87 protein-coding genes, 11 pseudogenes and 2 CRISPR repeat arrays are annotated in these 92,148 nt (G+C 67.9%); of the genes and pseudogenes, 61 read left to right on the plus strand and 37 right to left on the minus strand.

All coding sequences use genetic code 11. From position 1 onward, the window contains the following. The coding region (locus tag IE136_RS32870; RefSeq protein ID WP_506417213.1) for a transposase family protein at positions 1–496 on the minus strand (496 nt) is incomplete at its 3' end. Between the two features lie 917 nt (positions 497–1,413). Between IE136_RS32870 and IE136_RS32875 the strand changes: the two genes are divergently transcribed. Next, positions 1,414–1,590, plus strand: coding sequence for a hypothetical protein (locus tag IE136_RS32875; RefSeq protein ID WP_189602278.1), 177 nt, complete (start codon positions 1,414–1,416; stop codon positions 1,588–1,590). Positions 1,591–1,864: 274 nt separating this feature from the next. Here IE136_RS32875 and IE136_RS32880 read toward each other — a convergent pair whose 3' ends face one another. Continuing rightward, positions 1,865–2,482, minus strand: a complete 618-nt coding sequence (locus IE136_RS32880; protein WP_229819422.1) for a restriction endonuclease — start codon at positions 2,480–2,482, stop codon at positions 1,865–1,867. A gap of 1,350 nt (positions 2,483–3,832) precedes the next feature. After that, complete coding sequence (locus tag IE136_RS32885; RefSeq protein ID WP_229819409.1) at positions 3,833–4,966, minus strand: Mu transposase domain-containing protein; 1,134 nt, start codon at positions 4,964–4,966, stop codon at positions 3,833–3,835. Positions 4,967–5,222: 256 nt separating this feature from the next. Here IE136_RS32885 and IE136_RS32890 point away from each other — a divergent pair, with 256 nt between their 5' ends. After that, a complete protein-coding gene (locus tag IE136_RS32890) occupies positions 5,223–5,720 on the plus strand; it encodes an SMI1/KNR4 family protein (RefSeq protein ID WP_189602280.1) in 498 nt (165 codons plus the stop codon). Positions 5,721–5,830: 110 nt separating this feature from the next. Here the strand turns inward: IE136_RS32890 and IE136_RS32895 are convergent, their stop codons facing one another. The 3 genes from IE136_RS32895 to IE136_RS32905 form a co-directional block, all read right to left on the minus strand. Further along, complete coding sequence (locus IE136_RS32895; protein WP_189602281.1) at positions 5,831–6,067, minus strand: hypothetical protein; 237 nt, start codon at positions 6,065–6,067, stop codon at positions 5,831–5,833. A 103-nt stretch (positions 6,068–6,170) separates the two neighbouring features. After that, the gene (locus IE136_RS32900; protein WP_189602282.1) at positions 6,171–6,380 is read right to left on the minus strand and encodes a hypothetical protein; all 210 of its coding nucleotides are present in this window, start codon (positions 6,378–6,380) and stop codon (positions 6,171–6,173) included. Between the two features lie 152 nt (positions 6,381–6,532). Next, on the minus strand, positions 6,533–8,902 hold the full coding sequence (locus IE136_RS32905; protein WP_229819424.1) for a HEAT repeat domain-containing protein: 2,370 nt from the start codon (positions 8,900–8,902) through the stop codon (positions 6,533–6,535). Positions 8,903–8,926: 24 nt separating this feature from the next. Here IE136_RS32905 and IE136_RS36205 point away from each other — a divergent pair. From IE136_RS36205 to IE136_RS32915, 3 genes and pseudogenes are all read left to right on the plus strand, one after another. Continuing rightward, positions 8,927–9,091, plus strand: a pseudogene (locus IE136_RS36205) (HNH endonuclease); the annotation flags it as partial. A 495-nt stretch (positions 9,092–9,586) separates the two neighbouring features. Next, positions 9,587–9,976 carry a hypothetical protein gene (locus IE136_RS32910; RefSeq protein ID WP_189602283.1) on the plus strand — a complete coding sequence of 130 codons (390 nt, stop codon included), beginning with the start codon at positions 9,587–9,589 and terminating at the stop codon, positions 9,974–9,976. Between the two features lie 69 nt (positions 9,977–10,045). After that, on the plus strand, positions 10,046–11,305 hold the full coding sequence (locus IE136_RS32915) for a VanZ family protein (protein WP_189602284.1): 1,260 nt from the start codon (positions 10,046–10,048) through the stop codon (positions 11,303–11,305). A gap of 5 nt (positions 11,306–11,310) precedes the next feature. On the opposite strand, the gene IE136_RS32920 is transcribed toward IE136_RS32915, so the two are convergent. Further along, the gene (locus IE136_RS32920; protein WP_189602285.1) at positions 11,311–11,505 is read right to left on the minus strand and encodes a hypothetical protein; all 195 of its coding nucleotides are present in this window, start codon (positions 11,503–11,505) and stop codon (positions 11,311–11,313) included. Positions 11,506–11,813: 308 nt separating this feature from the next. Between IE136_RS32920 and IE136_RS32925 the strand changes: the two genes are divergently transcribed. The 5 genes and pseudogenes from IE136_RS32925 to IE136_RS32940 all read left to right on the plus strand — a co-directional run bounded on the left by IE136_RS32925 (position 11,814) and on the right by IE136_RS32940 (position 15,443). Continuing rightward, a complete protein-coding gene (locus IE136_RS32925) occupies positions 11,814–12,857 on the plus strand; it encodes a cupin domain-containing protein (RefSeq protein ID WP_189602286.1) in 1,044 nt (347 codons plus the stop codon). Continuing rightward, complete coding sequence (locus tag IE136_RS32930) at positions 12,854–13,564, plus strand: glycine-rich domain-containing protein (protein WP_189602287.1); 711 nt, start codon at positions 12,854–12,856, stop codon at positions 13,562–13,564. Before IE136_RS32925 ends, IE136_RS32930 begins: the two co-directional genes overlap by 4 nt. A gap of 490 nt (positions 13,565–14,054) precedes the next feature. Next, positions 14,055–14,147, plus strand: a pseudogene (locus IE136_RS36915) (LexA family protein); the annotation flags it as partial. Positions 14,148–14,412: 265 nt separating this feature from the next. Beyond that, complete coding sequence (locus IE136_RS32935) at positions 14,413–15,039, plus strand: DUF6000 family protein (RefSeq protein ID WP_189602288.1); 627 nt, start codon at positions 14,413–14,415, stop codon at positions 15,037–15,039. 2 nt (positions 15,040–15,041) lie between these two features. Beyond that, the gene (locus IE136_RS32940) at positions 15,042–15,443 is read left to right on the plus strand and encodes a DUF5958 family protein (RefSeq protein ID WP_189602289.1); all 402 of its coding nucleotides are present in this window, start codon (positions 15,042–15,044) and stop codon (positions 15,441–15,443) included. Between the two features lie 70 nt (positions 15,444–15,513). On the opposite strand, the gene IE136_RS32945 is transcribed toward IE136_RS32940, so the two are convergent. After that, on the minus strand, positions 15,514–15,975 hold the full coding sequence (locus tag IE136_RS32945; RefSeq protein WP_189602290.1) for a hypothetical protein: 462 nt from the start codon (positions 15,973–15,975) through the stop codon (positions 15,514–15,516). A 7-nt stretch (positions 15,976–15,982) separates the two neighbouring features. On the opposite strand from IE136_RS32945, the gene IE136_RS32950 reads away from it, so the two are divergent. The 18 genes from IE136_RS32950 to IE136_RS33035 all read left to right on the plus strand — a co-directional run bounded on the left by IE136_RS32950 (position 15,983) and on the right by IE136_RS33035 (position 34,134). Continuing rightward, on the plus strand, positions 15,983–16,333 hold the full coding sequence (locus IE136_RS32950; RefSeq protein WP_189602291.1) for a hypothetical protein: 351 nt from the start codon (positions 15,983–15,985) through the stop codon (positions 16,331–16,333). Between the two features lie 92 nt (positions 16,334–16,425). Next, complete coding sequence (locus tag IE136_RS32955) at positions 16,426–17,106, plus strand: hypothetical protein (protein ID WP_189602292.1); 681 nt, start codon at positions 16,426–16,428, stop codon at positions 17,104–17,106. Next, positions 17,103–17,255, plus strand: coding sequence for a hypothetical protein (locus IE136_RS32960; RefSeq protein ID WP_189602293.1), 153 nt, complete (start codon positions 17,103–17,105; stop codon positions 17,253–17,255). Before IE136_RS32955 ends, IE136_RS32960 begins: the two co-directional genes overlap by 4 nt. A 17-nt stretch (positions 17,256–17,272) precedes the next feature. Next, positions 17,273–17,461, plus strand: a complete 189-nt coding sequence (locus IE136_RS32965) for a hypothetical protein (protein WP_189602294.1) — start codon at positions 17,273–17,275, stop codon at positions 17,459–17,461. A 17-nt stretch (positions 17,462–17,478) separates the two neighbouring features. Beyond that, the gene (locus IE136_RS32970; RefSeq protein WP_189602295.1) at positions 17,479–17,778 is read left to right on the plus strand and encodes a hypothetical protein; all 300 of its coding nucleotides are present in this window, start codon (positions 17,479–17,481) and stop codon (positions 17,776–17,778) included. Positions 17,779–18,016: 238 nt separating this feature from the next. Beyond that, positions 18,017–19,342 carry a DUF2637 domain-containing protein gene (locus IE136_RS32975; protein WP_373309197.1) on the plus strand — a complete coding sequence of 442 codons (1,326 nt, stop codon included), beginning with the start codon at positions 18,017–18,019 and terminating at the stop codon, positions 19,340–19,342. A gap of 16 nt (positions 19,343–19,358) precedes the next feature. Beyond that, on the plus strand, positions 19,359–19,622 hold the full coding sequence (locus tag IE136_RS32980) for a hypothetical protein (RefSeq protein ID WP_189602296.1): 264 nt from the start codon (positions 19,359–19,361) through the stop codon (positions 19,620–19,622). Positions 19,623–19,816: 194 nt separating this feature from the next. Beyond that, positions 19,817–20,851, plus strand: coding sequence for a hypothetical protein (locus IE136_RS32985; protein WP_189602297.1), 1,035 nt, complete (start codon positions 19,817–19,819; stop codon positions 20,849–20,851). 10 nt (positions 20,852–20,861) lie between these two features. Further along, positions 20,862–21,032: a hypothetical protein gene (locus IE136_RS32990; protein ID WP_189602298.1), complete on the plus strand. Its 171-nt coding sequence runs from the start codon at positions 20,862–20,864 to the stop codon at positions 21,030–21,032. A gap of 420 nt (positions 21,033–21,452) precedes the next feature. Next, positions 21,453–23,563: direct repeats of the CRISPR family, unit length 29 nt; unit sequence GGGACCATCCCCGCGGGTGCGGGGAGCAG. Between the two features lie 333 nt (positions 23,564–23,896). Continuing rightward, entirely contained in the window at positions 23,897–26,731 is a 2,835-nt protein-coding gene (cas3, locus tag IE136_RS32995) for a CRISPR-associated helicase Cas3' (RefSeq protein WP_506417214.1), read from the plus strand. Then, entirely contained in the window at positions 26,724–28,418 is a 1,695-nt protein-coding gene (gene casA / locus IE136_RS33000) for a type I-E CRISPR-associated protein Cse1/CasA (RefSeq protein ID WP_189602300.1), read from the plus strand. The genes cas3 and casA overlap by 8 nt, the downstream gene beginning before the upstream one ends. Further along, positions 28,415–29,125 carry a type I-E CRISPR-associated protein Cse2/CasB gene (gene casB, locus IE136_RS33005; protein ID WP_189602301.1) on the plus strand — a complete coding sequence of 237 codons (711 nt, stop codon included), beginning with the start codon at positions 28,415–28,417 and terminating at the stop codon, positions 29,123–29,125. The genes casA and casB overlap by 4 nt, the downstream gene beginning before the upstream one ends. Further along, positions 29,122–30,309, plus strand: a complete 1,188-nt coding sequence (gene cas7e / locus IE136_RS33010) for a type I-E CRISPR-associated protein Cas7/Cse4/CasC (RefSeq protein ID WP_189602302.1) — start codon at positions 29,122–29,124, stop codon at positions 30,307–30,309. The genes casB and cas7e overlap by 4 nt, the downstream gene beginning before the upstream one ends. Further along, positions 30,306–31,046, plus strand: a complete 741-nt coding sequence (gene cas5e, locus IE136_RS33015) for a type I-E CRISPR-associated protein Cas5/CasD (protein ID WP_189602303.1) — start codon at positions 30,306–30,308, stop codon at positions 31,044–31,046. Before cas7e ends, cas5e begins: the two co-directional genes overlap by 4 nt. Next, on the plus strand, positions 31,046–31,825 hold the full coding sequence (gene cas6e / locus IE136_RS33020; RefSeq protein ID WP_189602304.1) for a type I-E CRISPR-associated protein Cas6/Cse3/CasE: 780 nt from the start codon (positions 31,046–31,048) through the stop codon (positions 31,823–31,825). The genes cas5e and cas6e overlap by 1 nt, the downstream gene beginning before the upstream one ends. Further along, complete coding sequence (cas1e, locus tag IE136_RS33025; protein ID WP_189602305.1) at positions 31,822–32,784, plus strand: type I-E CRISPR-associated endonuclease Cas1e; 963 nt, start codon at positions 31,822–31,824, stop codon at positions 32,782–32,784. Before cas6e ends, cas1e begins: the two co-directional genes overlap by 4 nt. After that, the gene (cas2e, locus tag IE136_RS33030) at positions 32,781–33,137 is read left to right on the plus strand and encodes a type I-E CRISPR-associated endoribonuclease Cas2e (protein ID WP_189602306.1); all 357 of its coding nucleotides are present in this window, start codon (positions 32,781–32,783) and stop codon (positions 33,135–33,137) included. Before cas1e ends, cas2e begins: the two co-directional genes overlap by 4 nt. 553 nt (positions 33,138–33,690) lie before the next feature. Then, positions 33,691–34,134, plus strand: coding sequence for a hypothetical protein (locus tag IE136_RS33035; RefSeq protein WP_189602307.1), 444 nt, complete (start codon positions 33,691–33,693; stop codon positions 34,132–34,134). 1,038 nt (positions 34,135–35,172) lie between these two features. On the opposite strand, the gene IE136_RS33040 is transcribed toward IE136_RS33035, so the two are convergent. Further along, positions 35,173–35,541 (minus strand): hypothetical protein, encoded by a 369-nt coding sequence (locus IE136_RS33040; RefSeq protein WP_189602308.1) that lies wholly within the window; start codon positions 35,539–35,541, stop codon positions 35,173–35,175. Positions 35,542–35,788: 247 nt separating this feature from the next. On the opposite strand from IE136_RS33040, the gene IE136_RS33045 reads away from it, so the two are divergent. The 6 genes and pseudogenes from IE136_RS33045 to IE136_RS33070 all read left to right on the plus strand — a co-directional run bounded on the left by IE136_RS33045 (position 35,789) and on the right by IE136_RS33070 (position 41,561). Continuing rightward, complete coding sequence (locus IE136_RS33045) at positions 35,789–36,223, plus strand: plasmid mobilization protein (protein WP_189602309.1); 435 nt, start codon at positions 35,789–35,791, stop codon at positions 36,221–36,223. Beyond that, positions 36,220–37,989, plus strand: coding sequence for a relaxase/mobilization nuclease domain-containing protein (locus IE136_RS33050; protein WP_189602310.1), 1,770 nt, complete (start codon positions 36,220–36,222; stop codon positions 37,987–37,989). The genes IE136_RS33045 and IE136_RS33050 overlap by 4 nt, the downstream gene beginning before the upstream one ends. Positions 37,990–38,007: 18 nt before the next feature. Next, the gene (locus IE136_RS33055) at positions 38,008–39,150 is read left to right on the plus strand and encodes a hypothetical protein (RefSeq protein WP_189602311.1); all 1,143 of its coding nucleotides are present in this window, start codon (positions 38,008–38,010) and stop codon (positions 39,148–39,150) included. Positions 39,151–39,329: 179 nt separating this feature from the next. Next, a complete protein-coding gene (locus tag IE136_RS33060) occupies positions 39,330–40,355 on the plus strand; it encodes a hypothetical protein (RefSeq protein ID WP_189602312.1) in 1,026 nt (341 codons plus the stop codon). 226 nt (positions 40,356–40,581) lie between these two features. Continuing rightward, positions 40,582–40,922 (plus strand): annotated as a pseudogene (locus IE136_RS33065) (transposase); the annotation flags it as partial. An 87-nt stretch (positions 40,923–41,009) separates the two neighbouring features. Further along, complete coding sequence (locus IE136_RS33070; RefSeq protein ID WP_229819412.1) at positions 41,010–41,561, plus strand: hypothetical protein; 552 nt, start codon at positions 41,010–41,012, stop codon at positions 41,559–41,561. A 209-nt stretch (positions 41,562–41,770) separates the two neighbouring features. Here the strand turns inward: IE136_RS33070 and IE136_RS36640 are convergent, their stop codons facing one another. After that, the gene (locus IE136_RS36640) at positions 41,771–42,850 is read right to left on the minus strand and encodes a C40 family peptidase (protein ID WP_308432511.1); all 1,080 of its coding nucleotides are present in this window, start codon (positions 42,848–42,850) and stop codon (positions 41,771–41,773) included. Between the two features lie 445 nt (positions 42,851–43,295). On the opposite strand from IE136_RS36640, the gene IE136_RS33080 reads away from it, so the two are divergent. The 9 genes from IE136_RS33080 (at position 43,296) to IE136_RS33120 (ending at position 53,857) form a co-directional block, all read left to right on the plus strand. Further along, entirely contained in the window at positions 43,296–43,661 is a 366-nt protein-coding gene (locus IE136_RS33080; RefSeq protein WP_189602313.1) for a hypothetical protein, read from the plus strand. Positions 43,662–43,663: 2 nt separating this feature from the next. Further along, a complete protein-coding gene (locus tag IE136_RS33085) occupies positions 43,664–43,954 on the plus strand; it encodes a hypothetical protein (RefSeq protein WP_189602314.1) in 291 nt (96 codons plus the stop codon). 10 nt (positions 43,955–43,964) lie between these two features. Continuing rightward, positions 43,965–44,762, plus strand: coding sequence for a hypothetical protein (locus tag IE136_RS33090; RefSeq protein ID WP_189602315.1), 798 nt, complete (start codon positions 43,965–43,967; stop codon positions 44,760–44,762). Then, on the plus strand, positions 44,759–46,213 hold the full coding sequence (locus IE136_RS33095) for a hypothetical protein (RefSeq protein ID WP_189602316.1): 1,455 nt from the start codon (positions 44,759–44,761) through the stop codon (positions 46,211–46,213). The genes IE136_RS33090 and IE136_RS33095 overlap by 4 nt, the downstream gene beginning before the upstream one ends. Next, positions 46,210–47,661: an SCO6880 family protein gene (locus IE136_RS33100; protein WP_229819414.1), complete on the plus strand. Its 1,452-nt coding sequence runs from the start codon at positions 46,210–46,212 to the stop codon at positions 47,659–47,661. Before IE136_RS33095 ends, IE136_RS33100 begins: the two co-directional genes overlap by 4 nt. 2 nt (positions 47,662–47,663) lie before the next feature. Further along, positions 47,664–49,262 carry a putative type IV secretion/conjugal transfer ATPase gene (locus IE136_RS33105; protein ID WP_189602317.1) on the plus strand — a complete coding sequence of 533 codons (1,599 nt, stop codon included), beginning with the start codon at positions 47,664–47,666 and terminating at the stop codon, positions 49,260–49,262. After that, positions 49,259–50,998 carry a type IV secretory system conjugative DNA transfer family protein gene (locus tag IE136_RS33110; RefSeq protein WP_189602318.1) on the plus strand — a complete coding sequence of 580 codons (1,740 nt, stop codon included), beginning with the start codon at positions 49,259–49,261 and terminating at the stop codon, positions 50,996–50,998. Before IE136_RS33105 ends, IE136_RS33110 begins: the two co-directional genes overlap by 4 nt. After that, on the plus strand, positions 50,988–51,581 hold the full coding sequence (locus tag IE136_RS33115; RefSeq protein WP_229819417.1) for a DUF4913 domain-containing protein: 594 nt from the start codon (positions 50,988–50,990) through the stop codon (positions 51,579–51,581). The genes IE136_RS33110 and IE136_RS33115 overlap by 11 nt, the downstream gene beginning before the upstream one ends. A gap of 77 nt (positions 51,582–51,658) precedes the next feature. Next, positions 51,659–53,857 carry a pentapeptide repeat-containing protein gene (locus tag IE136_RS33120; RefSeq protein WP_189602319.1) on the plus strand — a complete coding sequence of 733 codons (2,199 nt, stop codon included), beginning with the start codon at positions 51,659–51,661 and terminating at the stop codon, positions 53,855–53,857. 42 nt (positions 53,858–53,899) lie between these two features. Here the strand turns inward: IE136_RS33120 and IE136_RS36220 are convergent. Continuing rightward, positions 53,900–53,998: pseudogene (locus IE136_RS36220) on the minus strand (GNAT family N-acetyltransferase); the annotation flags it as partial. A 23-nt stretch (positions 53,999–54,021) separates the two neighbouring features. Then, on the minus strand, positions 54,022–54,318 hold the full coding sequence (locus IE136_RS33125; protein ID WP_189602320.1) for a hypothetical protein: 297 nt from the start codon (positions 54,316–54,318) through the stop codon (positions 54,022–54,024). A gap of 227 nt (positions 54,319–54,545) precedes the next feature. On the opposite strand from IE136_RS33125, the pseudogene IE136_RS33130 reads away from it, so the two are divergent. From IE136_RS33130 to IE136_RS33140, 3 genes and pseudogenes are all read left to right on the plus strand, one after another. Beyond that, positions 54,546–54,689, plus strand: a pseudogene (locus IE136_RS33130) (IS5/IS1182 family transposase); the annotation flags it as partial. Between the two features lie 90 nt (positions 54,690–54,779). Further along, positions 54,780–55,550: a hypothetical protein gene (locus IE136_RS33135; RefSeq protein ID WP_189602321.1), complete on the plus strand. Its 771-nt coding sequence runs from the start codon at positions 54,780–54,782 to the stop codon at positions 55,548–55,550. Between the two features lie 82 nt (positions 55,551–55,632). Then, positions 55,633–55,968, plus strand: a pseudogene (locus IE136_RS33140) (transposase family protein); the annotation flags it as partial. Positions 55,969–56,136: 168 nt separating this feature from the next. On the opposite strand, the pseudogene IE136_RS33145 reads toward IE136_RS33140, so the two are convergent. Continuing rightward, positions 56,137–57,106: pseudogene (locus IE136_RS33145) on the minus strand (transposase); the annotation flags it as partial. A 382-nt stretch (positions 57,107–57,488) separates the two neighbouring features. On the opposite strand from IE136_RS33145, the pseudogene IE136_RS33150 reads away from it, so the two are divergent. Beyond that, positions 57,489–57,722 (plus strand): annotated as a pseudogene (locus IE136_RS33150) (transposase); the annotation flags it as partial. A gap of 165 nt (positions 57,723–57,887) precedes the next feature. Here IE136_RS33150 and IE136_RS33155 read toward each other — a convergent pair. The 3 genes from IE136_RS33155 to IE136_RS33165 all read right to left on the minus strand — a co-directional run bounded on the left by IE136_RS33155 (position 57,888) and on the right by IE136_RS33165 (position 61,837). Next, a complete protein-coding gene (locus tag IE136_RS33155; RefSeq protein ID WP_189602322.1) occupies positions 57,888–59,342 on the minus strand; it encodes an RNB domain-containing ribonuclease in 1,455 nt (484 codons plus the stop codon). 1,140 nt (positions 59,343–60,482) lie between these two features. Then, positions 60,483–60,920: a NucA/NucB deoxyribonuclease domain-containing protein gene (locus IE136_RS36920; protein WP_373309198.1), complete on the minus strand. Its 438-nt coding sequence runs from the start codon at positions 60,918–60,920 to the stop codon at positions 60,483–60,485. Continuing rightward, positions 60,917–61,837 (minus strand): hypothetical protein, encoded by a 921-nt coding sequence (locus IE136_RS33165; protein WP_189602324.1) that lies wholly within the window; start codon positions 61,835–61,837, stop codon positions 60,917–60,919. The genes IE136_RS36920 and IE136_RS33165 overlap by 4 nt, the downstream gene beginning before the upstream one ends. A 411-nt stretch (positions 61,838–62,248) precedes the next feature. On the opposite strand from IE136_RS33165, the gene IE136_RS33170 reads away from it, so the two are divergent. Then, positions 62,249–63,076, plus strand: coding sequence for a hypothetical protein (locus IE136_RS33170; RefSeq protein ID WP_189602325.1), 828 nt, complete (start codon positions 62,249–62,251; stop codon positions 63,074–63,076). A 75-nt stretch (positions 63,077–63,151) separates the two neighbouring features. On the opposite strand, the gene IE136_RS33175 is transcribed toward IE136_RS33170, so the two are convergent. The 3 genes from IE136_RS33175 to IE136_RS33185 all read right to left on the minus strand — a co-directional run bounded on the left by IE136_RS33175 (position 63,152) and on the right by IE136_RS33185 (position 65,528). Continuing rightward, positions 63,152–63,922: a transposase gene (locus IE136_RS33175; protein ID WP_189602326.1), complete on the minus strand. Its 771-nt coding sequence runs from the start codon at positions 63,920–63,922 to the stop codon at positions 63,152–63,154. Between the two features lie 78 nt (positions 63,923–64,000). Continuing rightward, positions 64,001–64,558, minus strand: coding sequence for an SUKH-4 family immunity protein (locus IE136_RS33180; RefSeq protein ID WP_189602327.1), 558 nt, complete (start codon positions 64,556–64,558; stop codon positions 64,001–64,003). Between the two features lie 85 nt (positions 64,559–64,643). Next, positions 64,644–65,528: a glycosyltransferase family 2 protein gene (locus IE136_RS33185; protein WP_189602328.1), complete on the minus strand. Its 885-nt coding sequence runs from the start codon at positions 65,526–65,528 to the stop codon at positions 64,644–64,646. Between the two features lie 92 nt (positions 65,529–65,620). On the opposite strand from IE136_RS33185, the gene IE136_RS33190 reads away from it, so the two are divergent. Next, the gene (locus IE136_RS33190; RefSeq protein ID WP_189602329.1) at positions 65,621–66,307 is read left to right on the plus strand and encodes an LbetaH domain-containing protein; all 687 of its coding nucleotides are present in this window, start codon (positions 65,621–65,623) and stop codon (positions 66,305–66,307) included. Between the two features lie 332 nt (positions 66,308–66,639). On the opposite strand, the gene IE136_RS33195 is transcribed toward IE136_RS33190, so the two are convergent. Both IE136_RS33195 and IE136_RS33200 read right to left on the minus strand, forming a co-directional pair. Beyond that, a complete protein-coding gene (locus IE136_RS33195) occupies positions 66,640–66,861 on the minus strand; it encodes a hypothetical protein (protein ID WP_189602330.1) in 222 nt (73 codons plus the stop codon). 369 nt (positions 66,862–67,230) lie between these two features. After that, the gene (locus IE136_RS33200) at positions 67,231–67,986 is read right to left on the minus strand and encodes a hypothetical protein (protein ID WP_189602331.1); all 756 of its coding nucleotides are present in this window, start codon (positions 67,984–67,986) and stop codon (positions 67,231–67,233) included. A gap of 162 nt (positions 67,987–68,148) precedes the next feature. Next, a CRISPR array of direct repeats spans positions 68,149–68,482; the repeat unit is 29 nt; unit sequence GGGACCATCCCCGCGGGTGCGGGGAGCAG. 332 nt (positions 68,483–68,814) lie between these two features. Between IE136_RS33200 and IE136_RS33205 the strand changes: the two genes are divergently transcribed. Both IE136_RS33205 and IE136_RS33210 read left to right on the plus strand, forming a co-directional pair. Then, positions 68,815–69,570, plus strand: a complete 756-nt coding sequence (locus tag IE136_RS33205; protein ID WP_189602332.1) for a hypothetical protein — start codon at positions 68,815–68,817, stop codon at positions 69,568–69,570. After that, entirely contained in the window at positions 69,567–70,346 is a 780-nt protein-coding gene (locus IE136_RS33210) for a hypothetical protein (protein ID WP_189602333.1), read from the plus strand. Before IE136_RS33205 ends, IE136_RS33210 begins: the two co-directional genes overlap by 4 nt. Before the next feature lie 314 nt (positions 70,347–70,660). Here IE136_RS33210 and IE136_RS33215 read toward each other — a convergent pair whose 3' ends face one another. Together IE136_RS33215 and IE136_RS33220 are read right to left on the minus strand one after the other, a co-directional pair. After that, positions 70,661–70,846: a hypothetical protein gene (locus IE136_RS33215; protein ID WP_189602334.1), complete on the minus strand. Its 186-nt coding sequence runs from the start codon at positions 70,844–70,846 to the stop codon at positions 70,661–70,663. Between the two features lie 813 nt (positions 70,847–71,659). After that, the gene (locus tag IE136_RS33220) at positions 71,660–71,821 is read right to left on the minus strand and encodes a DUF8636 domain-containing protein (protein ID WP_189602335.1); all 162 of its coding nucleotides are present in this window, start codon (positions 71,819–71,821) and stop codon (positions 71,660–71,662) included. Between the two features lie 489 nt (positions 71,822–72,310). Here IE136_RS33220 and IE136_RS33225 point away from each other — a divergent pair, with 489 nt between their 5' ends. Together IE136_RS33225 and IE136_RS33230 are read left to right on the plus strand one after the other, a co-directional pair. Next, the gene (locus IE136_RS33225) at positions 72,311–73,372 is read left to right on the plus strand and encodes a pentapeptide repeat-containing protein (protein WP_189602336.1); all 1,062 of its coding nucleotides are present in this window, start codon (positions 72,311–72,313) and stop codon (positions 73,370–73,372) included. Between the two features lie 224 nt (positions 73,373–73,596). Beyond that, positions 73,597–73,956 (plus strand): DUF6233 domain-containing protein, encoded by a 360-nt coding sequence (locus IE136_RS33230; RefSeq protein ID WP_189602337.1) that lies wholly within the window; start codon positions 73,597–73,599, stop codon positions 73,954–73,956. A gap of 171 nt (positions 73,957–74,127) precedes the next feature. On the opposite strand, the gene IE136_RS33235 is transcribed toward IE136_RS33230, so the two are convergent. The 3 genes from IE136_RS33235 to IE136_RS33245 all read right to left on the minus strand — a co-directional run bounded on the left by IE136_RS33235 (position 74,128) and on the right by IE136_RS33245 (position 76,751). After that, entirely contained in the window at positions 74,128–75,183 is a 1,056-nt protein-coding gene (locus IE136_RS33235) for a zeta toxin family protein (RefSeq protein ID WP_189602338.1), read from the minus strand. Further along, positions 75,180–75,491 (minus strand): hypothetical protein, encoded by a 312-nt coding sequence (locus IE136_RS33240; protein ID WP_189602339.1) that lies wholly within the window; start codon positions 75,489–75,491, stop codon positions 75,180–75,182. Before IE136_RS33240 ends, IE136_RS33235 begins: the two co-directional genes overlap by 4 nt. Positions 75,492–75,905: 414 nt before the next feature. Next, positions 75,906–76,751, minus strand: coding sequence for a hypothetical protein (locus IE136_RS33245; RefSeq protein ID WP_189602340.1), 846 nt, complete (start codon positions 76,749–76,751; stop codon positions 75,906–75,908). Positions 76,752–76,961: 210 nt separating this feature from the next. Here IE136_RS33245 and IE136_RS33250 point away from each other — a divergent pair, with 210 nt between their 5' ends. From IE136_RS33250 to IE136_RS33260, 3 genes are all read left to right on the plus strand, one after another. Further along, complete coding sequence (locus IE136_RS33250) at positions 76,962–78,101, plus strand: tyrosine-type recombinase/integrase (RefSeq protein WP_189602341.1); 1,140 nt, start codon at positions 76,962–76,964, stop codon at positions 78,099–78,101. 400 nt (positions 78,102–78,501) lie between these two features. Next, positions 78,502–79,194, plus strand: coding sequence for a hypothetical protein (locus tag IE136_RS33255; RefSeq protein WP_189602342.1), 693 nt, complete (start codon positions 78,502–78,504; stop codon positions 79,192–79,194). Next, complete coding sequence (locus IE136_RS33260; RefSeq protein ID WP_189602343.1) at positions 79,080–79,814, plus strand: tyrosine-type recombinase/integrase; 735 nt, start codon at positions 79,080–79,082, stop codon at positions 79,812–79,814. Before IE136_RS33255 ends, IE136_RS33260 begins: the two co-directional genes overlap by 115 nt. Before the next feature lie 219 nt (positions 79,815–80,033). On the opposite strand, the gene IE136_RS33265 is transcribed toward IE136_RS33260, so the two are convergent. Further along, complete coding sequence (locus tag IE136_RS33265; RefSeq protein ID WP_189602344.1) at positions 80,034–81,341, minus strand: lipase family protein; 1,308 nt, start codon at positions 81,339–81,341, stop codon at positions 80,034–80,036. Positions 81,342–81,514: 173 nt separating this feature from the next. Between IE136_RS33265 and IE136_RS37035 the strand changes: the two genes are divergently transcribed. Continuing rightward, complete coding sequence (locus IE136_RS37035) at positions 81,515–82,045, plus strand: DUF6233 domain-containing protein (RefSeq protein WP_506417215.1); 531 nt, start codon at positions 81,515–81,517, stop codon at positions 82,043–82,045. Here the strand turns inward: IE136_RS37035 and IE136_RS33270 are convergent. Both IE136_RS33270 and IE136_RS33275 read right to left on the minus strand, forming a co-directional pair. Then, positions 82,020–83,678: a hypothetical protein gene (locus IE136_RS33270; RefSeq protein ID WP_189602345.1), complete on the minus strand. Its 1,659-nt coding sequence runs from the start codon at positions 83,676–83,678 to the stop codon at positions 82,020–82,022. The two genes, IE136_RS37035 and IE136_RS33270, sit on opposite strands and share 26 nt — an antisense overlap. A gap of 193 nt (positions 83,679–83,871) precedes the next feature. Beyond that, a complete protein-coding gene (locus tag IE136_RS33275) occupies positions 83,872–85,011 on the minus strand; it encodes an HlyD family secretion protein (protein WP_189602346.1) in 1,140 nt (379 codons plus the stop codon). 833 nt (positions 85,012–85,844) lie between these two features. Here IE136_RS33275 and IE136_RS33280 point away from each other — a divergent pair. Beyond that, positions 85,845–86,024 (plus strand): hypothetical protein, encoded by a 180-nt coding sequence (locus tag IE136_RS33280; protein ID WP_158993584.1) that lies wholly within the window; start codon positions 85,845–85,847, stop codon positions 86,022–86,024. A gap of 338 nt (positions 86,025–86,362) precedes the next feature. Here the strand turns inward: IE136_RS33280 and IE136_RS33285 are convergent, their stop codons facing one another. The 4 genes from IE136_RS33285 to IE136_RS33300 form a co-directional block, all read right to left on the minus strand. Then, complete coding sequence (locus IE136_RS33285; protein ID WP_189602347.1) at positions 86,363–86,557, minus strand: hypothetical protein; 195 nt, start codon at positions 86,555–86,557, stop codon at positions 86,363–86,365. Continuing rightward, positions 86,554–86,769, minus strand: coding sequence for a hypothetical protein (locus IE136_RS33290; RefSeq protein WP_229819419.1), 216 nt, complete (start codon positions 86,767–86,769; stop codon positions 86,554–86,556). The genes IE136_RS33285 and IE136_RS33290 overlap by 4 nt, the downstream gene beginning before the upstream one ends. Before the next feature lie 243 nt (positions 86,770–87,012). Further along, positions 87,013–87,159 (minus strand): hypothetical protein, encoded by a 147-nt coding sequence (locus IE136_RS33295; RefSeq protein WP_189602349.1) that lies wholly within the window; start codon positions 87,157–87,159, stop codon positions 87,013–87,015. Positions 87,160–87,540: 381 nt separating this feature from the next. Next, positions 87,541–87,924, minus strand: a complete 384-nt coding sequence (locus tag IE136_RS33300; protein WP_158993586.1) for a hypothetical protein — start codon at positions 87,922–87,924, stop codon at positions 87,541–87,543. A 72-nt stretch (positions 87,925–87,996) separates the two neighbouring features. Here IE136_RS33300 and IE136_RS33305 point away from each other — a divergent pair. From IE136_RS33305 to IE136_RS33315, 3 genes and pseudogenes are all read left to right on the plus strand, one after another. Further along, positions 87,997–88,614 (plus strand): annotated as a pseudogene (locus IE136_RS33305) (transposase family protein); the annotation flags it as partial. A gap of 877 nt (positions 88,615–89,491) precedes the next feature. Then, positions 89,492–89,887 carry a DUF6207 family protein gene (locus IE136_RS33310; protein WP_189602350.1) on the plus strand — a complete coding sequence of 132 codons (396 nt, stop codon included), beginning with the start codon at positions 89,492–89,494 and terminating at the stop codon, positions 89,885–89,887. 19 nt (positions 89,888–89,906) lie between these two features. Continuing rightward, positions 89,907–90,122 (plus strand): hypothetical protein, encoded by a 216-nt coding sequence (locus tag IE136_RS33315; RefSeq protein ID WP_189602351.1) that lies wholly within the window; start codon positions 89,907–89,909, stop codon positions 90,120–90,122. Positions 90,123–90,225: 103 nt separating this feature from the next. On the opposite strand, the gene IE136_RS33320 is transcribed toward IE136_RS33315, so the two are convergent. The 4 genes and pseudogenes from IE136_RS33320 to IE136_RS33330 all read right to left on the minus strand — a co-directional run. Beyond that, positions 90,226–90,681, minus strand: coding sequence for a hypothetical protein (locus IE136_RS33320; protein ID WP_189602352.1), 456 nt, complete (start codon positions 90,679–90,681; stop codon positions 90,226–90,228). 156 nt (positions 90,682–90,837) lie between these two features. Then, positions 90,838–91,251, minus strand: a complete 414-nt coding sequence (locus IE136_RS36225) for a resolvase (RefSeq protein WP_229819421.1) — start codon at positions 91,249–91,251, stop codon at positions 90,838–90,840. Positions 91,252–91,357: 106 nt separating this feature from the next. Further along, positions 91,358–91,744, minus strand: a pseudogene (locus tag IE136_RS36230) (recombinase family protein); the annotation flags it as partial. A gap of 311 nt (positions 91,745–92,055) precedes the next feature. Continuing rightward, positions 92,056–92,148, minus strand: a pseudogene (locus tag IE136_RS33330) (IS5/IS1182 family transposase); the annotation flags it as partial.

Below are 92,148 nucleotides of genomic sequence, written 5' to 3' on the forward strand. Positions count from 1 at the left end.
GGTTGGCCAGGCACCAGGTGACCGGCATGCCCTCCGCTGTGGTGACCAGGTAGAGGCGGAATCCCCAGAAGAACCGGGAGTGGGAGCGGCAGAAGCCGTAGCCGCAGTGCCCCGCCAGGTCGGATCGTTTGACGGTCTCCCTCGATGCCGCGCAGGGCAGCGGGGTGGAGTCGATCAGCCGCAGGTCGTCGTCCCAGGTCGGCACCTGCCGGGCCAGGGCCTCGATCACGTGGGAGATCAGCGGCCCGGCGGCGTTCAGACGCTTGTTGTAGGCGGACTGCTGGGGCAGGTAGCGGAGCAGATGCCCCAGCCGGGCATGCGCGAAGCGGATCCAGTGCCGGGCCGAGGGGAACCCGAGCAGCACTTGGGCGACCGCGAGGCACAGCAATTCGGCGTCCGTCAGTCTCGGAGGTCGCCCGATCCGGCGACGCGGGGCCACATGGTCGTCGATGAACACGTACAGTGCCGCCAGAAGGGCGTCCAGGTTTGTCTTCACACACGAGCCAACGGGCGCCCTTCGCCATGGTCGCGGCCAGCACAAAAATCGGACTCACTCATCTAGGGTCGGCTCCAGCCCGCGCCGATATGGCGTGCGCGGGCCAGGCCCGGCGCCCAGAGGCGCTCCGGGAGCAGTACCGCCGGGGGCCGCCCCCCTCTTCTCGCCGTGCGTCGGCACCAGGCCGAGCGGGTGCTCGCCCAATTGGGCGAGAACGATCTTCATCGCCGTGCGCGAGCACCAAGCCATCACCGCCGCGGATGCGTGAACCGGCGGCGCCCCCGGGCAAGGCCGACGGTTCCCTCAGGTCGGCTCCGTTCCTCTTCCGCACAGGTCGATGGATCCTGAGATCGACTTCTGTAGGCCCTGGAGGGGTCCAGTACGGAAGTAGTCGGCGCCGCCGCGCCTCCGTCCGGACCCCTTGACCCACAGGTCACAGTGCTGCGCCGCCTCCCGGATCGAGACCGTGGAGGCAAGTTGCAGGGCAAGTGTGAGGCAACTTGTAGGGCAGGTCCGTCGGCGCCACGGCGGGTGCCGTGCGTCACGTCGCGTCACAACGGGCGCTCGCCGCCCCATAACTGAGAGACAAGACCGTGTGGTCTTGCTCGTAGCAGTGCCTCAGGCCGCATTCAATACTCCGACCGCCCGGGAAAACCCCAGGTCAGGCATTGAATGCGGCCTTCGCCGTGTCCATCGTGATCCGGGCTTGCGGGGCTAGGGGTGCCGCGTCGCAAGGTGCTCTCATCGGCCCGGCAGCCCGTGCTCACGGCGTCCGTCAAGCGTCCGCGAATCCCCACCGCTCCCTTGCCTGTAGAAGCGCCGAGCGGATTTTCGCGAGAACTGGATCCGCTGCCCGCCGGGCCGGACTGTGGCCCCCGCGCTCACCCGGAGCGCCCCTGACTGAAGGAGAACCGATCGTGTCCACGCTTGCCCTGCTCGTCGTCTTGCTCCTAGTCCTCACCAGCGTCCTGTTCCTCGGCTTTATCGGCTACCTGATCGACCGCCACCCGCGGCTGGCCAAGCCGCTGGGCGCCTGCGGCACCTGGGCCGCCGTCCTGGTCGCCACCATCGCCCTGGTCGTGGCCCTGCGATGATCTGCCGATCCTGTCGCGCCGTCTGTCACGCGTCCTACCTGCCGCGTGGGTTGACCCGCACCGATAGCCCAGAACCCCACCTCCGGCCCCGGCGTGACAGCACCCCGTATAACAGCCCCGCGCGTCAGCCGTCCGCCCGTTTGGATCGAAGGCGGGCACCCCCTTGACCGCCCTGCCTCGCACGGTTGCGGCCCCTTGACCACCTGCTGGTCAAGGGGCCGCATCGTGCCCCGGACAGGAGCACCGGGAGTTGTGGGGCGGGTGGAGCTCGCCGTCAGGACAAGGGGCCGGGCCGGCGGGGGGCAGGGATGGCCTGCAGGAGTTCCCACAGGGGTGTGGAGCCGCTGGCCCATTGGGCGAGGACGGTGCGGTCGACCAGATGCAGGCGCTGGGAGCGGGCGAACTCGACTGCCGGTTTGGAGAATCTGCCGTTGGTGACGAGGACGACGACGTCGCCCTTGTGTACCGGCCGGCCGGTGCCGTTGAGCACCTGCAGATCCGGCGTACCCACCGCGGAGCCGGCCAGGCCGGCCTTACGGTGCTTGCACTGAATCACCCAACGCCGCCCATACGGGTCGGTCGCTTTCACGTCAGCGCCGTTGTCCCCGGCACCGCCAACCTGCACGGCATCCGCGCACCCATCACGCCGCATCAGGTCCCGTACCGCGTGCTCGAACTGCCGGTGATGCAAAGTGTCCAGCTGCGCCAGCGCATAACGCAGCCCCTGAGACCTCACCTGCTCCCATCGCGCCGCACGCCGTCGCTGAACCATCCAGGCCACCACGGCCCCGCCCACCAGCGGCACCAGGACGACCGGAATCCACGGGTGAGCGGCCACGAAACGCACCACACCCATGACCAGCATCCACGCCAGAACCAGCCCACCGATCATCAGGACCAACTGGTCGCCGCCGGACGTCTTGCGTGAGCGCCGCCGGACCGAACGGCGCCGCGCGGGCCGACGCCGACTCACCTTCCGCTCCCGTCGCGCTCCCACTTGATCGGGTAGGAGACCGTTGGCTGGGGACGGGGAGCGGGCTTGTCCCACCCGGGCCACCGGATCGGATAGGAGACCGTCGGTGCCGGAGAAGGCGCCGGCCTGTCCCAGCCGGGGAACTTGATCGGATAGGCCACCCCCGAGGTTGGCCGTGGCGCGGGTAACCGCTCCGTTCCCGCTTCACCGCCGGCAGAAGTTCCCGACGAGCCCCCGAACACGAACACGGCCGCCACGATCCCGATGGCCAGCGCTGTCTGCTTACTCGTCCCCACCGGCGCCCGCCAATGTGACCGCACCGACGTCCCGTCCCGCCTGAGATACCCCTTGATGAACGGCAAAACCGACACCCCTCCCCGATCGACAACGCGCTCTCCCACGCGACCAACCAATGTAGAACGCCCCACTGACAGGGCGTTACTTGATTCAAACCGAAAGTGATCTTGCCGCCTGCGGCGTTGGCTCGGTTGGCCGTACAAGGGGGCGGTGGGCTGGGTGCGCGGAGAAGTTGATGCCGACCACTTCTGTGCGGGTCTGAGGGTGCCTTCATGCACATCCTTTCCCGGCGAGGCTGCACTTCTTATGGGCTTCAGTGGCTTGGTAGGCCGGTCTGAAGATTGGCCTGTTCGCGCTATCCGTGATCACTTGATCGCACTAAGCTACGTCCGTGGTGGTTGGTGAAGATGCCCAGCTGAAGGGCTTCTCGGGTGCCCGCAGAGCAAGCAGTGGTTCGAGGGCACGATGCGCATCTCCGGGGCGTACGCGAACACGGACTCGCCGTCCTGTGGCCGCCGGCTGACGATCCCGTGGCCGTATGGCGGGCGGACGTTCTCCTTCGACCTGGGGGGAACGATGCGCGGCGAGCCGTATCAGAGCGACATGTTCTGCGCAGAGGTCAAGAACTACTCGCAGCCGGGCGGCCAGGGGACACACTTCGATGAGTTCCTCGCCAAGTGCTATGTCGCCGCCCAGATCCAACATCACCTGAGCGATCACTTCATGTGGATCACCTGGTCACCGTTCCGGGCGAACTCCTGGTCGACGCTCAGCTCCGCCGACCAGGTGGAGGCAGCCGTCCTGCAGCATCGCAGCCGAGTGTTCGGGACCGATGACCTCGATGAGGCCAGGAAACTTCTGGACCCCGAACTCGCCCGGTCGGTCGCCGCTCGCCTGTGGCTGATCGTGCTCTCGGAAAAGCAGGAGACACTTCTGCCTCTCAAGGACTGGAAGCCATCGTGGCCGCTGAACTCACCCGCAGAGAGGGCTCGTGGTGAACATCATCGAACAGTCGATCGCCCAGGCCATGGACGAGCCCGACGACCGGATGATGTTCACCCGCGTCAAGGACATCGTCGCCCGGCACCTGACCCGTATGGACCCCCGCGCCAGGACCCTGACCTGGGCGCCGGCGAGTCCCGGCGGGACGGAATACAGATTCCCGTCGAAGGAAACGAGGCACTGCGGGCTCACGGTCCGCTCGACCTCCAGCTCGGCCGGGAACGGCCGGACCGGGACGTCGAGCAGCATTTCAGCGGCAGCGAGTTCACCGACGGTGACCTTGATCCCGTCCACCGACCGGCGGCGTTCATCCATGCGGACGGCGAGCTTGTCGATGCCGGACTGGGCTTGGACGACGGTCAGCGCGTCGGGAACCGTGCGCCACCAGCGTTGGGCTGCCGAGTGGTTGGCCTTCTCGACGACGCCCTTGCGGTTGCCGCGACGAGGCGGGCAGATGTCGACTCCGACGCCGTAGTACTTCGCGACAGCAGCGAACGATGCGGTGACCTGCCCGCTGGAGGGGTAACAGACCGTGGCCATCCGGTCGAAGCGCCACCGCCTCGCGGTCCCGCCCAGCTTGCGGACCACCTGGTCGAGGGCCTGGACCAGATGCGGGAGGTCCTCGGACTCCGCCAGCACCGCCCGCCACCGGCCCGAATGCGCGAGTGCCCCGACCAGCAGGTGAGCGTGCTCGCCCACTCCCCACAACTCGGGCGCGTCCGGAAGCTCCAGCCAGTCGAACTGGATCTCCTCGCCCGGCGGGTGCGCGATCACCGCGACGTTCCGGCCCGTCGCGGCGTGACATGGTTCGCAGTGCGGGCGGACCTGGTAGCGGCGAAGCGCACGGGTGAAGGTCGAGTAGCCGCCTTCATAGCCCAAGCCCCTGACCTCGTCGAACAGGGTCGAGGCCCACAAGTGCGGGTCATCGGCGAGCCGCTGCCGGCAGTACTGCAGGAAGGGCACGAAGGCGTCCGGGCTCTGCCGTCGTTGGCCAGGGACCTGGTCGCCGTTCAGATAGGCACGGATCGTCTTGCGGTCACGTCCCAGATGACGTGCGATCGCCGAGATCGTCCAACCCTGACGACGCAGTGCATGAGCATCCACGTCTTCCTCCCGCGTGAGCATCCAGGCCCCCGACCAGGCCGAACTTGCGCACGCAGGCTCTCCACGACACACCGATCCCAGTTCGACACGCCGGGCAAGATCACACGATGAGTGGGGAGATCGCCTGAGCAGGTTTGGCCGACCCAGGAGCCGCGGATCGGAAGAGCGCGGTTCCCATCGAACTCCATGCTGAGCCCTCCGATATGTTCTTCCGGGCTCGCGCCGACGGGTCCCATTCGTATGCGAGGGGGGAAACGTGCCTGGTGAACGGCTTGACGCGGAGTGGGTCCGGTCCTGGCGGGAACAGGCCGACGCGGCGCTGACGAAGCTGATGCAGTCCTTCCTCCCGACGCACGGCTTCCCGCCCGGTCACAACGCCGTGACGCTCGCAACCGACGACAGCCACCAGGCGACGGACGCACTCGTGGACCTGACACCGATCCCATCCGACCTGACCACGCTCTACTGGGTGATCAGCGAGGCTTCCCTGTCCGACGTCGACAACGGGTACTTCATCCACTCACCAGCAGCGGTGGCGGAACACCTCCGCGAGTACGGCCCCGCTCCGATCGACGGCGAATCAATCGCACTGGTCTTCGCCAGCGACGGCGGGGGCCATCTGTTCGCGATCGGAGACAGCGGACAAGTCTGGAAGTCCACCACCGCCTCCTGGTTTGACGACTTCGAGGTCGCCGCGTCCAGCTTGCAGGAGTTCCTCGAACAGCTCGGCCGGCGGATCGCGAACCAGCCCTGATCATCGCCCGAGGAACAAACCCGGCCCCCTGCCCCACGGAGGTCATCTCACTCCAGACTGGGAAATTGCGAGCAGGTGTGGGGTCACCCCTGAGCAGGGGGTGGCCGATTTCAAAGAGCGTCATCAAGCGCTCGGACCTTTTCCTGTGCCCGCCACGCGCGGTCCTGGCCGACCGCCAGACAGTGTGCCCGCAGCAGCGCCCAGCCGGCCCCGCCCAGCACGGCCACGGCGAGTACGGCCACCAGGACGGGCCACACCGTCGACCAGTTCCGGGCGCCCCACACCACTGCGGCAGCCGCCGCCACCGCACCCCAGCCCTGCAGTTTCTTGCGGGTCTGCTTCTTCAAGCGTCGGCGCCGTCGACGTGCCGCCATCACTCCCCCGCTCCCCGGGCCCGTGATCCGCAGTGTGTGCCGACGGACGCCGCCTGCCCCGTGCGTGTGCGGGGGCTCATCGGCTGGCCTGGGTGACGCCGCTCGCGAGCTGCCCCAGGATGTTCAAGATCTCCTGGCCGGCCGGGGTGAGGGCGAGCAGGACTCCCAGTGCCAGGACGATGACGACGGTCAGTTTCTCGTCGAAGCGGCTGCGGGCCTCCGTACGCCGCCGAAGCCGCCAGATGACGGCGACTACGAGCAGCACCGCCACGTTGATGGTCACCAACCGCCCCGACCTCCCGCCGACCGGCTTCACCCCACCGACGGCTGGGTGTCGCCGCCAACCCTCGAAAACGTCATCGCCGGTGTCATCGTGGCCGCGATCGTCTGGGCAACCGCACGAGCCTGGAAGCGCTGGCATCGCAAGGAGCCCACGGATTAGAGCAGCTCGCTAGCCATTTCACTGACGTTCCGCGCTTGGACGCCGCGGCGTCCGTCCGGCGCAGGTTCCGGGAGATCTCGCAGGTGCGCCACGAGGGAACGGCAGATGCGCTCGATCTCCAGGTCGGAAGCGACTGCGTCACTCCAACGGTCGTTGCCGCGGTGGGGCTGTGCGAGCGCCGTCTGGATCCGGGGCAGGGCAGGACGTGCGGCCTGGCCCATGCGGTTCAGGCAGGCGAGGACATCGCGCGCGGTGGAGTCGTTGTCCTTCCAGGCGTTCAGCAGGGCCGACACAACGGTGTCGGCCTCGCTGTCTCCGGCTATGTCCCACAGTGCTGATGCGGTGTGGACGAGAGTCCACGCGTTCCCCACGTTCAGTACGGCCGCATCCTGTTGCTCGTTCCGTGCGTTCATCGCTGTCTGCTCGTTCAGTATTTGTCGCAGGCGCGGCAGGACGGGAGTGGCGGGAGGTCCGATCCGGCCAGCGAGGCCGATGGCGTCGAAGTTCCGCTGGTGGTCAAGGAGGTGTTCCAGCAGCGGCACGACATCTTCGGGGCAGCGCTCGATTTCCCAGACGGCGGCTGCCGCGGCCGTACGGACCGCCACGTTGTCCGCCTCAGTAAGGGGCCGGACGGTGTCCAGGGCGGAGGCGGCGCGGGTACCGAACGAGGCGAGAGCCTTCAGGACTGGCTCCGCGGTGCGCCACTGCATGTGCCGGACGGCGGCCTGGACGGCGTCGGTGAGGGCAGGTACGGCCGCCGGATCCCCCAGCTTGGCGAGGGCGGAGGCGAGAGCCGGGGAGCTGACATCGGGCCACTCCCGTGAGTGGTCGACATCGGCAAGGAGACGAACGAGTCGGGGCGTGAGTTCAGCGGCGGCTTGGGGCAGATGTCCTGCCGCATTCACGGCGCGCCAGGCATCATCACCGGTGTCAAGCGCGGTCAGCAGCCCAGGCAAGGCCCGCTCGTCTCCGAGCTGGGCCAGCGCCAGAACGGCCTGCTGATGGGCGCGGCGCAGCTCGGGGTGCGGGCTCGCCCACGCATCGGGCCTGTGTGTGGTGCGGTGGGTGGTGACGTAGGCGGCGAGGGTTTCCCGGGCCGGCTCGGCCAGCTGGCCCAGGGACCCGAGGGCCTCGGCCGCTGCCGCCGACGTGTAGGAGTCGCGCGGCAGCAGACACTGGGCCAGGAGCCGCACCAGGTGAGTGTGATCTCCCCGCCAGGAAGTGATCAGACCGCGTGCCATGTCGATCGCGTCGTACCGGGTAGCCGCATCCGGGCTGCGCAGCTGCTCGCGGAGCAGGGCGGTCCGGTCCTCGACACGCGAGTCGAGCACCTCGTGGAAGGTCACCAGCAGAGACGTCGTCGGTGTGTGGGCGCGGCCGCGGCGTTCGAGGTCGGCGAAGGCGGCGGCGACGTGCCCAGGAACACCAGGGTCGGAGTCGGCCTCGACAGGACACGTGCACGGTTCCGACGGGCCCCGGCTCTCGTCCTCTGTCTCGCTCTCCTGGGGCCGGGGTATCGGCGTGATCCGGCGAAGGAGTCCGATCGCGGTGGGCACAGTAGTGTCGTCGATGGACTCGGAAACGCAGCGGGCCCGCTGGACGAGCGCCGCAAGACGGACATCGGCATCCACCGCCACCCCGTCGGCGAGGATGTCGAACCACTCCCACGCCGGGACCCGTGCCGCCGGGAGCCGAAGCGCCAGGTCGCCCATCGTCCGGACCACCAGCAGCCGCTCCGTGATGCCGTCCTCGGCGGCGAGCCGCTCCCGAAGGGCCCCTACCGCCCGCTCGGGGTCATCCAGGAACAGTCCCAAGCCGGCGATGGCGGCTCCACGCACCTGCGCGTCGGCATCACGTGCATAGCCGATGAAAGCCTCGCCGCGCCCGCGCATCAGCGCTGCGGCGTCCTGGTAGGCAGTGGACTCCTCACCATCGGGGCCAATCCAGACGCTGCGGGGTTCGTCCCGATCGACGGCTTCACGGCCGATGTTCACGATCAGTGCGACCACCGACGCCCGATCAGGCGTGGAGGGGGCGTCAGCCATGGCGAACAGGAACGGCAGACTGGCCACCGTGCATGGATACACGTCCCCCTGGTGGTGGGCTGCGCTGCAGAAGCTGCTGAACGCCTGCTTCCGGACCTCGGCGTCAGGCGAGGCCATGTCGCGCAGCCATCGCGGAACATCACTGGCAGGTCCGTAGGCGTGCCCCATGGACGCCCAGTCGATGTTCTCCAAGTCGTTGATCATTCCCGGCACTATGCCGGACAGCACTGACACCTCCGGCAGAACCAACCACGACGCCCGTCCCACGACAGGTACGGGAGCCGCAGCAGTGGGCGTCGACGCTCGGGGAATACCGTTCATCTCGAATGACGCTTCCTGCCAGTTGGCGCCTCCGCCTGGGATGCGAAGCGACGTGAGGCGTACGCCAACGACCAGGACGCGGCCACCAGCCTCGTCGCGGTGACCGCGCGGACGAACCGTCAGAAGGCCGACCGAGACCCGGCGACTGGATGCCGCCAGGCATCGGGCGCCACCTGCCGCTACCTCGCCGCTGCGCTTGAAGATGCCCGGCCACGACACCGGAGATCTCGTCGTACATCCGGATGGACTCCGCGCTGTCCAGAAGTTCTTCGAGCCAGCTCACTGGCTAGATCGCTGCCTGCGGCAAGCGAACCCCCGACGAGCTCCTCGATGACCCGGATCAGGCCGCTGTGGACGGCATCCGGTATCGCGGCTGCGCTCGGCGCCGGTGGGGGGTGCTCGCAGCACTCCTGGGCACGTAGATGGTGCGAAACCCCGCCGATCCCTCTGCCTTTTGGCAGAGGGAGCGCTTTTCGTCACGTCGGCTTGATCTCCTTCGTTAGACTGCGAAATTTCAGCCACCGAACTGTTGACAATACAGACAAAATGGGGATCTGAGTAAGGCAACGTCAGCCAATGTTGATCAATCAACTCGATTTCCCGATACGCCTGCATGTAGCGTTCGCCGTGCTGTAGACCGCCCGCCAAATGGTGGATTGCAGTCGAAACGGAGGGGAATCCATAATGCTGAAGAAGTCTCTGGCCGTCGCCGCAGCTACGGGAATGCTTGCGCTCGGCAGTACGACCGCCTTAGCCGCGTCGAAGAGTACCCAGCTGTCCAATGGCGTGCTGACCATCAGCGCGGACGACGGCTGCACGGTGAGCGGCAACTGCGGCCTGTACTACTCCGCCACGACTTACAAGAAGACGGGCGGCAGCACGGTTACGGTTCAGCTTGCGATGACCACCGGAAATGCGCTGTACACGGACTCGCTGAAGTCCATCTCTGCCGGGCAGACGCTCTCGAAGAGCTGGGGCGGCCTGAGGAAGTCCGACACGGCCGACTGTACGATCGCGGGCTACATGAAGGCCAGCACCGGCAACTACTACACACCCAACCTCAACGTCTGCTAGTTCAGTCCCGCTGGGGTCCGGGGCGTGCCCGCAGTGACGCCCCGGTCCCCACCCTGTGAAGGTCTCCTTGTGATTGAAGCGTCCGTCTCGGCTCTCCCTGGCCTCATTATTGCATTCTTGATTATTTCTGTTCTTTTTGCCGGGCCAACAATTCTCACCGCAAAGATCCGGGAAAAACCTGTAGCCGTGAGGGCCTCTCTAGCCATTTACCTGGCTGGCATTGTTGCAGTGACACTTATGCCAGGCAATGCCGGTCTGTCGCCTGGGCAATGCGACATCGGGACGCCCCTTCATCTGCTTACCTCAGCTAGCTCGCTACTCAACATTGCCCTCTTTTTGCCTGGTTCGGCTCTGGCTGTCCTGGTGTTTAGGCAGCCCTTTACAGTCGCAGCGGCTTTCGTCTTTCTGTCCGGCGCCGTGGAGCTTGTCCAGTCCGCAGCAGCACATCTTGGACGTTCCTGCAGCGTGACAGACCTGGCTGCCAATATGGCGGGGGCCGCCGCCGGGGCGGTGATGGGGAGCCTCTATCTGCGGTGGCGGCAGCGACCTATCCTGCGACCCGGGCGGGACTTGTTTCGAGGGGCGACGGTTGCCCTGATGGGGGGCGCCATCATTGCTGGCATCTTTCAGTCCCGTGTTGAGCCAGTGGACGTTGTTGCGAAAGACGACCGGACGCGCGCCCTGGCTGAATCGTCCGCAGAAGCCGATGAGTGGATCACTGAGGCGGCTAACGCGGTCTTTGGCGACGGCACGCAGATGCAACAGATCGCCGCACAAAGCCACGGAAAGCGCCTGAAGATCACTGCGGAGACGAACCGGGGCAGCATCACAGGCTGGTGGCCCCAGAAAGAGCTAGAGCATGCGTGGTCCTCGAACACGCTGGGAGATGAGGGTGATCTCAACAAGGCCCAAGTTGCGGCAGCTGCTGATACCTTCGCCCGCGAGTGGTTCCTCAAGAGGATCTCAGGCAGCCAGCAGAGGGTCCGCCCGATCGGCGATGGCGAAACGCTGGCGTACGTTGTGGCGTACCGCCGCTACGTCGGCGGCGTGATGATGCCGATGCGCCTGGACATCACCATCACTACTACGGGGCGAATTATCGGTTTCGTGGCCAAGAACACGGCGGATCCGGTGCTGCCTCCGGTCAGAGTCGACGAAGCGGATGCTAGGAAGCTTTCGGAGGAGGCCACCGGTCTCAAATCTGAATCGACCCTGCTTCTTGCACAGCAGATTGGCGGCCGCTGGCGGCCGGTATGGCTCGTCGGTAGCGGCAAGAATGATGTCACGATCGATGCTGTCACCGGTCAACACATCCCAACTGCCCCTTAGGTAAATCATGCCTCCTTCGCCAAATGGCGGAGGAGGCGCGTTCGTCGTGTCCGGGGTCGGCCGTTCTCCCGGCGGCTCAGCTTCCCGGCGTGCTCCCGGCCGTGGGCGAGGCCCGGGGGATCGTCCAGGCCGGCGGCGGCGTCGACGACGGCCCGGGGGATCTCGGTGGGCGGTTTGCCCTTCTCGATCCGGTCGATCACCGGGCGATCGCGTCGTACATGCGCCGTGCGGTGATCTTCAAGCGCACGCGGACTGTCCATACCCTGCCCGGTTGGTGCGTCATATGTTTGGCGGCCCGGGCGGGCGTAAGGAATCGTCGGCGGGAGCGGGAGCGCCGCTCGTCACCCAGCCCCAGCTCGTCGAGTCGCGCCATGGTCGGTTGCGCATCATGGCCCGCGACAGCACGATGGCCGCCGATTGCCGCTCGCTCTGCTTCGTAGACCCGCCCTGCCACTCGACTTGCCGCGTGTGCCAGTCGCGTGGCTGCATGTGAGAGCGGCGGCCCTCGGTGAAGCTCGACGACCTGTGCGGGTTCCTCGAGGCTCGGTCCTTCCCCGCGGCGCAGGCGCGGGAGCACCCGGAGCGGCATGACGTGGCCGCGACGCGGACGGCCGTCTCGGCCGCCGTGGGCGACGACGAGTTCCTCGTTGACTGTATGGTCCATGAACTGGACCTGGTCGAGAGCGGAGTGCCCCGGCGAGGGCTAACCCCGTTCTTCACCATGCCCGATCTCGGCATCCGGTTCGCCTTCGGCTACTGGCGACCCGGCAGTGAGCCTGGCCCGCACGAGCACACCGCGTGGACCATCACTGCCGTGTGCCGCAACGAACTTGAGGTGCTGACCTACGACCGTGAGAAGTCCTACCGTAGTCAGACGCTGGTCCCGAAGAACCGGTTCGAAGCGCCGGCGGGACGCGCCGGCTTCATCTACGAGCCGTGCATCCACAAACCCAGCAACAGCACAGACCGGTGGTCGCTGTCGTTCCACGTCATCAGCCCTCGGGACGGGGAACGGCTGGTCGATGAAGAACGGTCGCTGCCCATCCTCGACGAGTTCGTGGCCCGGGTGCTGGCCGATCGTGGCCATCCCTACGACGGGGTGCTGGCTGCTCGGCAACGACAGATCGTCGTCCGTCAGGTGGCGCAGTTGCTGGCCTCGGTCGACTCGCCCCAGGCCGGCATCCTGCTGAACCGCTGCCATCGGGCCGGCACTGCGGCGACCCGGCGATTCATCGAGCGGCTTCGCGGCGGCGACGCGGTCGCAGGATGCGGCGACCATTCTTGGATGCTCGTCCGCACCCACCCGGATCTAGCGATGAGCTATCGGGACGACGAGGAAAGCGGCCTCGTCCGGTTGGGCGTGGAGACGCCCGAGGGTTGGGTGGAGGAGCTGGCCATGAGCAGGGTGGCCCGCGACGCGCTCGCCTTCGCCGCGCGGACCGAGATCTTTGACCTACGTCAGTTGCCGGGAAATCTGTACAAGGACGAACGGCGGATGATCGCCGAGGCGCTCGAGGAGTCCGGCCTGTTTACGAGGAACACACAACCATGACGAACCTGGCCCCGCACCAACCGTTGGACCCCACACCGACCAAGCGACCCGAGCCGACCGGGCCAGCCCTGGATGCCGTCGACTTCGAGGCGCCCTACGTCATCGAGAAGCTCGTGAAGGACCACATCGTCCAGACGGTCAGCGAAGCCGAGCGGCTGTTTACCGAGGCGAAGCGATTCATCGTCCTGTCCCAGTCGGACCCCGACGTGATCTGCGAGATGTACTCGGTACGGGTCGACGAAGCTTGGCACCAATTCATCCTCTACACCGCCGAGTACATGGAATTCTGCCAGCGCTTTTTCGGCCGCTACGTTCCACACAGCCCCAACAACGCACCGCAACGGCCCTCGACTGGGCATTGCGTACAAATGACCTTCGACGAGTTCATGGCGCGCTACGAAGCCATGTTCGGCGAGCCCCTGCCTGATGTCTGGTACGACACACGCAACGTCACAGCATCCCGGCGGGTCTTCCGCGACGCGACCACGAAGGTGTCCATCTCCCGGCACGACGGCCAATGCGATCTGCGTGACGACACGGGCGACCTCGTCCTGTCGGTCAACGACCTCGCTCACCCCGCACTGGAGTTCATCACGCGGACCGGAGTGTTCTATGTTCGGGAACTGCCCGGCGAGCTGACCGACGAGGAGAAGGCGGCTCTCGTCGAGGCATTGCTGGCGGCGCGAGTGCTCCGTCCCGCCGCCTGACGGAACACACTTCTCAGGAGTGCAGTTAGTGATCGCGCGGGTTATGTCAGACCGACCGACTCAAGAACGCGGTCCGACCGAGGGTTCCGGGCGCCGGGACCGTACGGGTCAACGTTGCTGCGGCTTGCGGGACTGCGGCTGTTCAGGGCCGCCGCGCCGCAGGTGCCCGGCTTGCTCGATGCTGCCGGTAGCAGGCTTCTTCGGTCGCTTCGCGGTCGTCGACCGGCCTCTTGCGACCGAGGCCGACACCTTTGGTCGCCCCGGCATCGACTTGGCCAGAGCCTCGCCCATCCTCCCCATGGCGGGGATGTCCACCCCGTTCGCCGCCTGGTCCCAGGAGGTAGCGGGGCGCCGCCCCTGCCGCGAGATGCACTGTAGACGGACGCGGCGTCTCCCAACCGCAGCAACGCCTCCGCACTCGGCAGGTCCCCACCGCGCTCGTCCCGGGTGCCGCAGCCCTCATCCGCGCCATCACCGACCACATCCGCCGTGGCTGATGCCCCACAATCCCGCCTACGACCCGATCCCCGGCGACGACGCGACCATCCTGGGGAAGGTCGTTGCCGTCCTGCGCTCCCAGTGACGAACGGCCCCGGCGGGACCTGCCCTGTGCGGGTGCGGTCGGGGCCCGCCGACCGGCCGCGGAACGCATGCGATCACATACTCCGTGTGCATAGCCTGAGGTCAGAACCCCAGGAGGGCTCCTGGAGGTACTGATGCCCGGTCGACCCATCTGGAGCGGAGCCATCAGCTTCGGGCTGGTCACTTCTCTGAACCAGTAATCATGGTCCGTTGGACAGTCGGCAAACCTGTGGCACATGCGTACCGTCTCGGGCCAGGATGCGGCCATGCGTGATATCAGGAGTGATCCCGAGTTGCAGGATCTGGTTCGGCGGTTCGTCACGCCTGATCGGCGATACCTTCGCTTGGGCGGGAGCGTTTTCCGGTTGAGCCCGGTCGAGCGCTCCGCGTTTGTACGGGATGTGGCTCAGGCTGCGTACGAAATCACTCCGGCGGAGCTCGGCCTCCTCTTCGAGGGTGGATGGCGCGAGCGCAAGACTGCCGCCTGGATGGTCGCTGTGGCCCACAGGTCCGAGTTCCGCGAGTTCATAGGCCGGCTCCTACTGGCCAGCGAGGGGCCGTACGCGGGCGCGGCATACTGCGTCGCCCTTGCGAAGTTCGGTACTGCAGCTGATGCCGAACTCCTCAGTGCGTACCTCGATCACTACTTGTCGCGTCCCGACCTCGACTACGACCAGGCAGTCGTCCTTGGGACGCTCCTGTACCTCGATGAGATGCTCGGCTCCGAGTACGCAACACGGTTCCTCGCCCCGGGCGGCCCCTGGGACCGATGGCTCGAAGTCCGGGCCGTGGCGGCCCTCGACCCGCAAAACTGCCAGCAGGCCGTGCAGCAACTTTGCGCTTTCGTCGACGAGACCGCTGAGGTCTTTGCCTCGCTGGATTCCGGTAGCTGATCATGACCGAGCGAGACATCATCCTCAACGAACTCGCCCAAGGCCTGCGCCCAATGTCACAGGGCATCGAGTGGTTCGACACTCACGGCCCGAAAGAGCAGACCGAGATACTCCTGTTCCTGCGCCATCACTGCGTCCAGGCCCGCGCCGTCACCGAAGACGGACCTGAGAGCATCCGCCGTGCCGGGCTGCGCCCGACGCACACGCCTGCGGTTCTGATCACCTGCGGCCCGATCGACCAGCAACTGGGGAAAATTGCCGGCCTCACCCCTGTCGATGAGCGCCGCAAGGCGTTCCGGCTGCTGGTCGCGGTACTCGCGGTCGCGGACAAACGGCGTCGCGAACGCTTCTGCTCCGGCGGATGCGGTCACTGGTGGCACAACCTGCCCATCGCCGGCGGGTGATGAAAAGTCCCCGCGCCGCTGTTCTCCGCCCCTTCACTCCATCTGCAGCAAGACGGGCTAACGGCAGTGCTCATGCGCGCGTGCCGTCGGCGTCGGAGCCGATCACCGCACTCAGGGCCCGCAAGGCGTCATCGTATTGGTGACGGTCGAAATGAAACGGACCGAATGCCGCGTAGTCGCGGGTCTTGCGGTGCGGTTGCTCAAAGGCGTCCCAGCTTACGAGGTCCGCGGTCGCGGTAATGCGGGCCATGAGCGGCCAGCACCCCCACTCGCCGCATTCACAGCCGAGAACGGGTGTCTTCGCCTCCATCGCGTCAGTGGACAGTCCGAGGAAGTGGTCCTGCATCGAGCCGAACCGGAGAAACTCCGGGATCAGACCGCCGTAGGCATCTCCTGCAGGCTGCATCCCAGCCGCGATTTCGAACTCGTCGATCAGCTCGGTGAGTGGTGCCCCGTCGATGTGAGGGACGACCACGAGCGGACCGCCGTCGCCACGGTGCTGGCAGTCGAACCGGATCTCATTGCTGATCATCCCGTGATTGTCTCAACGACGCCTCCGCGACCAGCGCCGCCGCCTCAGCAACGGCTCTTTCGACGCCCACCGCACGGACAAGCGCTCCGTCGGCCGGTTCCAGACCGTCGCCGGCGCGATCGTCGAGGTCCACCTGCACCTCGTGTTCTCCGACCTCATCTGGTTCACCGCGTTCGTCCAGTGCACCAGCCACGGCTTCGCCAACCCCGACCACGCTGTGCCCGCCACCAGCGACTTCCTGCTGCACGACGGCGCCGACGAGACCGCCCCCGCCGCCATGCCCGTCATCGCCATTGCCCGGAAGTGGGCGCAGCAGCACGCCGAGACCTGCCGCGCGCTGCCCTACACCCACCGCTGACCACTCTCTCCGCGGGTCCGGTCTGGGAGCCGACAACGGGCCCGGACCCCCACCCCTCTCTGCGTCACCCACCAGCGACGGAGGAACACCCCGTGATCACGCTCGCCAGCATCGAGACCCTCATCCAGCAGACCGCGAAGTACGCCCACCCCAACTTTCAGACCGCCACCCGCAACAAGTACAACCACGTCGTCTTCACCTTCGCCCCGTTCACCGGAAGCGAGCCCCACCCCCACCAGCCGGTCGACTCCTACCACGACGAGTCCCTCACCCCCGCCGCCCGCGAGTTCCTCCGCGAGCAGTACGAGGACGCCACCAGCCTGTGGAAGGACGTCCGGTACGTGAACGACCTGAAGACCGCCACCACCGGCGCGCCCGCCGCCTGGACCGTCTACACCGACGCCATCCGAGACATGGAACAGCAGTTCGTCGACCTGCAGACCACGCCGAACAGCTCCTGGAACGCGGCCATCTCCAAGCTCATCACCGCCCAGGACCATGCCCTCGCCGCAGCCGTCCAGTGGGACGAATACGGCCGGCGTATCGCCAACGCCCACGAGGCGAACCTCTACAGCGACCTCTCCCGCCACGACGCCCTCAAGCAGGCCGGCATGGACCCCACAGGCTGGATCGTCGGCCACACCAGCGACTACGGCTACAGCGCCTACAACAAGACGCCCGCCGTCCGCCACACCACCCAGGCCATCGAGAAGCAGAACAGCCACCTGAAGAAGGTTGCCGGCCTCACCACCGGCAACGGAGGCACCCGATGACCCTCCCAACCCTCGACCAGTTCCGCGACAGGCACGGCGACATCCTCGGCTGGTGCGGCCCCGAGATCGACGAGTACCTCGACACCTGCCTCGCCCAGCTCCTCAACCCCACCAACACTCCGGCCCCTGCCCTGCCGGCCGCCGCCTGACCCGCAAGGAGCCCCACATGTCCAGCAAGCAGACCGCCGCAGCCGCCGCAGTCGCCGCAGGCCAGAACCTCGTCAACACCGTCGCCCAGCACGGCCTCACCAGCCCCGAAACCCAGCACGCCACCAACGCGGCCGCCGCCGCCCTCGACACCGCCGAAGCCGCCGGCTGCACCCGCGACGACTACGCGAATGCCCGCAACCGGTGACCACAGGAAGGACCGCCATGTCTCTGCTCACCTTCTTCACCCGACGCAACAAGGAACCCGACACGCCGGAACCCGACATGCCCCTGGTCCCCACCGCCCCCGCTCACGAGGCGACCAACAGCCCCAAGGTCCTCATGCGCTTCCTCACGCACGGCGGCGCCGCCGTCGAGGTCTACGAGCCAGCCGAGAGTCCCAAGTACACGCTGCGCTGCCTCGGCTGCGACTACGACTTCAGCAGCACCACGTCGACCTATGTACGCGAGGACGCCAACGCGCACGCCAGCAACTGCCGCGCCATGCCCAAGCCGACCGCCTGACTCTGCGCCGACCTGCCCCCGACCAATCGGAAGGACATCGCTCCTCATGAATCCGACCCCGGCCGGCCCCCCGCCGCCCCAGCCCCCCACCCTGGGGGAGTGGCAGCCCCTGCCCACCGCCGGGGCCGCCCGCCACACTCCCGAGGTCCTCACTCGTACCCAGAAGACCCTCATCGGCGTCGTCGCCTTCGCCGTACTCGTCATTGCCACCCTCGGCTTCATCGGCTCCTACACCGCGGTGACCAAGCTGGCCCGCGCCAAGGGCTTCGGCGACTTCTCCGACGCGTTCCCGATCGCCGTCGACGCCGGCATCATCGCGTTCCTCGCCCTCGACCTCCTCCTCACCTGGCGCCGCATCCCCTACCCCGTCCTGCGGCACACCGCCTGGGGCCTCACTGCCGCCACCATCGCCTTCAACGCCGCTGCCGCGTGGCCCGACAAGCTCAGCACTGGGATGCACGGCGTCATCCCCGTCCTGTTCGTCATCGCAGTCGAAGCCGCCCGGCACGCCGTCGGCCGCATCGCCGACATCACCGCCGACAAGCACATCGAGTCTCCGCCGCTGTCCCGCTGGTTCCTCGACCCGGCCGGCACCTTTGTCATCTGGCGTCGGATGCGGCTGTGGAACATCCGCTCCTACGAGACCGTCATCGACCTCGAACGCGAGACCCGGGTCTACCGCGCCCAGCTCCGCAAGCAGTACGGCCGCCGATGGCGCCGCAAGGCGTCCGCCGACCAGCTCCTCGTCCTCGACCTCGTCGCCGACGGCATGAGCGTTGAGGAAGCCATCGACCTCCCACATCGTGAGGCGCAGCGAAGGGCCGAAGCCGAAGCGAAGCGTGCAGCCGAAGCGAAGGAGAAGGCCGAAGCCGAAGCCGAACTGAAGCACCAGGCCGAACTCCGCAGGGCCGAAGTCGAAGCGAAGCGCCGGGCCGAAGTGGCCGAAGCCGAAGCGGCTGAAGCCGAAGCGCGAGCCCGAAGCGAAGCGGCAGCCGAAGCGCTCCGGCTCGAAGTCGAAGCGAAGCAGCGAGCCGAAGCCGAAGCGGCCCGGATCCTCGTAGCCGAAACCGAAGCGAAGCTCGCCACCATCGCCCGTGAACAGCAGCAGGCTGAAGCCGAAGCCGAACTGAAGCGGGTTCAGCAGGCGGCCGAGCGGCGCCGGGCCGAAGCCGAAGCGCGCAGGCTGGAGGCCCAGGCGCAGGCTGAAGCCGACCGTCGCGCCCGGGAGGAAGCGGCCCAGCGCAAGGCTCAGCGCATCGCCGCCGAAGCAGCCACCCGTAGCGCAGTGACTTCGGGTTCGGCTTCCACTTCGGGTCCGGGATCCGAAACCGCTTCGGCCTCCACTTCAGGTTCAGGTGCGGCACCCCTGCCGATCGGCGGCCAGAGGTCGAAGCGACAGGCCGAAGTCGAAGCGGTCCTCGCCCGCCTCGTCGCAGCCAACGACCCGAAGTCCGTCTCCCTCGAGGACGTCATGCGCGACTTCAACCTGAAGCAGACCACCGCCTACGACCGCCTCTCCACCGCCCAGGACCTCTTCGCGAAGTCCCAGACCCGAAGCGCCTGACCCGAAGGAGACACCAATGGACGCCGTGATCGCTGTACGACCCGAAGTCCCTTCCGAAGTCGAAGCCACCCCCGCTCGCCGCCCGCTTCCCGTCCTGGACATGGACGAGGTCTGCCGCGAACTGGCCGAGTGCCTCGCCTACATCGAGGACCTGCCCCGCCGCCACGCGCCCGACGGGCAGCCCCTCGAACCCCCCGACCCTGCCGACGCCGCCGACGCCGCCTCCGGGAGGCCGCCGACCGCACCGCACCGCCCGATCCCGGTCCCCACATCCTCGTAACAGCCCGTAACGATCCGATCGGCAAGGGCAACGGCAACACCAACGGCAATCCCGAAGAACCGACCCCCAAAACTCAAGAGCGCCACGGCCGACTCATCGACCGCCCCATCCTCGACTGGGTCGCCACCACCGCCGAGGAAGCCGTCCGCCTCCTCAACGCCTCCATCGCCGTCGCCGACGGCCGCGCCCGCCGCATGAAGGGCGGCAAGATCCGCCCCACCCCCCAGACCCCGGCACTCATCGTCATCACCGACGAAAACCCCGAGCTGATGTCCCGCGTCCCCGACGCCATCACCGCCAAGACCCGCGGCATCAAGAAGGGCCGCAAGGCCGCCGTCGACTACATCGACGCCGCCCAGCGCGGCACCGGCCCCAACACCGGCGGCGGCGAAGTCATGTCCCAGTACGACACCGTCATCGGCGGCCGCTTCCCCAAGAAGCAGGAAGGCCAGTTCGTCTTCCCCGACTACTACCAGCGCGTCGACCTGTCCAAGCTCCCCGGCAACGGCGCCTTCCTCTTCCTCGACGAGGAACGTTCCAAGACAGGTCTCGGACCCGAGAAGACCAAGGGCTTCTTCGCCTACGACGACGACGAGTACCCCGACGGCACCCCCGCCGCCGTCATCGAAGACCTCGCCGTCGACCGCTGGGACCTCCGCCCCGACCTCGACACCGACTCCCAGCAGGATGCCGCCCCCTTCGGCTACGCCGACCGCTGGTCCGACACCACCCGCATCACCTGGCTCCTCGACGCCCTCGGCCTCCCCACCCCCTCCACCGGCAGCAGCACGGCCGCGCCCACAGCACCCCGGCCCCCGGCCGGGCCGATGACCTTGCCCTCCCTCGACCACTACCTCAAGCGCGGCCAGCAGTACGCCACCGGCCGCCGCGACCAGACCGCCGAGCCCGACGTCGAGCCCGCTGCCATCGCCGAATTCCTCGACCAGGTCGAAGGCCTTACCCGCCAAGCCGCCGTCAGCCTGTCCAAGCCCGCAAAGAAAGACCGCCGCCACCCCCGGCGCGACGAAGCCTGCCAGTGGGTCCAAGAGGCCGGCGAAGACGGCATCAGCGTCGCCGAAGTCCGCAACCGCCTCACCCAGCTCTACCCCGGCGAGACACCCCCCTCCGACACCGCCATCCAGAACTGGTACGCCGCCCACCCGAACATCACCAAGCCCGGCCGCGCCGTCTACTTCTGGACCGACACCCCCGACACCACCACCGAGTAGAGCAGCCGCCATGCCGCGCACCACCCTGCCGGAGCCGGACCCCGAGACCCTCACGGTCCGGCTCTCCGACGGAACCATCGTCCTCGTCGCCCACCTCGACCCCGACCTCCCCGACGACCACAGCCCGCTCCGCCGAGCCCTCCGCGCCGCCAGCCTCCTCACCGGGAGGAACGTGAACTGATGGAGCCTTCCCACCGATGCCGACCACCACCGCCATACCCGACGACCTGGACCTCGAGGCCGCCGCCCTCTACGACACCGCCGCCTGGCAGCCGATCGTCAGCCATTGGCCACCACCGCCCCCAAGCTCCGCGCATAGGAACCGAAGCGACCGAACTTTCCAAGAACGGTTACGGGCCGGTAGCGGTGTGGCGGCACCTCCTGACCGTTCCGGACGAGTAGCTGATATCCGCCGCGCTCGCCCAGATCCCTCCGCTGCTCCCGACGATCGCCCACTCCGCAGAGAAGGTGATCCTGTTCGAGGAACTTCCCCGCGGGTGCGGGGAACAGCCAAAGATGACCGTCGAGGACGGCCAGAGCACGGGACCACCCCCGCGCGTGTGGGAGCAGAGTGCTCGCCCTCGCGCCACGTCGACCTCCCAGGACCATCCCCGCGGGTACGGGTAGCAGAGGTGCTGACGCAGGTTCGTGAAGTCGTACACGGGACCATCCCCGCGGGTGCGGGGAGCAGTCCTCGAAACGGAGAGGACCGCGCCGTGCGGGGGGACCATCCCCGCGGGTGCGGGGAGCAGACGCGGGGACACGTCACGCGTACGTCCAGCGGGGGACCATCCCCGCGGGTGCGGGGAGCAGGCAATCGAGCTGATGCGCAGCGAGGGTGCTGAGGGACCATCCCCGCGGGTGCGGGGAGCAGGCCTCGCACCCGGCCAGGGGCTTGCCCTCCTCGGGACCATTCCCGCGGGTGCGGGGAGCAGAGGGACTTCTCCCCGTACAGCGCCTGGCGCTCGGGACCATCCCCGCGGGTGCGGGGAGCAGCTTGGCCGACCACGCGGTGATGACGCGGGTGGGGGCCCATCCCCGCGGGTGCGGGGAGCAGAAGATGTCGCGCGCGGTGCTCTGGATCTCCCCGGGACCATCCCCGCGGGTGCGGGGAGCAGGTGCAGCGCCTGAAGAACGCCTCCCCGGAGGAGGGGCCATCCCCGCGGGTGCGGGGAGCAGTGGCTGGTCATGTCGTCTCCCGTTCCGGGCCGGGGACCATCCCCGCGGGTGCGGGGAGCAGCCGGCCAGCGCCTATGGATCCAGCCCCACGACGGGACCATCCCCGCGGGTGCGGGGAGCAGAGCCCCGGGACGGGGAGCCGATCAGCCGCGAGGGGACCATCCCCGCGAGTGCGGGGAGCAGGAGTGCGCGCGGGCCGCGCCCATGTAGACCCAGGGACCATCCCCGCGGGTGCGGGGAGCAGCAGCCGAGCCTGCAGGCCGGGCGGGCGAACACGGGACCATCCCCGCGGGTGCGGGGAGCAGCCCGACCGGATCCTCGCCACCCTGCAAGGCGAGGGACCATCCCCGCGGGTGCGGGGAGCAGCAGGTTCGAACCCTGAGTACGGCTGGAGGGAAGGGACCATCCCCGCGGGTGCGGGGAGCAGTGCCACAGGCCCCGGTCGGTCGACGGGGGCGTGGGACCATCCCCGCGGGTGCGGGGAGCAGTAGTGAGTAGAGGTGGTCATGATGCCCGCCAAGGGACCATCCCCGCGGGTGCGGGGAGCAGACGGACTCGCTCGGATCGGTGCCTTCGATGTCGGGACCATCCCCGCGGGTGCGGGGAGCAGATCACGCTCGTGACGCCGATCCTCGCGGAGCGGTGGGACCATCCCCGCGGGTGCGGGGAGCAGCCCGAGACGGCGAGCGATGTGACGATCCAGGTGGGACCATCCCCGCGGGTGCGGGGAGCAGACACTGGCACGGAAGGTACCCGGCAAGGTGTCGGAGAGGGACCATCCCCGCGGGTGCGGGGAGCAGAGCGTCGTGGTGGGCGTGGTGCTCTTCCGGGTGGGACCATCCCCGCGGGTGCGGGGAGCAGTCGTCCGCCGGCCGCCCGGTCATGGCGCCGCCGGGACCATCCCCGCGGGTGCGGGGAGCAGAACCGGAACCCGTCCAGCCCCTACTACGGGCGGGGACCATCCCCGCGGGTGCGGGGAGCAGTCCGAAGATGTCGGTCGATTCGGCAGGCTCGGGGGACCATCCCCGCGGGTGCGGGGAGCAGACGTACGACGGGATCTACTCGTCGGCTTCCGCGGGACCATCCCCGCGGGTGCGGGGAGCAGCCCATGAGGCTGGAGAAGATGGCCATGCCCTTGGGACCATCCCCGCGGGTGCGGGGAGCAGACCAGGATGTCCGTGAGGATCGGGAAGACCCTGGGACCATCCCCGCGGGTGCGGGGAGCAGGACCCTCATCAGGAGGGTGGCCCCCCGGGGCCTGGGACCATCCCCGCGGGTGCGGGGAGCAGCCGGATCTCCTTCACCAGACCGCCATGAGGCAGGGACCATCCCCGCGGGTGCGGGGAGCAGTGCGAGTACACGCGGATGGTGCCGCCGACGACGGGACCATCCCCGCGGGTGCGGGGAGCAGCCGCGTATCCGTACCGTCCGGCCGCCCTGGTCGGGACCATCCCCGCGGGTGCGGGGAGCAGCATGCCTCGTGATTCGCGCAGCAGCCTGATGCGGGACCATCCCCGCGGGTGCGGGGAGCAGACTGTGTGACCAGCATGTTCAGGGAGGCCGGGACCAGTTTTTGACCAGTTTTATGGAATCCGACAAATCACTCATGCGGGGCAATGTTCTGTGCGCTGTTGGCTGCCAGGGTAAAGGGATCATCTTAGGGCCTGGCTGCCCCTTCCTTGCCTGTATGGCCAGATCTGGAAAGGGATCTTGTCTGATCTCGTCATATAGACATCCTGCGTCAGGATTTGCCTGTATTCATCGGGCATGACGGGTGAGGGGGAGGGCCGTTCCGGCCTTCGGAGCATGCTTGGTGGGCCGGTTCTGACGCTTTGGGCCAAGCACGATAGGGACTCCGAGGGCTGGTTGCCGCTGTGGCAGCACCTGGAGGACAGCGCTGCCGCGGCTGGCCTGTTGTGGGACAGATGGCTGCCGGTGAGCGTTCGCAGACTGATCGGGGCGGCGCTTCCGGGGGGTGAGGCTGACGGCCGGCGGCTGGCGGTGTGGCTGGCGGGTGTGCATGACATCGGGAAGGTGACGCCGGCGTTCGCGTGCCAGGTCGAGCAGCTTGCTGACCGGATGAGGGCGCAGGGCCTGGAGATGCGGTCGCAGGGGGCCATGGGTTCCGACCGTCGGCTGGCGCCGCATGGGCTTGCCGGCCAGGTGCTACTGGGGGAGTGGCTGGAGGAGCGTCATGGCTGGGTGCCCAAGCGGGTTGGGCAGTTCACGGTTGTTGTGGGCGGGCACCATGGGGTGCCGCCCGAGCACGGTCAGATCACTGCTCTGGCCAGCCGCCAGCACCTGTTGCGTACGCCGGGTGCGAGCCGGGCGTTGTGGCGGCAGGTGCAGGGGGAGCTGCTCGATGCCTGTGCGGAGGCGTTTGGCGTCCGAGACCGGCTTGGTCACTGGCGGGCGGTGGAACTGCCGCAACCTGTGCAGGTGCTGTTGACGGCTCTTGTCATCGTCTCCGATTGGATCGCGAGCAACCCTGACCTGTTTCCGTACTATCCGCAGGATGTTCCGCGCAGCAGTACGGAGCGTGCGGAAGTGGCTTGGCGCGGTCTCGATCTGCCTGCGGCCTGGAGCGTTGCGGAGTCGCTCGAGGATGCTCAGGGGCTGTTCTCCTCCAGGTTCGGGCTGCCGCCGGGGGCGAAGGTACGGCCCGTGCAGGAGGCGGCTGTCGAGCTAGCCCGATCCATGGACGAGCCGGGGCTGATGGTCGTCGAGGCGCCGATGGGCGAGGGCAAGACTGAGGCTGCGCTCGCTGTGGCCGAGATCTTCGCTGCCCGGTCGGGCGCGGGCGGTGTGTTCTTCGCGTTGCCGACGATGGCGACCGGCAATGCGATGTTCCCCCGCCTGCTGGAGTGGCTGAAGCGCCTGCCCGCCCAGGAGGGAACGCGGCATTCGGTTTTGCTCGCCCACTCCAAGGCGGCCCTTAACGAGGACTTCGCTGACCTCATGCGGGGTACGCATCGCCTCTCCGCCGTCGACGTGGATGCCTCGCCGACGCGGCCGTGGCGGCCGTCGGACAGCAGCCGTGCCGCTCCCGCAGATCTGGTCGCGCATGCATGGCTGCGCGGCCGCAAGAAGGCGATGCTGGCCTCGTTCGTCACCGGCACCGTCGACCAGTTGCTGTTCGCCGGCCTGAAGAGCAAGCACCTGGCGCTGCGTCACCTCGCTGTCGCCGGGAAAGTCGTCGTCATCGACGAGGCGCACGCGTACGACGCCTACATGAGTGTCTACCTCGACCGTGTCCTGTCCTGGCTCGGCGCGTACCGGGTGCCCGTGGTGGTGTTGTCGGCGACGCTGCCGGCGGGCCGCAGGCGCGAGCTGGTCGAGGCCTACGCCGGAGCTGGTGGCCAGGGCGCGGCCACCGAAGCGGAATTCGACGTCGTCGCCCAGGCCGGCGAGTACCCCTTGCTGACCGCCGTGGCACCCAGGGGCCTGCCCGTCATGCGACGTCCGGCGGCCTCCGGCCGGGGCGCGCCGGTCCGGCTTGAGCGTCTCGATGACGGCGGTGAGGTTCTCGCTGACCGGCTGGCGAAGGAGCTCGACGGCGGGGGCTGCGCCTTGGTCGTGCGCAACACGGTCAAGCGCGTCCTGGAGACGGCGCGTGTGCTGCGGGCGCGGTTCGGCGACGAGAGCGTCACCGTGGCCCATTCGTGCTTCATCGACGTGGACCGTGCGGCAAAGGATGCGGCACTGCTGCGTCGTTTCGGACCGCCGGGCAAGGCGACCGATCGTCCCACCGGACCGCACATTGTGGTCGCCAGTCAGGTCGCCGAGCAGTCCCTCGACGTCGACTTCGACGTGCTCGTAACCGACCTGTGCCCGGTGGACCTGCTGCTCCAGCGCATGGGCCGCCTGCACCGGCATCAGCGGGGGGAGGGGCAAAGCGACCGGCCGCCGCGGCTGCGTGAGGCGCGTTGCCTCGTCACCGGCGTTGACTGGGATGCGGATGTGCCCGCGCCGGTGCGCGGGTCGGTGGCTGTGTACGGCGCGCACGCGCTGCTTCGCTCTGCTGCGGCTCTGCTGTCCCACCTCGACGCCGGGGAGAATCGTCCGGTCCGGCTGCCGGAGGACATCAGTCCGCTGGTGCAGAGCGCGTACGCCGAGGGTCCGGCCGGACCGGATGGATGGGCGGAAGCTTTGAGCAAGGCGGCCGCCCAGCATGAGAAACAGCGCGCGGATCAGGCTGATCGTGCGGTGACGTTCCGGCTCGGCGAGGTGGGCCGGGCGGGCAGGCCCCTGTTCGGATGGGTGGCCGCCGGCGCAGGGGACGCGGACGACACCCGGGCCGGCCGGGCCCAGGTCCGCGACAGCCGCGAAAGCCTGGAGGTGGTCGTCGTGCAGCGGCGCGCCGACGGTGTGCTGACCACTGTGCCGTGGCTCGCTGCGGACCGTCGGGGCAGGCAGCTCGGCGGGCTGGAACTGCCTCAGGACCAAGTCCCGGGACTGCTCGCCGCCCGTGCAGCGGCAAGCAGCGGGCTGCGTCTTCCGATCCAGTTCTCATACGCCGAGGTGATGGACCAGGCCATCACGCAGCTTGAGGAACTGTATGTGCCTGCTTGGCAGGTGAAAGACAGTCACTGGCTTGCCGGCCAGCTGATTCTCGCCCTCGACGAGGACTGTCAGACCCGCCTGGCAGGCTTCTCCCTCCGGTACAGCAAGGCCGACGGACTTGAGGTGACCCGTGCCTGAAAAGACCGATGCGAACGATGCCGCGCTATCGTTCGATCTGACGGAGCAGCCGTGGATCGAGGTGCTCAGACGGGACGGCACGCAGGACGAACTGTCGCTGCGTGAGGTGTTCGCGCAGGCGGACGGGGTGCGGCGGATCGCGGGTGACCTGCCCACTCAGGAGTTCGCCCTCCTGCGGCTGCTGCTCGTGATCGCCCATGACGCCGTAGAGGGTCCGAGGGACATTGAGCACTGGTCGGAGCTGTGGAGCGATCCGCAGTGCTTCGGGCGTGTGGATGAGTACCTCGACACTCATCGGGACTGCTTTGACCTATTCGGCGCCGAGACTCCGTTCTTTCAGGCGGCAGGACTGCGCACGGCGAAAGATGAGGTGTTCTCCCTCAATCGGATCGTGGCCGATGTGCCCAACGGTGAGCCGTACTTCTCGGCGCGGATGCCGACCGTCGACCGGCTCGGCTTCGCGGAGGCCGCTCGGTGGGTCGTGCACGCGCACGCGTACGACACCTCCGGCATCAAGAGCGGTGTCGATGGTGACGCCCGCGCCAAGGGCGGCAAGGTCTACCCGCTCGGGGTGGGCTGGGCCGGCAACCTCGGCGGCGTTTTCGTCGAAGGGGACACCCTGCGCGAGACGCTGCTTCTCAATCTCGTGGCTGCCGACACGGGCGGCCTGCGGTTCGAACCCGCCGACCGCCCCGCCTGGCGGCGCGAGCCGAGCGGCCCCGGCGGCGCGGAACGCACACCGACGGGCGTCCGGGACCTGTACACCTGGCAGAGCCGGCGCATGCGGCTCCACGCCGACTCGGACGGTGTGCATGGTGTCGTCCTCGGCAACGGAGATCCGCTGAACGCACGCAACAAACACGTCGTCGAGCCGATGACCGCCTGGCGCCGCAGCGAGGCGCAGGAGAAGAAGCACGGCGAGGCCTTGGTCTACCTGCCGCGCGAGCACGACCCGGAGCGAGCCGCCTGGCGTGGGCTCGCTTCCCTGATCGCCGACCGGGCGCAGACGGTGAAGGCAGGTTCCGACGTGCCGGCCTTCCTGCGGCCCGGCGTCCTGGAATGGATCGCCCGCCTGGTCACCGAGGGCGAGCTGCCCCGCGGTTTCCTGGTCCGCGCGCGGATCATCGGCGCTCGGTACGGTACCCAGCAGTCCGTGATCGACGAGGTGGTCGACGACCATCTGACGATGGGTGTGATCCTGCTGCACCAGCAGGATCGTGAGTACGCACAGCAGGCGATCGACGCGGTCACCGACGCCGACGAGGCGGTCAAGGTACTCGGTGACCTCGCCACCGACCTGGAGCGCGCGGCCGGCAAGGAGAACGAGAGCCCGCGCGCCGTGGCACGCGATCGTGCCTTCGGCGCTCTCGAGGGCCCTTACCGTGCGTGGCTGGCAGGGCTAGCCACGGCCGAGGACCCGTACGAGGAGCGCACGCGCTGGCAGTGTCAGGTCCACCGGATCGTTTCCCGGCTCGGAGATCAGCTGATCGCCGACGCCGGTGAGGCGGCATGGGTCGGCCGCACCCTGCCGACGAAGCAGGGCAGCGTGTGGCTCAACTCCGCCCTCGCCCACCGATGGTTCCGGGCCCGGCTGGGCAAGTGCCTGGGCCACCCCAACGACGACGACCAGCCGTCCGGTGCACAAGCCCCTGCGACGGCGGATTCCTCTTTGAAGGTGCACGCATGACGACCATCACCACAGCCCCTTCCTCGGTGCGCGAGCAGGTCGCCCGGCTCACTCACCAGCGCATCAGCGAATGGCAGGGCAGATACCTTGCCGACGACGCGAAAGCGGTCGCGGCACTCGCCCGGCTCCGCCGGGGAGCCGGCCGGAACGCCGGCCAGCTGCCCGACCTGTGGGAACTGGTCGACAGCTCACCCCTGCACGAACGGCCGCGCGACGCACGAGCGCTGAGCGAAGGCGAGCTGTCCCGGGCCGAGGAAGCCGTCCACACCGCCCTCACCCTGTGGGCCCTGCACCAGCAGGCGCGCAACACCGGCATGCACCAGCTGCACCGCCGCGAGCTGCCCCGAGGCCTCGGAGCCGCCGTACACCGGCTCATGTCGGCGGGCGAGATCGACGAGCCGCTCCGCAAGCGGCTGGTCCGCGCCGGCACCGCACCCGATCTGACGACCCTGGCCCAGCGCCTGAGGGACATCGTCGTTCTCCTGCGCCGCGAGGAGGTCCGCCTCGACTACGCACTGCTCGCCGGGCAGCTCTACCAGTGGCAGTGGCCCGGTGGAGCGGACACCGTCCGCACCGAGTGGGGACGCTCCTTCCACGCGTGGCGGGGGGACGACGAGCTGTGGCAGCAGCCGACCGCCGCACCGGCAGACGCCGGCGACGACTCCATCGACACCGAGACCGACACGACCACCAAGGACGCCTCGTGAACCGCATCTTCCTCGACGTGCACGCCCTGCAGACCGTCCCGCCCAGCAACCTCAACCGGGACGACACCGGTGCGCCCAAGACTGGCTTGTACGGAGGCGTGCCGCGTGCCCGTGTCTCCAGCCAGGCGTGGAAGCGCGCCACACGGGAGTACTTCGAGGATGAGCACCTGCTGGATCCGAGCGAGCTGGGCGTGCGGACCAAGAAGGTCGTGGAAGTACTCGCCGACAGGATCGCCGGCATCGAGCCCGCTCTGGCCGGAGAAACGGCACAGCGGCTGGCCGCGGAGGTCGTCCAGGCCACCGGTCTGAAGATCGAGGTCCCCAAGCGCAAGGCGGCCGCAGCCAAGGACGGGGAGCCGGACCCGCTGCCCGAGGCCAAGTACCTGATGTTCTTCAGCGCCCGCCAGTTCGACGCACTCGCCCGGCTCGCCGTCGAGGGCGCCGCGGACATCAAGGCGTTCCTGAAGAACAACAAGGTCCGCGCCAAGCAGCTCGCCGACACCCGCCACTCCGTCGACATCTCGCTGTTCGGCCGCATGGTCGCCGACATCGCCGACATCAGTGTCGACGCAGCCGTCCAGGTCGCCCACGCCATCAGCGTCCACCGGGTCGAGAACGAGTCGGACTACTACACGGCCGTCGACGACAAGAACACCGACGCCGAGCCCGGTGCCGGGATGATCGGCACCGTCGACTTCAACTCCGCCACCCTCTACCGGTACGCGGCGCTCGGCGTGCACCAGCTGGCCGAAAACCTCGGCCAGGGCCTGCGCGACGACGAGCCGCTGACCACACCGGTGCGCCGCGCCGTGGAGGCGTTCGTCAACGCCTTCGTCGCCTCCCTGCCCAAGGGAAAGATCAACACCTTCGGACACCACACCTTCCCCGACGCGGTCGTCGTCAAGCTCCGCACCACCCGCCCCATCAGCTTCGTCTCCGCCTTCGAAGACCCGGTGCGCGGCGACCAGGGCGGCCACGTCCGCGAGGCGTGTGAGCGGCTGGCGGAGTACATCCCGGACATCGAGCGTGCCTACGGCGACGAAGATTCCACTCTCACCTGGGTGCTCAGGGTCGGCCCGGCCACGCAGAAACTCGGCGGCATCGGTACCGAGATGGACAAGCTCGGCGAGCTCGTCTCCGCCGTGGGCCAGGCCGTCGCAGAACGCCTGGAGAAGCCCGCATGAGCGTGCTCACCCTCAGGCTCGCCGGCCCCCTGCAGGCGTGGGGGGCCTCAGCTAGATTCGTCCGCCGCACCACCGAGTCCGCTCCGACCAAGAGTGGCGTGATCGGCATGCTCGCCGCGGCGAAAGGCATCGACCGGGGCGACGACGAAGCCCTGAAGCCTCTGGCCGCCCTGCGGTTCGGCGTTCGGATCGACCAGCCGGGCACCCGGCTTCGGGACTTCCAGACCGCTCACCACGGCATCACCGGGAAGTCCATGCCGCTGTCCGAGCGGTTCTACCTCGCCGACGCCGTGTTCGTCGCCGCGGTGGAAGGCGAGGCCGACCTCCTCGCCGGCCTTCACGCGGCCCTGCGCGCTCCGGTGTACCCGCCGTTCCTCGGCCGCCGCTCCTGCCCGCCTGCCCAACCTGTCGACCTCGGCCTCCATGACGGCCTCGACCTCCTGCGGGCACTGCACCAGGAGCCGTGGCAGGCCTCAGCCTGGTACCGCAGGCAACACCGCGAGGAGCCCGTGGTGAAGCTGCCCGTTCTGCACGAGGCTGGCAAGGACGACACCGACACCGAGGTTCTGCGGGATCAGCCGTTGAGCTTCGCCGCCGAGCACCGCCGCCACTCGCTGCGCACCGTCGTGCGCAGGGAGGTGGCCATCCTCAACCCGTCCGCCGCACCGCGCCGGCACACCACACCGGCAGCGCCCCGGCACGACCCGTTCGCCGCGCTGGAAGAGGAGAGCGCCTGATGTTCCTGACCCGCTTCCGCATGAACACCGCCCGTTCCGGCGCCCGGCGTCTGCTCTCCTCACCCCAGGCGCTGCATGCGGCCGTCATGTCGTCATTCCCCGACCTGCTGCCCACCGACGCCCCGGAAGCGGACGGCCCCCGAGTGCTGTGGCGCCTCGACCACCACGCGCGGGCCGAGGCCATGGTCTTCCTCGTCAGCCCGACCCGGCCCGACCTGACACACATTGTGGAACAAGCCGGGTGGCCGGCCGCAGCAACCCCGGACAACCCTGGCTGGCAGACCCGCCCCTACGCCCCGCTCCTCGACCGGCTGGCAAAGGGCGACCACTGGAGCTTTCGCCTGACGGCCAACCCCGTCCACCACATCCGCCGCACCGCCGACGAGCCACGTAAACGCACCGCCCACCTGACCCCCGTACATCAAATGGGGTGGCTGCTGGACCCGAGCCGCCAGGAGCGAGCCGGCTTCCGCATCCTCGAGAAGCCGGACAGCAAACGGCTCCTGCCCGCTGGAACGACGCACCACAAGCACGACCACCACGGAGACCGATACGAACTGACCGTCCGAGACCAGCGCTCCCTGGCGTTCAACAAAGCCCAGGCCGACGGGCGACCCGGCAAGAAGCCAGTCAGCCTGGTCACCGTCACCTTCGATGGCCGTCTCGAAATCACCGACCCCGAGCGCATCCGCCGCACCCTCACTTCCGGTCTCGGGAAAGCCAAGGCGTACGGCTGCGGCTTGATGACACTGGCGCCCCTGCCGGGCGTGACCCGTTGACGACCCCCTCCCAACGCACGGCGCTCACCCCGCGCGACCTCACCCGCACCGGGGAGCGGCTGTCCTTCGTCTATCTGGAGCGCTGCACAGTCCACCGGGACGCCAACGCCCTCACCGCCACCGATGCCGACGGCACGACCCACATCCCGTCAGCAACCATCGGCACCCTGCTCCTCGGCCCCGGCACGCGCATCACCCATCAGGCAATGAGCGTCCTGGGAGAGACCGGCGCCGCAGTCGCGTGGGTGGGCGAGCAGGGCGTGCGCTTCTATGCCGGGGGCAGGGCCTTAACCCGGTCCTCGGCTCTGGCCGAGGCACAGGCGGTCCAATGGGCCAACGCCCGTTCACGTCTCGCCGTCGCACGTGCCATGTACCGGCTCAGGTTCCCCGACGAAGACCCGGCAGGGCTGACCCGCCGTGAACTCCTCGGCCGGGAAGGCAGCCGGGTCAAGGACTGCTACCGGGCCCAGGCGGCTCGCACCGGAGTCCCCTGGCGCGGCCGCAGGTACATTCCCGGCGACTTCGGCTCAGGCGACCCGGTCAACCAAGCCATCACCGCCGCAGCACAGTGCATGTACGGCATCGCACACGCCGTCGTCACGTCCCTGGGCTGCAGTCCCGCGCTCGGCTTCGTCCACTCTGGTCACGAACTCTCGTTCGTTTTGGACATCGCCGACCTGTACAAGACCGAGATCGGCATACCACTCGCCTTCGACATCGCGGCGCAGACCGAAGAGGACGTCGCCTCACACACCCGACGGGCCCTGCGCGACCGCATCCACAAAACATCCCTGCTCGACCGCTGCGTCGATGACATCAAGCGCCTGCTGCTTCTGCCCAACGGCTTGGGCATGCCGGCCGCCGACCAGGACATCGTCACACTGCAAAGCGACGGAGACCTGCAAGTCGCCGCCGGCCGCAACTACGGCGGAGATGAGGATGAGGCGATGACCTGGTGACCGTGATCGTACTGACCAGCTGCCCGCCGGGTCTCAGAGGCTTCTTGACCCGTTGGCTCCTCGAGATCTCCGCAGGCGTCTTCATCGGCAACCCTTCGGCGAGAATCCGCGACGTGCTGTGGGACGAGGTACAGCAGTACGCCGGCCAAGGCAGAGCCCTGCTCGCTCACACGACGAACAACGAGCAGGGATACACCTTCCGCACCTTCGACCACGCCTGGCATCCGGTCGACCACGAGGGGCTGACGCTGATCCACCGCCCAAATCCAGGAGCAGCCAGATCTGCTGACGACACGGGGCGCAAGACAGGCTGGAGCAAGGCGTCGAAGCGGCGTCGCTTCGGAAAACCATGAGGCCAGAAATGTCCCACACACACCTTTTGCCGATATTTATCAAAGTGGCGTTGAATACACGCGCGCCCACCTAAAGCCGCAGGTCGCGAAGACTGCTCCCCGCACCCGCGGGGATGGTCCCGCACCCATCCCCGGCGCCACCCTCACGCTCACCTGCTCCCCGCACCCGCGGGGATGGTCCCCCGCGCAACGGGCGCCCCTACCGCCGCCTCGTCTGCTCCCCGCACCTGCGGGGATGGTCCCATGCCGAGCAGGAGCAGTCCGACGAAGAAGACTTGCTCCCCGCACCCGCGGGGATGGTCCCTGGCTCATGTCCGGGACGAGTGTGACCTGCCCTGCGAGACCTCTCCATGCCTCATCCCGTCACGCGGTTGGCCGATATCGGGTGCCTCTTGGGCGGAGGATGGCAAGAAAGCGACCTGTGAGAAGGGCACCCCGTGAAAGATTGTGTTCCTGCACCGCGGCCGGCGCGGTTACCCGGCCAACCTTCCGCCGCCACTCCCAGGGGGACAAATTGCGTGCGCTTAGGCTTCTGAGGACGACAGTAGCGGCTTTGATGATCACAGGCGGACTGGTGGTTGCCGGACCGGCATCCTCTGCTCATGCGTCGGCGGCAGACTGCTCGGGAAACGCGAACGGCTTTACAGACATCCCGGACAACCGGACGGGGACCGCCGTCAACGGTGGCGCCGTAAGCAACTCCTGGGGCAATGCGGCGCACTTCGCCCAGCACTGGGGGTACGTCAACGGCGTGAAGATGGGCTGGGGCTACCTGTCAGCGACCAGTCTGCATGGGGGCATCCGGACCCAAGTGTGGATGGATGTCAGCAACGATGGCGGCATGAACTGGATTCAGTGCGGCCCCTTCGAGATGTGGGGTAACGGCACTCGTACGACCGCTGCCTATCCGATGAGCTTCCTGGCCAGCCGGAAGTTCCGTGTCTGTGCTTCGATCTTGGGCGATCCCAACGAGATTGCCTGCCACAACTGGTGGTAAGGCGTGAGCGTCGCCCCGCCACGGGGGCAGGGCTGGACCATGGGGAGTATCTCGCCGTCATATGTCGAAGCACTCAGCGTCCGGGCCGGTGTCTGGCCGACCACGCCGTACGTCTGGACAACGCCTGGGCCAGACCGCCATACCGAAGCCGGTGGCAAGGACGTATGGCGGTCTACCCGGGGCGGCGCGGGCAAGGGGAAGGCTTCCGGCCTGCTTGAGCTCGACCCCGCCGGTCAATGGCAGCCTCCGCCCGCTGAGCCCGGTCGACGAAATCGACGGTCATGCTGCGCTCGTACGGCTGCCGCTGACCGGCGGGGCCGACCGGCAGGTGCCAGCTCCCGTGAGGTGCCCAGGGTCCGTAAGTCTCCGTGGCCGACCGCGCGGGCGACTGCGGCTGCTTCGGGCTTGGGTAAAAGCGGCTGGCGGCGGGGAGGGGCGCCCGGGGCGATGGTCGGATTGCCGGAATTCCGGGTCGAGTGGGGCGCGGACCGTACCCCCGCCGTCGCTCCTGATCGAGCGTGAGGGGACCGCGCCGTCCGGCCGTGGCTGATGGGGGCGGGCTGCTGCCGCGCTGTGGCCGGTCCCGGCGTCGCTCTCCAGCGCTGCGGGCATCGTCGTGGCCGCCCGCCCGGCCGCGGGCTGCGAAGTGGCGTCCGAAATCGCCTAGAAATGTGCTCCGACCAAGTTCATGGGCGCGGCCGTCTCCGCCGCTGTCCAAGGCAAGGATCGGTACGAGTCGGTGACCACGTACCAGGCATCGCCCCGGGCGAACCGGAGCCGGGCGGCGGCGCCGGGTGAAGACGTACCGGCTCGGTGCGCTCGACCGGAAGCCCTCCGCAGCGTTCCCCGTGGCGCGACCCCGGCAGGCTGAGCAGATGTCGCTGTTCACCGAGTCCGACGACAAGCAGCTTCTGCGGAAGCTGTTCGCCCCCGCACTCCGACGGCGCCCGCCAACGCCGACCGCGTCGCCTGACCGGCAGCTGCAAGGTAACCGACAAAGGGCCCACTCGGCGGGGCCCATCTGGATGCTCTGCTCCGTCAGCTGGACTGGGTGCCAGCACCGACCGGAGCCGCACTCGCGGTGCTGCCCTGTGCTGGTACGGCCGCCGCCGGCGAAGGCGCTTCCGGCGACGACGCAGCGGCGGGCTTCTTCACGACCTGACGCCGCGACCGCGGCCGCCCTTTCGGCCGCTTGGCCGGTTCCTCGATGCCGATCTCCGCCAGCTCCTCCGCGTTCCAGCCACGCGCCTCGGCATCGGCGTACGCCTTGCCGTACGGCTCGTCGAGAGCGGCCAGCTTCGCGAGGAGGTCGGCACGCTGGCCCTGGATCTCGGCCAGAGGCTTGATCGCCTCGGCGCGGGCCGCCAGAGCCGCTTCCATCCGTTGCAAGATCTCGTGTGCAGACATGGGCGCATCGTACTGTCATCGTGCCAGTCCGGGCGCGCGTGGACAGAAGAAACGGCTGTCCCGGTGCGCGCTTTTGAGTGCAGGTCAGGGCGCCTACAGGTGGCTAGAGGCGCTCCCTTAGCCTGCGGTAGCAAGATAGTGCTTACTGGGCCCAGTAAGCGGATCGTCTGGCCGCCCCTCCCGGAGGGTGGACGGCCGGTGATCAAGGGGTCCGAGCACGGACCGGGGAATACCGGGAGGGGCTGTTGTGGCAGAGCCACCAGCGGATGGAACACGCCAGCGCCCCGCTACGCGGCGGCGCGAGCGAGAGGCCGGCGGAGCTCGCGAGACACGCATCAAGGTCTCGTACAACGACGACGAACACGCGATCGTCAAAGCGGCCGCCGAACGCGACCGCCAGGCGACAGCGTCCTGGATCGGACGTGTCGCCCTGGATGTCGCAGAGGAGATCGTCGTGCCGACGCCCGTCAACGCCAAGGCGGTCGTCGGCGAGCTGATCGAGGCAAGGAAGCAGCTGAAGAGAATCGGGGTCAACTACAACCAGATCGCCAAGGTTTTGAACTCGGAAGGCGAAGTGCCTGGCCCGCAGATGATTGCGGTGCACCAGGCACTGGTGAGCGCGATCTGCCGCCTGGACGAGGCCACGCTCCAGGTGATGAGGGAGAGAAAGGAGCGGGGGTGATCCCGCAGAAGCTGGACGAAGGGAACGACACCTACGGGCTCCTGCACTATCTGTACGGGCCGGGCCGGCGGGACGAGCACACGAACCCGCACATGGTCGCCGCGTGGGACCCGTACATCGACGACCCGGCTCGCTCGCCCGACATGACGATCTCGGACCTCGCACTACTCCTGGACGCTCCGGTCTTCGCAATGCGGGGGAAAAAGCCGAAGCTGCACGTCTACCACGTAGCCGTACGTAATGACGCCGACGACCGCATCCTCAGCGATGAGGAGTGGGCCGAGATCGCGCGCGAGATGATGCACGCCTCCGGGATCGCTGAGCACGGTGACGACGAGGCATGCCGGTGGGTGGCAGTCCGGCACGCCGACGACCACATCCACCTCGTGGCGACGAAAGCCCGCGAGGACGGACGGCAGCCGAACCTGCGCCAGGACATCATCAAAATGCAGACCGCCGCTCGGGTCTTTGAAGAGAAGCTCGGGCTGCGGCGCCTCAAGAGCGGGGACAAGACCGCGTCCCGCTGGCGGAAGGCCGGCGAGGTGGAGAAGGCCGAGCGCCGCGGCCTGAGCGAAGCACCACGCGTGACCCTCCAGCGGACGGTGCGCGAGGCGGCGGCCGCGGCAACGAATGACGCCGACTTCTTCACCCGGCTCTCGGCCTCAGGGGTGCGCGTGAAACAGCGCATCGCGCCGGACGGCAACCTCACGGGCTACTCGGTGGCGATGCCAGGTGACCGGAACCCGGAGCAGACACCCATCTGGTTTTCCGGAGCCCGACTCGCCCCGGACCTGTCCTTGCCCCGCGTACGCGAAAGATGGAGCACGCCCGTCCCGGCGCAGCGCGCTGCGCCGGCGGAGATGTGGCGGATCGCCGAGGACAAGGTCCGGGAGGCGGCCGGTCAGCTCGGGGCCGAAGGGCTGCACCAGGGGGCGGGCGACGTGGCCGCACTTGGCGACCTGATCGTAGTCGCCGCCATCGTTTCGCCGCGCCTGGTACGCGAGCAGATCAGGCATGCGGCGGAGGAGTTCGAGCGTGCCGCGCGAGCTCCCGGCGACCGCGCACTGGAGGGTCATGCCCGGAGGTTGTACCGCGAGTCGGCGCAAGTTCTCTCGCAGTCGGTGGCCGCGGTCGGCCGTAACGACGCGGCTGCCGCTCTTGGCTTCCTGTTGGCCTTGGTGCAGGCCGTGGAGGCGGCCCGGCGGTGGCATGAGGCGCAGGAGCACCGGGTCCAGGCTCAGTCGTCCGGGCGTGCTGGTCGGTTGCTGCGGGAGGCGGTCGAGGTCACCGCCGGCGCGAGTGCGGCACGCGAGTGCCGGCCCCGTCACAAGCGCACAGCTACGCGGCCGGGACCGGGGCAGCGCACGGTGGCCGCGCCCGGCGAGCGGTCCATGGCGGGCGTGGTCCAGCAGGCCGTTCCCGACCACGCGCGCGCGATCCTGGCGGACCCGGCTTGGCCCACTCTGAGAAGGAGCCTCATTGAGGTCGAGTGGGCGGGCGAAGATCCGGCCGAAGTGCTGGCCACGGTCGCGGCCCGCAGGCAGTTGTCTTCAGCGGAGTCGATCGCCGAAGTGCTTACATGGCGGCTGGACGGATGGCGCAAGCAGCGTGGGTTGACTGCGGACGCCTCCGCCACGAGCCCGTCGTCGACAACCGGGGGCGGCACGGGGAGAAGCGCTGCATCGACCAAGAAGGTGGCGGCGCCTGCGCCGAATCGCAGGCCGCCGGGCGACGAGCAGCGCAAGGGTCCGAGGCGGGCCCGCTAACGAGGGGAGAACCATCAGATGACGACGCCAGAGTCACAGGGGGAGCCGTTCGCTGAGGCGGCGGGCGAGGCGGTACAGACCGCTGTCATGTCGGTGCGTCTGGTTATGGCCATCGCGGATGCCGTACGGCGGCACCAGCAGAAGCAGAGGAAGGGAGCCGAGGAGGAGCTGCCGCCCGCCGACAAGGCGACCGTCGACGCGAAGGAGGAGTTGAAGGACCTCCTGCCCGCAGACATTTCCGCCGCCTTGCTTACGGGTGCGGACTGGCCGCAGCTGGCACAGCAGCTGATGGCGCTCAAGAACGCGGGTGTCGACTTGGAGCACTTGCTGCCGCGCGTCGGCGAGATCGGGGTGACCGTACGGGACGCGGTCGCCGCGAACGAAGCGCGGGTGGCTCGCGAGGGCACCGGGCAGTGGGCGAAGATGCTCCGCGAGACGCTGCCAGCGGGGTCTGCGCGGGAGGCGATCCTGTCCTCGCCGACATGGCCCGATATCGCGGCGACGATGGCGCAGCTGCAGGAGCGCGCCGTCGACGTGCAGCAGATCCTTGCTTCGGCGCACGACGAAGGCCTCGGTGTGGACCAGGCGATTGCGAAGGTCCTCGGGGCGGGGGAGGCGCCGTCCACGAGTCGGGACGCCTTGCTGTCGTACGGACCGATGACGAAAGACCTGGACATCCCGACCAACATCGACCTGGCCGACCGGGAACTGGCATTTTTGCAGCTTTCGATTGGCGCGCAGGAGAACGAGCGTTTCGTTCGGATGGTGAAGGCTGCGATGCCGGGCCGGGAGCGCGAGGCCGACCTGATGGTCGCTCATAAGCAGTGGCCTTTGCTGGTCGCGCGGATGGCCGAGATGGAGCGGCAGGAGAAGCTGGTGGAAAAGCATCTCGCCGGGTTGATGAAGGACACCTCATGGGAGCAGGGCAAGGGGACGGTCGGCTCGCGGCTGGTTCAGGCAACGAGCAACGTCCTGCGGCATGCGCCGGGCGAGGCCCCTCCGCTGGATCGGCCGAAGGTCAGCGCGGCGGCGGCTCGCTCGCAGTCGTCGACGCTGGGCCCTACTAAGGCACAGGCGTCCAAGGGCGCGGCGCCCGCTCAGGCCGGGGTGGCTGCGCACCGGGAGACCGGGCCCGTAGCGAAGCAGGACAAGGCTCGGTAGCCGGCCCAGGGCTCGCCAGTCCGAAGGCGTTTCACTGGCCCGGGCCGTGCTCCGTTGCTCCAGCGGCCCTGCCTCGTGCATACTCCGCTGGCCCCCACGCATGGCTCCTCCCCGACATGCCGACCCGGTACCGGTGGAACGCGCCGCTCAAAGATCCATTCCACTGAACAGGACCAGGCGTGACCTCCGCCGACATAGGTACAGCCCTCCTCATCGCAGGCACGCTCCTCTGCCTCGGCATGTTCCCTCTGCGCCCGCAAAGCAGGTTGCTCCCCGGGCCCGACCCGGCCCTGTGGCGAGCGATCGTGCTGGCGGGCCTAGGCCTCTGGCGCCCCGCCGCGCGACTGATGGCGCAGACCGGGCAGGACTGGGACCGCCGGGCCTTGTACGCCGAGAAGCTGGCGCGCGCCGGCGGCTGGTTGTGGCCGCTGTGGGTACGAGCCTGGGAGCGGGCGCATCCCGGTGACCCGGACGCGGCGCTCATCCGGGCCCAGGCGCAGGTGAGCCTCGCGTGGCGGCTTCGTCGCGGCAACTACGCGAATCAGACAGCGTCGTGGCGGTTCCGGCTGTTCCACCGTGCCTTGTCCAAGGCGCGCCAGAATCTCTCCGACGCAGCTCGGCTCAACCCGGACGACCCGTGTACATACTCCGCGGAGATCTGGCCGGCGCTCGGGCTCGGTTACAGCGAAGACATGATGCGCGAGCTCTGGGAAGAGATTGCCAAGCGGGCACCGCACCACTTCCAGGCCCACTACAACGCGCTGCAGTACTGGAGCGAAAAGTGGCGGGGCTCGCACGAGAAGGCACGGGTATTCGCGGGGCAGGCCGCCGACGGAGCCCCCGCGGGCACGCTGATGGCCACGCTGCCCCTGTTCGCCTGGTACGAAATGTACGAGGCCCGTGGCAACAGGCACGACTTCCGCTCACCGGAAGTCCGAGCCATGGTCGACACCGCGCTGGCGGACATGGAAGCAGCAGCCGGGCACCCCGCTCTGCCCTACGTTCAGCACTTGGTCGCCTATTGCCTGACCAAGCAGGGACGCCACCGCGAGGCACTGCGGCACTTCCGCGCGGTGGACGGCTGGGTCGGGTCAGTACCCTGGCGCTACAAGGGCTACCAGCGTCTCGCCTACCGCGGCGTCCGTACCGCTGCTGTCCGCGGCGCCGTCATCGACGCCGTTCGGCGCCGGCTGCGGCGCGGCTGACATCGCACCGTCCCGGGCAGAGCAGCTGGCGCAGAACGATGCCGACCAGGCGGCCGCCGCGCTGCGCCGCTGGGCCGGTCAGACGGGGCAGCTGCCCGCTAGTGTCATGCGCGGCTGGCCCCCAGAGCGTGCCGACGGCGAACAACGTTCCCTCCTTACTGATCGTTTCAGAATGAGTTGAGCTGCGGGTCTTGTGCTTGACGATCTTGGTCGGCAGGGTGTCCGGGTGCGTGCTGATCTTGTTCCGGACGCCCTGTGGGAGCGGGTGGCCCCGCTACTGCCCCCCGCTCCCGAGCGGCGAAGCCGCTACCCCGGGCGGATGCGTGTCTCCGACCGAGTGGCCCTCGCCGGCGTCATGTACGTCCTGCGGATGGGTGTCGCGTGGCGCGACGTCCCGCGGAGGCCGTGGGCTGCTCAGGGGTGACGGCCTGGCGCCGGCTGCGGGACTGGACCGAGGCCAGCGTGTGGCCACGCCTACACGCCGCTCTGCTGACCGAGCTTCGCCGCACTGGCCTGTTGGGCCTCGACGACTGCTCCGTGGACGGATCGCACGTTCGGGCACTCAAAGACACCTCAGGGTCCTAACGCGTCAAGCTGCGGCCCTCAACCCGCTGTGTAGCCTGTCGATCTGTTCGAACGGGAAAAGGGTGGGACGTGGAGACGCTGGTGGAGGGGGCCGTCGCGGAGGCGCTGCGTGAGGGGCCCGGCGAAGCGGTGCGTTTGTATGTCGCCGCCTGTGCCGAACGGATGGCACCGCTGTTCATGGGCCTGCGGTCGGGCGCCGCGGGGCGGGAAGCCGACCTGGACCTCTACGCGGAGTCGGTTCGCGATCTTTGGTATGCCGACCGGCCACTCGCCGACCCTGCCGAGCGACTGCGCCGGCTGGAGCGGTTTCCGGAGCTCCAGCCGGACGAAGAGGGGATCACCGGTGTCGCCGACACCTACGCGTTCTTCGCTGCCCTCTGCCTGCGGTATGCCCTGCTGGCCCACGGCTCGGGAAACGCTGACGACGCGGTGTCCTGCGGCCATGTGGTGCTCACCGCGATGGGGATGCTGGACCAGAATCTGTCGGGTGCCAGCCTTCTTGCCGACGAGCAACGGCTCCAGTCCCTCTCGCTGAGCGGTGACGCCGCAGGTCTGTGGGACGCGAGCGTCACGGCAGGGCGGGAGAGGTTCCGTGCCGTGGTGGGTCGTCTGCCCCGCTAGTGCCGCACCAGGCAGCGTTCGCCCTCGCGACCGGGCCATGAGGGCTTGGCCACGGCCACCCTTCGGCCGGAGTTGTCAGTGGCCGATGCGATGCTGGCGCCGACAACGCCGCTCACAGTGATCAACCGGGGGGTCCGATGAGTGAGCAGTCAGGGTCCGCCCTGCTTTCGCCCGGCTTCGGCGCCGCTTGGTGCGCCACCGACCTCGGTTCAGGGGCGGGTGGCGCCGTAGTAGTCGGACTCGGGCATGGCGGAGGTGAGGGGGGCGATTTCTACATTGCGGCCAGTGCGGGGTGCGTGCAGGACGTTGCCGTCGCCGGCGTAGAGGGCGACGTGGTAGATGGCGCCTGAGCCGCCGTGCGACCAGAACAGCAGGTCTCCTGGCTTGAGGGCGTCGCGGGAGACGGGCCTGTTGGAAGTGGCGCCGTATTGTGCGGCGGCGACGCGTGGCAGTTTCGTGTTGGGCCAGTACGCGTACTGCACGAGGCTGCTGCAGTCGAAGCCGACGGTCGAGGAGGCGGAGCATTTACCGCCGAGGTAACCATTGGTGTCATCGCAGAACCCGGTCGAGGGTCCGCCGGGTCCGCCGCCGCCCCAGGTATAGGGGGTGCCGAGGCGGTTGGCCGCTTTGCGTAGGGCGTCGGGTCCGGCTCCGGAGCCGGAGACCTCCAGGAGGCCCGGGCCCTGGAAGCGGGGGATGAGGGCGAGGATGACCCTGACGTAGTGGTACGTCTGGCCTTCCGCTTGGCCCTTCTCGCGGGCGAACCAGATCGGGGGGACGCCCTTGAATTGTTCGACTCGTCCCCATCCTGCGTTATACCCAGCCAGGGCGAGAGCCCGGACGTCGCCGCTGTAGCCGGAGTTCTTGGCCTTCGCTAGCAGGGAGCACATCAGGCGGCCCTGCGCGATGACGGCGTCGCCGATGTCCCAGGGCGAGGCCTGGCCGTTGCCGTCGGAGTCGCGTCCCCATGTGGCCCAGGTGCCCGGCATGAACTGGGCCGGTCCCTGGGCGCCGGCGGAGGAGGTGGCCGTGTCGCGACTGGTCTCGAACTTCGACTCCTGCCAGATCTGAGCGGCCAGCATGGCCGGACTCATCGCTGGCTGATCGCATTCTGCGGCTGCCTTGAGGATCCAGGGCCGGAACTCGCCCGGAACACCCTGGAGCCCGCCGCCTCCGTCGGTCGCCTCGGTCGCCTCTGCGTCGCCCTCGATGAGCAGCATCGCGATCAGGCTCACGGCCGTGAGTACGGCGATGGTGATGATCGCGACGGCAGCTCCCAGTGCCTTCACGTGTTGCCCCCCGTGTGTGCGTCCTTCTTTGCTGTCGCGTCTGTGCTGCCGCAACCCGACGAACTAATGCCGTACTGCTTGTGCTCTCGCCTCCAATGAGCCGTTGTCAGGGCGCCTCCGCCCGTCAGGCGGCCGCCCGTGTGCTGGCATGCGTCCGCCCCTGAAATCCAGAGTTTCCCGGGCCTGCCGATATCGGCGGGACGGCGGCGGTCGCGGTCTGACCTTCGGTACTGCGGAAACATGGGCCAGCTCTGACAGTGATGCACGCTAGCCTCAGTAGTCCCACGAGCCCAAGATCGTGGCCGAAACAGAGTTGCATAGGGGGAGTTGCGACGTGATCACCCATTCGGTGACTACAACCTCACCGGGGAGCAACGGGGTTGGGCTCCGGTACGCGCTGATTCCTGTCCATGGCTTCGGAATTGCAGTGGCGACCGTTGCCCGCATGCTCGATGGCGACGCCGGCGGCACGCGGGCCCGGGTGCTGGCCACGGGGGAGCCCATCCCCTACGGGGCACAGCCCGTACTCCTGGCGGAGACGACCGTGTACGGCGCGACGTGCGTGGAGGAGCTGCTGTTGCGCTGGGGCCCGCTACCGAGGCCATGGCTGGTGCTGATCGCCGACGCCCCGGCCCGGCCGGTGGCGGACGCGCGATACGTCGTGCGGGCCTTGGAGGGGCGGCTGGCCGGGGTGGCGAGGGTGCCGTACCTGCCGGTCCTGCGCGCGGTTAAAGATCCAGAGCAGGCCCTGGAGCACAAGGACGTCCATGCCGTGGCCGAGAAGCTGCGGCGCACGATGGAAGGAAAATGACCATGAACAAGTCCACCACCCTGGTCACGCTGGCGGAGGACCTGATCCCAGGTGCCAAGCCGACCAAGATTCCAGGCCTGGCCCCCGCTGTCTCCGAAATCTTCGGCTACGGCCTGTGGCTGCTGATCCTGGCGGGAGTCGGGGGAGCGGGCTTCGGCGTCTACAAGCTGGCGGTCGCTGACAAGAGCCGCAACGGCGGGGGCAGTGAGCCGTTCAAATGGATGGGCGGCGGCATCGCGGCCATTCTCCTGGCCGGGTCCCTGATCACCATCCTCAACGGCATCGCGGGCTAGGGCGGCTGACATGTCACGCACGAGGGGGACCTGGAACACCAAGGGCGCGTGGGCCGCGGGCGTAACGGCTGCGGCCGTAGCGATGCTGACGGGCTACGCCCTGTTCAGCGGGGACGACGGCGGTGCAGAGACGCCGGCGAAGGGCGGGCCGAGCGCGAGCGCGCCCAGTTCGGCCAGTCCAGCGCCGTCGTACTCGGTGCCGGACGACTGGACGGAGCCGGAGCGGTGGGCGGCGCTTCCGCGGGGGAAGCGCACCGATGACCGTGGCAGCGAGGTCGGTTTCCCGCACACCGCCGAGGGCGCTGCGGCGATGCTGGCGGCCGCCAACTCCACCACCATGGAAAACGGTAGGACCACAGTCGACGAGCAGCTGCGTATCTACTACTCGTACATCGGCAAGGTCGACCATTCCACGGAGAACGCGGAGAAGGTCGAGCTGGCCGCGATGCAGGCGGACAAAAGCTTGGCCAAGGCTATGGGTGTGACACCGGGCCATCCGCTGCCCGCCGGTGCGTATCAGCGCAATCACGTGGTCGGCTACAAGATCCTGCGAAAGACGCCCGATGAGGTCACCATGTGGGTGCTGTCGCGCGTGACCCAGAAGGCCGGGGAGCTGGAGAAGGAGAAGGGCTCCTACACCCGCACGGTGATGGGCGTGCAGTGGCGGGAGGGCGACTGGAAGATCACCAGTGCCGCTACCCAGCGCGCTTTGCAGGACGCCCAGAGCCAGACGAAGCCGGAGATGGTGGCACCGGGAGACGCGGAGTTCAACCGGTCTGGGTGGACGGCCATCAGGGAGGCATCGTGAGGCGCCGCCTGGCCGCCTTCCTCCTTTCCCTGGTCTCCTTGCTCGGCTTGGCAGTGGCCGCGCCGCAGCCTGCGGCCGCCGACGGGCCCATCAACGACATGTGCCAGGCCAACGCAGGTGCGGCCATCGGGGCGATCATGGGACCCGCTGCGGGACTGATCGCCGGTCTCGGCTCCGATGAACTGTGCGACACGGTGGGCGAGGCCGTCAGGAACGAGGTCAAGGAGGAGTGGGACGCGGTCTGGGACAGCGTTCTGGGCGATGCCATCGTGTCGTCCGAGGACGTCGTGAAGTGGATGGTCAAGAAGGTGTTGACCGTCGCACTGGTAGGGCCGTCAGTGGACCTGGAAGCCACCGGGCTGTGGGGCGGGCAGAAGGCCACTCTCGCAGGCATGCTGACGTGGCTGGGCCTGTTGATCGCCGCCGCCGGGATGATGTGGCAGTTCGGCAAGATGGCGGTCACCGGGCAGGTCAAGCACGCCGGGCGGGCGATGGCGGGCTGGGTGGAGAACATCGTTCTGTCCACCATCGGCGTCGGGATGTTCGCACTCCTGCTGACGGTCGGGGACGTCCTCAGCGCAGGGCTAGTAGAGAAGGTCTTTAACACCGAGGACCGTGCCTACGACCGCGTCATCAAGGTGATGATGCCCGAGGGCATCGCGAATCCGATCCTCGTCGGCGGCGTCTGCGGTGTGCTGCTCCTCATCGGGTTCGTCCAGCTGATCACGGTATTCCTGCGGCAGAGCGCGATCCCGATCATCTGTCTGCTGCTGCCCGTGGCCGGCGCCGGGCGGGCGGGTGGAGATGCCACCCGCCAGTGGGCGCCCAAACTCATCACGAGCGGGCTGGTCATCGTGGCCTACAAGCCCCTCCTGGCGATCATCATCTGTACCGGCTTTGCCGAGTTCGGGGAAGCCGTGACGCTGGCGGAATGGCTGCGCGGCTGCGCCACCCTGCTGCTCGGCATTCTCGCGCCCGGCCCCCTGATGAAGATCTTCGCGCCGTTCGGTGCGGCGGTCGGCGGCGGAATGGCCGCAGGCGGCATGAGCCCCGCACTGGCCGCTGCCGCGGACTACTTCGGCGGCAAGAGCAGCGGCAGTGGCGGCGGTGGTGGGGAGCCGGCCAGTGCCGTGGACCACGCCCAGTACGTCCAGAAGAGCATGGGCAGCCAGGGCGGCGGGGGCGAAGACGGCGAGGCGGGCAGCGACGCCCAGGCCCAGGCCGCCCGCAACGAAAGCGCCAGGATCCCCGCCCAGGCCGGTGCGGAAGCCGAAGCCGTGGGCGCCGGTGTCGGCGAGACCGCGACCGGCACGTCGAACGCCACCGGGGTCGCAACGACCACCGCTGGCCCGGCCGGTGCGATGGCCGCGGCGGGCATCCAGGTCTTGGACGGTGTGAACGACACCATCCAGGGCGCTAGCGGAGCGGTGGGCGGGGGGAACGAGCAGTGAGTACGCATGAGGTGCCCAAGACGCTGATGGTCGACGGGTTCCGGGCCCGTCGGTCGTTCGGCTTCGGCGGACTGTCCAAGGGCGCGACGATGATCGCGGCCATGGTCCTGGTCGCGGACGGGCTGATCGCCACGCAGGCCCCGATCACGCTGCTGGTCACGCTGCCGGTGACCGGCGTGGTGTTCGGCCTCGCAGCCGCCCGCCGCCACGGCATGTCCGCTCTCGCCTACTACTGGGCGAAGTTCTCCTGGCGGAGGGCGGCGAAGATCGACGCGACGTCCTACCGGCGGCTGCTGCTGCCGCACCCGTACGCCCTGGATCTGCCGGGCGTGGGCGCCTCCTCCACGCTGATCAGGGCCCACGACCCGACCACGGGCAAGTCCGTCGGCGTCGTCCACGACCGGGCGACGGGACGCATGACCATCAGCACGCTGCTGGCCCCCGGCGGCAGCCTGATGGCCCCCACCGGCGCCGTGCAGAGCACCCTACGCACCTGGTCGTCGGTGCTGGACGCGATGAGCACGGACGAGCAGATCAAGGGCGCGTCGGTGACCATCCAGATCACCCCAGGCGCGGGGGAGGCCCTCGGCGACGACGTGAAGGCCCGTCAGGACCCGAACGCGCCGAAGCTGGCCAAGCAGATCATCGACGAGCTGGTGCGCACCACCCCGCACGCCACCGCGAGCGTGGCGCCGTGGATGTCCGTCACGGTCGACCCCAACGCGTCCGCGAACCCGCCGGTCGACCTCGCCGAGCAGGTCGCCGAAGCGCTGAAGGTCGTCGACTCGCTCGACCTGTCGGGCACCGGCACCGATATCGAGCGCCGCGCCACCGACATCGACCTGCGCCGCCTGGTGCGCAGCGCGTACGACCCGGACGTTTTCAATGCCCGCGACGCCGAGTTCGCGGACCTGTCGTGGGTGGAGTGCGGGCCGCAGGCCGCCGACGACGGCTGGGAGGAGTACGCGCACGACGGCGGGGTGTCCATCTCCTGGGTGCTGCGGGAGATGCCGCGGCGTCCCATCCCCTACAGCGTGCTGCTGCCGCTGCTGGCCCCGGGCCGGTTCCAACGGCGCATCACCCTCGCCTACCGGGTGCTCGACCCGTACGAGGGGGAGGCGGTGCTGGAGCGGGAGATCAGCCACGCCCAGAATCAGGCGCAGATGACCGCCGAGATCAAGGGCCGCGCGAAGTGGTCGCAGAAGGCGGATGCCCAGCGGGCGGAGAAGGCCGCAGCGCAGGTGGCCGGTGGTTCCCAGGTTGTCGACTGGACTTTGATGGTGACGGTCACGGCCCGCAGCACCGCCGAACTGCCCGCCGCCCGCCAGGAACTGAAGCGGGCCGAGAAGGCGATGCGGAGTATCCGCCTGCGCCCCGCGTACGGAGCTCAGGCCGCTGTGTTCGCAGCCGGCCTGCCGCTGGGCTACCACCCGCTGGTGAAGGACTGAGGATGGCACGCAAGTCGAAGGCGCCCGTGGTGACCACGCCCAAGCGCGTGGTGCGGGCCGCCGAGCAGGCCCCGACCCGCGAGGAGCGGCGGGCGGAGAAGAAACTGAAGGCACGGTTCGCCCCCCGGCGGGGGTGGGGCGGCCGGTTCGGCGGCCGCGCCCCGGTCGAGGACGCGGGCACCGTCTACACCGGCCCGACCACTCAGGTCGGCGGCATCTACCCCTTCCTCCTCGGCTCCGGGCTGCCGCCGCGCGGTGTGCCGGTCGGGCGGGACGTGCTGACCGGGGAGCTGGTGTGCATCGACCCGTCCGGCTGGACCGGCAAGCTGACGACCAACCCTGGTATGTGGGTCATGTCGCAGCCGGGCGCGGGTAAGTCGGCGCTGGTCAAGCGGGTGTGCCTGGTGTACTCCGCGTACGGGCACATGGTGTGTGTCCCCGGCGACGTCAAGGGCGAGTACAGCACGCTGATCAGCGAGCTCGGCGGATCCGTGGTCCGGATCGGTGACGGCATCGGCCGCCTCAACCCCTTGGACTCCGGCCCGCTCAAGGGCCGCGTGCAGTCGCTGCCCGTCGACCGGCGCCAGGCGCTCCTCGACGTCCTCAACGGCCGCAGGCTCGAGACCCTGGTCGCGCTGCTGTCCACCAAGCACGGCTTGGGCCGGACGCCGGACGAGATCGAGCGCTCCGCCCTGGACACGGCAGTCCACGTCGCCTCCGCCGCCCAGGCCTCGGGCAGCGACCCGATCGTCTCCGACGTCGTTCAGGTGCTACGCGCCGCTCCGGAGGAGCTGCGGAACAAGCTCACCGCCGACGGCGACCGCTACCAGGACCTGACCCGCTCGGTCATCGCCGGGCTCGACAACCTGATCGGCGGCCCGTTGCGCGGACTGTTCGACGGACCGACCACCACTCCGCTCGACATCAACGCGCCCGCCGTCTCCGTCGACATCTCCGCCCTGCGGGCCCGCGGAAACGACGTCGTCTCCGCCGGGATGATCGCGACGTGGGCGTACACCTACAGCTCGATCGACTCAGCCCGCTCCATCGGACTGATGGACCGCAAGCTGGTCCTGCCCATGGACGAGATGTGGCGCGCCCTGCGCTCCGGGCCGGGACTGGTCGACGCCATGGACGCGATCAGCCGCCTCAACAGGACCACGGACGACGTCACCATCTACGTCACGCACTCACTGCTCGACGTCGAGGCCCTGCCCACCGAGCAGGACCGCGCGAAAGCGCGCGGCCTGATGGACCGCTGCGACACGTGGGTAATCGGCGCGTCCTCCGAGGAGGAGCTGCGGCGCGTGACCGGCAAGAGGTCCCTCACCGAGCAGGAGCGCATGATGATCGGCTCCTGGTCGTCGGCCACGTCCACCGGCCTGGACATCGACCCCACCGTCCTGGCCGAGGGTGGCGAAGGCCAGCCGCTGGCCGAGGAAGAAGGCGCCCGGCACCCGGGCCGCGGCAAGTACCTGATCAAAATCGGTACCCGCCCGGGCATCGCGTCGGCCCTGGAGCTGACCGCGACCGAGAAGCGGCTCTACCGCACGGACACCAACCAGCGCCGGGCGACGACGACGGGGGGCGGCAGCCGATGATGACGGAGAACGACCGGGCGTGGCTGGCCGGAGGCATCCTGTTCGGGGGCGCGGTGACGCTGTCCGCCTCCACCTGGGCCGGGGCCGCTGCCGGCGCCGTCCTGACCGGTGAACAAGCGGCGCCCGCCTCCCCACTGACGGTCTACCGCATGACCACCGACTGGGCTGCCACCTGGCCGCACTCCCAGACCGCCTCGGCCGTCGGAGCCGGGCTCCTCGACGTCGCCGTCGTCGCCCTCGTGGTCTGGGGCCTGCGCGTCGCCTTCCGCTGGTTCCGCAACCCCTCCGACCTCGCCACGCTCTACCAGGTGCGTGAGCTCACCCCCAAGCCGGCGGCCCGCACCGCCACCCGGCTACGCGCCTCCCTGAAGGACCGCAAGCCCAAGAAGATCCCGGCCCGCGACCGTGGCGTCCTGCTCGGCGACCACCTGCCCTCCGGGGTGGAGCTGCGCGGCTCGGATGAGGACACCTACGTCGCCATCATGGCGCCCCGTGCGGGCAAGTCGACGTCCCTGGCCATCCCGGTGGCCGAGGAAGCCCCGGCGAGCCTGCTGATGACGTCCAACAAGGCAGACGTCTACGCCGCCACGCTCGCCTCCCGCTCGAGGGTCGGGCACGCGTGGATCCTCGACACCCAGGGGGTCGCGCAGGTTAAGCGCGACATGTGGTGGGACATGATCGCCCAGGCCGAGACGCTGGAGGGCGCCGAACGGCTCGCCTCCCACTTCGTCACCCAGATCACCTCGGAGCAGGCCGACCCGTTCTGGTCCCAGGCCGCCGGAGACCTCCTGGTCGGCCTGTTCCGGGCCGCCTGGTGGGAGGGCGGCAGCGTCCGCGACGTCATGCGATGGCTGGCCGACCCCAAGGAGAAGGCCCCGCTGCGCGTCCTCTACGAGCACGAGCCCGTGCTCGCCGAACAGGTCGACTCCTCGATCAACATCGCCGAGGAGACCCAGTCAGGCATCTACCAGAACGCCCGCACTGCCGTCAGCGCGCTGCGCGACGAGAAGACCCTCGCCTGGGTCACACCGGACAAGCACCGGCCGCGGTTCGACCCCGAGCATTTCGCCACCAGCCGGGACACCCTGTACCTGCTGAGCAAGAAGGGCGGCCCCGCCAGCGCGGTGGTGGCCGCGCTCGCCGACGCCGTCTTCACCGCCGGCGCCGAGGCGGGCGAGCAACACGGCGGCCGCCTGCCTGAGCCGATGCGCGCGGTGCTGGACGAGGCAGCCAACATCTGCCGCATCGCCGACCTGCCCGACCTCTACAGCCACCTCGGCTCCCGCGGCATCACGCCCTTCGTCATCCTCCAGAGCTACCGGCAGGGCGTGAAGGCGTGGGGCGAGGTCGGCATGGACTCGATGTGGTCCGCCGCGACGAAAAAGGTGATCGGTGTCGGCCTGGACGACGCGAAGTTCGCCGGCGACATCGCCACCCTGGTCGGCATGCACAGCGTGGAGCGCGGCTCCTTCTCCAAGAGCAAGGACGGTCACAGCCGCAGCTACTCCGAGCAGCGCGAACAGATCCTCGACGCCGCCCAGATCCGCGCCATGCGCAAGGGCACCGCGTTGCTCATGGCCACCGGCATGCCCGTCGCCCAGATCGCCCTGCGCCCCTGGTACGCCGAGGAGGTCATGGCCCACATCGGCCCGCAGATGAAGGCCGAGGAGAAGGCCATCACCGAGCGAGCCGTCGCCGCGTACGAGGAGCGGAAGGCAGCCCGGCGTGGCCGATGAACCCGACGAGGTGCCAAAGCTCGACGTGCCGGTCGGCATGTTCGAGGACATCGAGGACCTCAAAGCACAGATCGCAGCCCTGACGACCCAGGTCAACAGGCTCACCGAGCACGCCGCCGGCGCGGAAGGCGAGGCCTCAGCCGACGACGAGCAGGAGGGTGAGGAAGCAGAAGATGCCCTTGAGGCGGAGGATGAATGGCAGTACCCGCCGTTCATCCTCCTGCTCGACTCACCGCAGTACGACGAAGAACTGCGTGCCCTGATCGAGTGGGTGGAAGGCGTCCTCGTCCCCGGCTACCTCGCCGAACCCTCCGCCGACGCCCGCTGGTGCCACCTGTGGTTCGAGCACCCCGTCGCCATCGCCCGCCTCCACGCCCTCTGGCTCGCCTGGCAGGAGCTCACCGACCCCGCCACCTGCGGCTACACCGGCCCCTCGGTGTGGCACCGCGACCACCTCGACCCCTGCATGCGGGAGCTACGCCCTTCGGCAGGGCCCTTCGCGGGCTGCACCAAGGGAGAACACCAGATCGCCCACCGCCTGCCCGGCACGGTGCCCAGCGCCTGGCGACAGGCCGACGGCTGACCGTTCGGGCTCTGCAGTCCTTCGACAAGCGAGTTCGCCCGCCTGCGCCCATCCCGCATTTGTGGAGTCACAGCAGCATGACCACGTCCCCAACGCCCATACCGGCTCCCCCGTCCTGGCCGCACTGCGGGCACGGCGCAGACGCCGCTGATCCCATTGGCTGCCGCGGTATTCACGTCTCCAGCCATGGAGCGTGCCTTGCGCATCTCTCCGACACGGATCGCGACGCCTATCTGAACAGCCTCGCTGCGGGAAGCAGCGTCGATCACAGCGGTACCCCGTTCACCCCGGCGCTCCTGTCCGCTCTGCTCGAAGCGGTACGGGACTCGACCGGTATACCCGTCCTCGGCCCAGCCACGTTCGCCGACGCGCAGTTCTCCGGCGTCGCGGCGTTCGAGCGGACCCGGTTCTCCGGCCACGCCCAGTTCAAAGGCACTCAGTTTCTGGGAGAGGCAGGGTTTGAGGGGGCGGAGTTCTCTGCGGACGCCCGGTTCGACCGAGCACAGTTCTCAGACGCTGCATCGTTCGGTGGCGCGCTGTTCGGCTTCGCCGATTTCGAGGGGGCAGAGTTCTTCGGAGACGTCCGGTTCGGCGAGACACAGTTCTCCGGAACGGCCAGGTTCGCCGGGGTGAAGTTCTCGGCGGTCGTTCTGTTCTCCGGGGCACAGTTCGACGACCACGCGGTGTTTGATCGGGCCAGATTTGCCGGATTTACCCGATTTGATGGGGCGCAGTTCCTCGGTCCCGGCAGGTTCGCGTACACACGGTTTTCTGAGGATGCCCACTTCCACGGGGTTCAGTTCGCCCAGGACGCTTTGTTCATGAGCTCCCAGTTCTCCGGGCGGGCAGACTTCCTCAACGCCCGGTTCGCCGGGACCACCTGGTTCGACAGGGGACGGTTCTCCGGAGAGTTCATCGTCAGCGCAGCAAGCTTCTCCGGCGGCGCCTGGTTTGATCAGGCTTGGTTCGCCAAGACCGCGCGGTTCGTCGAGACACAGTTCGAAGGCCGCGCCCGGTTCCCGTGGGCATGGTTCGAAGGGCGAGCGGAGTTCCGCCAAACCAGATTCTCCGGCTCCGTCGTATTTGGCGGGGCGAAGTTTTCGATGGATGCCCAGTTCGCCATGGCGGAGTTCGGGGCGTCTGGGCGATGGGGTCCGGTCGTGTGCGACCGGACGCTGAACCTGTCCGGTGCTGTGTTCGAAATGCCTGTGACGATGGAGATTGCAGCGAGTCAGCTGCTCTGCCAGCGGACCCGGTGGGACTCGACGGCCACCCTGCGTCTGCGCTACGCCACGGTGGACCTCACCGATGCCGTGCTGTCCGCACCCGTGGCTGTCACCGCCCATCCCGTCGAATTCGTAGCCAACGGTGGACGCCCCGACGAGACAAAGCTGTCCAGCCGACCCGCCGAGGTGCAGGTCATGTCGGTACAAGGCGTAGACGCCGCACACCTGGTCTTGACAGACACCGATCTCACCGACTGCCAGTTCTCCGGAGCGTTCCACCTCGACCAGCTTCGGCTGGAAGGCCGCACGACCTTCGCATTCACGCCGACTGGCTGGCACCGCAACGGCATACGACCAGTGCACTGGACCCGCCGCCGTGCATTGGCCGAAGAACACCACTGGCGTGCCCAGAGCGCCGGCCAGCCCCAGACGCCTCCCGGGCAGACACCTTCAAAGCGAAAGTGGCGTCCTGGACCGCACCACCCAGACCCCGGGCTCACCCCGGACCCAGAGGATGTCGCCGCGGCCTACCGGCAGCTGCGCAAGGCGTTCGAGGACGGAAAGAACGAGCCGGGAGCGGCCGACTTCTATTACGGCGAGTGCGAGATGCGCCGCCACGACCGCACCAGCACCACTCGAAGTGAGCGCGGCCTGTTGTGGGCCTATTGGCTGCTGTCCGGCTACGGTCTGCGCGCCTCCCGAGCGCTCGGCTGGCTGGCTGCCTCGATGCTCGTCACGCTCGTGCTCCTGATGGGCTTCGGTCTCCCGCAGGGCTCGCCGAAACAGCAGGCGACGGGCACCGTCCCGGCCGGCGGAGGCAAGGTCACCCTGACGATCGACAAGGAGGACCCGAAAAACCCAAGCGGGGAGAGGTTCACCGGCAAACGCTTCGATAAGGCCCTGAGCGTCACGCTCAACTCGGTGGTATTCCGTTCCAGCGGACAGGACCTGACCACTGCCGGAACCTACATCGAGATGACCTCCCGTCTCCTGGAGCCCGCGCTTCTTGCGCTCGCCGTCCTCGCTGTCCGCGGCCGCATCAAGCGCTGACTGGCGGCCTCCCTTTATACAAAGGAACCGGACAGGGGCCGTTCATGCCTCGGCGAAGGGCTGGCGTTCGCCGATCTTCCGGTAGCCCCAGCTCTCGTAGAGGGCTTGGACGCGGGGGTGGGTGGTGTCGACGAGGAGGACCCGGCTAGGGCCTGTCTTCCGGATCAGGCCGTGGGACGGCGGCGGGCGCGGAGCAGGTGAACGCCCTTCACGGCATAGACGGCGGTCACGAGCGCGAAGCCGGCGGGGGTGAGCCAGAACCAGGATTCCGCCACCACGAGGCCCAGTAGCAGGCCGCTGAGGAGCAGCATGCTGCCGACGGTATCCAGCAGGTCGAGACGCGCCTTTGAGCGCACCGCGGGGTCGGGTCCGCGCAGCCGGCGGATGACGGGGACGAGGGCGAGGGTCTGCAAGACGGCCAGACCGAGAGCGATCCAGACGAACCAGTCGGGTATGTCCACGCCGCGCACTGTATAGCCCCCGGCCCTCGGGACGAAGATCCGAAAGAAGCACCCTAGTGGTTCGGGGCGGTGGCCGACGAGCTCGGTGCGCAGCTAGCACTCGGCTGTGCCCATTCCTGTGGGAGTAAAGGAACTGAGCTCTTGCCGGTTCGGCAGGGCAAGGGCTCTATTCACGGCCGCTCGTATCCCCTTGGGCGCTCCGTCGGCGCGGTCGGCGGGCCCTGCTCGTCGGCATCCGAGTTCCGCGAAGCGGGCCGGGACGACCGAGGGCCCGGCCGGACGCCGTGCTGGCGGACCGGGCGTACTCGTCCCGCGCGATCCGGAGCCATCTCCGCCGACGCGGGATCCGTGCAGTCATCCCTCAACGGCGCCGCAGGCCCCAGCGTGGGCGGTGGCGTAGGTGATCCCGCTCACGACTCACTGCCCCCGGAGATCGCTCCGCAGCGTGCTTGAATCACCGGATGATCGACTGGTCCACACTCCACGACGCCTACGGCCCGGCACACGCGATACCCAGGCTGCTGGACCGATCCATCGGTCGTGACCAGGAGGCCATCGACTGGCTTTGGGGGCGCTTGTGCCACCAGGGGACGATCACCCCGGCGAGCATCGCCGCACTGCCGCAGCTGGCGGACATCGCCAAGACCGAGGACGCCGGGGACTGGGCGCTCGATCTGGCCGGAGCCATAGCGAGTGGCCTCCTTCAACCTCACGGCGCCGACGAAGAAGTCGCCCGCTGTGAGGCGACTTTGGCCGAACTTCGCGCCATGGCCGCCGCCCGACTGCGGTCTGGCCTGGACGGAAAGATCTACCTGAGCCGGCTGCGGGCCATGCTCGCGTTCGACGGCCAGATCTTGTGGTTCGAGGCCCTGGATGACTTCGCTGATTCCTTCGTCACTGTCGCCTGTCCGCACTGCGACGCACCGGTGACGATCGCGGTCGGCGACTACGGTTGCTACTCCTCGATCCGGGACTGGAATCTGGGGGATGTCCACCAGGTCCCGCTCCGGCCGGCCGTCCCGCACGAGCTGACCGGCACCGGGAGGATGTTGCACGAGTCGGCCGTACGGGATGGCCAGCAACGGCTCGCCTGGGGCCTGATGCACCTGTTTGGCCAAGCGGAATGCCCAGGATGCGGGAGCGTCTTCGGCATCGCAGACGAGTACGCGGCCGCCAATGCACCCGCCCCATGGGACTTCGCCCGAGGCCACACTAAGGACGCTCTCTGGTGACCACCGGCAGGACCCTCGAAATCGAACAGTGAGCTCGTGCCCGCTGTCCCGACTTGACGGCTTGGCGCCGTGAGGTGTCTGGATGACCCCGTTCGCGGGGCTGAGCCCGCGCTGCTTCGGCAAGCTGCTGACCACGCTGCGGCGTGATGGAGCAGATTTGGTCCACCGAGGCCGGCCGTGGAGCCTGCCGCTGGAGGACCGGGTGTTGCTGGTCACGGCCTATTGGCGTACCAATCTGACGTTGAGGCAGCTCGCTCCGCTGTTTGGCGTCTCGAAGTCCACGGCTGGCCGAGTCGTCAATCACCTCGGCCCCCTGCTCGCGCTCCGGCCCCGCAAGCGGTTCGCCAAGGACACCGTTCTCATCGTGGACGGCACCCTGGTCCCCACCCGCGACCACACCATCGTCGAGCGATCCAAGACATCTCATGTCGCTGGAGGTCAACTCGGTGAGGTGGCGGCGTCACGTCCAGCCCCAGCGGTCGGGGTGATGTGCCTGGCTTGTCGGAGCCACCCGATAGCATCGCGGCGCGTTATAGGGCGGGCACCAGAGGGGGTAGGACATGCAGGTCGCTGGTGTTGAGTTGCAAGCTCGCGTCACAGGTGCCGCTCCGGCGTATGCCTTCATGGCTTTGGCGTCTGTGAAGCGTTCGCGGTCATCGCCGATCTCGGCGAGGACGCGTGCCCCGGACAATACAGACAGCCCTGGGAAGCTCGTGATGATGCCTGCATCAGGGTGTGCGAGGAATGCCTCTTCCGTCGCCGCCGCAAGCTGAGTGACGCTGAGGCAGGCGGCGTCGACCTGTCGGACGAGCGCCACTGTCTGGTGTCCCAGAGCCTGTTCGACCTGCGGCAGTTGTCGCAGGTAGTCGGCGCGGAAGACTGTCCGAAGCCGCTCGACCTCGGCTTCGATTCCGCAGCGTGGACGCTCGCCGCGCTTGAGCAGCGCGCGCAGCTGGCTGCGGGTCAGCCTGGCGGTGTCGGCCGGCGTGGGTGCGGCAGTCAGGATCACGCGGGCGCGTGGTGAGTCGAGTCCGGGTTTGCCGGCGCCGTGGAAAGCGGCAAGGGCGGCTGGGTAGTACTCGCGCAGATGTGACCGGAGCCGGTTGATCATCTGCTGCCGGTCCCAGATTGCATCCTGATGAGCGCGGGCCAGAACGGCGACGGCCTGCCCCACCTCGCTGTCGTCGGGCAAGGGACGATGGGCGTGTCGGTCGGTGCGCAGGATGTTGGCCAGAACCCGGGCGTGCCGCGTCGGACTTGGCTCGGGAGACGCTGCCACGATCGCGATAGCGGGCTGCGGCCAGTGGGTTGATCGCGTAAATCTCACGGCCGGTGGCCCGCAGGCCGGCGACGAGGAGCCCGCGCGGTGTCTCGATGGCGACAGGAATCGGATCCTCTGCGCTGTCACCGTGCCGGGTCAGGAGCTCCATCAGCGCGTGAAAGCCTGCGCTGTCGTCGCTGATCCGTAGCTTGGCCACTTGGGTTCCGTCCTGGTCGACCAGGGCTATGTCGTGGTGTCCCTCCGCCCAGTCGATGCCGCAAAAGATCTTGTTCAAGCCGGTGCCTCCGTACGAATCTGCAGGTCAAACCCACGCGGAGCACGCGGCGCTCTAATAGAAGTGCTCCAGGCACGCCATCTCATGAGCCGTTCGTGTCTCCAGCAGACCGACAGGGACCTCGGTCTGCTGGAGAGCTCATGGGCTCGCGAACTGCTGAGAGGTGGCCCCTGTCGGCGGGCTGAGGACATGAAAACCGCTGATCCGAGCTCCTGCCGAGCGGGACCGGTCTTAGACGAGAGATCAAGGTCCCGGAACTACCGAAGGTCTCCGCCCGGCAGGGCAAGGTGCGAGGTGGATCCAGTCCTGAAACGCAAGCAGTTTCCCGCCTCGCATGGCACCCCTTGCGCTTACGCGCTCGGGGCCGCCGATGACCTATTAGAACTACCGGTATTCCACCAACCATCAGGTCGTCATCGACGCAGACACCCGCCTGGTCGTCGTGGTCGGCCAACCGCTCGCCGGGAACCGCAACGACTGCAAGGCATGGGAGGAGTCCGGTGCCAAGGCTGCCGTCGGCAAGACCCTCACGATCGCCGACGGCGGCTACCCGGGAACCGGACTCGTCATCCCGCACCGTCGCAACCGCGGCCAGCAGCTTCTTCGCCCGCATGAAGACCTGGAAGATCCTCCGCGACTGCCGCCTCTAAGGCGACGGCGTCCACCACGCCATGCTCGGCATCGCCCGGATGCACAACCTCGCCCTCGCCGGATAGGTCGCAGGTGGCACGATGGCCCGCTATGCCCGAGGCGGCTCCGAGATCTTTACGGGAGACACCCCTTAGGGCACGGTGAAGAGGACCTTGTCCTCGTCCGCGGCGGGGTCCGCCTGCTTGAGCCTGGCCCTGATGCTGGATCCGAGCTGGAGATCCAGGCCGTTGGTCGAGACGACCTTGGCCAGCACAGCGGGGTCGGCCAGGAACACTTTGCCCTCGCGCGGCCTGCCCCGCTCCGCATCGGTGTCGATGACCGCGGCGTCGAACACCTCGCCCACGCGGTCCTTGAGCACCGCGGCCTCGGCCAGGTCCACGGTCTGCCGGTCCGCCAGGCCGCCCTTCCCCCGTGCCGTGTCGCACGGGATGCAGGACAGGGCGTCGAGCACCCAGTTCGGCGGGGCCTTGTCCGCGCACGCCATCACGCACAGCTCACCGGTGTACCGGTCGACCAGGCGCCGCAGCGGAGCCGTGCAATGGGTGTACGGGGCCGCGATCGCTGCGTGCATCGTGTACGCCGGCTTCTGGTTGTCGCGGAAGACGGTGTACTCCGCCTTGAGCATCGTGCTCGTGGCCTCGGTGAGGAAGGCCATGTGCTGCTGGTTCTGGGGATCTAGCTTGCGGACCAGCGTGGCGTACGAGATGCCGGGCCGCCAGACGATGCCCAGGGCCTTCGCGATGTCGTGCAGGCGCTTAATCACGTTCTGATCGGCCTGCTCCTTCTGGGTCCGCAGGATGCCGGTACCCGTGTCGAGCATGATCTGGGCCGCGGACATCCCGGTCATGAGGGAGATCTGCTCGTTCCAGCCCTCGACCGGCAGCGCCGCCACGTAGCGCAGCCGGAACGATCCGTCCTCGAGGGTGACCTCCTGGTCCGGCAGATTCACCGAGATGCCGCCGCGCGCGATTTCGACGGCCTCCCGCAGCTCACCGATCTCGCGCAGCAGGGCGAGGGACTCCTCCGCCGTGCCGTTCTCGATGGCCTGCTGGGCGCCGGCGTAGTCGAGCTGGGCCCGACTTCGGATCATGGCCCGGCTCACGGACGAGTTGGTCAGATTGCCGTGGGCGTCGAGGTCGTGCTGCCACAACAGGGCGGGGCGGTCCTTGTTCGGCAGCAGGCTGGCCGCACCCTCGGAGAGGACGGGCGGGTGCAGGGGCACCTTGAGGTCGGGGAAGTACAGCGTTTCGATCCTGTCGTGCGCCTCGATGTCCAGAGGGCTGCCCGCCCTGACGAAGGTCGCCACGTCCGCGATGGCGTAGTACACGCGGTAGCCGCCACCGGGCCGCCGTTCCAGGTGCATGGCCTGGTCGAGGTCCTTCGAGGTCGGCGGATCGATTGTAAAGAACGGCAGGTGGGTGGCGTCCTTGTCGGGCAAGCGCGCCTCACGCGCGGCCTTGTCGGCCGCTTTGAGTACGCGCTTGGGGAAGCTCAGGGGGACCTTCAGCTCCGCGCGGAGTTCCTCCAGCGCGGTGCGCAGAGCGTCCTGGGCCTCGGCAGACATGTGCATCGGGCGGCGTTGCATGCCCCGAGCGTAGGGCGGCGGTCACGAACCGGCGCGGCGAGCGGGGCCGGGCGGCGGAGGGGACCGGGGCGACGGCGGCCGCGCGGGGAGGGGACATCGCCGGAGGGCGCGCGACGACAGCTACGGCACCTCGCCGCGTTGTCGGATCGCCCGAATACGCCCAGTAGGAGGACGACCCTCCGCTTGCAATGCACCGCATCTGACGCCGCGCGCTGATCCACCTCCGACACGCAGGAGGCTGCGGCGGGTCTCGCCCTTCGCGGACTGGACGAGCTTGTCGATCAGTTGGTATGCCGGTCCAACGGCGCCGAGCCTCGAGGTGGTTCCCCGATTACCAACACCGATCTTGGCGACCCGCCGTGAGGCGACGGGCGTGCACAGCGCCACCATGACCAACGCGTCGCTCCAATCCCAGTCACGCTTATATGCGGCACAGAGGCCGAGGTTCGCCGAGTGGCTGACCTGGACGAGATCGCATCGGCGCCGAGTTGGCGCAGCGCTTACGGCGCTCAGCGGTTCAGCTGGAACCGCTGCCTTCGTAGACCTCGGGCGGGCGGCATGAGGTGGTCGGTAGTCCCAACTGCTTTCGAAGGCTATAGGGATTGGGGGGCGCGTCTCGATACGATCGTGACCATGGATCCTGAGTCGATGATTAACTCCGATTTGTACCCCGACAGGCAACCCTGGGACGTGGTATTTGACGAGTTGTGGGTGTCGCACAGCGAGTTTTGGCTCGTGGCCGGTAGCGGGCCTGGTGCTGACATCGTGAGTGCTATTCCTGAAGGAGACGCAGTTACGGGTAATGGGGAGGCTATCGGCATTCCTACATCAGGTTCTGCGGGGGATGTTTCCATCGCGCTTTCCGTCTGGGAGGCGCCGGTGCCCGAGGGGCGAGGTACCTGGCTTGGAACGTGCCGCATTTGGGCGCCTGGGAGAGAGCTTTCTTTCGTCAACGTGGAGGGAAGGGAGCCGGGCCCTGTCTTGGTACTTCCAGAGGGAGCCGAGTATCAGGTGAGCGTTTGGCGGTGTGCCAAGGCCGACGCTGCAGGATCTGAACGGTATGACATCCGCGTGTGGCAGTGCCCCACCTCAGGGTGAGGCGGGGCACTGGCGAGGGTTCAGCCTCAGATACGAGGTTGGCTACGCACCTGGCCAGCCGGGAGGAGGCCACGCTCCCGGCCATCCGGGGGGCGGCCCATCCGCCGGGTTCCACAAGATCATCACGTTGAAGGCGTCCCGGTGAAGGATTCGCTCCTTCGAGTAGAAGCTCGCCAGACTCCCGCCTGCAGAGCGGTTCTGCGATAGATCGAGGTACTTGACCGAGAAGTGCATGCCGTAGGCCGGGCCTTCGTAGGTCGACCCAAACGGAAACTCATCGCAATCCAGACCTGTCGAGTTGGCGGGCTTTATGCGAGCGCAGGCCCTGTCCTTCGCCACGATGTTCTTCTGCCGTTGTAGCTTAGCTGCCCCGTCCCAGCCTTCATATAGCCGAGTCAGGGCCCCCCTATCCCCCCATCCCGGGATAGATTTTCCGGCCACCTTGGGGTGCGTTAATTCGGGGTAGGCATACGCTGTCATGATTGGGTCGCAACGGCACCGTGTGCGGCCGACCTAGGGTCGTAGAGTATCTTTGGGGCGGCGGCATCGAAAACTCCGCCACTGGCGCCTTCGAGGTAGCTGGCAGAGTCGAACCTGATGGACGTGTCAGCGTCAGTGAATTCTCCGCAATATTTGCCGACGCACGTGCTCGTTGCCACGCCGCAGCGCGATAAGAAGTCCCGCCCATACCCCAGAGATTTATTCTGATCGAAGACGATCGTAGCAACAACGTTTCCGTTTGCCAGACACTGGCCGAGCATCTGCGGATTGGTCGCGCTGTTAGTTACCTCGCAGGCCACATTGGAGCCGTCCGCCCCGCGATAGCCCGAAGAAATACCCGATACCTCAAGTGGGCCTGTTTTGGGCACCGTTCCTTGGATATCGAAGAACCCAAGGTTGACCATATAGTAGATTTCTCGACGATCCTGCGGGGCCTGACCAGCTATAGTTTGCAAATAGGTAGCCGTCCCGAGGACCCTGCCGGTCGCGACCTCAACGTGATTGTAGGTCCATCTCGAGACAGAGCAGTAACGGAACCGATCCACAACCTTTTTGCCGACTTTGCTGTCCAGGAACGCCCGGCAATCGTTGACTGGATCGTAAGCGACGTCCATACGTCCAGAGGGAACGCCATCCTTGTAGTGGTCGAGGTTACGTTCGTACGTGGCACCCGTTCGTTTTGCCGTCACTTGCCCGTGCTCGGTCAAAGTGGGGAGGGTCGGCGTTTTGGCGGGCCTTGCTTTCAGTCGTTGCAGGCTCTCGATCGGAACCTTGGCGCCGACCCTTGAAACGGGGTGGTCAGCGTCAACGATGCGCGGCGGCGTCGTGACCGTGGTCGGAGCGGAATCCGCCGCTCCCGCGCTGGGTTGACCGGAAATCGCTGCTGCGATCGTCATGGCAACAGCGATGATCGCTGTGTGAGTTCTGCGCACTCGCCCACTTCCCCTTAGTGAAGGATGCCCATTACATGCAGGCCATGAATGATTAGCAAAGGGAGTCGCCCGGTACGTCGCCTGGCTGCGGAAGAACCCCGCCGCCCTGCCGAAGTGGATGGAGGAGAGCGCGGCGGCCTAAGGGCTGTCCCGTAAACGATCTACGGTGTGTCGCTCGGATATCGGCGCTGTTCCTCATCCGGCGAAGGCGCGTGGTTGTGGAGGCGGGCGATGCCGAGCCGAGCATGGCGTGGAGAACGCCCTCGTCCTTGAGGGGGCAGTCGCGGAGCATCTTCGGCCGCCGTCCCGCTTGACCCGTGAGTGTTGTCGGTACCTCATGTCAGGATGCGAGCGAACGCACGCAAGGAGATCAGCATGGGTACCTGGGACACCGGCCTTTTCGGCAACGGCACGGCAGCGGACTGCGCTGAAGCGATCCAGAAGGCCTTCGCCTCGTCGCTCCGGCATACGCCTTGTCCTGTCACGTCCGCCGCCGGGTCACTGTTGCCCGTCGACTGGATCGACCACGTCGACACGGACCCCGTACGCGCGCTGGAGATGCTGGTTCTGGGGTGGTACCCGGCCGAAGACGCGCCGCCGAACCCCGATGCGCCCACGGACGACGTCCTCGCGCTTCTGCCGCGGGCTCTCGCCGCCTTTCACCGCCTTGCCCGCGTGCGTCCGGCCCTCTACCGCTTCAGCAACCCGATGCTCCTGCGCCCGCAGCACATCACGAGGCCGCACGGCAGTCAGCTGGTCTTCGCGGTCGATAACCAGTGGGTCAGGGACTGGTCGATCCCTTGGCCGTCCCAAGTCGGCCGGGAGGACGCCGACCCCCCTGTCTGGCTCACCGAGGACCCGCACTTCGACGACGACCCGGAGACGATCCTCGAAGCGGAACACCTCAGCCGCTTTCTCCTCCAGTTCACCCTCAACGAAGCCTGCGGCATCGCGCCGTTCAGAGCCTGGACCTTCGTCATACCTATCGAGCGCCTCGAACCGCTGTGGAGCTTCCTGCGCCCGGTCCCCCTCAGCCCCTTCCTTCCCTCCTACGAAGGGAACGTGTTCTACGCAGCACTCGGACTGCTGGCGAGCGTGAGTTCCGATGAGACCGAGGCGGTCATCGCGTTTGGAGCCCGCCACCGCGAAACCCTCGCCCCCCTGCGGGCATACGACTTCCCCTGGCGACACTTCGACGAATAGCCCCCGCGTTCACGCTGCTGAGGGTTCCGCAAGTGATCTCAGACGTGCTCCTCATCAGCCAGCGGCATAGATCCGCTATCCGGCCAGGGCGAGATTGTGGAGGCGGGCGATGCCGAGCATGGCGTGGTGGACGCCGTCGCCTTTCAGTCGGCAGTCGCGGAGGATCTTCCAGGTCTTCATGCGGGCGAAGGTGTGCTCGACTCGGGCGCGGACTTTGCGGTGGGAGGTGTTGTGGGCTTCCTTCCAAGCCGGCAGCTCGCTCTGGCCGGGTTCTCGGCGGTGCGGGATGATCAGGCTGGTGCCGCGGTAGCCGCCGTCGGCGATCACGGTGGTGTTGCCGACCGAGTATTTGGCTCCGGATAGTTCCCATGCCTTGCAGTCGTTGCGGTTGCCGGGCACGGGCCGGCCGACGGAGACGACAAGGCGTGAGTCGGCGTCGATGACGACCTGGTGGTTGGTCGAGTAGCGGTAGTTCTTGGACTGCTCCGCCACGCTGTGGTCCCGTGTCGGCACCAGGGTGCCGTCCACGATCAGCACCGTGTCTCTGCGGAAGCGGCTCCGCGGTCGCAGCGCGAGCAGGGGTCCGAGTTGGCTCACGATCCGTCCTGCGGCCGACTTCGAGATCCCGAACAGGGGAGCCAGCTGCCGCAAGGTCAGGTTCGTCCGCCAGTACGCGGCGACCAGCAGAACCCGGTCTTCCAGCGGAAGACTCCACGGACGGCCCCTGCAAACCACGGGCGGGCCTCCGCGCCGCAGCATGGTGATCAGTTTCCCGAACTGCTTCGGACTCAGCCCGGAGTACGGCGTTATCCATGACGGCTCCGACGCCGTGATCACAGCCCCCACAAGAAGAGCATCTCAGCGACGGGCCTGACATCCCTGCCCGCCCGGAGGCATACGGCCCGTGACCTTACCGAGCCGAGGTCAGTAGAGCCAGCGGTCCAGGAGCCCTGGCCAGAGAAACCCCTCGTAGCCGTTGAAGGCCGCCGGGTCGATCTCCTTCAGCTCCTCGGCCAGCCGGTTCAGCTCCGCGAAGGCCCGCTCTTCCTCCTCAGAGAAGTACTCCTCGGGACCGTCCGGCTCGCTGAGAAGCTCAGAGGCTGTGACTCGACTGCCGTAACAGTGAAGGACGTCGAGCCACACGCCGACACCCGAGTTGGCGAACCATGCCTGCCCATCCGGCATGACGAAGTAGACCGCCCCGGTCTCCGGCTCGACGCCGAACCATGACCGCTCGGCCTGATCATCGGGGTCCGCCTGCTCGGTGAGACGGTAGAGCGGGCCCCGGGACGTGAGCAGGGACGGCTCAGCCTCGCTCTGCATCACGACTCGTTCAATGAGGCGCGGAGCTACCGGGATGCCCACCTCGACGAGCTGTGCCTTCATGAAGCCCGGGATCCGCCAGCCAGCCACCACGTCCCGTCCGGCTCGCGTGACATGCCCCAGACCGGCCCACTCGGTCAGCTGGTCGTACGTCGCCATCGAACGATCCTCTTCCGTCGGCTGTGGCCCTGACCCTATCGAGCCGGTCTCAGGTCACGGCACGGCCGCACTTGCGGGACAGCCCTTAGATGACCGGCGGGCGTCCGAGGCGGGTCATGCGCCACACCGTGGCCCAGCGCATGGGCCGCCTCACCCCGCACGGCCTGCGCACACGCACACCCTCTAGGAACCCGCCGAACCATGCTTTGAGGCCTGGCAGCGAACGTGTGCGGGCCACGGTGAGGAGGGTCCACACCCCGAGGTACACAGGCACGAGAGGGGCCGGCAGGTTCCGCTTGGCCATCCACACCCGGTTGCGGGCTGTCATCCGGTAGTAGACGGCATGCCGGGCCGGGCTCGTCTTCGGGTGCTGCAGCAGCAGCTCCGGCTCATACAGCACCCTCCAGCCGGCATCGAGCGCCCGCCAGGCGAGATCGGTCTCCTCGTGAGTGAAGAAGAATGCTTCCGGCCAGCCGCCGATCTCCTCCAGCATCCGCATCGACAGGCCATGCCCGCCGCCGAGGAACGTGGTCACCTCACCCCGGCGCATCGGGTCCTTCGACCGCAGTCGAGGAACGTGGCGGCGCTGAGTCTCGCCGCTCTCGTCGGCGATCCGGAACGACACGATGCCCAGAGTCGGATCCGCCTCGTACAGGTCGGCGAGCCGCTGGAAGACGTCCGTATCGATCAGCAGCCCATCGTCGTCCAGATCCACCAGAACATCGACGTCACCGAAAGCGCGCAGCGTCTCGATTGCCACATTCCGCCCGCCAGACACGCCCCGGTTCTCCGGCAGCTCTACCCCTGTCACGCCCTCCGGCAGCTCGGGCAGCGACCCGGTGCCGTTGCCGACCACCACGACCCGGACCGCCTGTTCCTCCTGCTCGGCCACCGCATCGAGCAGCGCCCGCAGCTCAGCCGGCCTCGAGCCCATCGTCAGCACCGCCACACCCACACGCGGTCGCGCCACAACCCACTCCGTCCACCACCCAGCAACACCCCGAAACCCGCGATGCTAGCCGCAACGCGACCCCTGCCGTTCACGCGAAAGGAACGCGCGCCATGGTCTCCATCCACCTTGGCGACTACATCCGCAGCGCCACCCGCGGCCAGGTGGCCCACACCCCATACGGTGACCTCGCCGGATACGAGCTCGTCGACTTCCTCACCCTCTGGCCCGACCTGCATGCCGCCGCCCTCGTCCGGCTCGGTGACCAGCGCATCCACCCGACCGCCAAGATCCACCCCACCGCGATCGTCGGCGACGACGTCATCATCGGCGCTCACGTGAAGGTCCACGAGTTCACGACCGTACGAAACCGTGCCGTCCTCGCCGCCGGCGTCTCGGTCGGCTTCAACTGCGAGGTCACTCACGCCTACGTCGGCGAAGGCACCGTCCTCGGCCACCGTATCGGTCTCAACCGCACACTCGTTGGGGTCGACGCCCACCTCTCCTCATCCGTGACCGTCGCCGCCATCAACCTCTGCGACGACATGACCAGACCAGACCGCGAAGTCATCATGCGCGCGCCCGACGGCCTGTACCGCTCGGGAACCATCCGCTTCGGCGGCCTCATAGGCGACGGCACCCAGACCGGCCACAACATCGCCCTCGGCCCCGGCATCACCATCGGCCGCCGAACCCGGATCGACAGCGGAGTCACCCTCGCTGCACGCATCACCCCACCCGACAGCGTGCTCAGCGCCTCGCACATCGGGGATACCCACCTTCGCCGACGCAGGACCTGAGCGAACGACGGATGCCGGCATCAGCCAGAGGCTCGACGGTCGACCGGCTCGCGCACCTGGCCTGCGAGCTCTTCGAGCACATGGCCGCCCGTGATCAGGACTGCCCGAGGCTTTTACGGACGAGCGAGAGGAGCGAGCCCTGGTCTCCTCCGTCGTTACCAATGCGGTTGGCGTCGCTGATGAGGCCGGTGACGGCGAGTGCCTGCACAGCTGGTGTCCAGCGTTGCGAGGAGCTCCATGACGTCGGGCAGATCGTGGGCCAGGACGTAGTCGGCGGAGTCGAGCGTGTCGAGCTCGCCAGCGAACCGGGGGTGTTCCTGCCGCTTCCAGACTCACAGGGCGAGGGGCAGCATGTCGGCACTGGCGGTCAGGCCTTCAGTGGCGGTCCACGGATCGAAGCCGAGCTTCTTGAGGTGTGTGTCGTCATCCACCTCCGCAGAGGGTGCGGGGAACTGGAAGGGGGTGGTGGTCCAGTTCCCGGCGCGGAAGAGGAGGAACGGGGTGAGGGGGCTGCCCGCGGGAGTGGGAGTCAGGGAGGTCTGAGTGAGCGCCACGGGACCCTTTGTAATGTGTTTTTGAGCTGCTCGGAGAGTTCGAGGAGTGGACCATTCCCGCAGGTGCGGGGAGCAGTCGTACACCGACATCGTCACGGCGCTGGGCCAGGGACCATCTCCGCGGGTGCGGGGAGCAGGCCAGTGACGCTCCGGTCATCGTCGACATGCTGGGACCATCCCCGCGGGTGCGGGGAGCAGGTTCGTCCAGCAGCTTGGATGAGGTGGTGGTGAGGACTGGCTTTTGTCGTCGAGAGCCAAGAGCGATTGTCGATCACAGCCGAGAGCGGTACACAGCCGGCGGAAACCGTGTTGCCGAGTTCCGAGAGCGCCCAGGTACTTGCGCATGGCCCTGTGCTGTGCGTGTGCGGTTCATGCGGTGGGCCAGGTGCCGAGTGCATGGGCCAGCCGGTCACTGTGCTCACGGGTGATGCCCTGGGCAAGGCGCCTTCCGGACCGTGGGCTCATGGGTCCGTCGCAGTACAGGATTCCGGGGAAGTGCTCCTGGCTACCGGAGAGCGGGGAGGGCCCGGGAAGCGTCCATTCGGCCGGCTCCCACAGAGGGTGGTCGACGAGTAGTGCTTGCGCCAGCTTCGGTGCTTCACCGGCCGGAACGCCCGCCCGCGTGAGGGCGTCGCCAAGTATGTCGACGGCCTCGTCGGGCAGGTTCTCGTCGCCGACCGCGGGCAGCAGGAGCAGCAGGCGGGCGTGTTCGGCGTGGACGCCGGGGGCGTCCAGGTCAGGGGTGCGCGCGATGTGCGTGAGCTCGCGCCAGGAAAGTCCCGGGCCAGCCTGGTGCCCGTCGATGGTGGCCAGGTAACCGTGCCGTCCCCACTCGGGGTGGGCGATGAAGTACTCCGTTCCCGGGTCATCGGGAAAGTTGCAGCCAAGGACCACTGCGGTGTGACCGCCTGAGAACGGGATCCGGAAGACCGGCCACTGTTCCTCGTCGTGCAGGGCATCGGAGGCCGCATCGGTGTCGGCTTCGTCGACGCCGAACCATGCCAAATCTGGATCGTCTCCCTCGGTTTGGCACATCCACAACAGGTAGGCGGCCCAGAACCCCGGCAGCGCCAGCAATTCCTCCCCTGGCACGAGCGGGTCGTTCTCAAATCCATCGATCAGCATCAGTCGAGCATGTCAGCCGCATCTGACAGGCCGCGCGGCGCCCCGAGGACTCGACCCCGCCCAAGCGTTGCTGTTTCTCGTCGACACCGCGCACGCCATCGGTCAGGAAGTGTTCTCAAGAACCAGCAACAAACGCTCTTGTGTCTGGCCTCCGCAGCCATGAGGACCATCCCCGCGGGTGCGGGGAGCAGCTCGGAGGCGATCTCGCACTCGGTGGCGCACCGGGACCATCCCCGCGGGTGCGGGGAGCAGATGGCCTCGTCGAGGCTGACGAGGTAGCTCTGGGGACCATCCCCGCGGGTGCGGGGAGCAGGGCGACGGCGACCGGTCGCAGGCCGCAGCCCGGGGACCATCCCCGCGGGTGCGGGGAGCAGTTCGTGTGCGACTTCCATTCCAGCGGTAGCAAGGGACCATCCCCGCGGGTGCGGGGAGCAGAGGCTGTCGATCAGGGTCTGCACGGCGAGTTGGGGACCATCCCCGCGGGTGCGGGGAGCAGACTTCATGACCTGCAAGTTTATGAAGACCGCGGTCAAGTCTTGACCACTTTCATAGAGTCCGGCAATTGCCTCATGCAGGCTCAAACTTTCGGTAGTCATGGACAGTGTGCAAACGATCATCGCAGATCGTCGGCTACTGCCTCAGGGCCCCATCCTCGAAATCTGCACGCCGGTATCAGCGGAGCTGCGGCGCTCCGCTGGGGTTGGCTCGTGCCCTGGCAGCGTGGGCACATCCTCCGTGCGCGGCTGTACGGCTGGGCGAACCTGACATTTGCTGTCGGGCTTGTCGTCTACTGGTTCGGGGGTGTGCTCCCTCGGAACACCACCGTTCGTGACGTCGCCACGGATGATGGCCGCCGACCTCACCGGCGTCGAGCAGGCCGTGAACGCCTGGGGCGTCACACTGCCCCAGTCCCCGAACAGCGAGATCCGAGCGGCCCTGGCCTTCCCCCTCGCGCACATGCTGTTCGACGTCCGGAGGCTCCAGGCCCGCCTTCAGGCGACTGTGGAGGCGGCACAAGAGGAGCGAGCACGGCAGCAGGAAGCCGCCGTCATCGCCGAGCCCGCCCCGCCGGCGCCCTCCGTGGTGACGGACGACGCCCCGGCGGCGGAAGCGCCTACGCCCACAGAGCCTCCGGCGGCGGCCGCGCCCACTGAGCCGCCCACCGCCGCGGGCGGCGAGCCGTCCACGGACAAGGAGGAGGAAGCCTCCGAAGCGCCCCCGGCGCCCTCCGGCGAGGAGACACAGCCGGACACCGCTCCCGCCGATGAGCCTGCCGCAGCGGACTGGAGGCCCTGGGACGAGGAGGACGACCTCGCAGACGAGGTCCTGACGGGCTTCGAGGGCGAGCTGACGCCTCCGGCCCCCGATGTCCCCGAGATCGCGACGCCACGCGAGGATCCTCCGCCCGTGGCGCCTGCCGCCGAGGGCCCGGAACCGGCAGCGTCCACGCCCCTGTGGGGGACGGACGAACTGCCCGTAGCCGCGTACGCAGGCGGGGAGGACGATCGCGAAGAACGCCCCGAAGCCGCCGCGGGCGCCGTCGATTTCGTCTCCAACTTCCAGGAGCCTGGGACGACGCCGTGACGACGGGGGGCACGTCCGCCGAGCTCTTCGACGACGTACGCCCCCACCTGGTCACTCTCCAGAGCCTCATCACGGAGGCGGTCAACGGCTCTCCCGCCCCGGCACCGGACGCCCCGCCGGCCGAGCCGGAACCGGCGCCGGAGCGCGACGGGCACCAGGAAGCCGCAGCGGTCAACGTGACCCTGCGGCAGGCGGACACCCACGTGGACTCGCTCCAGGATCTGCCGGAGTGGCAGAAGATCCAGAGCGTCCGCGGGGCGATGGGGCACCTGCTCACCACCATCAGGAAGCGGGCCGGGGACCAGTTCGACCGACTGCTCGCCGACAAGCGCGCGAGCGGCTTCCTGCGGGAACTGTCGGCCCGCGCCTGCGACAAAATCGCAGGACTCGCCCAGGCAGCCGCCCGCAAGCTCCGCGGGGACGACGCCCGGGCCGACGAGCGGGGCGGCGCGCTCCCGAGCGCCGAGGCGCTGCTCCGCCTCGGAGACGCCGCGACCACCTACAGCGCTCCTCGCGGAGGCCGAGGGGGGACCCCGCCGCGACCTGCGGACCGTGCGACGGATGGACCGGATATCCCGGCCATGCGGAAGATGGGCGAAGCCCTGGCCAAGCCGATGCCAGGGGCCCGGCCGAAGGTGTCGGCGGCCGCCGCCCGGGGACGGTCGACTACGACCAAGCGCCCTCTGAAGAAGCCCGTTCCTGGCAGCACCGAACAGCAGGACCACCTGCGCCGCGGTGCCGACCAGTCCCAACCGCGCAAGCCGCAGCAGCGCTGAACCTGACAGGTCCCGGCGTCCGGACCTCCGGACGCCGGGACCTGTCAGGTTCAAGCGGTCAGTCTGGCCAGATAACCCGCGCGCCCTGATTGGTCCCCTCAAGCACGGGCGGAGGCCGCCGTTCGGCGCTCCGCCGGAGTGGGCAGGGGGGCGGCTACCTAAAAACTCACCTCTTAAGAGGAACGAGAACGGGAGGGGCGGCGGGGGATCTACGCGATGTGTCGCGGGCCGCTGCCCTCGGATGCTGTGCCGCGGCGCCGCCGACCTCGCTGGGCGGGGATGCAGAGACAGCCCGCCCAGCGCCATGCCGTGGATCAGTGCCGGGTCTGCACCCACAGCACGATGAGGCTGACCGCGCCGCTGCCGACGCCGTAGGCCATGCCGCGGACGACGTGCTGGCGGATCTGCCACTCTCGGATCCGCCGACGAAGCCGCGCCGTGCGGCTCTCCGGCTTGTCGGGCGTGTTGCCGGTGTCCTTCGTCTTGCTACCGTCGCTCATGACGGATCTCCTTCATCGTGGGATTCGGTCCGTGTCCAGGGCTCCCGGCCCGATGCCCGGTCAGGCTCAGCCGGGCCGAGGAGCCCTGTAGCGCGGTGGGCCAGCGGCCCGATGTGATGACGATGAAGGATTGGCAGTTAGCGCCGCAAGTCGTTGTTTGCGCAGGTGAGTTGAGGGTGGCCTAGGCCGTCCGTAGCCATGTTTGCTCTGCTGGTCGGGCAACACTGGAGTCAGTGGCCAAGGTTGATTCTCAACTTTGATGGTCTGGCGGTGGCTTCGTCGGCGCGCTCAGTCAATGAGCGTAGGAGTTTTTACGTCCGTGGAACGTCACGCCAAGGCGGGGGTGTCCCGGGGCCCTGTGTGGGCGATCGCGCCGGCGGCCGACGCAGCCTGAATGCCCTGCCAGCCTTTCGACGGCACCTCGGCCATTCCGGCACAGCGAAAGGCACGCCGCAAGTACGAGAATCGCGTCCGCCCGGGCCGGGCCCGTTCACTCGTCACGGTGGACCCGGCCTGAGCCCTCGTACGGTGGTGGTCAGGGCGTGCGCCGATAGCCTCCCGTGGGGAGCCGGGAGCCGGGAGCCGGGAGCCGGGAGCCGGGAGGCGGGCGCGGCCCCGCCCACGCGGGCGGGGCCAGAGCGGTCCCTCTCCGGGGGGAGTCGCGAATGCGGAGGACCACGTACCGCTCACCCTGCCACCGCGGCGCCGCAGGCGACAGGGGCGTGCACGAAAGAACCTCAGGCATATGCGAAGTGCCCCGCCCCGTGTGCTGCCCGGGGCAGGGCACTGGCGTAGGAGCTCTGGGCCCGGGGTCTACATGCCCGGCTTCACCTTGACGATCGCGACGTCGGAGACGCCTTCTTGGGCTTCCTTCAGCGTCTTGTAGTCCTCGGCGGCCGACGCGCTGTAGGAGACAGCCGACTCCTGCCGGCCGTCCCTGCCGGCCTTCGTCCACTGCAACCTGTAGCTCTCCACGATCGTCCTCCGCTCGAAAATAGATGTGCCCGACGGCGCATCGGCTTCGCGCTGATGGGCACCGCCGGGCATCCCTAAAGACTCGCACGGGCCACTGACAGTGGGGCGAAGCCAGATGTCCGAGGCTGATGCCAGCTGTGCCGTTCAGGGTGTGATGCCACGGGGGAAGCACCGCACGCTGTGGTCAGCGCAGTGGCGCCGTCCCAGAGTTGCCTGCTCCATCCGGCGTGGAGAAACGAGTGCGCGCCCCCACCCCCCGAGACTCACCTCTTAAGAGGTGAGTCTCGGGGGGTGGGGGCGGGTGTGACCGAGATGCGCGTCAAAGAGGCAACCAAATGATCTTGAATTCCTAGGTCGTCTCGTCGTAGTCACGCAGCATCCTGGCGCTTGCCGCAGTCCAGCCAAGGTGAGCCCGAAAGAGGCCGCCGGATGAGATCCTGGGCGTGTCGCAGCCGTGCTTCACCCTGGTGGACCTGATCACATAACTGCATGTCAGACCCCGCCCAGGCGACCTCGCCTCGCACCTGGTGGCTCGCAGGCGCTACCTTCCTCCTGATTGTCGGCTTCCTCTGGCTGCTCTGGAAGGGCCCCTGGTTTCTCGACAAAGCGCACCTCAACCAGCAGGCCACACCCGGGGTAGCGTCGGTCGTGACCGGCTTCCGCACGGCAGTCGTGGCGGTCGGGGCGGGCATTGTGGCTGGCATCGGCCTAGTCCTCAGCCATCGCACGTTCCAGCACACGCGCGAGAACGACCGGGTCCAGTCCGAACTCACACGCGGCACTCTTGAAATCACCCGCGCCACTCTGGAGCATGCACAGGTCCGGGACCGCGACCAGGCCGAACTCACGCGCGAGGGCCAGGTTACCGACCGCTTCACCAGGGCAATCAGTCAGCTGGCCTCGGAACGCGATGTAGAGACGCTGGGCGGCGTTTACGCGTTGGAGCGGATCATGGGGGACTCCGAGAAGGATCACCCCACTGTCGTGGAGGTCCTTGCCTCGTTCGTCCGCTACCACGCCCCGGCTGGAAGGGACCCCGGCACGTCGACCGATCGTCCGCGGCCGGTGGAAGCGGTCCAGGCAGCACTGACAGTCCTGGCGCGCCGCCCGAAGCGCCACGAGCGGTTCAACATCGACCTCCGCGGCACGGACCTGCGCCACGCAGACCTGAATACAGGGGACCTGGCGAACGCGCAGCTCTCGGAAAGCGACCTCCGTAACGCCAACCTGATATACGCCAACCTGAAGAACGCAAATCTCTCTCGGGCCGACCTGCGGGGCGCCGTCCTCAGGCACTCGGACATGGAGGGGGCAATTACCTCCCAAGCATCCCTCAGCGGCACCTACCTGGCCGAAGTGACAGGCCTCACTGCGGAGCAGGTCGTTGCCGCGTTCCCGTCCGACACCACAGAACTGCCTGACTACCTGGAGGCCAACCAGGAAGTCCAGGAACTGATCGCCGACCTCGAAATGGAGATGCGTACCAGACGCGCCCGCGAGGCTGGCGCCGAACAGCCCCCCTCGGACGGGCCGTACACGGACCCACCTTAGTCATGGCCGCCGGCGGCCGCGCGTATCGTCACGAGCGGCTGGCGTTGGCTTCCGGCTGGGTAAACCGGGCAGCCAGGCGCACCGCGAGGCCGTGTCTGGGCTGGGACTCCAGGGGTGGTGGCTACGCGGTCCGTTCGATCGAGGTCACCATCAACGACAATGGGGGGTGGCGACCGGGCGCCCACTAGGGCTTCAAGATCAACTCATTGGCCCTTTGATGCGAGGTGGAGGCGGCGGAGTACTGGGTGTGGCTGGAGCCGCCGACGCAGGTGCGGGCCATGGAAGGCGCGTCGTACGACGACGTCCCGCTCAAGCTCCTTCCCCCGCCACCGACCTACCCGGAGCCCGGGCCCGGCGAGCCGTGGGGCTGGGTGCTGGAGCGGCTTCCGCAGCGCGGTAGCGGCCCGGCGGAGTCCGTGCTCCACGTGTCCGACTGCCCTGAGGCACCGGCCGGTGCCCCCGTGCTCAGGCTCGACCAGGCCCTCACCGCCGCCCAGCACCCCCGGACTCGGACATGCACCCTGTGCCGCGCGGCGACCGAACTGGACCCGCTGCTGCGGGACTTCGACCACGACACTGACTGACGTCACCGGCTGGGACGACGGCGGGAGGGTGCACGAGGAACGCCCCCTTGTTACGCGGCCGAGGATGCACACTCGGCAAGGGGTGTTCCTCGAGCACCTGGTCCGAAGGCAGGTGTGAAGTCGAACTGCGCGGCGTCGATGACAAAGGTGAAGAGCACCGACGTCGCGTGGTTACCGGCTTCGTCCGCGGCCGGTGTCCGGCCCCTCGGGCCGGTGCTGAGGAGCCTGACGCTCGGGGCTGGAGCCGGAGGCCGGTCCGCGTCCCGGCTGGTCCTGCCTTCGGGTGGCGGTGGTGCTGCGGGACCGGGCGGCCGCAGAGGACGGTCGCGCCGGCGTGAGCCGCTGGACGTCTGCTGGCTTCAGGATGGGAACCGCGTTCCGCTCGATCCTGGCCAGCCGCTCCGGCCACTCCGGGCCGCGGTCGCGGCTGGCCTCACGCAGCCGCAGCTGGGTGTCGACGAACTCCTTGCTCTCGGCGCCCGTCAGGGGGTGGGCGTGCTCGATCTCTAGGCCCCTGCGCAGTTCTGGAGGAGCAACCCACTGCCCGAGGTCGTCGAGGCTGTTGCTGTACCGGGGCTTGCTCTCGCCTCGCCGGTAGATGCTCGCCAGGTCGAGCAGCGCGTCACGATCGACGAGGTCGGCCAGATCCAGGATGCCCTCGAAGGACTCGTCGGCGTTGGCCTGGACGGTGAGCCGTCCCTGTCCTCGGTCGGCGAGCTGCTCGAAGTACCGGTTCGCGATGCCCTGGTCGCTCACCGCCTTCGCCACGCCCATGAACAGTCCTTCCAAGCGGGCACTGGCCTGCCGGTAGGCCCGCAGCTTGTCCGTTACGGCCTGCGGGTTCTGGGAAGTCTCCTGGACGATGGCGTTGAGCTTGTGGGCGCGGACGTACTCCTCGGCCAGGGCCATCCAGGCACGGCCGTCGGCCCGCGTGCAGGCGGCCATCAAAGTGTCGTCCTGCGCCATCAGATCGTCGTAGGCGGGGTGGTAGGGCTTGTAGAGGTCGCTGTCGACGTCCACGAAACCACCCTGCTGGTTGAGCCTCTCCGCGACGATCGCCGCCAGACGACTCTTCCCGGCGCCGGGCGGCGCGATGATGGCGACGACCGTGGGCGTCTCCTGCGGAACCAGGCCCTCCAGGAGATCGGGCACGATCTCCTGGAAGAAGATCCGCTCGTTCTCTTCCTGCGGTAACCGGTACCGCTCGACCTCAGCGGGATCAATCACGCGTTGCCCTCCCGCACCTTCCGCGCGATTTCCGCGTACCGCCGACGGGCCGCAGCAATCTGCTCCTGGTCTGTGGGCCGCAGCGCCTCGCGCTCGCGGGCGAGCTGTCGTCGGGCCGCGACGGCGGCGTCGATGGCGTCCTGGTCAGGCTCGGGCTTGGCCCGCTCGGCGGCGATGCGGGCGGTGTAGGCGCCCACGGCGCCGTTCACTGCCTCGATCGCGGCCTCGTACGCGGCGGTCTCCTCATTCGACCACTCGTACGGCTCCAACTCGTGCGTAATGGAGACTCCGTTGTTGGATGCGGACATGTGTCCTCCTTCTCGAAGGTGCTGATCATTCTCGTGGACAGGTTGCGAGCAAGGACAGTTCTTTTGGGAGCCAAGTGGCCTGGTCCGGTCTTCGCTGTGGCAGGTCACTCCACCGAGACCGTTGGCTCTCCTCCCCCGCCTCGGGTGAGGGATGCCGTCAGGCGTCTGTGGCGGCGCGCTTGCCGGCGCGGGTGATGGTGTCGCCGATGCCCTTGCGGGACCGGTCCGGCGCACGGCGGGAGGACGGCGTGAGGGTGCATGAGGAACGCCCCCTTCGTCACGGGGCGAAGGACGACCACGCGGGTAGGGCGTTCCTTGAGCGGGTATCGGCGTCCCTGAGGACCAGACGCGCGTCGTCAACGAACTCGGGGGCCTTCTTCTGCGACATCGGCCACTTCGGCCCGGCAGCTTCGGTCAACGGACACTCTCCTCGATTCCCTCGCCGGATCCGGCGGGCTGGGCGTCGCGGATGTTGGCGCGGTTGGCGGCCTCGCGCAGGGCTGCGGCGCGGGCCCGGGAGCGGGCGGCTTCCTGGGGGTAGTCGATCTTGGGGTGGAGGGGGAGGCCTCCGCGCTCACTTTCGCGGATCATGCGTTCCTGGAGTTCGGCGTGGAATTCCCAGAGGTCGGCCTCCGCATGGGGGTCGGGCAGCAGCTGGTCGATCCGCATGCGGAAGGCGGCGTCCCCTACGAGCAGCGACATCTCCCGAGTCGAGTACCGGGGCAGGCTGCCGCTGACCGGGTGTTCCTGGTCGGCCCAGCCGTCGTGCCGGCGCAGCCAGCGGTCCAGCTCGGCGGCGGTCTTCTCCGCGCTGCCAGCCGCGGGGACGGCAGCGCCCGGTGCGTAGCGGGCGCCGTAGGGGATGCGCCGGTCGTCGGCGGTGCCGTCCGCGTGCCGACGCTCGGGCTTCTCGAATGGCTCGGTCCATTCGTTGACGTACTCGGCGAAGCGGGCGTGGGCGGACTGCTTGGTGATGCCCAGAGCTTCGCCGATGTCCTCCCAGCTGGTGCCGCGCTCGCGCTCGTAGACGACGGCGCGGCGCTGGGCGTGCTCGGCGAGCCGGAGCAGTTCGGCGGCCTCGCGCACGAAGTCGCCCGGCGCGACCGTGCCGGAAGAGTCGTCGTGGGTTCCGACGCGGCTGAGCGCGGTCTCAGCCGTGTCGCGGTGCGCGTCGGAGAGCATGAGGCGCGCGAGGGCGCCCCTGGTGTACGGGTGGTCCGGTTCGGCGCTCGTGTCGGTCTGCGGGCTCATCTCGGTCATGCTCGTCAGCATAGAGCTGACACCCCTGCAATGTCAGGCGATGCCTGACTTGTGGTGAGCGTCAGGCCGAAGTGACCAGCATCATTTGATGATTGATGCTGACCACACACGTTTGTCAGAGGAAGCCTGACAAGGGATTCAAGTCAGATGGTGGCTGACATGCAGTGCGCCGCCGTGAAGTGACAGGATAATTACGGTTATCCTGTCAGGATGCTGACACCGGATCAGGATGTACTGGAATCAGGTGAATCGCCCGACACGCCGGGTTCGGAGGTGGCCCGTTCGCCCCGGTCGACGCTCGCGACCGTCCGGCGCGATCCGCGCGACCTGTGGCCCGAGCACGCGAGGAAGCTGTACGACCATCTGCTCGCGCTGTACGGCGAGGGCGATCCGCTGCCGACGCTCGCCGCGTCCTGGATCGCGCACCAGCGGTCGGTGAACACGCAGAAGTCGTACGCCCGCGGCTTCAAGGTGTTCGAGGAGTTCGCCCGGGAGCACGGCACCCACCCCATGGCCGTGAAGTTCACGCTCGCCGACGGGTTCCGGCTCTGGCTGGAGGCGACCCCGACGTGGGTGCGGGTCAAGGGCGGCCGACGGGGCGAGATGGCCCGTACCGGCAAGCCGTACTCGGACGCCTCTCGGGCCAACTCCCTCTCCGCGGCCTCCTCGTTCTTCGCCTTCCTGGACAAGGTCAGCGATGACGGCGTGAAGAACCCGTTCGACGCCGTCCAGCGCCCGTACCTCGATCCGGACTTCTCCTCGACGCCGGGCTACACCGAGCAGGAGTGGGCAAAGTTGCTGGTCACGGCCCGCGACGAGCATCGCATCGCGGCGTACCGCAAGCGGACCTACGCTATGCTCCTGGTGCTCTACACCTGCTGCCTGCGCATCGACGCGCTGCTCAACGCCCGCGTGGAGGACCTCGGCGACGACACGGGTCACCGGGTGCTGTTGCTAGAGAAGGTCAAGGGCGGCGGCCGGGCGAAGAAGGCCATCCCGCCGGCGGCGTGGGACGCGCTCCAGGACTACCTCGACGGCCGGAAAACAGGCTGGCTGTTCTGCACCTCCAGCGGCGGCCAGCTCGACGAACCGGCCGTGTGGCGCACTCTCCAGTCCCTCGCCAAGCGTGCCAACCTGCCGCTGCGCGGACCGCACGGCACCAAGGTCGACGCCATCACACACGCACTCGCCAAGCCCAACGCGCGCCCGGACAAGGTCCAGAGCTGGGCCGACCACCGAGATTCCCGCACCACCCAGCGCTACAACAAGCGCAAGGGGCTCCTCGACGACAGCCCTGGCTACGGGCTCGCGGCGGACGTCGCCGGGGCGCTGGCACGCGACTCCGGCTGATTCTGAGGCGGCGCCTGTAGGGGCTCTGAGCTGGTGAAACGTCACCGCTCAGGGCCCCTTCCCATGCGCGCAACCACTCTCCAACTCGCCTTGCGAGCCCCCCGGTTCACTGCTGAGCTGGACCCCCGCACTCCGCAGCTCCCTGGCACGACTGAGAGTGCCTGGACCTGGGCCTGTTACCTCGTTCGGGTGACCGCAGGCCGTGGGACTGCGGATCAACGAGGCACAGATGCTCGACCTGGACGACGTCCGGTGGGAGCTTGGCCGGTTCGGCAAGCTCAACGGACGAAATTACAGACCGCAAGGCCCAGCACCGCACAGTGCCGCAGTCTGCCGTGCGTGCCTTCTACCTGGACATCGCCCGCTGGGCGGGGGAAGAATCCGCCCGCTGGGGCCCTGGGTGGCGCCCTGCCCGATCAAGGTGGCCGAGACCGCCGACCGTAAACGCCTCACCCGGACCAAGGCGCGGATGGACCAGCGCACCCGCGAACGCCTGCCCCTGCTGGAGACCTTCGCCCAGGCGGCTGCCGAGCACCACCGGATTGCCTCCGCCCACCTGGAGACCGCCCGCAACGTCCCGCCCGGCGGCCGGTTCACTCTCGACGGCGCCCCCTACACCCGCGGCACGAACTCGGCCGGCGCCGCCGCGCGCGACGCGGGCGGCCGCCTGGTGCACCTCGACCGCGTCGAGCACCGCGCCTTCTGGGCCTGGGCGAGCATCGAGTTCCTGCGCCACACCGGCGCCCGCGTGGAGGAGATGCTGGAGACCACGCACCACGCGATGATCCAATACCGGCTGCCCACCACTGGCGAGATCGTCCCCCTGCTACAGATCGCCCCGTCCAAGACCGACGTCGAGCGCGTCCTGCTGATCAGCCCCGAGCTCGCCGACGTCCTGGCCACGATCATCCGCCGTGTCCGCGACCCCAAGACCGGCCTGATCCCGCTGGTCACCCGCTACGACTGCGAAGAGCGCCAGTGGAATGCGCCTGCGCCGGTGCTCTTCCAGTACAACCGCGGCGGGAGCCCTCCACCCTCAACTCCCAGACTGTCCGCGAGATCCTCAAGGAAACCGTCGCCTTCATGCAGCTGACCGACGCCACCGGCCAGCCGCTGACCTTCACCCCGCAAGACTTCCGCCGGATGTTCATCACCGACGCCATCCGCACCGGCCTACCACCCCGCATCGCCCAGGTCATCGCCGGCCACGCCAACATCAACACCACCATGGGCTACAACGCTATCTACCCCGCCGAGACGATCGAAGCCCACCGAGCCTTCATCACCCGCCGCCGCACCCTGCGCCCCGCCGAGGAGTACCGCATTCCCACCGACGCCGAATGGGAAGACTTCCTCGGCCACTTCGAACGCCGCAAACTCTCGGTTGGCACCTGCGCCCGCGCCTACGGAACCGCCTGCATCCACGAACACGCCTGCGTCCGCTGCTCCCTCCTGCGACCGGACCCCGCCCAGCGCGGCCGCCTGGTGGAGATCCGCGACAACCTCCTCGACCGGATCACCGAAGCGAAGCGGGAGGGCTGGCTCGGTGAGATCGAGGGGCTCCGCGTCAGCCTTGCCGGCGCCGAATCCAAGATCGGCCAGATCGACTCAGCGACAGCCGGCGGGCCAGTCCTGCTGGGGCTTCCCGCTTCGCGGTCTGCCAGTAGGGCTGATCAGACACCATGCGAGGAAGGGGCCGGGTCAAGGTGGTGATCCACATGGCCGTACCGGTCTGTACGTCTCCTTCGTCCGGGTCTCACTTCCGATCGCACCTCACCGTTCCTTGTTCGTCCTGCCCCTCCTCACGCCAGACCGCGTGATGTGGACCGATACGCCGCTGGTGGTCAAAATGGCACCTGCAGGCTCGGAGCCTTCGGGGAAATAGTGACGCTTGAATTCCTGAGCCTAATGAAGCCGACGCGATCGCCCCCGTCAGTCTACGTGGTTGAATTCTGCAGCCACCTCGCTTGCAAGTCTATGCTTCCTCCAGGCCTGGGGATCAGTCAAAGCTGAATGGTCGAACCAGAGCGGAACTTTGAGAGTCCGCACCCTCTCGGACGGAAAGTTTCCAGTGACCGGGGTGCGATGGAAGCCCGTCCAACACCGGTCCAGCATCACGACGAAGTCGAATTTAGGACGCATAGCAATGATGCGTTTGATTCTTTCCCCAATGAGGCTCCACTCGGCCTGGCTTCGCTGGTGGGGTGGAGTGTGAAGCATGACTAGCATGTCGATGGAAAGCCCGTTGAACGCTGCCGCGTTCAACGCGACGTTGCCGCCATGGCTATGGGCGATGACCTTCTTGAAACGTGGGGCTGAGTGTTTGGCTGCCCACTGGGCCAAGTCGCGCGCCGCTGCAATCCGGTCCTCCACTGTATAGCCGCCGGTCCACCGGTAGTGATCGTCACGGTCATAGAGATCTTCCCCTACCGCGATCAGAGTTCCGTCGTTTGGGTCGTCTACTCCAGGTTCATTTTGGAGATAGCGGAAGAGCGTCTCTCCCGGCCTCCACCATGAGGGCCGCCTAAACCGCGTCCATGTACCGGGCACGATGATGGACGTCCAAGCCAACTCATCGCCGTCGTTCGGCTCATTGTCCTGCGGCAGGGTCTTTAGAATCGGATGTCCGGGTGCCACCCGAAGTAGTGCTTCGATCGCGATTTGCTGGATCGTCTCGCTGTCAGATGTACACCCGTCCGCCAGGGCTTCAATTGTGGGCCACCACAGCGTCGTTTTGCGTTGCGCAAGCAGGGCAGCCGACACAACTCGGACGACTTGGTGATGGCTGAGCTGGCCGACATGCAGCAATGTGGCGGCGGCTGCGGCCGGGTCATCGCTCGTCCGTACAGCGTCGTAGAGCCGCGGCATCATCTCAAACGCCCGCCCGCCCAGCTCACTTTCCCACCAGCGGTCCGGTGCTGGAGTGATCTGGTTCGTGCTCTCTGACTGGATCGGCTGAGACCAGCCGGGATAGTTGAGCCATCTAAAGGGGAGTCGCTCATCGAAGTGGTCCTGCACGAAGAGCTCAGCCCACGGGGCGATAAAATCAGGCGTCAGCTCCGGAACCTCCGGAATATTTAGATGGTAAGCATCCTCTTCCTCTTGGAGTACGACTCGATGGCCGTTGAGTTGGAGACCCAACCCCAAGATCTGGGCGGCCTGTGACCAGGCAGCCACTTCGCCTTCTTTAAGGAAGGCGTCCATTCCAGTTGTCGGGTCTTCGATCAACGGCTCTGACATAGCCCACTCCCTCTCTTGGCGATCTGTTCATCAGACTCACTGATGGCACAGACACCGCGCCAGGCGACCCGCACGAGCACAGCGCCGACTCACTCCCAGGAACCCATCGGACACGTGCAGATGGCCTTGGCGTAGCCCCGCCTTCACCATGTACGCCCCATTCCCCGAGGTCGGTGGCGATCGCAGTTCAGAGAAGTCACCAACCCAAAACTGATCGCGCCGCTCCATACCGGCCTTGGCATCGGGCACCTCCCCGGCTGCTCCCCTGGGGTGGACAGCCTAAATCGGCACGAGCTGGGCGGCACCCCGCCTACGGCGAGCGCAGTCGGCAGTGCGGACGACCGTCCCGGCTGTGCGGGCGGGCGCTGGAGGGCCCAGGACCATCGGGTGCCGGGTGCCGGATCGGCGGCTGCGTGCTGGCCAAGAGGGGCCTCGGCGTGGACGACCTGACCGCGCGGCGCGCCCTGGTGGAGGGCGTCAAAGCCTGCGCCGTGTGCAGGCCCGACACCTATCGACGGCTAGAGGGCGTCCGGCCGTGCGGGCTCTGGTCACCCCCCCCGGCCGGACAGGCGGCCGGCGGTGGATCGGTGCGCAACAGCGGTCAGCTGGCATTGCGGGGCTTTCGGGCCGACGGCCTTCTTCGCCGGCGTCTTCTAGAAGGCGCCTCATCCCTGTACGTCAGTCCAGCGGCAGGCTGTCACTGACAACGTCGGTGTCGGCTTCGGTATCGGTTTCGGTATCGCCGTCGTTGTCACCGGCCAGGGAGCCTTCCCCAAGGGTGAGACCTATCCGTACACCTCCGTATGACGACTGGACCAGCCACGGCGGGAGGAGACGCGCCCACCTGGCGGGCCCTGTGAGTGGCGGATACAGCAGCTGGAACGGAGCCTTCATAAATTGATACCGGCGAGGATCGATGAGTGCGTGCTCTGTTGCCCACATGGGGGTGACATTGAACGGGCGATTGAAGATGCGCTCGTATTGTCTCGGCCCGATCGACCGACGGACCCTGGCGGACAACGAGCCGGGTGCTGGGTTCCGGGGAAGCGTGTGTGACAACTCGATGCGTTCCACGGAGCGGGGGAAGTGAGGGTTGGATCGGCTGCGGGCAGCGACGTCACCAAGGTCGTACACTTGCTGGTTGCGGGCCCTGGCAGCCGCTCCCCAGTTCATGTTTCGTGGACGCCCGAAGCGCAACTCACGTGCGCCCATGCGGCCAGCACCAGCGCCGAGCGACACTGCGCCTTCCGCCAATCCACCCAAGAATGCACCCTGTTCAAAGCCCTGGCTCGTGCCGGTGTACACGGTCCCGGCGACACCGCCGAGCAAGCCGCCCGGTGAGCTGGTACCAAGTGTCGCCGATACGGCCTCGTTCATGGCCGCATCTTGCGCGGCCGTGGTCTTGCCGGTGTAAGAGGCGCCCAGTTCCGTGCCGCTGCTGAGGGATGCGGCCGCCCCGCTTGCCAGCATCAACGCCCCGGTCAGGCCGGCAACCCAGCCGACAGGGTTCGACAGAATGATGACGACACCGATTGCGCCAGTCGCTGTCCCCAAAAGCAGTCCCGCCCCACCACGATTCCAGAAATTGCGCTCGCCGTCTGTGTCCGGGCTGTTCTCAGGGCGTGGTGGTGGCGCCTTCGGCGGCCGTGACGGACGTACACCATGGACGTGCACCTCCGCGACGCCGTCATCTCGCGGCGGTGGACGCAAGCCATGGATATGAACCTCGACAGCTTGTTCCGGCTTGCTCGCCGACGCTGGAGTGCCGAGGACGTAGACCGGGTTTCCTGAGGAGTCGCGGCCGAAGTAGACCGCCGAGGAGGATGGCACCTGGGGTGTGGTGTCTGACTCGCTTCGCGGAGGCGGTGCGCCCTCCGGCCGGTACCAGGGGCGGGAAGCGTCCGTTTGACCTGGCTGTTCCGTGGGGGAGCCCAATAGCCTGCGCTCGGCAGCTCCTGTGCCTGTGTCGGGTGGCTGCCGTGAGTCCCCGCGGTCAAGCGTCTCCAGTCTGCGGACACCGCCCGTGCCGCCATCCTGGTCTGTGCCGAAGCGTAGGTGTCCACGGAAGTTGGCCTCACCGTAGCCCGTAGCCTGATCAACCTGACCCGCCGTCCGGTTCACAAGCCCGGTCGGCCCATCGACACCCATTTGCCCGTACGTGACAACTTCGTGGAGTTGTCCGCGCATGTTCCTGCTGTCGTCGGAGGTTCCCTCGCCGGTGGCCATGCGCCGGGCGGTGCTTTCGCTCTCCTCGAATTGCCACCTTGTGGACAGATCGTTGCCCAGGTCTTCGAAGTTGATACCGCTAGTCCAGTAGAGGCCGAGTACTGCACCCACCGGCCCTGGCACTTGGGCAAAGTATTGTCCAAGTGACCACTGGATAAGTCCCTCTGGCGGAACCCCCGATCCTGTGTCTCCTTGGCTACCCCCACCGAAGATGGAATCTATCAATCCTCCGAGATCAAACACGGTGGACGCCTTTTTCGCTGTGATTTGTTCTGGTCGCGGCTGCGTAGGACACGAGGGCCCGTCAGGTCGCGGTGATCGAGATGGTGGTGCTCTCGAAGTCGAAGTTGTAGTTCAGTGGGAGAATCGGGCTGCCACCCGCAGTTCGGTTGGTGCAGCGGACGAGTACGTCCCATTGTTCGTCGACTGATTCGTGTCCGCGGACGGATGCGACAACACCCTCGATCGTCGATGGGAGGCCGCCAGGTGCATCGAAGAGCGTGGTGCTGACCGAAACTTTGTTGTTGAGTCGCAGCATGCCGCGGTACTTGATCGTGCCAACGAGGTACACCGACGTGTCGTCCTCCACACGCACTACCGGCTGTCCGGCGCTCACAAAGTCACCGGTGTTTCGGAAGACGCCCGTCACGACTCCAGCAAATGGCGGTACCAGCATCGTGTCAATGTAGGCGCTTTGCAGCTTCCTGATCTGCTGATCGAACGCGGCCAGCTCATTTGGGAATGTAGTGGCCGCAGACTCGCACATCTCTCTCATGCGTATGGCTGACAAATATTCCTGCCGCTGAGCGATTCGAGCGCGGCGGTATTTGATTTCATTCTCCAATGAAGGCATTCTGTACTCGTAGCCTCTTGTCTCAGAATGGCTTACCGCGTTGTTGTCGTAATGGGCTCCCCCGAAGGGGTCGTCGAGAACAGCCGAGAAGGTGGTGTCAGACACTGTCTTCTTTATGGGGTTTCCCGAGAGTCCGTCCGCTGTGTACAGGTTGTCCAGGGTTCCGTGCAGTATATTTGTGTTACTCTCGAGGTCACTGACGAGCCTGTGCACGACCGCCGACTGCTCCGATGGATTATCGAAGTAAACGCGCCTGGCGATTGCCATGACCTCGTCTGAATAGGTTGTGAGGTAGGCGTTCTGACGCATTCCTATGGCTTGGTCCAGTTCTGCCCTCGCAGGTTCGGCTCGCAGCGCGGATAGTACATCAGCTTGCATGGTGGATTGGATGGCCATGGAGTCCCATACGAGCCTACTCTTGTCGCCTGTTGTGGCCCCCAATCCGTTATACAGGCCCTCGAGATCATAAGAGGCTACTGCCTTGCCAAGCAACGAGTCGGGCTGGAAGAGGATAATTCCGTCGACGGGGTAGCATAGATCTACTGACTTTACCGGTCGAACACGGAGATTAACCGCTTTGCCATTCGCCATCTGAACCACCGTTCCGTTATGTTCCTCAGCCAGGGCCGGACGGCCTCAGCGCGGGCACCACCAGGGAGCAGGACACCGTGGTGTCGGTGCTGCAGTTAGCAAAGACGCCCCGGAGCCCCTGCACAGGGATCGTCCAGCATTCCCCAGGCTGCAGCGTGCCGTAGGAGGTCGACGCGCTCGAGCCTGACCCCTCGGAGCCGACGTCGATCGGATCACCAAGCGGGTCGTTCCTAATGACGAGCAGCAACGGCCACGTGAAAGCGACACTGAGTCCGCCGGAACCCCACAGGTATGTCTTGCCACGAACCGGAATCGCGTAGCTGTACATGGCAGTCGCCGACCTCACCTTCGGAGCTCAGACCGCCATCTCGACTGACAGCGGGCACGAATTGATGGATGAGCCGCGCGGACGCCCCTTGTGTGAGGGCCTTGGACGCCGTCCCTTCCATGGCAACTCAGCCGCGAGCGATCCGCCACTTGGGGGTGATGCACCCTGCAATGGCCATCCAGCGGCACGGCGCTCACCGCCAGCTGGCTGCCCCGTGCGCTCGCCGACGGCCGCGCCGGGGCCTTCGCCGACGCACGCCAGCGGTGCGGGAAGTGAGCCTGGCCTCCGATGCTGCTCCCTAGGAGGTGGCGGGCGGTCAGGTCGGCCCGGGTTCGGAGGCTGCCGCACGGCATCCTGGGGCACGGCAGCCGCAGCCCTGCGCCCGTACGCGCCAGGCCGCCAGGACGGATCGCGATGGCGGCCGCGTTGCTCCGCCTTGTCGGCTGACCCGTCCCGGCGGGCCGGGAGCGTGCCGCAAATGCCCGGATGGCGCACGCTGGGGGTCATGAGCAGCGCGCCGATCGTCGTCCACCGGCCTTCGCCGAGCGGAGGCCGGCGGGTGACCGCGCGCCGCACTGGACGCGACGAGATCCTCGGCCTGGCGCACTCAGACCACGACCGGGTCGTATTCCTCGTAGCTGCGGGTGTGATCGACCCGGAGCAGGTGCTGGACGATCCGCACTAGGTGAAGTGGCGCGGCGGCCGGGCGCAGGAGTGGGACGCCGCGTGAGACTCCCCGGTTCAACGGCTCGCTCATGCCACCCCTTTACGCGATGGTATGAGCGGATCTGTTCCTGGTCTCCGTCGGACCGTCCCGAACCCGTGTGACCTGCAAAAAGGAATGCTGGTTGGACTCGTGGACCGTCCTACGACGTGTGCGCGCGTGCGAAGGTCACGTCCAGGGCGGCGGAAGGAGCCGGTCGACGTCGCCCGCCGCGAGCGGAGGCGCACGAGCCTGCAGACGGTGGCCGACTGCATCGGGCGGCGAGGTCCGCGGCTCTCCCGGTACGGAGAGCGGCACGTTCAGCGGCATCGGACGGTGACCTCTCCGGACGTGATGGGGAGGGTGGAGGCGGTGCGGGCGAGCTCCTGGAGCCGGTCGAAGTCCTCGTCGGTCAGCGGACCACCGTCGGTGCGGGCGTAGTCGATGACGATCGGGGCCTTGGGCTGCGGGAACAGTGCTCCCTGGTCGGGGTGGACCTGTACGGGCTCGTTCATCGGACGGTCTCCTTGCTGGTCAAGTCCTGCGTGGCGCGGCCGCGGAGGATGTTCTCGGCGATGGCGCGCTGGGCGGCCGCCGTACGGCGGTGTTCGGTGGCGGCGGGCTCCTCGATGGCGGCGAGCCGCTCGAAGGCCTCGGCGCGGGCGAAGTGCCGGGCGGCCCAGACCGCGCGCTTCTCCTCAGCCGCGTCCGTGCCGGCGGCCTCCATCACCGCGGCGTACGCCTCGTCGCATTCCTGGCGCAGTTCCTCGGTCCGCTGCTGGAGCCGCTTGACCTCGGCGCGGCGGTCGTTGGCCTCCTGGCGGGCGGCCTCGTCGCGCAGGGACGGCAGCAGGCTGCTGATGCCGTCGGGGGTCTCGCCAGTGAGAAGCCAGCCACCCGTCGAGACGGCGGGCGTGCTCGGCCGGGTCGGCGGGACCGTGGCCGATGCCGTTTCGCTGGCGGCCCAGCATCACCCAGGCGCGACCTTGGTGTTCCATCGCTCGTGGGCGGACTGCCGGGAGATCCCGGCCGCGTTGCCGATGGCGCTCCAGCTGGCACCGCGCTCGCGCTCGACGACGACCGTCTGGTCCACCAGCTTGTCGACGATGCCCTGCACGAAGAGGGCGTCGCGGAGGATGCCGCCGTGGTCGTCGCTCGGGTAGGCGCTAAGCGTTGTCCCGTAACTTGGCGCAGGGACTAGCGAGTCACCGCCGCCGGATCGCCTTGTCTGGTTCTGACCCGACTCGCGACTTCAACGGCAGCCCGGCCAATCAGGTCGAATCAGACGCTGGCAAGCGGTCTCCAGAGTTGCGGGACAACCCTTAGTTAAGGCCAGGATCGCTGATTTCAAATACCTACCTGACTCGGGTAAATAGGCGCCTTTGATTTCAAGACTGCCTTCGAGTTCACTAAGGGACATACCCCGCGTTCCCGTACGTTGATCGGTGCGGCTGATTAAAAAGGGTTGTCCCGTAAGTGGTTCTGTGGTTGGTGGGGTTCAGAGGAAGGCCAGCGGGACGTCCTTCTCGATGCAGAGCCGCAGGACGCCCGCCAGTTGGCGTGCGTCCTCGATGTGCTGCTGGAGGAACTGGTCGCCGCCTTCCCGGGCCCACTGGTCGGTGATCGCCTCCAGCCGGATCAGAATCGACGCGCACTCGGCAGGCGAGAGGGCGTCACCGCCGTCATCCGGATGATCGAGGAGCGGCTCCAGAGCGGTGGACACCTCGCTCCACGGATGCTCGCCGCCGAAGCCCCACATCTCGGAGAGGACGAACCCCTCGGCCTCGGCCAGACGTCGCCGAAACGCGGCAAAGCCGCTGTAGGACCAGGAGACATCCGGACTGCTGTTGTCTCCGTCGCCCGGGAAAAGAACCAGCCCCATGTGCCCTCCCTGCTTGCCGAGCACACAGGATCGAGGACAAGGGGCAGCGCCAGCAACTGGGATGATCTTGGTGTGGCTGGTGTGATCACGGCGTCGGAGTCGTCCTGGATGGCCCCGTTCACCGGGCTGAGCCCCCGTGCCTTCGGGAAGCTGGTGACGGTACTACGGCGCAAGGGTGCGGACGCGGTCGGCAAGGGCCGGCCCTGGAGCCTTCAGCTGGAGGACCGGGCACTGCTGGTCGCGGCGTACTGGCGCACGAACCTAACGATGCGGCAGCTCGCCCCGCTGTTCGGTGTGTCCAAGTCGGCCGCGGACCGGATCATCGACCACCTCGGGCCGATGCTCGCGCTCCAGCCCCGCAAGTGGTTCGCCAAGGACACCGTGCTCATCGTGGAGGGCACCCTGGTCCCCACCCGCGACCACACTGTGGCCGAGCGGTCGAAAAACTACAGGTACTCCACCAATCACCAAGTCGTCATCGACGCCGACACTCGCCTGGTCGTCGTGGTCGGCCGGCCGCTCGCCGGAAACCGCAACGACTGCAAGGCATGGGAGGAATCAGGCGCCAAGGCAGCAGTCGGCAATACCCTCACGATCGCCGACGGCGGGTACCCGGGCACCGGACTCGTCATCCCGCACCGCCGCGAGCGCGGCCAGGCCGCACTCCCGGACTGGAAGGAAGAACACAACAGTCGATCCCTCGCCCGCCCGTTCCCGCCTACTGGTGACCTGGGCGCACCGGGCTGCGAGGCGAACTCCCACCACAAGGTGCTGGAGCGGACCCGCGCACTCCGCAGCTCCCTGGCACGACTGAGAGTGCCTGGACCTGGGCCTGTTACCTCGTTCGGGTGACCGCAGGCCGTGGGACTGCGGATCAACGAGGCACGGATGCTCGACCTGGACGACGTCCGGTGGGAGCTTGGCCGGTTCGGCAAGCTCAACGGACGAAATTACAGACCTTGCTGGGCGGGCACGGCTCGCCAGTGCCGTGGTAGGTGTGCGCAACAATCACGCCGAGCACCACCAGCAGCAGCAAAGAGCCCCATATGACGATCGTTATCGGATGGAGGCTAAACCGAGCCGTTATCTTCTGGCGCCGGGTGCGGCGAGCCGGGCTGGCCGCATCGTGACGGTCACCCGTCATGATTCCCCCCAGGATTGCTCGCTCTGCGGACATGAGTACCTGGGCTATTCCCACTTCTGCCCGACCGCATGCGGATCGCCCGGGGGCGAGTAGTAGCGGCTGCTGCCCTCGTACTTCAAGGCGCCCTGGGGAAAGATCTACCGCCGTTACGCCCCGGCCAACTGGAAGCCGCCCACGTACGGGCTGGCCGCCGACGACTGGCCCGACCCGGGCAACCCGCCCCCGGCCCGCACCCGGCGCCGCCTGCGGGCCGTCTAGCCGATTTATCTGGCCACGCCGTCTGGGGGTGGAGTCGGGTTGCTCGGCCGCGGCGCAGACTGCCCTCTCGGCCCGGCCGCAGAGTCCTCGAAGGCGCAGGTCCACTCCTGGGTGAACCGCGCTTGGTTCCGTATCCCCGCTCCAGCGCGGGACGTCTCCTAGTACATGGGAGACATCAGCACGGCGCACCTGTCCGAGCCCGGCCTGGCGGTCGTCGAGATCGTGGCGCAGGACGAGGCGACGGTCCGGGAGGTCGTCGAGCGGCTCACGGGGAGCTGGGCGTCCAGCGGCGTCCCGGCGGTGCGCGAGGGCGGTCACGTGCCGGGACAGCGGACCTTCACCGGCCGCGTGTACGTCGATATCCGGATGCCCGCTCCGGGCAGGACTCGCACGCTGCCGGCGGACTGGGTCCGTTTCCACTCCCCACCGTGGGGCGGCCAATTGGGAACCGAGAAGCCGACGTGCTTGCGGAACCGAGCAGACGGCCCCTCCTGCCGGCGGCAGGCCGCTGAGTGGCCCCGGGGGTATGGGGCAGAGGATCCGTACAGCGGTTGGCGCTGAGAACGATCATGGTCAGGGCGTGAGTGCGCTGACTGACTCGGTTCTCGTACTCTCGGCGGGCCTTGCGCTGGGCCGGGACGGCGGTGACGCGCAGGGTGTAGCCCTGGCCGCGCCGTACGGTCACCCCCTGGTCGAGCGCCGCCCACTCGGCCGGCTCCAGTTCGGCGGTGCGGAGGAAGTTGGCGACCTTGCCCGGCATGTCGAGGGAAACCGGCAGCTCTGGGGGTACCAGTAGTACCCGCCCGAACAACGGAGTAGCCCCTGACCTGGCCCGTTTGCTGTGGAGTCGGTGGGCTTGTTGGGCTGAACGAGTGAATCCGGCGGCGAGCCTGGGCGCATCAGCCAAAGAGCCACCAGACAAAGCGGGAGGCCCACATCTGCAACCAGCTCAGGTCAAGGATGAACGCAGCAGAGGCGGCGAACACGAAGCCACGTCGCAGCAGGACACTGAGCTTGGTCAGGCCCTCCTCGAAACCCGGCGCCCATGGGTCCGGGGCAAGCCGTCGTACGCTCCACACCCACAGGCCTGGAAGAAGACCGAAGGTGCCACCCAACGCAGCCCAATCCTCAACGGCATCGTCAGTCGGGATCCAAATCCAGGCCGTTACTGCGAAGCCAAGACCGGCCAGTGTCAGGCCTCCGGTCTCCCCGGCCAACTCAGAAAGCGACGTGTGTGCGGCGACGAGTCGCTGGGGCGTCCGCCCACGCACCGTTTGCCAAACGTCGATCGCTGGGCCCAATGTGCTCGTGCCATACGCCATGGCCAAGACGAAGTCCCAGTAGGAACGCGACATTGCAAGCTCCCGGATACTTTCTGAGGCAAAGGATGCCGTAGGGGGATCTTCACTACCAGGTGCCACACACAGCCCTGGCCCACCCGGGCGGCTCATAGAGCTGCGCCATAAGGTAACGGCCTCGACATCGATAGCAGCCGTTGGCGCTGAGAACGGTCACGGGGCGAGCGCGCTGACGCGGTTCTCGTACTCGCGCCGGGCCTTGCGCCGTGCCGGGATGGCCGAGATCCCCGCGGTGCTGTCGAGAGGCTGGCACAGGTCGAGGAGCCGGCGATGGACCGCAGGTAGGGCGGTGACGCGCAGGGTGTAGCCCTGGCCGCGCCGTACGCTCACGGCTTGGTCGAGCGCGGCTCGCTCGGCGGGCTCCAGCTCGGTGGTGCGGAGGAAGTCGGCGACCTTCCCCGGCATGTCGAGGGTGACGGGCGACTCCGGGGCCGGGGAGTCCTCGGAGCCGACGGTGGTGTGCTCGGGCAGGAGGTCGGCGACAGCGGTACGGATGGCACCGCGGCTGACGTCGTGGTCGCGGGCGAGGGCGGCGATGGAGCGGCCGTCCAGGTACGCGGTGCACACGGCGTCCGTCTTGTCGGCCGGGACAGCGGGGCGGCGCCCGCCTTTGTTTGCCCTTGGCCGCGGCGGCGCGCAGACCGTCGTAGGTCAGCTCGCGCTGGAGGTCGCGCTGGAGTTCGCCGGCGGCGGCGAGGGTCTGCACCATGAACTTCACGGTGGACAGCAGCTCGCCGGTGCGCGGGTGGCGGGCGGTGAGATCCATGGCGGAGAACGCGCCGTCGTGGATGTGCAGCGCCACCTGGTCGCGGTGGAGGACATCGAGCACGTCGAGGATGTGCCCGGTGCAGCGTACGAGGCGGAACATCTCGGAGATGTGGACGGTGTCGCCGGGCCGAGCGTAGTCGAGGAGCGCACGGAACTTTGGGCGCTGGAGAGGGTGGAGGCGGCTGGATGTGCCAGGGTCCTCTTCGAAGACGACCGGGTCCTCGATGTCAGCCTCGGCGAGGACGAGGTTCTGCCGGGCGGTCGACACGCGCTTGTAGACCAGGTTCGCCACTCGTGGGCCCCTTTGCCTCCAGGTGCCGCATCACCGCGGTGAGCATCGCCGTGCGCTTCGGCTCCGCCGCCCGCTCCAGCAGCGCAGCTTTCGAGCCGAGCGCGTACCGGGCGACCTCGATAACAGAAATAACAGCAAACAGCCGACATGGCCTCACCTCTGTCGCTTCCGTGGGGAGTCGTGTGCCGGGAGGCCGGAGGGCCGCACTGTCCGTACCGGACCGGCACGTACGACTCGGTTCGACACGAGCCGAAACGATCGGCTGGCTGGGGGACGGGGCCGCCTGATCGTGAGCTGCTGACTGAGCCTTTTCAGCGTTGCCTCTCCAGGGTGAGGACCGCGGCGGCGATGTCCGTCATGCGGTTCGGGCTGCAGCGGCTCCGGCGGAAGATCCGCCAGGACTT

The organism is Streptomyces lateritius (genome assembly GCF_014649715.1).
GTDB lineage: Bacteria > Actinomycetota > Actinomycetes > Streptomycetales > Streptomycetaceae > Streptomyces > Streptomyces lateritius.

What these genes read in the sequence shown, in the direction of transcription:
- IE136_RS33285 (WP_189602347.1), bottom strand. Translation starts at nt 86,557, where the DNA reads ATGAACGAGCCCGTACAGGTCCACCCCGACCAGGGAGCACTGTTCCCG.
- IE136_RS32945 (WP_189602290.1), bottom strand. Translation starts at nt 15,975, where the DNA reads ATGATCAGCAATGAGATCCGGTTCGACTGCCAGCACCGTGGCGACGGC.
- IE136_RS36920 (WP_373309198.1), bottom strand. Translation starts at nt 60,920, where the DNA reads ATGACAGCGTATGCCTACCCCGAATTAACGCACCCCAAGGTGGCCGGA.
- IE136_RS33290 (WP_229819419.1), bottom strand. Translation starts at nt 86,769, where the DNA reads ATGGAGGCCGCCGGCACGGACGCGGCTGAGGAGAAGCGCGCGGTCTGG.
- IE136_RS33135 (WP_189602321.1), top strand. Translation starts at nt 54,780, where the DNA reads ATGATCGACTGGTCCACACTCCACGACGCCTACGGCCCGGCACACGCG.
- IE136_RS33120 (WP_189602319.1), top strand. Translation starts at nt 51,659, where the DNA reads ATGACCACGTCCCCAACGCCCATACCGGCTCCCCCGTCCTGGCCGCAC.
- IE136_RS33110 (WP_189602318.1), top strand. Translation starts at nt 49,259, where the DNA reads ATGATGACGGAGAACGACCGGGCGTGGCTGGCCGGAGGCATCCTGTTC.
- IE136_RS33245 (WP_189602340.1), bottom strand. Translation starts at nt 76,751, where the DNA reads ATGACCGAGATGAGCCCGCAGACCGACACGAGCGCCGAACCGGACCAC.
- casB (WP_189602301.1), top strand. Translation starts at nt 28,415, where the DNA reads ATGACGACCATCACCACAGCCCCTTCCTCGGTGCGCGAGCAGGTCGCC.
- IE136_RS33080 (WP_189602313.1), top strand. Translation starts at nt 43,296, where the DNA reads ATGCTCGATGGCGACGCCGGCGGCACGCGGGCCCGGGTGCTGGCCACG.
- IE136_RS32990 (WP_189602298.1), top strand. Translation starts at nt 20,862, where the DNA reads ATGCCGCGCACCACCCTGCCGGAGCCGGACCCCGAGACCCTCACGGTC.
- IE136_RS33090 (WP_189602315.1), top strand. Translation starts at nt 43,965, where the DNA reads ATGTCACGCACGAGGGGGACCTGGAACACCAAGGGCGCGTGGGCCGCG.
- IE136_RS33320 (WP_189602352.1), bottom strand. Translation starts at nt 90,681, where the DNA reads ATGTCGCGTTCCTACTGGGACTTCGTCTTGGCCATGGCGTATGGCACG.
- IE136_RS33180 (WP_189602327.1), bottom strand. Translation starts at nt 64,558, where the DNA reads ATGGCGACGTACGACCAGCTGACCGAGTGGGCCGGTCTGGGGCATGTC.
- IE136_RS33310 (WP_189602350.1), top strand. Translation starts at nt 89,492, where the DNA reads ATGGGAGACATCAGCACGGCGCACCTGTCCGAGCCCGGCCTGGCGGTC.
- IE136_RS32985 (WP_189602297.1), top strand. Translation starts at nt 19,817, where the DNA reads ATGAAGGGCGGCAAGATCCGCCCCACCCCCCAGACCCCGGCACTCATC.
- IE136_RS33225 (WP_189602336.1), top strand. Translation starts at nt 72,311, where the DNA reads ATGTCAGACCCCGCCCAGGCGACCTCGCCTCGCACCTGGTGGCTCGCA.
- IE136_RS33190 (WP_189602329.1), top strand. Translation starts at nt 65,621, where the DNA reads ATGGTCTCCATCCACCTTGGCGACTACATCCGCAGCGCCACCCGCGGC.
- IE136_RS33155 (WP_189602322.1), bottom strand. Translation starts at nt 59,342, where the DNA reads ATGCAACGCCGCCCGATGCACATGTCTGCCGAGGCCCAGGACGCTCTG.
- IE136_RS33165 (WP_189602324.1), bottom strand. Translation starts at nt 61,837, where the DNA reads ATGACGATCGCAGCAGCGATTTCCGGTCAACCCAGCGCGGGAGCGGCG.
- IE136_RS32980 (WP_189602296.1), top strand. Translation starts at nt 19,359, where the DNA reads ATGGACGCCGTGATCGCTGTACGACCCGAAGTCCCTTCCGAAGTCGAA.
- IE136_RS32935 (WP_189602288.1), top strand. Translation starts at nt 14,413, where the DNA reads ATGCGTGATATCAGGAGTGATCCCGAGTTGCAGGATCTGGTTCGGCGG.
- IE136_RS32960 (WP_189602293.1), top strand. Translation starts at nt 17,103, where the DNA reads ATGACCCTCCCAACCCTCGACCAGTTCCGCGACAGGCACGGCGACATC.
- IE136_RS33300 (WP_158993586.1), bottom strand. Translation starts at nt 87,924, where the DNA reads ATGGGGCTGGTTCTTTTCCCGGGCGACGGAGACAACAGCAGTCCGGAT.
- IE136_RS32970 (WP_189602295.1), top strand. Translation starts at nt 17,479, where the DNA reads ATGTCTCTGCTCACCTTCTTCACCCGACGCAACAAGGAACCCGACACG.
- IE136_RS33105 (WP_189602317.1), top strand. Translation starts at nt 47,664, where the DNA reads ATGGCACGCAAGTCGAAGGCGCCCGTGGTGACCACGCCCAAGCGCGTG.
- IE136_RS33215 (WP_189602334.1), bottom strand. Translation starts at nt 70,846, where the DNA reads ATGAGCGACGGTAGCAAGACGAAGGACACCGGCAACACGCCCGACAAG.
- IE136_RS32930 (WP_189602287.1), top strand. Translation starts at nt 12,854, where the DNA reads ATGACGAACCTGGCCCCGCACCAACCGTTGGACCCCACACCGACCAAG.
- cas6e (WP_189602304.1), top strand. Translation starts at nt 31,046, where the DNA reads ATGTTCCTGACCCGCTTCCGCATGAACACCGCCCGTTCCGGCGCCCGG.
- IE136_RS32910 (WP_189602283.1), top strand. Translation starts at nt 9,587, where the DNA reads ATGCTGAAGAAGTCTCTGGCCGTCGCCGCAGCTACGGGAATGCTTGCG.
- IE136_RS33200 (WP_189602331.1), bottom strand. Translation starts at nt 67,986, where the DNA reads ATGCTGATCGATGGATTTGAGAACGACCCGCTCGTGCCAGGGGAGGAA.
- IE136_RS32965 (WP_189602294.1), top strand. Translation starts at nt 17,273, where the DNA reads ATGTCCAGCAAGCAGACCGCCGCAGCCGCCGCAGTCGCCGCAGGCCAG.
- IE136_RS33265 (WP_189602344.1), bottom strand. Translation starts at nt 81,341, where the DNA reads ATGTCAGAGCCGTTGATCGAAGACCCGACAACTGGAATGGACGCCTTC.
- IE136_RS33085 (WP_189602314.1), top strand. Translation starts at nt 43,664, where the DNA reads ATGAACAAGTCCACCACCCTGGTCACGCTGGCGGAGGACCTGATCCCA.
- IE136_RS32940 (WP_189602289.1), top strand. Translation starts at nt 15,042, where the DNA reads ATGACCGAGCGAGACATCATCCTCAACGAACTCGCCCAAGGCCTGCGC.
- IE136_RS32880 (WP_229819422.1), bottom strand. Translation starts at nt 2,482, where the DNA reads ATGATCGGTGGGCTGGTTCTGGCGTGGATGCTGGTCATGGGTGTGGTG.
- IE136_RS33170 (WP_189602325.1), top strand. Translation starts at nt 62,249, where the DNA reads ATGGGTACCTGGGACACCGGCCTTTTCGGCAACGGCACGGCAGCGGAC.
- IE136_RS33055 (WP_189602311.1), top strand. Translation starts at nt 38,008, where the DNA reads ATGACGACGCCAGAGTCACAGGGGGAGCCGTTCGCTGAGGCGGCGGGC.
- IE136_RS32905 (WP_229819424.1), bottom strand. Translation starts at nt 8,902, where the DNA reads ATGAACGGTATTCCCCGAGCGTCGACGCCCACTGCTGCGGCTCCCGTA.
- IE136_RS33280 (WP_158993584.1), top strand. Translation starts at nt 85,845, where the DNA reads ATGAGCAGCGCGCCGATCGTCGTCCACCGGCCTTCGCCGAGCGGAGGC.
- IE136_RS33040 (WP_189602308.1), bottom strand. Translation starts at nt 35,541, where the DNA reads ATGTCTGCACACGAGATCTTGCAACGGATGGAAGCGGCTCTGGCGGCC.
- IE136_RS33250 (WP_189602341.1), top strand. Translation starts at nt 76,962, where the DNA reads ATGCTGACACCGGATCAGGATGTACTGGAATCAGGTGAATCGCCCGAC.
- IE136_RS33240 (WP_189602339.1), bottom strand. Translation starts at nt 75,491, where the DNA reads ATGTCCGCATCCAACAACGGAGTCTCCATTACGCACGAGTTGGAGCCG.
- cas5e (WP_189602303.1), top strand. Translation starts at nt 30,306, where the DNA reads ATGAGCGTGCTCACCCTCAGGCTCGCCGGCCCCCTGCAGGCGTGGGGG.
- IE136_RS33275 (WP_189602346.1), bottom strand. Translation starts at nt 85,011, where the DNA reads ATGGCGAATGGCAAAGCGGTTAATCTCCGTGTTCGACCGGTAAAGTCA.